Raw genomic sequence first — 90,122 nt, forward strand, 5'->3', positions numbered from 1 at the left:
ATCCTTCTCTTTCTTGATCCGCAGGTAGATTTCCTCGCGGTGAACAGCCACTTCTTTCGGGGCGCTGACGCCAATACGCACCTGGTTGCCTTTGACGCCAAGCACCGTCACGGTGATCTCGCCGTCTCCAATGATCAGGCTCTCGGCGCACCGACGAGTCAGAATCAACATAGCTTTCTCCTTACGCGAAACATTCAGGGGTAACAGTCTTGGGTTTCGAGGCAGGGTCGTGGACGACGACCTTAGCCCCGGTTACTCGCTGCACAGGCCAGGACAGGGCCTGTGCAACGAGCAGAAACGCGAAGGGCGCGGCAAGCCGCGCCCTTCCAGGCAGCGCCTTACTCGCCCTGTCGGGCAGGGGCGTCCAGCTCGAACGCGGTGTGCAGCGCGCGTACGGCCAGCTCCAGGTACTTCTCTTCGATCACTACCGAAACCTTGATTTCGGAGGTGGAGATCATCTGGATGTTGATACTTTCCTTGGCCAGCGCTTCGAACATGCGGCTGGCGACACCGGCGTGCGAACGCATGCCGACGCCAACGATCGAGACCTTGGCGATCTTGGTGTCGCCGATCACTTCACGGGCACCGATTTCGCGGGCAGTGTTTTCCAGCACGCTTTGCGCCTTCTCGTACTCGTTGCGGTGTACGGTGAAGGTGAAGTCGGTGGTGTTATCGTGGGCAACGTTCTGCACGATCATGTCGACTTCGATGTTCGAAGCACTGATCGGGCCGAGGATCTTGAAGGCCACGCCCGGGGTGTCCGGCACGCCGCGAATGGTCAGCTTGGCTTCATCACGGTTGAAGGCGATACCGGAAATGATCGGCTGTTCCATGGATTCCTCTTCATCAATGGTAATGAGGGTACCCGGACCCTCCTTGAAGCTGTGCAGCACGCGCAGCGGAACGTTGTATTTGCCGGCGAACTCCACCGAGCGGATCTGCAGCACCTTGGAACCGAGGCTGGCCATTTCCAGCATCTCTTCGAAGGTGATCTTCTCCAGGCGCTGGGCCTGCGGCACGACGCGCGGGTCGGTGGTGTAGACGCCATCGACATCGGTGTAGATCTGGCACTCATCAGCCTTCAGCGCCGCCGCCAGGGCCACGCCGGTGGTGTCGGAGCCGCCACGGCCCAGGGTGGTGATGCTGCCGTGCTCGTCGACGCCCTGGAAACCTGCAACCACGACCACGCGGCCTTCCTTGAGGTCGGCACGAATTTTCTGGTCGTCGATCTGCAGGATGCGCGCCTTGTTGTGCGAGCTGTCGGTGAGAATGCGCACCTGGTTGCCGGTGTAGGACACCGCTGGCACACCACGCTTGATCAAGGCCATGGTCAGCAGGGCAATGGTGACCTGCTCACCGGTCGACACGATCACATCCAGCTCACGAGGAACCGGCTGATCGGTAATCTGCTTGGCCAGGTCGATCAGGCGATTGGTTTCACCGCTCATGGCCGACAGCACAATCACCAGGTCGTCGCCTGCCTCACGGTGTTTCTTGACCTTTTCGGCTACCTGCTCGATTCGCTCGATGGAACCGACAGAGGTGCCGCCAAATTTCTGTACGATCAACGCCATTTCAATGGTGCCTCAGCCCATACAGGGCCCCAAAAAACAATCCAACATGAAGAGGCCGGTGACTAGACCACCGGCCCCTTCATCTCAAAGTCCCTGCTCTGCGAATGGCACGGCCAGCGCCAGGGCCTGGTCCAGCGCGGCGACGTCGACGCCACCACCCTGGGCCATGTCCGGACGGCCACCGCCCTTGCCACCCACCGCCGCAGCGGCTTGTTTCATCAGATCGCCAGCCTTGAGTTGGCTGGAGAGGTCCTTGGTCACGCCGGCCACCAGCACGACCTTGCCCTCATGCTCGCTGCCCAGCAGGATCACTGCGTGGCCGAGCTTGTTCTTCAGCTGATCGACCAGGGCCAGCAGGGCCTTGCCGTCCTGCCCATCCAGGCGGGCGGCGAGCACCTTGGCACCTTTGACCTCAACGGCCGCGTTGGAGAGATCGTCCCCGGCGGCGCTGGCGGCCTTGGCCTGCAGCTGTTCAAGCTGCTTCTCCAGCTGGCGGTTGCGCTCAAGCACAGCCGACAGCTTGTCGATCAGGTTGTCGCGGTTGCCTTTGACCAGTTGCGCGGCTTCCTTGACCTGCTCTTCGGCAGCGTTCAGGTAGGCCAGCGCAGCGGCGCCGGTCACCGCTTCGATACGGCGCACGCCAGAGGCCACGCCGCCTTCGCTGATGATCTTGAACAGGCTGATGTCACCGGTGCGCTTGGCGTGGATACCGCCGCACAGCTCCACCGAGAAATCGCCGCCCATGCTCAACACGCGCACAGTGTCGCCGTACTTCTCGCCGAACAGCGCCATGGCGCCTTTGGCCTTGGCGGTTTCGATGTCGGTCAGTTCGGTTTCAACGGCAGTGTTCTTGCGCACTTCGCGGTTGACGATGTCTTCCAGTTGCTTGATCTGCTCTGGCTTCAGCGCTTCGAAATGGCTGAAGTCGAAACGCAGGCGCTGGCTGTCGACCAGCGAGCCCTTCTGCTGCACGTGCTCGCCCAATACCTGACGCAGCGCTTCGTGCAACAGGTGAGTGGCGGAGTGGTTCAGCGAGGTGGCATGCTGCACGTCGGCATCGACCTTGGCCTCGACTGGCGAACCGATCACCAGCGCACCGCTGGCGACCACACCGTGGTGCAGGAAGGCACCGCCAGTTTTGGTGGTGTCGCGCACGTCGAAGCGTGCAGCGCCAGCCTGCAGGAAGCCGGTATCACCCACCTGGCCGCCGGACTCGGCGTAGAACGGCGTGCGGTCGAGCACGACCACGCCCTGCTCGCCTTCACCCAACTGGTCGACGGCCTGGCCGTCCTTGTACAGGGCAATGATCTTGCCTTGGGCTTCGGTGGCGTCGTAACCGAGGAATTCGGTGGCGCTGTCGACTTTAACCAGGCTGTTGTAATCCATGCCGAAGGCGCTGGCGGAACGGGCACGCTCACGCTGGGCATCCATCTCGCGCTCGAAGCCGGCTTCGTCGATGGTCAGCTCACGCTCACGGGCAATGTCGGCAGTCAGGTCCATCGGGAAGCCGTAGGTGTCGTACAGCTTGAACACCACGTCGCCCGGCACCACGTCACCTTTGAGCTGGGCCAGGTCTTGCTCGAGGATACGCAGGCCCTGCTCCAGGGTCTTGGCGAACTGCTCTTCTTCGGCCTTGAGCACGCGCTCGATGTGCGCTTGCTGGCTCTTCAGTTCCGGGAAGGCTTCGCCCATTTCAGCAGCCAGTGCCGCAACGATCTGGTAGAAGAAGCTGCCCTTGGCGCCCAGCTTGTTACCGTGACGGCAAGCGCGACGAATGATGCGGCGCAGCACGTAGCCACGGCCTTCGTTGGACGGCAGCACACCGTCGGCAATCAGGAAGCCGCAGGAACGAATGTGGTCGGCGACGACTTTCAGCGAGGCCTGGCCGTCATTGCTGCAACCGATGGCCTTGGCCGCGGCCGCCAGCAGGTTCTGGAACAGGTCGATCTCGTAGTTCGAGTGCACGTGCTGCAGCACGGCGCTGACGCGCTCCAGGCCCATGCCGGTGTCCACCGACGGCGCTGGCAGCGGGTGCAGCACGCCATCGGCGGTGCGGTTGAACTGCATGAAGACGTTGTTCCAGATCTCGATGTAGCGGTCGCCGTCTTCTTCTGGCGAGCCGGGTGGGCCGCCCCAGATGTCCGGGCCGTGGTCGTAGAAGATCTCGGTGCATGGGCCGCACGGGCCAGTGTCGCCCATGGTCCAGAAGTTGTCGGAGGCGTACGGGGCGCCTTTGTTGTCGCCGATGCGCACCATGCGCTCGGCCGGCACGCCGACTTCCTTGGTCCAGATGTCGTAGGCTTCGTCGTCAGTGGCGTAGACAGTGACCCAGAGCTTTTCCTTGGGCAGGTTCAGCCACTGCTCCGAGGTCAGGAAGGTCCAGGCGAAGGTGATGGCATCGCGCTTGAAATAGTCACCGAAGCTGAAGTTGCCCAGCATTTCGAAGAAGGTGTGGTGACGCGCGGTGTAACCGACGTTTTCCAGGTCGTTGTGCTTGCCACCGGCGCGCACGCACTTCTGGCTGCTGACGGCGCGGGTGTAGGCGCGCTTCTCTGCACCGAGGAAGCAGTCCTTGAACTGGTTCATGCCTGCGTTGGTGAACAGCAGGGTCGGGTCGTTGTTCGGGATCAGCGAACTGGAGGCGACTCGGGTATGGCCTTGCTCTTCGAAGAAGCGAAGGAAGGCTTCACGGATTTCTGCGCTTTTCATAGGTTCTTCCACGGAAACGGCGGCCCTGTTGGGCAAACACGTCGACGAAACGACGGCAAAGGGCCGCATTATATCGGTCCTGCAAGCTCGATGCAGTGTGTTTATACGATAGAAACTGTCGTTTGGACGGTTTTTCGGGCTATGCAAACGAAAATGACATGACCGGATGCTAAATCCTGTGTTTCGCCACTGGCAAGCCAATTACCGCTTATGGGAAGGGAAAATGGAACAGGCGGTGAATTAAAAGAGTTTCATGGGAATCATCACGCAAGGCCGCTCCCCAAAAAGCGACTCCCACAGCAGCAGCCATAGCGCATCAGCCTAGCCGCTGCCCCGAATCCGGCACAATCAGGATACCGGCGCGCAAACCGTTCCTGACCTTGGGGTTGGGGAAGATGATGCGCGCGCCCTCCTCCTCGACCACCCAGCGCATCTCGGCCAGGTCTTCGGCCAGCAGGTAACCCTTGCTCAGCTCGGAGAAGTTTTCGATATCCGCCGGCAGGTGCAGGTGGAAGCTGTCGCTGTGCTTGATGATTTCACGGGAAACACTGAACAGTTGCAGGCCATCCAGCGAGCTTTCGCCTTCTGGTTCGGTCGCCTCGATGATGCGGATCAGCCGCTCTTCCAGCTTGTCGAGGTTGACCTGCTCGTTCTGGCCGAACGGGCGGGCCTTGCCCAGTTCCAGCGTGAAGGCTTCGGCATCCAGCTGTTCATAGGTGAATGCGCTGAAGGTGATGGACGACTTGCTTTGCAGCAACACCGCTTCCATACCCGCCGCCGCCAGGCGCGCCAGTTCGCGACGGGAGTGCTTGCGCCCTTCTTTATAGGGATACAAGGCGAATTGTTCGATCTTCGAACCACGGATGGCCGTATGCAGGTCGTAATGCAGCCGGCTGCGCCCCGGCTTGCTGAAGAACACCCTGGCAAACTGTTCCAGCTCAGCGGCGCGCAACGCCTCAAAACCGCTGGAAAGCTCGTGACGGCCATTGAAAAGGCGGTTGATGTCCTGCTCGATGAAGCGCTCGCCCTTGCGGATTGCCACCGGGTTGCCGAACAGGAACAGCAGGCGCGCCCTGGGTTTGATCTTGCCGTTGGCCACGCCGTGCAGCAGCCGCTCCAGCAATTCGATCGGCGCCGTCTCGTTGCCATGAATGCCGGCGGACAGCAGCAAATCCAGCCCGCAATCCTCGCTTTCAGCCGGGCGCACTTCAAGCGCACCCTCCCCCAGCCAGCGCAAACGCGCGCCCTTGGGTGTCACTTGGGTCTTCTCGGCCGGTTCGTGATCGGTGAGGGTCAGCTCAAGCAATTTGCCAAGGGCGAGCATAGGTACTTCCTTAGTGGTGGTGGCCGCAGTCAGGGCCATGGACGTGATCGTCGCCTTCGCCAAGCTCCGCCGGCTCCATTTCCAGTTGCAGGCTGACCAGGTTGGTGGCCATCGGGCGCAGCAGCAGGTTGGCATATTCGGTGTCGTCTTCCTCGACATCCACACCGATCAGCAACTGGCCACGGCCGTCTTGCTGAATCCACACTTCCTTGCCTTGCCAGACCACGGCAAAGCGGGTGCAGGAAGTTTCCAGCTGGGTGCCGTCTTCATCTTCAAGGATCAGGCGCAGGGCGTCGGTCATTACAAAGTCTCTCTTCAAGGTTGGCGTTGGAACGGATACACCGAGCCCAACTTCAGGATCTGGGTCAATTCGTCCAGTGCCGTACGGCATTCCACCAGCAATTGCGGGTCGGCCAGGTCTGCTTCGCCAAGGCGATCGCGGTAATGCCTGTCGACCCACTGCAGCAGCGTGTCATACAGCGAGGCCGTCATGATAACGCCTTGATTGACCGCTGCCAGTTCCGTTTCCTTCAAAGCCACGCGCAAACGCAGGCAGGCCGGGCCACCGCCGTTCTGCATGCTCTGCTTGAGGTCGAATATCTTGACCTCATTCACCGGGCCGCCCTGGCTGGTCAACTGGCCCAGGTAGGCCCAGACCCGCTCGTTGTTGCGGCACTCTTCCGGCACCACCAGCAGCATGGAACCATCGTCGCGGCTTAGCAGCTGGCTGTTGAACAGGTAGGAACGCACCGCGTCCTCAACCGTCACCGCTGCCCGTGGCACGCAGATGGCCTGGAAGTTGCCACCCTTGCTGGCCAGTTTAGCTCGCAGCTGGCCAAGCACTGCGTCAGTCTCGAGGAACGCGTCCTCGTGGTAGAACAGCACTTCGCCGTTACCCACCGAAATCACATCATTGTGGAACACACCCTGGTCAATCACCGCCGGGTTCTGTTGAGCGTAGACCACGCCGTCATCGCTCAGGCCGTGCAGCCGAGCCACGGCCTGAGAGGCCTCCAGGGTTTGCCGCGCCGGGTACTTCTGCGGCGCCGGGTAACGGCTGTCGAAGGCACTGCGGCCGTATACGAAGAACTCCACACCCGCCTCGCCATAGGCACTGCAGAAGCGCGTGTGGTTGGCCGCGCCCTCGTCACCGAACTGTGCCACGGCAGGCAGCGCCGGGTGGTGGGCAAAGTGTTTCTCGTTGTTGAACATGGCGCCCAGCACCCGGCTGGTGGTCGGATGCTCGATGCTGCGGTGGTATTTGCAGTTGAGGTTGGCGGCAGTGAAGTGCACGCGGCCGTCCGCAGTGTCGGCACTGGGGCTTACGGTTGCGGCGTTGGCCACCCACATGCTCGAAGCCGAGCAACTGGCCACCAGCAGCGGCATGGCATCGGCGGCGGCGCGCTGGATGACTTCGGCATCACTGCCGCTGAACCCCAGGCGGCGCAGCGCGGCCACATCCGGGCGCTCCTGCGGCGCCAGCACACCTTGCTTGAAGCCCATGTCGGCCAGCGCTTTCATCTTCGCCAGGCCCTGGCGCGCCGCCTCACGCGGGTTGGACCCCTGCTGGCTGTTGCTCTGCGAAGCCACGTTGCCGTAGGACAGGCCGCCATAGTTGTGGGTTGGCCCCACCAGGCCATCAAAATTCACTTCATAGGATTTCATCGGCTAGGCTCCGTGACCTGTTGTTATAGGGTGACGCCCGGCGTCAGGGTCGCCGGCAAGGCAAGGCTGGCAGTCTCCAGCGAAGCCACGGGGTAAGCGCAGTAGTCAGCCGCGTAATAGGCACTGGCGCGATGGTTGCCACTGGCACCCACGCCACCGAACGGCGCACTGCTGGCGGCACCGGTCAGCTGTTTGTTCCAGTTGACGATGCCGGCGCGGCTGCGCAGCCAGAAGTACTGGTAGCGGGCGCGCGAATCGGACAACAAACCAGCGGCCAGGCCGTACTGGGTGTTGTTGGCTTCATCGATCGCAGCATCGAAGTCGACGTAGCGGATCACCTGCAGCAGCGGGCCGAAGAACTCCTCGTCCGGGCGCTCATCCACGGCAGTGACATCGATGATGCCAGGGGTCAGCAGTGCGGCATCGGCCTGTGGTTGGGTCATTTCCAGCAGCTTCACGCCACCTTTGGCGGCCAATTCGGCCTGAGCTGCAATCAGCGCCCGCGCTGCCTGCAGCGAAATCACCGACCCCATGAACGGCGCCGGCTGTTCATCGAACGCCCCCACCGTGATGGTTTTGCACACGTCGACCAGGCGCGCGATCAGCGCATCGCCCCAGCTCCCTTGCGGCACCAGCAGGCGACGCGCGCAGGTGCAACGCTGGCCGGCGGAAATGAACGCCGACTGGATAATGGTGTACACCGCCGCGTCCAGGTCCTTGACCTCATCCACCACCAGCGGGTTGTTGCCACCCATTTCCAGGGCCAGGATCTTGTCTGGGCGCCCGGCGAACTGTTGATGCAGAAGGTTGCCGGTGCGGCTGGAGCCGGTGAAGAACAGGCCATCGATACCCGGGTTGGCGGCCAGCGCCACACCGGTTTCGCGCGCGCCCTGTACCAGGTTCAGCACACCCGCCGGCAGGCCGGCGGCAATCCAGCAATTGACGGTCAGCTCAGCGACCTTGGGGGTCAGCTCGCTGGGCTTGAACACCACACAGTTACCTGCCAAAAGCGCCGGCACGATATGGCCATTGGGCAGGTGCCCGGGGAAGTTGTAGGGGCCGAACACCGCCACCACACCGTGGGGCTTGTGCCGCAGAACGGCCGTGGCATCGGCCAGCGGGCCGCTCTTTTCACCGGTGCGCTCGCGGTAGCTTTGTACCGAAATCGCGACCTTGTTGATCATGCTGGTGACTTCGGTCGCCGATTCCCACAGCGGCTTCCCGGTTTCCTCGCCAATGCACTGGGCCATGGCTTCGGCATGCACTTTCAACTGCGCGGCAAACTTCTCCAGCACATCGATACGCGCCTCCAGACTCAATTGCGCCCAGGCCGGGAAGGCTTGCCGCGCTGCCTGCACGGCAGCACCCACCTGGCTAGCCTCAGCACCCTGCCCTTGCCAGACCACGGCTTGCGTCACCGGGTTCAGCGACTGAAGGGTATCGCCCAGGCCGGCCTGCCAATTGCCTGCGATGTAATGCGTAGTCATTTACTGGGCCTCCCGGCTAGCCGACAGCGGCACGGCGCGCACATTGTCGCCAGCGCCCATGCGCAGGCGCTTGGCGGTCAGCGGGTCGACCACCAGGGTGCCGGCGGCCAGCCGCGCAGGTGCAGCCGTGATGCGGCAGTCGTCGCGCTTGCGGTTGTGGATGATGAAAGGGGTGGCGTCATCGCCTGGCGTCCCTACCGCCAGCACCAGGGTCTGGCTCTCGCGCACGGCGCGGATCTTGGCGGTGTCGCATTCGATGGCCGGGCCTGCATCGAAGATATCGACGTAGCCCTGGTAGTTGAAGCCCTCCTGCTTGAGCATCGCCAACGCCGGCTCGGTGTCTTTGTGCACGCGGCCGATCACGTTGCGCGCTGCCTCGGACAGGAAGCAGGTGTACAGCGGGAACTTGGGCATCAGTTCGGCAATGAACGACTTGTTGCCCACCCCCGTCAGGTAGTCGGCCTGGCTGAACTCCATCTTGAAGAAGTGCCGGCCCAGGCTTTCCCAGAAGGGTGAACGGCCCTGTTCGTCAGACATACCGCGCATTTCGGCAATGATCTTCTTGCCGAACAACTCTGGGAACTCGGCAATGAACAGCATACGTGCGCGCGATAGCAGGCGGCCATTGAGGCCGGAGCGGTAGTCGCTGCGCAGGAACAGCGAGCACAGCTCGGAATTGCCGGTCAGGTCGTTGGCCAGGAACAGCGTCGGGATTTCGCGGTAGATCTTCAGTTCCTGCGAGGCACTGACCGTCAGGCCGACCCGGTAGTTGTACCAGGGCTCGCGCAGGCCTACGGCACCGGCAATGGCACTGATGCCCACCACCAGGCCTTCGTCGTTTTCCAGCACGAACAGGTAGTCGGTGTCGCCACGCTCCGCTTCGCCGCGGAAGCTTTTTTCCGCCCAGCCAACGCGATGCCCCAGGCGTTCTTCGTTGGCCGGCAGCGTGGTCAGCCCGGTGGTGCCGGTGCTGCGTGCCAATTCGATCAACGCAGGCAAATCGCTGCTGCGTACAGGACGAACGATCATGCTATCTCCTTGTGCGGCGGCATCTGCCGGCGCGAAACTCTGCTAACGCATCAATCCCGAAACGTCTGTTGCCAGACCTCAGACCGCGACCAGGCGCACGCTGGCGCCCTCGCCCACGCCCAGCGCGTCGGCTGCAGCCACGCTCAGGCTGACCGGCTTGCCGGGCACCCAGTCGAGGTCCAGCAGCACCGCGCGGTAGTCCTGCAACTGGCCGTTGCACACCAAGTACGGGCGCCCGCCCTTGACCGGGGCGTCTTCGATTTTCACCGGCGCCACCCGGCTCTGGGCGATCGAGCGAATGCCCGAGGTGCGCGCGTGCAAGGTCGGGCCGCCGTCGAAAATGTCGATGTAGTGCTCGGTCTCGAAGCCTTCACGCATGAGGATGTCGAAGGTGATTTGCGCGCGCGGGTGCACCTGGCCCATGGCTTCCTGCGCCAGGTCAGGCAGCAGCGGCACGTAGATTGGGTAGTGCGGCATCAGCTCGGCGAGGAAGGTACGGCTCTTGAGCCCGCACAGGCGTTCGGCGTGGGCATAGTTGAGGTCGAAGAAATTGCGGCCGATGGCATCCCAGAACGGCGATTCGCCCTGTTCGTCGCTGTAACCGACGATTTCGGTTACCACCGAGTCGGCGAAGCGTTCCGGGTGCGCGGCCATGAACAGCAGGCGGCCGCGCGAGTTGAGCTCGGCCCAGCCACTGTTCACCAACTCTGGCAACACATAGAAGCTGGTCAACAAGCTGTTGCCGGTCAAATCGTGGCACAGCGACAGCACGTGGATTTTGTTGTGGATCTTCAGCTCGCGCGAGGCGTGCACGAAGGTCTCGTTACGAAAGCTGTAGAACGGCTCGGAGTAGCCGGCCGAAGCGACGATGGCCGAGCAGCCGACCAGCTTCCCGGTGTTACTGTCTTCGAGCACGAAAAAGTAACTTTCTTCACCGTTGAAGCTGACCTCGGCGGCGAAGGATGTCTCGGAGGCGGCAATCTTGTCGCCCAGGCGAGCAGTGTCGTCCGGCAGCGAGGTGACACCAATGGGGCTGTCTGCAGCCATGCGCTGCACTTCGTTCAGATCAGCCATTTGCGCGGGGCGCATCACCAGCATGGTGTCACTCCTTTGGAATACGGGCCGCTGACGGCGGCACGGATAAACGGCAGGCGCTTGGGCACCTGCACTGGAATCGGGTATCGCCGGCCCGGTTCAGCCATGGCTGGGACCGGCGAGAGGACCGCAGGCGGGTCAGCCTTGGGTCAGTGTGGCCACGGCGCGCTCGAAGCGGTCCAGGCCTGCATCGATGTCGGCGTCCTCAACCACCAGGCTTGGCGCGAAGCGGACCACGTCCGGGCCGGCCTGCAGCACCATTACGCCTTCTTTCTCGGCCGCGTTGAGCACGTCCTTGGCCTTGCCTTGCCAGGCTTCGGTCAGCACGCAACCCAGCAGCAGGCCGACACCACGCACCTGGGTGAACAGGTTGTACTTCTGGCCGATCTGCTCCAGGCGGGTTTTGAAGCGTTCGTGCTTGGCCTTGATGCCGGCCAGGGTTTGCGGGGTGTTGATAACGTCCAGCACCGCACAGGCAACGGCGCAGCCCAGTGGGTTGCCGCCATAGGTGGTGCCGTGGGTGCCAACGGCCAGGTGCTTGGCCAGCTCGGTGGTGGTCAGCATGGCACCGATCGGGAAGCCGCCGCCCAGGCTCTTGGCGCTGGTCAGGATGTCCGGGGTCACGCCGTAATGCTGGTAGGCATACAGCGAGCCGGTGCGGCCCACGCCAGTCTGCACTTCGTCGAAGATCAGCAGGGCGTTGTGCTCGTCACACAGCTTGCGCGCGCCTTCCAGGTAGGCCTTGTCGGCCGGCACCACGCCACTTTCGCCCTGGATCGGCTCGATCACCACGGCGCAGGTCTTATCGGAAATCTGCGCCTTCAGTGCTTCCAGGTCGTTGTAGGGCACGTGGCTGATACCGGTGATCTTCGGGCCGAAGCCGTCGGAGTACTTCGGCTGGCCACCGACGCTGACAGTGAACAGGGTGCGACCGTGGAAGCTGTTCACGGTGGCGATGATTTCGTGCTTTTCAGGGCCGAAGCGATCATGGGCAACGCGACGGGCCAGCTTGAAAGCAGCCTCGTTGGACTCGGCGCCAGAGTTGCAGAAGAACGCGCGGTCGGCAAAGGTAGCGTCCACCAGCTTGTGAGCCAGGCGAAGGGCCGGCTCGTTGGTGAACACGTTGGATACATGCCAGAGGGTGTTGGCCTGTTCGGTCAGGGCCTTGACCAGTGCCGGATGGCAGTGACCCAGGGCGTTTACCGCGATGCCACCGGCAAAGTCGATCAACTCGCGACCCGACTGGTCCCAGACGCGGGAACCCTCGCCTCGCACAGGAATGAAGGCCGCCGGAGAATAATTGGGAACCATGACCTGGTCGAAATCGGCACGTTGCACCGGGGCTTGCTCAACGGACATCTGAGTCTCCTGAAGAGGAACGCTGGCCTGGAAGTGGCGAGCGATGGGGGGATTGTAAGGACTGATCCGCGCCTGTCCTTGCGGCCAAGCGACAACTTGTTACAGCGCAAAACCCTGTTTGGACAAGGTTTTCGGCAATGCGACAAACACTGTCGCAATCGCGCAGTGTACGGGAGAGAGGGGGCTGGGTGAACGGGTGTTCACATAGGTTTGCGAAGGGCAGGATGTCCGACGATGTTCGCCTGGCGCCTTTGAGATCGAGCGCTGCCTTCACCCCCAAGCCATACGCCCGGAATCCCCCGAAAGATCAGCCTTTTTCGGCAGGCGCCGAACTCAGCTCGAACGGGCTGCTGCTGCGCCGCTGGTTACGGTCTTCCCGTGGCGTTGCACCAAAGAAGTTGCGATAGGCGCTGGAAAAATGCGGCCCCGAAGAGAAGCCACAAGACAACCCGATCTGAATGATCGACTTGCTGGTCTGCATCAGCATTTGCCGCGCCTTGTTCAGCCGCAGCTCCAAATAGTACTGGCTGGGCACGCGGTTCAGGTACTGCTTGAAAATGCGCTCCAACTGCCGACGCGACACGCAAACATGCTGGGCAATTTCGTCGGTGGTCAGCGGCTCTTCGATGTTGGCTTCCATCAGCAGCACTGCCTGAGTCAACTTGGGATGGCTGGACCCCAGGCGGTTCTGCAGCGGAATTCGCTGGCGCTCGCCACCCTCGCGAATGCGCTCGACCACCAGCTCTTCCGACACCGCCCCGGCCAGTTCCGCCCCGTGATCGCGCGCCAGCACCGCCAACAGCAGGTCAGTCACGGCCATGCCGCCACAGGCGCTAAGGCGGTCACGATCCCAATCGAACAAGTGGCTGGTGGCGATCACTTTAGGGAAGCGTTCGGCAAAATCATCTTGCCAGCGCCAGTGAACCGCAGCGCGGTAACCATCGAGCAGCCCCAGCATTGCCAAGGGATACACCCCGGCAGACAGGCTGCCGATCATGCAGCCACTGCGCGCCAGTTGCTTGAGCGCCGCCGACAAGGCAGCCCCCATCGCCGCAGGCGGCTCATCCGCCAGCAGAAACAACTTGTGGCAACCCTCCAGGCGGCCGTTCCACGGTTCGCCCGGCAGACGCCAGGCGCCATCCTGCGCAGGTTCAGCCTGCAGGAAGGACAACTCGTAGATCACATCCGGATGCACCCGCTGCGCCACCTGCAACACTTCCTCGGCCAGCGCCAGGGTCAAAGGCCTGGTGCTGGGCCAGATGAGAAAACCGATTCGCTGGGTGGTCATAGGGTGCGGTCCGAAACCTGAGGTCGTTCGAGTCTGTGCGCCGGGTCAGGCTGCGCTTGCCGCGCAGCATGCCCTATTCTGGTGCAAAAATGCAGCTTTTACTTCAGGCTGCCGGAGAGGAACTGCTTCAGGCGCTCCGACTGCGGGTTGGCCAACACTTCACGCGGGCAGCCGGTTTCTTCCACCAGGCCTTTGTGCAGGAACACCAGCTGGTTGGACACCTCTCGAGCAAAACCCATTTCGTGGGTCACCACCACCATGGTCCGGCCTTCCTGGGCCAGCGCCTGCATCACTTTGAGCACATCACCTACCAGCTCGGGGTCGAGCGCCGAGGTCGGCTCGTCGAACAGCATAACCTCCGGCTCCATCGCCAGCGCCCGGGCAATTGCCACACGTTGTTGCTCACCACCCGACATATGCCCAGGGAAAGCATCCTTGCGGTGAGCGACACCGACCTTGGCCAGGTAGTGCTCGGCCTTCTCCAGCGCCTCCTTGCGGCTCACGCCCAGCACGTGCACTGGGGCTTCGATGATGTTCTCCAGCGCGGTCATGTGCGACCACAGGTTGAAGTGCTGAAACACCATCGAAAGGCGCGAACGCATGCGCTGCAACTGACGCGGGTCGGCAGCCTTCAGCGCGCCGTCCTTGCCGGCGACCAGCTTGAGCTCTTCGTTGTTGAGCAGGATCTTGCCGGCGTGCGGCTGCTCCAGCAGGTTGATGCAGCGCAGGAAGGTCGACTTGCCTGATCCGCTGGAGCCGATGATGCTGATAACGTCGCCGGCCTTGGCCGCCAGAGAAACGCCCTTGAGCACTTCGTGGCTACCGTAGCGCTTGTGCAGGTCTTGGACTTCGAGTTTGTACATGCTGTCGATTCTCACAAAGCGGTCAGTGCTTGCGCGGCGCCAGGTAGCCGAGCCAGCGGCGTTCGGCCATCTTGAACAGGCGCACCAGGATGAAGGTCAGGCACAGGTAGAACACGCCCGCCGTGATATAGGCCTCGAAAGGCAGGTAGTATTGGGCATTGACCGTGCGTGCGGCACCGGTGATGTCGATCAGGGTAACGATCGACGCCAGGCTGGTGGTCTGCAGCATCATGATCACTTCGTTGCTGTACTGCGGCAGCGCCCGGCGCAGGGCGGACGGCAGCAGGATGCGGCGGTACATCTTCATGCGCGACATGCCCATGGCCTTGGCCGCCTCGATCTCGCCGTGCGGCGTGGCCTTGAGGCTACCGGCGATGATTTCGGCGGTGTAGGCACTGGTATTGATGCCGAACGCCAGGCAGGCGCAGAAGGTGGCACTGGACAGCAACGGCCAGAAAATACTTTCGCGCACGGCCTCGAACTGAGCCAGGCCGTAATAGATCAGGAACAACTGCACCAGCATCGGCGTGCCGCGGATCACGTAGGTGTACAGCCATGCAGCCAGGTTGACCACAGGCTGTTTGGATACCCGCATCAGGCCCAGTGGAATAGCCGCCAGCAGGCCGAAGAACAGCGAGATCGCCAGCAGCTTGAGGGTGGTCAGCAGCCCGCCGAAATACAGCGGCAATGCCTCCCAGACCACGTTGTAGTCAAAGATCATAGTTCAGCCACCTTGACGCCTACCGAGTAGCGGCGCTCCAGATACTTCAGGGCCAGCAGCGAGACACTGGTCAGCACCAGGTACAGGGCCGCCACCGCCAGGAAGAAGGTGAACGGCTCGCGGGTGGCATCCGCCGCCTGCTTGGCCTTGAACATCATGTCCTGCAAACCGACCACCGAGATCAGCGCGGTAGCCTTGGTCAGTACCAGCCAATTGTTGGTGAAGCCAGGGATCGCCAGGCGAATCATTTGCGGCACCTGGATGCGGAAAAATACCTGACGATTGCTCATGCCATAGGCCACGCCCGCTTCGGCCTGGCCCTTGGGAATACCCAGGAACGCGCCGCGGAATGTTTCCGACAGATAGGCGCCAAAGATAAAGCCCAGCGTACCGATACCTGCAATCAGCGGGTTCAGGTCGATGTAGTCTTCGTAGCCGAGCAGCGGCGCCACCCGGTTGATGATGTCTTGCCCGCCGTAGAAGATCAGCAGGATCAGGACCAGGTCCGGAATGCCACGGATCACCGTGGAATACAGATCGCCCAGCCAGGCCAGCCAGCGCACCGGCGACAAGCGCAGCGCTACGCCGATCAGGCCGAGCACGATGGCCAGGGCCATCGACGACAGGGCGAGCTGCAGCGTCAGCCACGCCCCGTCGAGGATGACTGCCCCGTAGCCTTTCAACATGATGAGGTCCTCGACCTAGAGAATGAAAAATGGTGCAAACCTCAGAGCCTCTGCTGTTTGCACCATTGCACAGGTGAAACCCGACGTCTTAGTTCGAGTCTGGACCGTAGATGTCGAAGTTGAAGTACTTCTTCTCGATTTCTTTGTACTTGCCGTTTGCACGGATGGCGTCGATGGCCGCGTTGATACGATCGACGTTGGCCTTGTCACCCTTGCGCACCGCGATGCCGATGCCGTCACCGAAGTACTTGGCGTCGGTGAAGGCCGGGCCTACGAAGGCGAAGCCCTTGCCGGCGTCGGTCTTGAGGAAACCGTCTTCCAGCAGGGTGGCATCGGCCACGGTACCGTCGAGACGACCAGCCGCCACATCGAGGTAGATTTCGTTCTGGGTGCCGTAAGGCACCACGGTGGCACCTTTGGCGCCCAGCACTTCCTTGGCGAAGCGATCGTGGATCGAGCCGCGTTGCACGCCAATCTTCTTGCCTTTGAGTTCATCCAGGCTGTCGCTGACAGTGGTGCCGTCCTTCATGACCAGGCGCGCCGGGGTCAGGTAGTAGCGCTTGGTGAAGTCAACCGATTTCTTGCGGTCATCGGTGATCGACATGGACGACAGGATGGCGTCGATCTTGCGCACTTTCAGCGCCGGGATCAGGCCGTCGAACTCCTGCTCGACCCAGGTGCACTTGGCTTTCATCTCTTCGCACAGGGCGTTGCCGATGTCGTAGTCAAAACCTGCGATGCTGCCGTCAGGTTGCTTGAAGGCGAAGGGTGGGTAGGCGGCTTCGATGCCGATTTTCAGCGGTTTTTCATCGGCCTGCGACACCAGGGAAAACACAGACAGCGCCAGGGCGCCAAGCAGTGCGAGCTTCTTCATCAGGTAACTCCATCGGTACGGGGCAATACAAGGCAGGTAACGGCTGCCCGATATGCGAATGAGTACAACGCGAGCCGCGCAGGGTTCGACCAAGGCCGCATACCACGAGCGAGTGAGTGGCATTTTAACGACAGCCCGGTAGTCGATATTTCTTCAAAGCGACAACTACTTACAGAAGCGCCTGAAACCGCTGCGGGCGATGTTGACAGCCATTGCAAATTATGCAAAAGCGCAAGAAATAGAACCTTTAGACCTAGCAATTCCTGGGCCTATTATTGGCAAAGCCTTGTACTACGGCAAGTGTAGCGTGCTGTGTTGCACAAAATGGCTACTGGAATGCACCGAAATGGCCCGGATTTGTTTCCTGGCGCCCCGAACTTGTGCGGAAACGGTGACAGAAGAGTTACCGATGAATGTCGGGTAACAGTAAAGCAAAAACCCCGCCGGTTGCCCGGGCGGGGTTCTCTGATGCCTGCACACCCCCTGTAGGAGCGGCCCGCGCTCTGCCTTGATATCAGGCCGAAGCCAGGTTCATCGCCTTGTGAGTATCGATCAGGTGCTGCACTACGCCAGGGTCGGCCAGGGTCGAAATATCGCCCAAGGCATCGTACTCACCGGTGGCGATCTTGCGCAGGATACGGCGCATGATCTTGCCCGAGCGAGTCTTCGGCAACCCAGGCGCCCACTGGATCACATCCGGCGAAGCGATCGGGCCGATTTCCTTGCGCACCCAGTTCTTCAGCTCCAGACGCAATTGCTCGCTGGCCTCGATACCGGCATTGAGGGTGACATAGACATAGATGCCCTGCCCCTTGATGTCGTGCGGCACGCCAACCACTGCGGCCTCGGCAACCTTCGCATGCGCGACCATGGCACTTTCGATCTCGGCAGTGCCCATGCGGTGGCCGGAGACGTTGAGCACGTCGTCCACACGGCCGGTGATCCAGTAGTAGCCATCCTCGTCACGGCGCGCACCGTCGCCGGTGAAGTACATGCCACGGAAGGTCTTGAAGTAGGTGTCGACGAAGCGGTCGTGGTCGCCGTACAGCGAACGCGACTGGCCCGGCCAGGAGTCCAGGATAACCAGGTTACCTTCGGTGGCACCTTCGATCAGGTTGCCCAGGTTATCAACCAATGCCGGCACCACGCCAAAGAACGGACGGGTTGCAGACCCGGGTTTCAAGCCCGTGGCGCCAGGCAGCGGGCTGATCAGGATGCCACCGGTTTCAGTCTGCCACCAGGTGTCGACGATCGGGCAACGCTCCTTGCCTACGGTCTTGTAGTACCAGTTCCAGGCTTCTGGGTTGATCGGCTCACCCACCGAACCCAGAAGGCGCAGGCTGGAGCCGTCTGCTCCCTCTACAGCCGCTTGCCCTTCGGCCATCATGGCGCGGATGGCAGTTGGCGCGGTGTAGAGGATGTTGACCTTGTGTTTGTCGACGATCTTCGACACGCGGGTGATGTCCGGGTAGTTAGGCACGCCCTCGAACAGCAAGGTAGTGGCGCCGTTGGCCAGCGGGCCGTAGACGATGTAGCTGTGGCCGGTGACCCAACCGACGTCGGCGGTGCACCAGTACACCTCGCCCGGGCGGTAGTCGAAAACGCGCTCATGGGTCAGTGCCGCGTACACGAGGTAACCGCCGGTGGTGTGCAGCACGCCCTTCGGCTTGCCGGTGGAGCCGGAGGTATAAAGGATGAACAGCGCTTCCTCGGCACCCATCTCTTTCGGCGCGCAGTGGCTGGAAGCCACTTTCATCAGGTCTTCGTACCAGATGTCGCGGTGTTGGTGCCAGGCAATGTCGCCACCGGTGCGCTTGCACACGATGATTTTCTGCACACTGCTGGTTTCAGGGTTGGTCAGTGCCAGGTCGACGTTGGCCTTGAGTGGGGTACGACGGCCGCCACGCACGCCTTCATCGGCGGTGATCACCACCTTGGACTTGCAGTCGATGATACGGCCGGCCAGCGCCTCGGGCGAGAAACCGCCAAACACCACCGAATGAATCGCACCGATACGGGCACAGGCCAGCATGGCAACCACAGCCTCGGGGATCATTGGCATATAGATGGTGACTACGTCACCCCGGTGCACGTCCTGGCCGCGCAGGGCGTTGGCGAACTTGCAGACCTGCTCGTGCAGTTCGCGGTAGGTGATGTTGCGGTGTTCGGAAGGGTCGTCGCCTTCCCAGATAATGGCCAACTGGTCGCCGCGCTCTTCAAGGTGGCGGTCCAGGCAGTTGGAGGAAACGTTCAGAGTGCCGTCGGCGAACCATTTGATATCGACATGGTGGTCGTCGAAGGAGGTCTGCTTGACCTTGGTGAACGGCTTGATCCAGTCGATGCGCTGGGCCTGCTCGCGCCAGAAGCCGTCCGGGTTGATCACCGACTGCTGGTACATGGCCTTGTAGGTGGCCTCGTCGGTCAGGGTAGTGGCCGCAACCTCGGGACGAACGGGATACAGTGGAGCCGCACTCATCTGTGTTACCTCGGTGTAATAGTTGTTTTTGTATGGAACCGTTTGTAACTGTACCAGAGCGACAAAAGCCATTCGACGTTGGTAGTAATTTGGTACGCCCGTTCCGGCAGAGCGCTCTGGCGCGGGCATTACAGCCCAGGCAGAGAGGAAAAGAGGGGCTTTGCCACAGGATTGTTACAGATTCTGTCAAAACACTTTATCAAAAGACCCACTGTTTCAGCTTTGGCCACAGCCATAAAATTCACCTCGCCAGCAACGGCAAGGCGATTAACAACTGGTAACAGCCCCCACGAAGGCAAGCGTTGATCTCCATCTCATCCCGATAGTTAAAACTAGCAGTACTCGCGGCGCCATAAGCGCCGCGTGCCCCCTCACGACCTTAGACAGGTAAATAGAAAATGAAAGCTTTACTGGTATTGGTACTTGGCAGTCTTTGCGGCGCGGCGATGGCCGGCGAAGCTAAAGATGCCGAGCAGATTCCGGTCGAACAGTACAGTTACTCGCAACACCTGGACATTGCCCGTGTCATCTCCATGAGCGAAGTGCCCAATGTGTGCGAAGTCGTGCCAGCCCGTATGACCTACGAGGACTCCAAGGGCCAGAAGCACATTCTCGAATACCGCGTGATGGGGAACGGCTGCTCTAACGGCTGATACCTTCCGAATCAGGGGCCCTGCGGGCCCCTTTCGCGGCACAAGGCCGCTCCCACAGGTATTGTGCTCTACCGAAGAGCAGCACATTACCTGTGGGAGCGGCCTTGTGTCGCGAAAGGACTGCGAAGCAGTCCCCGGCTCTTTGACCAATAACTAATCCGTCGACTTGTTAAGCGCGTAATCTCTCAACTTGTTGGCAATTGTCGTGTGCGAAACACCCAATCTTTTCCCTAACGCCCGACTACTCGAAAATTCCACCATCAAACTTTCCAGTACCGCTTTCTCAAAGCGCCCGACAATCTGCGAAAGATCCCCTTCCAATGAAAACTCGCCCAACGGCTGCCGCACGCCATAATCCGGCAGGCGTATATGCTCGCTTTTGACCACGCCGCCTTCGCATAAAGAAACCGCTTGGAACAATACGTTTTCCAATTGCCTTACATTGCCCGGCCAATGGTATTGCCCAAGTTTTTCCATTGCCGCGGGCGCCAGGCGCGGCATGGCGCAGCCGATCTGTCGGCTGGCCTGATCGAGAAAGTGCTGCACCAGCCCCTCCAGCCCATCCATGCATTCACGCAAAGGCGGAATGTGCAGCGACAATACGTTAAGGCGGTGATAAAGGTCCTGGCGAAACTCGCCACGGGCACACAGTTCGGACAAATCCACTTGGGTCGCGCAAATCACCCGTACATCCAGGTACACCTCTTCATCGCTGCCGACCCGGCGAAAACAGCCGTCCTGCAGAAAGCGCAGCAGCTTCACCTGCAAGCGCGGGCTCATCTCCCCTACCCCATCAAGGAACAGCGTGCCACCTGCGGTCAGCTCCAGCAGCCCAAGCTTGCCTTCGGCCCGCGCTCCTTCGAATGCCCCAGGGCCGTAACCGAACAGCTCGGTCTCGGCCATCGACTCGGGCAACCCAGCGCAGTTGAGCGCCATCAGCGGCGACTGCCCACGCGGGCTGGCCAGATGGCAGGCGCGCGCCAGCAGCTCCTTGCCAGTACCGGTTTCGCCCTCGATCAGCAACGGCGCATCCAGCGGCGCCATGCGCCGCGCTTCACGCACCACCGCAGCCATCACCCGTGAGCTCTGGAAGATGCTGTCGAAACCGCGTAGCTCCTGCTTGCGCACATTGTAGATACGCTCGCCGATGCGATCAGCCCGATGCAGGGTAAGTACCGCGCCAGCCAGCGCCTCGCTCTCGTCGTGCTCGGACTGCAGCGGTGCGATATCGGCCAGGAACACATCACCCTTGACCTTGATACGCAGGCCATTGATGCGTGACTTGTTGGCCCTTACCAGCTCCGGCAGGTCGAAGTCTTCTACATAGCGCGCCAGCGGCATGCCCGGCACTTCGTCTACCCGCACCCCTAGCAACTGTGCGGCGGAACGGTTGGCGGCAACGATGCTGCCTCCCATGTCGATCGATAGCACCGGGAAATCCAGCGCCCCGAGCAGCGCATTCAGCTCCATGTGCCGGCGCTCACTGGGCATCAGGCCCACGCGCTTCACGCCAAATACCCCGGCTATGGCCTCGAACTTCGGCCGCAAGGCTTGGAACTGCAGATTGATCAGGTTCGGGCAGTGCAGGTAGATGGCGTTGCCATGGTCACCGCCCACCTCGCCGCGCAGTACGTTGATGCCGTACTCGACCAGCAGGTTGAGGATGTCGCGCAGGATGCCAATGCGGTTCTGGCAATGCACTTTGATACGCATGAGGGCTCTCGAAGCGCCAATGTTTTTCAACACCGCGCGGAAAAGTCGTAAAGATAAGCTGACAAAAACTGCGCAAACATCAGCCAGATGCCTCGGATTTTCCGACACCCACGCAACTTTGTAAAATTATCGTTACGAAAACCTGTTTGCGACGCTTCGCGGCAGCGGTCAGCCCCCGTGCAAAATCGCCGGTGAAGGGATATTTCTTGGGTATGTCCTGCACATAACAAGAAAAGCCCTCACCAGGAGAGCCTCATGAAACAGACGCAATACGTGGCACGCGAGCCCGATGCGCATGGTTTTATCGATTACCCGCAGCAAGAGCATGCGGTGTGGAACACCTTGATCACCCGCCAGCTGAAAGTGATCGAAGGCCGCGCATGCCAGGAATACCTGGACGGCATCGACCAGCTCAAGCTGCCCCATGACCGCATTCCGCAGTTGGGCGAGGTCAACAAGGTGCTGGGCGCCACCACCGGTTGGCAGGTTGCCCGGGTGCCGGCGCTGATCCCCTTCCAAACCTTCTTCGAGCTGCTGGCCAGCAAGCGCTTCCCGGTCGCCACGTTCATCCGCACCCCGGAAGAGCTGGACTACCTGCAGGAGCCCGATATCTTCCACGAGATCTTCGGCCACTGCCCGCTGCTGACCAACCCCTGGTTCGCCGAATTCACTCACACCTACGGCAAGCTCGGCCTGGCTGCGACCAAGGAACAACGCGTGTACCTGGCGCGCCTGTACTGGATGACCATCGAGTTTGGCCTGATGGAAACCCCGCAGGGCCGCAAGATCTATGGCGGCGGCATCCTCTCGTCGCCTAAAGAGACCGTCTACAGTCTGTCTGGCGAGCCCGAGCACCAGGCCTTCGACCCGATCGAGGCCATGCGTACGCCGTACCGCATCGACATCCTGCAGCCGCTGTATTTCGTGCTGCCGAACATGAAGCGCCTGTTCGACCTGGCCCATGAAGACATCATGGGCATGGTCCACGAAGCCATGAAGCTGGGCCTGCACGCACCGAAATTTCCACCCAAGGTCGCTGCCTGAGCGACCTTGCCGATAACAACTCGAACCGGAAAACACCTCATGAATGCCTTGAACCAAGCCCATTGCGAAGCCTGCCGCGCCGATGCGCCGAAAGTCACCGACGAAGAGCTGGCAGAGCTGATTCGCGAAATCCCGGACTGGAATATCGAAGTACGCGACGGCCATATGGAGCTGGAGCGCGTGTTCCTGTTCAAGAACTTCAAGCACGCCCTGGCATTCACCAATGCCGTGGGCGAAATCGCCGAAGCCGAAGGCCACCACCCAGGGCTGCTGACCGAGTGGGGCAAAGTTACCGTGACCTGGTGGAGCCACTCGATCAAAGGCCTGCACCGCAACGACTTCATCATGTGCGCACGCACCGACAAGGTGGCGGAAACGGCTGAAGGCCGTAAGTAATCACTGACTGAAGGGGCCGAAAGGCCCCTTTTTTCATGAGAGAAATGTGCGCTGTTCGCCCGCAAAACCGACAAACGAACGGGAAAAAATCCAAACTGTCATCCAGACTTGTGTATCCTGCCCCAGCTTTGCGAAGCTCCAAACGCGCCTGGCGCAGACTTTTCACTCACACTTGCGAGGAACGACGAGATGCATGAGATCCCGAATCTTCCCTTCCCAAGCCTGAACCCAGAAGAGCCAACCGTGACCGTTCACGCCGAACCGGCAGCTGCCGTCGAGCAGGATGGTGACGATCAATCCAGCGCTGACCAGGACTAACCGCGCATCCCCGACTGTGTGAAAACGGCTGACCTGCGGGCCACCCCCGTCATCACGTTTTCACACCGTCCTGAACACATGTAGGCCCCCATGCCCGACTCACCGCGCCCCCTTGCGGTCACCCTGCAAGTCGTTTCCATCGTTCTCTTCACCTTCATCGGCTACCTGAACATCGGCATTCCACTGGCCGTGCTACCTGGCTATGTGCATAACGACCTGGGCTTCAGCGCCGTGGTCGCTGGCCTGGTGATCAGCGTGCAATACCTGGCCACCCTGCTCAGCCGCCCTACCGCCAGCCGCATCATCGACAACCACGGCAGCAAGAAAGCCGTGATGTACGGCCTTGCCGGCTGCGGCCTCAGCGGGGTGTTCATGCTGGCGTGCGCCTTCCTCACCCACCTGCCCTGGCTGAGCCTGGCTTGCCTGCTGGTCGGCCGCCTGGTACTGGGCAGCGCTGAAAGCTTGGTGGGGTCGGGTGCGATCGGCTGGGGTATCGGCCGGGTAGGCGCCGCCAACACAGCCAAGGTCATTTCCTGGAACGGCATCGCCAGCTATGGCGCACTGGCCATCGGCGCTCCACTGGGCGTGCTGATGGTCAAGGGGCTGGGGTTGTGGAGCATGGGTGTGAGCATCATCCTGCTGTGCATCATCGGCCTGCTGCTGGCCTGGCCCAAGCAGGCCGCCCCCATCGTCAGCGGCGTACGCCTGCCATTCCTGCGGGTGCTGGGCAAGGTGTTCCCGCATGGTTCGGGCCTGGCCCTGGGCTCGATCGGCTTCGGTACCATCGCCACCTTCATCACCCTGTACTACGCCAGCCGAGGCTGGTCCGATGCGGCGTTGACCCTGAGCCTGTTCGGCGCCAGCTTCATCAGCGCGCGGCTGCTGTTCGGCAACCTGATAAACCGTATCGGCGGCTTCAGGGTGGCAATCGCCTGCCTGTCGGTGGAAACACTCGGGCTGCTGATGCTGTGGCTGGCCCCCAGTGCCGAAATGGCCTTGGCGGGTGCAGCACTGAGCGGGTTTGGTTTCTCGCTGGTGTTCCCGGCGCTGGGCGTGGAGGCAGTGAACCAGGTGTCGGCGGCCAACCGTGGGGCCGCGGTTGGGGCGTATTCACTGTTCATCGATTTGTCGCTGGGGGTGACCGGACCACTGGTGGGCGCGGTGGCGGCGGGGTTCGGGTTTGCTTCGATGTTTCTGTTTGCGGCGACTGCCGCAGCTTGCGGGCTGGTGTTGAGCTTGTATCTGTACAGACAAGCGCGGCGGCATCGAGATCATTGAAAGCAGGGGGCGCTTTGCGCCCCCGAGGCCCTGAAGGTTAACGCTGGGCGTACTGCAGCACCACTTCCAGCGGGTGGCGCATCTTGCGTTCGGTCATGCGCTTGACCTGACTACGGCACGAATAACCGGTCGCCAGCGGCTCTCCTTCCTTGTCCAGCTTGGTCGCCCAGCTCTGCTCGAAGATGGTCCGCGAGGTTTCCTGATTGCGCGCTTCGTGCCCATAAGTGCCGGACATGCCGCAGCACCCCGTGGCCTCGGTCACCAGCTTCAGCCCCAAACGGGCAAACACCTGCTCCCACTGCTTGGTACTGGCCGGCACGTTGGTCTTCTCGGTGCAGTGTGCCATCAAGCGGAAGTTACCCGGTGCGGTCGACGCCTGCTCAGGCAGCACATTCATCAGCCACTCCTGCGGCAACAGCACCTGCGGGCAACCTTCCAGGCCCGGCACCTTCTGGTACTCCTGGCGATACACCAGGGTCATCGCCGGGTCCAGGCCTACCAGCGGCACCCCGCATTCGGCCAGGGCCTTGAGCTGGGTGGCGTTGCGGATCGCCGCCTTGGCAAACGCACCCAGGAAGCCCTGCACGTGCAGCGGTTTGCCGTTGGCGCTGTAAGGCGCCAGGAACACCCGGTGGCCCAGGCGATGGGCCAGGTCGATGAAGGCCGACAGCAGCGGCGTTTCAAAGTAGCGAGTGAAGGCATCCTGCACCAGCACGATGCTGCGCTCGCGCTGGGCCGGGGTCAGCTCGCGCAGTGTCGGCACCGTGGCCACGCCAACGCGGCAGCGGGTCAGGGTGGCCTGGAAGTTGAAGCGGCTGATCAGCGGGCTGTCGACCATCCCCACCTTGTCGGCCAGCAGCTTGCTCACCCACTTCGAGCCCATCACGGCGTTGTACAGCCCCGGCGCATGGGCCAGGTACGGGATGGTGAACTCCAGCGAGCCAATCAGGTAGTCACGCAGCGGGCGCTGGTAGCGACCGTGATACAGCTCGAGGAAGCGCGAGCGGAAGTCCGGCACGTTAACCTTGATCGGGCACTGCCCGGCGCACGACTTGCACGCCAGGCAGCCGGCCATGGCGTCGTATACCTCATGGGAAAAGTCTTCCTGGCCCTGGCTGCGTGCGCGGTTATTGCGCAGGCGCGCCGGCAGGCCCTTGAGCCACGACACCTTGCTACGCGCCGCCGCCAGCACGTCGATGTTCGCCTCGCCCTGCAGGCGCAGCCACTCGCGCATCAGCGAGGCGCGGCCCTTGGGCGAATGCTGGCGTTCGCGGGTAGCTTTCCAGGATGGGCACATGGCGTCGTTGGGGTCGTAGTTGTAGCAGGCGCCGTTGCCGTTGCAGTGCACTGCACTGGGGAAGTCCTGCCACACGCGCTCGTCGATGGTACGGTCGAGGTCGCCGCGCAGGGTCACGCCATCGACCGGAGTCAGGCCCTCTGAGCTGCCCAGTGGGGTGCAGATCTTGCCGGGATTGAGCTGGTTGTGCGGGTCGAACGCACCCTTCAGACGCTGCAGCGCCGGGTACAGCTCGCCGAAGTACTCCGGCACGTATTCCGAGCGCAGGCCCTTGCCGTGCTCGCCCCACAGCAGGCCGCCGTAGCTTTTGGTCAGAGCGGCAACGGCGTCGGAAATCGGCTTGACCAATGCGGCCTGCGCCGGGTCTTTCATGTCCAGTGCCGGGCGCACGTGCAGCACGCCGGCATCGACATGGCCGAACATGCCGTAGGCCAGGCCGTAGCCATCGAGCAGCGCGCGGAAATCGGCGATGTAGTCGGCCAACTGCTCCGGCGGTACGGCGGTGTCTTCAACGAACGGCTGCGGGCGTACCTCGCCTTCGACGTTGCCCAGCAGCCCTACCGAACGTTTACGCATGGTGTACACGCGAGTGACTGCCTCCGCCCCCTCGGCAAGGGTGTGGCCCAGGCGCTCGACGCTGGTATCGCTTTGCAGGTGCTGGATGAACGCCTGCACCTTGGCGTTGACCTCAGCCGGCTCGTCGCCACAGAACTCCACCAGGTTGATACCCAGGGTCGGGCGCTCGGGGTCGGCCGGGAAGTACTCGGCAACGCTGTGCCAGACGATGTCTTTCATCGCCAGCATCAGCACCTTGGAATCAACCGTCTCGATCGACAGCGGCTTGTGCGCCATCAGCGCATTAGCGTCGCGCAGCGCGTCCATGAAGCTGGTGTAGCGTACGTTGACCAGCACCGCGTACCTGGGGATCGGCAATACGTTGAGCTTGGCTTCGACCACGTAGCCCAGCGAGCCCTCGGCGCCACACAACACGCTGTTGAGGTTGAAGCGCCCCTGCTCGTCGCGCAGGTGCGCGAGGTCGTAGCCGGTCAGGCAACGGTTGAGCTTGGGGAAGGTGGTTTCGATCAATTCGCCCTGGGTTTGCTGAATGTCCCGGGCCATGCGGTACACCTCGCCGACCCGGCCGGGCGCGGCACAGGCTTGCTCCAGCGCGGCATCGTCGATCGGCAGGCTGTGCAGGCGCTCACCACCGAGCAGCACGCTGTGCAGCTCCAGTACGTGATCGCGGGTTTTGCCGTAGGTGCAACTGCCCTGGCCACTGGCGTCGGTGTTGATCATGCCGCCAACCGTGGCGCGGTTGGAGGTGGACAGCTCAGGGGCGAAGAACAGCCCGTGCGGCTTGAGCGCAGCATTGAGCTGGTCCTTGACCGTACCGGCCTGCACCCGTACCCAACGCTCCTCGACGTTGATTTCGAGGATCTTGTTCATGTGCCGCGACAAGTCGACGACGATACCGTCGGTCAGCGACTGCCCGTTGGTGCCAGTGCCACCGCCGCGCGGGGTCAGCTTGACCTGCTGGAAGCGCGGCTCGCCCATCAGCGTGGCGACCCGCGCCACATCGTCGGCATCCAGCGGAAACACCGCCGCTTGCGGCAAGCGCTGGTAGATCGAGTTGTCGGTGGCCAGCACGGTGCGGGTAGCGTAGTCAGCACTGATCTGGCCACGGAAGCCGCTGTTGCGCAGGGCTTCGAGGAATTCGGGGTAATTGGCGCTCGGTGCAACGGTCGACAGCTGGGCGATCATCGAAGGATGGCCTCTTGATATTGGCTTATTCACGGGATTCCTGTCGCTCCGGCATGGGTTGATGCATGCAGGGATGACGTATAGGCCAATATTCCTGTAGTTTCGCTTCAGGGGCAAATGGATAATCCTGCCGCTATCAATGACTTTTATGAATGAATTACCGCCACCTGACCCCATCCATGTCGTTGCTGCTGGCTTTCGAGGCCGCCGCCCGGCATGAAAGCTACACCCGCGCCGCTGCCGAACTGTCACTGACCCAGAGCGCGGTTAGCCGCCAGGTGCAGGCGCTGGAGCAGCAGCTGGGCCTGACCTTGTTCCGCCGTGAGGGGCGCCAAGTACAGCTGACCGATGTCGGCCGCCTGTACCAGCGTGAGCTCAGCGAGGCGCTGGGGCGCATCCGCAGCGCCACCCTGCAGGCGCTGGCCTACCAGTCGGGGGTGGGCACCTTGCGCCTGGCCACCCTGCCTACCTTCGGTTCGAAATGGCTATTGCCGAGGCTGCATGCGTTCTACAGTGCCCATCCGGGCATGCTGGTACACATTCATTCACGCATCGAAGCCATCAACTTCGACACCAGCGAAATCGACGCTGCCATCGGCGTGGCCAGCCACGACCTGCCGGGGCTGATCTGCCATCGCCTGCATGCCGAGGAACTGGTGGTGATCCTGCCGCCCGAGGCTGGCGCGGCCAGCCAGAACTGGAGCCCGACAAGGATCAGTGAAGAGGTGTTGTTGAATGTGGCCAACAACCCACACGCCTGGGGCGAGTGGTTTTCGCACCATGGCCTGCCGCACCGGTCGATGCGCCTGGGCCCGAGTTTCGAACTGACCTCGCACCTGATCCAGGCGGTGCGCGCCGGGATTGGTATCGGGCTGGTGCCGCGCATTCTGGTGGAGGAAGAGTTGGCCAAAGGTGAGCTGTACAGCCCGGGGGTGGCGTTTGCCAGCCAGCGCAGTTATTACCTGATCTACCCGCCCAGGAATGAGGCCTTGCCTTCGCTACGGGCATTCAGGAGCTGGTTGCTGGAGCAAATCTGAAGCACAGGCAACGAAAAACCCCAAGCCGGTCACCAGACTTGGGGTTTCTGCATGCTGCCGCAGCTACGTTACTTGGCCACGTGACCCGCAGCACCACCGGCATTGAGCTTGCGGCGCGGCTTGACCATGTAGATCACAAACATCCCGAACAGCCAGAACGGAATGGCATACACCGACACCTGAATACCCGGGATCATCAGCATGATGCCAAGGATCAGCACCACGAAGGCCAGCACCAGGTAGTTGCCGTAGGGGTACCACAGCGCCTTGAACAGCGGCTTCTGGCCGGTACGGTCGAGGTGCTGACGGAACTTCAGGTGCGAATAGCTGATCATCGCCCAGTTGATCACCAGGGTCGCCACTACCAGCGACATCAGCAGCTCCAAGGCGTTCTGAGGCATCAGGTAGTTGAGCAGCACGGCGACGAAGGTAAAGGCAGCCGACACCAGGATCGAACGCACTGGCACGCCACGCTTGTCGACTTTGGCCAGCGACGCCGGGGCATCGCCCTGCTCGGCCATGCCCAACAGCATGCGGGCATTGCAGTAGGTGCCGCTGTTGTACACCGACAGCGCAGCGGTCAGTACCACGAAGTTCAACAGGTGGGCGGCCACGTCACTGCCCAGCAGCGAGAACACCTGCACGAACGGGCTGCTGCCGTAGCTGCCACCCGAGGCATCGATGCTGGCGACCAGGTTGTCCCACGGGGTCAGCGACAGCAGCACCACCAAGGCACCCACATAGAAGATCAGGATGCGGTAGATGACCTGGTTGATCGCTTTGGGGATCACGGACTTCGGCTTGTCGGCCTCGGCGGCGGTAAAGCCGAGCATTTCCAGGCCACCAAAGGAGAACATGATGAACGCCAGGGCCATCACCAGCCCGCTGACACCGTTCGGGAAGAAGCCGCCATGGGACCACAGGTTGGCGACAGTGGCGTCCGGGCCGCCGCTGCCGCTGGTGAGCAGGTAGGCACCCAGGCCGATCATGCTGACGATGGCGACCACCTTGATGATGGCAAACCAGAATTCAGCTTCACCGAAGAACTTCACGTTCATCAGGTTGATGGCGTTGATCAGCACGAAGAACGCCGCCGCCGTGACCCAGGTAGGGATTTCCGGCCACCAGTAGTGAACATACTTGCCGACCGCCGAAAGCTCCGACATGCCCACCAGGATGTACAGCACCCAGCAGTTCCAGCCCGACAGGAAGCCGGCGAAACCACCCCAGTAGGTATGGGCGAAATGGCTGAACGAGCCGGCCACCGGCTCTTCGACGATCATTTCGCCAAGCTGGCGCATGATCATGAAGGCGATGAAACCGCAAATGGCGTAGCCAAGAATCATTGACGGGCCGGCGGATTTCATCACGCCTGCCGAGCCGAGGAACAGGCCAGTACCAATCGCACCACCCAGGGCGATCAATTGGATATGGCGGTTCTTCAGGCCCCGCTTTAGCTCGCCTGAATGCATGTTTTGTCCACTCATGAACGAAGTCACCTGCATTGTTTTTATCTGTGACGGAATCGGACCCACCGCGCTCGTGGCGCAGCGGAATGGGCAAGGTGGTTACCTTGGGTTTCTTGACCTCAGGTGCCGCCGGGGCGGGTCAACCAGGCGTGATCAAGAGTGCGCGGTACGCAAAAGGGTCACAGGTAAAACGCGGCGCACTGTATACCCCTGCAAGCGCGCAGGCGTCAACGCGTTGCGTCCTTCCATCCGGAAAAAACGCAGCGATCCTGTGGTGTGGGCCTTGAAAGGCGGAGTGATCGGCGTACATGGCGCCTCCATTTGTTGTTTTGTCAGCCCGGCTCTGTGGATGGGCTCTTGCACACGGCAATGGCGGCTATAACACCGTGGGGACGGGGGTTTGGGCAAGGGCGAGCAGTGCCGCTACGGCTGCTTTGGCCTGCGGGCGCCGGCAAGGTTTGTTTACAGGATCGGATGCGATCTGAAATGCAGACTGAAAACGGCTGCATTCGTAAAAATTTCTTTACAAGCCGGTTCAAGAACTTGCCAGTCGTCAGAAAAATTCTTTTTGTTCAATATCTTGGGGCTGCTGCGCAGCCTCAGGTTTCCACAGACATAAAAAAACCAGCCCGAAGGCTGGTTTCTTGGTTACCACACCGGCTTGTCAGCCACGCGGCTTGCCGCGGCCACGGCCTGCCGGCTTGTCACCCTCCGGCTTGCCCGGACGCTTGCGCATTTCGCTCGGACGCTCGGCCACCGTGCTGCCACGGGTGTTCTTACGCGGGGCCTCTTCACGCGGTTGGCGCGCCGGGCGCTCGCCGGTGGCTGCACCTTCGTGAGCCGGGCGCAGGTTGCGCACGCGCTCACCACGGCCCAGCGGGCGGGTCGACTTGCGCTGCAGGCGCTCCATCTTGTCCTTGGCCTTGAGCTTCATGGCAGGCAGCGCGACTGGCTGCAGGCCCACTTCGGCGGCGAGGATGTCGATTTCACCCTGGGTCATTTCACGCCAGCGGCCCATCGGCAGGTCGGAGTTGAGGAACACCGGACCGAAACGCACACGCTTCAGGCGGCTGACCACCATGCCCTGGGATTCCCACAGGCGACGCACTTCACGGTTACGGCCTTCCATCACCACGCAGTGGTACCAGTGGTTGAAGCCTTCGCCACCCGGTGCCTTCTGGATGTCGGTGAACTTCGCCGGGCCGTCTTCCAGCATCACCCCGGCTTTCAGGCGTTCGATCATCTCGTCGTCGACTTCACCACGCACACGCACCGCGTACTCACGGTCCATCTCGTAGGACGGGTGCATCAGGCGGTTGGCCAGCTCACCGTCGGTGGTGAACAGCAGCAACCCGGTGGTGTTGATGTCGAGGCGGCCGATGTTGATCCAGCGGCCTTCTTTTGGCCGTGGCAGGCGGTCGAACACGGTCGGGCGGCCTTCCGGGTCGTCACGGGTGCAGATTTCGCCATCGGGCTTGTTGTACATGATCACCCGGCGGGTGGCCTCGGCGGCTTCCTCGCGCTTGATCAGCTTGCCGTCAACGGCAATGGCATCGTGCAGGTCGACGCGCTGGCCGAGGGTGGCCTCGACGCCGTTGACCTTGATGCGGCCCTGGCTGATCCAGGCCTCGACGTCACGGCGCGAGCCCACGCCAATGCGCGCCAGCACTTTCTGCAGCTTTTCGCCGGATGGAGGGGTGATTTCGGTATCTTGCAGGTCTTGCTCACTCATCTGGGCACCTCCCGGTGTAGGAATGAAAACAGGTTCTTGGCGACGAACGCGCCAAAAGGTCGCGCATCATACGCGGTTCAGGGGGATAACGCACTGGAGGGTAGAGGGTTTTATGGGCTTTGGCAGGGGTTTCTGCCTAATGGTGGTGCATTGGCAGTGCCGGCCCTTTCGCGGGTAAACCCGCCCCCACAGGTACTGCATCACTTTCAAGGCCTGTGGTATCCCTGTGGGAGCGGGTTTACCCGCGAAGAGGCCGTCACAGGCAGCAGCAGGTCAGGGCTGCAACTTGCCCTCTTCTTCCGCGGAAGCCTCAGGCTCATCCTCGCGCAAGTCATCAAAATCGGTCTTCAGCCCCTCTTCCATGGCATCCAGCTCCACCAACAGGCTACGGAAGCTGGTCTCTTCCTTCGGCTCGCCAGCCTCTTCCTCCTCGCCCAGGCTGGCATCCGCCAACGCCTGCAAGTGCGCCGGCACTGGCGCATCGTCCGGGTCGAGCAGCGGCTCGGGCTCCATTTCGCGCAACTCGGCCAAAGCCGGCAGCTCCTCTAGGCTCTTGAGGTTGAAATGGTCGAGAAACGCCTTGGTGGTGGCGAACATCGCCGGCCGACCAGGTACTTCCCGATAGCCCACCACGCGGATCCACTCGCGCTCCATCATGGTCTTGATGATGTTGCTGTTCACTGCAACACCCCGCACGTCTTCAATCTCGCCACGGGTGATCGGTTGGCGGTAGGCGATCAAGGCCAAGGTTTCGAGCAACGCACGCGAATAGCGTTGCGGGCGTTCTTCCCACAGGCGCCCGACCCAGGGCGCATAGTCCTCGCGGATCTGCAGGCGGTAACCGCTGGCCACTTCCTTGAGCTCGAAGGCACGGCCGCTGCACGACTTGCCCAGTACCTCCAGGGCCTGCTTGAACACGTGCGGCTCGGGACGCTCGGCCTCATCGAGCAGCTCGTACAGGCGCTCCAGGGATTGCGGCTTGCCCGATGCCAGCAAAAAAGCTTCGATCAGCGACGCCAGGTCGCGGGGGTCATTCAAATTCATCAGGTTCTTCAACAAGCGCCGGGCGAAGCCGCACATGGATGGCGGCGAAGGGTTCATTCTGCACCAGTTCGATCAGCGATTCCTTCACCAGTTCGAGCACCGCCATGAAGGTGACCACCACCCCCAGCTTGCCCTCTTCGGCGGCGAACAGCTCGACGAATGGCACGAACGCACCGCCCTTGAGGCGCTCCAGTACCTGGCTCATGCGCTCGCGGGTGGACAGCGTCTCACGACTGATCTGATGGCTTTCAAACAGGTCGTTGCGTCGCATCACCTCGGCCATGGACATCAGCAACTCTTCCAGGCTGACCTGCGGCAACAGCTTGCGCACCTTGGCCTGCGGTGCTTCCAGGCGCGGCACCACGACATCGCGCCCCACCCGTGGCAGTTCATCGATGCCCTCGGCCGCGGCCTTGAAACGCTCGTACTCCTGCAGGCGGCGAATCAGTTCGGCACGCGGGTCGCCCTCTTCCTCCTCGACGTCGGCAGAGCGCGGCAGCAGCATGCGCGACTTGATCTCGGCGAGCATGGCGGCCATCACCAGGTACTCGGCGGCCAGTTCCAGGCGCACGCTTTTCATCAATTCCACGTAGCCCATGTACTGCCGGGTAATCTCGGCCACGGGGATGTCGAGGATGTCGATGTTCTGCTTGCGGATCAGGTACAGCAACAGGTCCAGCGGGCCTTCGAAGGCTTCGAGGATGACTTCCAGGGCGTCTGGTGGGATGTACAGGTCCAGCGGCAGTTCGGTCAGGGCTTCGCCGTAGACCAAAGCCAGTTGCAGTTGCCGAGGCAACTCGGCCTGTTCGGCCGGTGCCTCGGGCGCTTCCACCTGGCTCACGCGTTGACCAGGAACGGCGTGGGGTCGCCGCAACCTTCGCGGATCAGTTCCGGTTCGTCGCCGGACAGGTCGATGATGGTCGACGCCTTGAGATCGCCGAAGCCGCCGTCGATCACCAGGTCGACATGGTGCTCCAGCCGCTCACGGATCTCGTAGGGGTCGGTCATCGGCTCGCTGTCGCCCGGCAGGATCAGGCTCACGCTCATCAGTGGCTCGCCCAACTCGGCCAGCAAGGCCAGGGTAATGACGTGGTTCGGTACACGCAGCCCGATGGTGCGGCGCTTGTCGTGCAACAGCAGGCGCGGCACTTCACGCGTGCCGTTGAGAATGAACGTGTAAGGCCCCGGTACATGCGCCTTGAGCAGGCGAAAAGTGCCGGTATCGACCTTGGCGTACAAGCCCAGTTGCGACATGTCGCAGCACATCAGGGTGAAGTTGTGCGTCTTGTCCAGCCCGCGCAGGCGCCGCACCCGCTCGATGGCGTTCTTGTCGCCCATCTGGCAACCCAGGGCATAGGCCGAATCCGTCGGATACACCACCACCCCCCCCTTGCGGATGATCTCGACGGCCTGTTTTATCAAGCGCGCCTGTGGGTTCTCCGGATGAATCTGGAAAAATTGGCTCACGTAGTCGTCCTGTTCATAGCGCCAAAGGCTGTTCATGGCTGAATCGACGCCACAAAGGTGGCAGGTCCTCGGGCAAAGGCCGATAGGCACCAATCTCGCCCCAGGTGCCGGGGCCGTGGAAGTCACTGCCAGCGCTTGCCAGCAGGCCGAACTCACGGGTAAGGATGGACATGGTGCCCACTTGCTCGGCAGGCATCATCCCATTGACCACCTCAAGCGCCTGCCCTCCTGCCTGAATATAGTCGGCAATCAGCCGTCTGCGCTTGCTGCGGGTCAGATCGTAATGCATGGGATGCGCCAGGCTTACCCAAGCGTTGGACTGCCTTAGCGTGGCAACGGTTTCGTCAAGGGACGGCCAGTGCTGCTTGACGTCGCCCAGCTTACCGGCGCCCAGCCACTTGCGAAACGCTTCGCCCCGGTCCTTGACGTGCCCGGCACGCACCAGGTGCTCGGCAAAATGCGGGCGCGCCGGTGCGTTGCCGCTGTCACCCAGTTCTTGCTGAACGGCGCGCGCACCTTCAAGGGTGCCGGGCATGCCTTTGCCCGCCAGCCGTTTGTCTATTTCTTCGGCGCGCAACCAGCGGCCGCGGTGCAATGCCTCGATCGCAGCCAGCAACGGCGGTGCGTCGAGCGGGAAGTCATAGCCCAGCACATGGATGGTCGCACCACCCCAGGTGCAGGACAACTCTACCCCGCTGACCCAGCGCATACCCAGGTCAACGCAGGCCTGGCGCGCTTCGGGCAGGCCTTCGATGGTGTCATGGTCAGTCAGTGCCAGCGTTTGCACCCCGTGCTCATGGGCCCGGGCAACCAGTACCGTAGGCGACAGGGCGCCGTCGGAGGCCGTGCTGTGACAGTGCAGATCAACATTCATGGGGGAGCGCTTTCGCTGGATTCGATGTTTGTTATTATGCCGTCACATCCCGATTCTGGCTGCCATTGTGAAACAATTCATCGATTTCATCCCGCTGCTGCTGTTCTTCATCGTCTACAAGCTCGACCCGCGCCCCATGGAGGTCGCCGGCCACAGCTTCGAATTCGGCGGTATCTACAGCGCCACGGCCATGCTGATCATCAGCTCGCTGGTGGTGTACGGTGCGCTGTTCCTGCGCCAGCGCAAGCTGGAAAAGGGCCAGTGGCTGACCCTGATCGCCTGCCTGGTGTTTGGCGGCCTGACCCTGACCTTCCACAGCGAAACCTTCCTCAAGTGGAAAGCACCCGTGGTGAACTGGTTGTTCGCCCTGGGCTTTGCCGGCAGCCACTTCATCGGCGACCGGGTGCTGATCAAGCGCATCATGGGCCATGCCCTGACCCTGCCGGATGCCATCTGGTCGCGCTTGAACCTGGCGTGGATCGCTTTCTTCCTGTTCTGCGGCGCGGCCAACCTGTTCGTCGCCTTCACCTTCCAGGACTTCTGGGTGGACTTCAAGGTGTTCGGCAGCCTGGGCATGACCGTGATCTTCCTGGTGGCGCAAGGCGTGTACCTGTCGCGCCACCTGCACGACGACCCTTCTACCTCCAAACCCAAGGATTGACATGCTCTACGCCATTATCGCCAGCGACGTCGCAAACTCCCTGGAAAAGCGCCTGGCTGCCCGCCCGGCGCACATCGAACGCCTGCAGCAGCTCAAGGCCGAAGGCCGCGTAGTGCTGGCCGGCCCACACCCGGCCATCGACAGCAACGACCCGGGCGAAGCAGGGTTCAGCGGTAGCCTGATCGTTGCCGAATTCGAATCGCTGGCGGCGGCGCAGGCCTGGGCCGATGCCGATCCGTACATTGCCGCAGGCGTCTACGACAAGGTAGTGGTCAAGCCGTTCAAGCAAGTACTGCCCTGATCTGAAGCCGCACAGCTTTTTTGCGCTCAAGCCCGCGAAGAAGCTGATGCGGTATTGGCAGTTATACGGTTGCCATCAGTCTGCGGTATCTTTGCCACTGGCGGGCCGAATAGCCGCCGTCAATGGTTGAATTGAGTGAGTCATGAGCGAGCTGTTACTGATTGATGATGACCAGGAACTGTGCGAGCTGCTCGGCAGCTGGCTGACCCAGGAAGGGTTCACGGTGCGTGCCTGCCACGATGGCCAGAGCGCACGCCGGGCCCTGGCCGAGCATGCCCCTGCTGCCGTGGTGCTGGATGTGATGTTGCCCGACGGCAGCGGCCTGGAGCTGCTCAAACAGCTGCGAAGCGAGCATGCCGAGCTGCCGGTGCTGATGCTGTCAGCCCGTGGCGAGCCGCTGGACCGCATCCTCGGCCTGGAACTGGGCGCCGACGACTACCTGGCCAAACCTTGCGACCCGCGTGAGCTCACCGCTCGCCTGCGCGCGGTACTTCGCCGCAGCCACCCCACCGCCACCACCAGTCAAGTGGAGCTGGGTGACCTGGTGTACAGCCCTGCACGTGGCGTGGCCAGTATCGATGGCCGCGAAATGACCCTGACCCTGTCCGAAAGCCGCATCCTCGAAGCCCTGCTGCGCCAGCCCGGCGAGCCACTGGACAAACAGGAACTCGCGCAGATCGGCCTGGGCCGCAAATTGACCCTGTATGATCGCAGCCTGGACATGCATGTCAGCAACTTGCGCAAGAAGATCGGCCCGCATGCCGATGGCCGGCCACGCATCGTGGCATTGCGTAGCCGTGGTTATTACTACTGCCTCTGAGCATCTTTACCGAGCCTTTACCATCCCCTGACTGCGCTTGACGGTGATCTCCCTAGACTGTGCTCATCCGGTAACCACCGGCCTATGAAAGGAGAGACACCATGCGCAAGACCCTTATCGCCCTGATGTTCGCCGCCGCTCTGCCGACCGTGGCCATGGCCATGCCTGACGGCGGCCCGCGCCACGACGGCCCGCATCATCGCGGTGATGCGCCTTTCCACCAACTGGACCTGAGCCGCGACCAGCGCCAGCAGATCGGCAAGCTGATGGGCGAGCAGATGCAACAGCGCCGCGACATCACGGAGCGCTACCTGGCCAAACTGCCGGCCGCCGACCAGAAAGCCATGAAGGACGAACTGCAGGCCAACCGCGACAAGACCGACAGCGCGGTACGCAACCAGCTCAAGCCTGACCAGCAGAAGAAGTTCGACGAACTGCAAAAGGAACGCGCCGCCAAGAAAGCCGAGTGGCAGGAGTTCCAGGCCTGGAAAGCTGAAAAAGGCACCAAGGCCCAGTAAGCTGTCCACCCCATGCCCGGCCCGCGTCACTGCGGGCCGGGCTTTTCCCGTTTAGGAGGTGCACTTGCGTTCACTGTTCTGGCGCATCCTGGCCAGCTTCTGGCTCGCCATCACCCTGGTCGCCGGGCTGTCGATCCTGCTGGGCCACATGCTCAACCAGGACGCCTGGATCCTTAGCCGCCATCCGGGCCTGAATACCCTGGCCAGCAAGTGGGCCAAGCATTACGAGCAGGAAGGCCTGGATTCGGCTCAGCACTTCCTGGAAAGGCGCAAAGATCGCTACAAGATCGACGTGCAGGTGCTCGACGACAGTGGCGAGGCCGTGGTGCCCGGGACCTTCCCGCGCCGTGCGGCCGCCTTCGAGGCGCGTCAGCACAATGACCAGCGACGCCTGCCATGGCGTCGGCTGACCGAGGAATACACCAGCCCCGAGACCGGCGATACCTACTTGCTGATCTACCGCATCCCTCACCCGGCGCTGGATGCCTGGCACCGCGAGAGCCTGATGTGGCCGCTCAGTGCACTGGGCATTGCCCTGGTCGTGCTGACCCTGTTCAGCCTGCTCGTAACCCTGTCCATCACCCGCCCGTTAAGCCGCCTGCGCAGCGCTGTACACGACCTGGGCCAGACCACCTACCAGCAGAACAGCCTGGCGCGTCTGGCTGCGCGGCGTGACGAGTTCGGCGTGCTGGCCAAGGACTTCAACAAGATGGGGGCGCGCCTGCAAAGCACCATCGGCAGCCAGCGCCAGCTGCTGCGCGACGTGTCTCACGAGCTACGCTCGCCCCTGGCCAGGCTGCGCATCGCCCTGGCCTTGGCCGAGCGCGCAGGGCCCGAGCAGCGGGAGACCCTGTGGCCGCGCCTGACCCGCGAATGCGACCGCCTGGAAGACCTGATCAGCGAAATTCTCGCCCTGGCCCGAGTGGATGCCGAACAGGCTCATGCCGAACCGGTCGACCTCAACGCCCTGCTCGGCAGCGTGCGCAAGGACGCCCTGCTCAGTGCGCCGGACCAGGATGTGCGCCTGGAGGCGCAACCGGGGTTGACCTTGCAGGGTTGGCCAACGCTGATCGAGCGGGCCGTGGACAACCTGCTGCGCAATGCCCTGCGCTTCAACCCGGTAGGGCAGCCGGTCGAAGTCAGCGCCGTGCGTGAACAGGACCGTATTGTGATCAGCGTGCGTGACCATGGCCCCGGGGCGGCAGCGGAGCACCTGGCACAACTGGGCGAACCGTTCTTCCGCGCACCGGGGCAGGACGCGCCGGGGCATGGGCTGGGGCTGGCGATTGCGCGCAAGGCGGCGGAGCGCCATGGCGGGAGCCTGGTGCTGGACAATCACCCACAGGAAGGATTTGTAGCTCGGCTGGAGTTGCCCCTGGCTGATGCGGCTGGCAGTTGATGTGATGTAAAGGCCACTGACCTCTTCGCGGGTAAACCCGCGAAGAGGCCGGAAGCCTCAATAAATCAATCTGCCTGAAGGCGGTTTATTCGCCCCAGGCACTGACAAAATCAGCAGTTTCCAGCACCGACGCAGTGCGTGGCTCGGTCAACGGCGTACCGACATACAGGTAACCGATCAACTCTTCATTCTCGGCCAACCCCAGCCCCTTGTGCACATGAGCATCAAAAGCCATGTCCCCGGTGCGCCACACCGCCCCGACGCCTTGCGCATGCGCGGCGATCAGAATGCCGTGCGCCGCACAGCCCGCAGCCAGGCGCTGCTCGGACTTGGGCACCTTGAAGTGGTCCTGCAACTTGGCGATGACCACGATCAGCAACGGTGCCCGCAGGGGCATGGCACGAGCCTTGTCCAGTGCCGCCTGGCTGGCATCACCTTTGTGCTGCACGGCTTCGGCGAACAGCTCGCCGAGTTTCTCGCGGCCCTGGCCTTCGATGGTAAGGAAACGCCATGGCCGCAGCTGGCCATGGTCCGGGGCACGCAGGGCGGCCTGGAACAGCGCCTCGCGTTGAGCGGCATTGGGCGCCGGGTCGGTCAGGCGTGGCACGGAAACACGGTTGAGCAATGCGTCGAGAGCCTCCATCGGCTACCCTCCTGGCAGTTGAATGTGCGGCCATTCTAGCGTTTACATCACCAGACCCATAGGTAGAATGGCGCCCTTCCGTTTCGAGTCAGAGCAGATCACATGGCGTTGCCGACCTTAAGGATCATTGGTTTCATCATCGGCATCTTCCTGATTACCCTGGCCGTGGGCATGGCCGTGCCCATGGCTACCCTGGTGATCTTCGAGCGTACCGGTGACATGCCGTCGTTCCTCTGGTCGAGCCTGATCACCTTCATCGCAGGCCTTGCCCTGGTAATACCGGGGCGCCCGGAGCATGTACACCTGCGCCCGCGCGACATGTACCTGCTGACGGTCAGCAGTTGGCTGGTGGTGTGCGTGTTCGCCGCGCTGCCGTTCCTGCTGACTCAGCACATCAGTTACACCGACGCCTTCTTCGAAAGCATGTCAGGCATTACCGCCACAGGCGCCACCGTGCTCAGCGGGCTCGATAGCATGTCACCGGGTATCCTGATGTGGCGCTCGATGCTGCACTGGCTCGGCGGTATCGGCTTCATCGCCATGGCGGTGGCAATCCTGCCACTGCTGCGTATCGGTGGCATGCGCCTGTTCCAGACCGAATCGTCCGACCGCTCGGAAAAGGTCATGCCGCGCTCGCACATGGTCGCCAAATCGATCGTGGGGGTTTACGTCGGTTTCTCCATCCTGGGTTCGCTGGCTTTCTGGTGGGCGGGCATGAGCCCGTTCGATGCGATCAACCATGCCATGTCGGCGATCTCCACCGGCGGTTTCTCCACCTCCGACCAATCCTTGGCGAAATGGGATATCCCCGCCGTGCACTGGGTTGCGGTGGTGGTGATGATCATGGGCAGCCTGCCGTTCACCCTTTACGTGGCCACCCTGCGCGGCAACCGCAAGGCGCTGATCCGCGACCAGCAGGTGCAAGGGTTGCTGGGCATGTTGGTGGTCACCTGGCTGGTGTTGGGCACCTGGTACTGGTACAGCACCAACCTGCACTGGCTCGACGCCCTGCGCCACGTGGCACTGAACGTGACCTCGGTGGTCACCACCACCGGTTTCGCCCTGGGTGACTACAGCCTGTGGGGCAATTTTTCGCTGATGCTGTTCTTCTACCTGGGCTTCGTTGGCGGCTGCTCCGGCTCGACCGCGGGCGGCATCAAGATTTTCCGCTTCCAGGTGGCCTATATCCTGCTCAAGGCCAGCCTCAACCAGCTGATTCACCCGCGTGCGGTGATCAAGCAGAAATACAACGGCCATCGCCTCGACGAAGACATCGTGCGTTCGATCCTGACGTTCTCGTTCTTCTTCGCCATCACCATCTGCGTCATGGCCTTGCTGCTGTCGTTGCTGGGCGTGGACTGGATGACTGCACTGACCGGCGCCGCTGGCACGGTTTCGGGTGTGGGGCCGGGCCTGGGTGAAGTGATCGGCCCTTCAGGTAACTACGCCACGCTGCCTGACGCGGCCAAGTGGATCTTGGCGGCCGGCATGCTGCTTGGCCGCCTGGAAATCATCACGGTGCTAGTGTTGTGCATGCCGGCGTTCTGGCGTCATTGACCACTTCGGCTTCGGTGCCCAGGCGGGCGCGGTACTCGCTGGGTGTGGCGTCGAACCAGCGGCGGAACGCCCGATAGAAGTTGCTGGGGTCGGCGAAGCCGAGCAGGTAGGCGGCCTCAAGCAAAGTCATGCCCGGCTGCGCCAGGTACTGTTCGGCCAGCTCGCGGCGGGTATCGTCAAGCAGGGTCTGGAAGCTGGTGCCCTCCTCCTGCAGCCGCCGCTGCAAGGTCCGCTGCGACAGGTGCAGGGCCTGGGCCAGGGTTTCACGCTTCGGTTCACCCTGCGGCAGAATGCGGCACAACACCTGGCGCACCCGGTGGGTTACCCGGCTTTCGGAGAAACGTGCCAGGTACTCCCCGGCAAACCGGTCGTGCAGCACCGCCATGGCCTCGTTGGCGGTAGGCAGCGGGGCTTCCATGTCGGCCCGCTCGAACACCAGGGCATCGTGTGGCGCGCCGAAAACCAGCGGCGAATGGAACGCCACCTTGTACGGCTCGACGTTCTTTGGCTGCGGCCCTTGCACCAATACCCGCCGCGGCTGCACCGGCCGGCCACTGAGCCATTTGCACAGCGCCAATGCGCAGGCCAGCGACGCTTCGGCACTGTGCCGGGTCGGCGGCAGGTGGTCACCGTGGACGGTCAGGATCAGCGAGTAGCCCTCGGCGCCAAGGACAAAACTGAGGTCGGAGCTTTCGGCGATGATGCGCTGGTAGCGCACCAGGCGTTCGAAGCCCTCGGCCAAGGTGCGGCTGGACATCAACGCATAGCCCACCACATGGAACGACGCCGGGCGCACCACCCGCGCCATGTTCAGACCGATGGCCTCGTTGCCTGACAGTTCCACTGCCAGCTGCCATAGCCGGGTCATGGAGTCTTGCGGAAAACGTGCATCCGGGTCGTCGAGTGCGGCAAAGTCCAGCCCTAGCTGCTTGAACATGGCCCGGCAATCCAGCCCCTCCAGTTCAAGTGCCTTCACAATCCCTGATGCCCAACTGGCTGACGTGGTTCTTTCGCTCATGACAGGCTTCTTTTACCGACCGCTCCTGCGGTGAACCCCAAGGATACTCATTTGGCGCCTATTGTCACTGGTAGGCCCCGTCAGTCACTCTAGACTCGAATCAGGCTCCACGCCGTGCATCTTGTCCAGAAGTATTAATCCCGGAGCACCGCCATGAACAGCAAAGCGCAGTTTCGCAGTTTTGCCGAGTTCTATCCTTACTACCTGGGGGAGCACAGCAACCCCACCTGCCGCCGCCTGCACTTCGTCGGCACCAGCCTGGTGATCGCGCTGCTGGCCTACACCATTGGCAGTGGCAAATGGTTGCTGCTGCTGGCCGTGCCGGTGTTCGGCTATGGCTTTGCCTGGGTCGGGCACTTTTTTTTCGAAAAGAACCGGCCAGCGACCTTTACCTATCCGCTGTACAGCCTGGCCGGTGATTTCGTGATGTTCCGGGATATCCTGCTGGGCAAGATCCGGCTGTAGGCGCGGCCTTGTGCCGCGAAAGGGCTGCAAAGCAGCCCCATGGCCCTCACGCCCTACACCGGCTCGCGCACCACCGCAGCCGCCTGCGCCTCGCGCGCCTGAGCCTCAGCCAGCCGGTACAGTTCGATACTGCCATCCCAATGTTCGATCAGCGCCGTGCATGACTCCACCCAATCCCCGCAATTGAGGTAGTCCACCTCCCCCACCTTGCGGATCTCGGCATGGTGGATGTGCCCACACACCACCCCATGAAAACCGCGCCGTGTGCACTCGTGGGCAATGGCATCCTCGAAGTCGCTGATGAAATTCACCGCACCTTTCACCTTGTGCTTGAGGTACGCCGACAGCGACCAGTACCCATAGCCGTACCGCGCCCGCCAGTGGTTGAGCCAACGGTTGAGCACCAGGGTGAACTCGTAGGCACGGTCGCCCAGAAACGCCAACCAGCGGTGGTAACGGGTAATCACGTCGAACTGGTCGCCATGGATCACCAGCAGTCGACGGCCATCGGCGGTCAAGTGTTCGGCCTCGTCCACCAGCTGAATGTTGCCCAGAATCAGCTTTGAATAGCGGCGCAGGAACTCGTCATGGTTGCCCGTGACGTAGATCACCTCGGTGCCGCGCTTGCTCATGGTCAGCAGCCGGCGGATCACGTTGGTGTGGGCCTGCGGCCAGTAGATCCCACCACGCAGCTTCCAGCCATCGATGATATCGCCCACCAGATAGACGCGGTCGGCCTGGTAGCCCTTGAGGAACCGCGACAGGTGTCCGGCCTGGCAGTCGCGGGTGCCCAGGTGCACGTCGGAGATCCACAGGGTACGCACGCGTTGCTTGCGCGAGGGACGAGACAGTTCGGCATGGGTCATGGGCAGGCTCCGGCGCAGTTTGCTGGAGACTGGCAGGCAGGCATGACAGCGCCATGGCAAAACGGTGACGAGTGATGGCGTGCGGGGTTTGAGGCACAATGAGCGCCTGCCCTGCGAGGAAGCCCCCATGACCGCCGGCCCGATCCTCTCGCTGCGCCATTACCGCGACAGCCTGATCGCCCACAGCCACGAACACCCGCAACTGGTGTTCGGCCTGCGCGGCCGCCTGGAGTTCGAGGTCCAGGGGCAAGGCGCCGGGATCGACCGGCAGGGGCTGATCGTGGTACCGGCGGGCGCGCATCACACCTGCGCCAGCGATGGCGGCAGCCACTGCCTGGTGTTGGATGTGCCTGGGGAGCGCTGGCTGCACGAGCAACTGGGCGAGCATGCCGATGCCAGCCGCCGCCTGCTCGACCGCCCTGCCGCGCTGGGCCTGGACGACCGTCAGCAGCAGTTGGTGGACTGGCTGGCGGCCAGCCCCATGGACGACCCGTTGATCGCCCGGCAAGGCGCAGCGCTGTTACTGGCCAGCCTGAATCCAACGGCGGCTGCCAACGTTCGGGCCAGCCAGCGCTTACCTTATGCCGCGTTCGATACCCATATCGAGCAACAGGCTGCCTACCCGTTGCAGGTCGCCGACCTGGCGCGCATTGCCGGGCTGTCCAGTGCCCGGCTGCATGCGCGCTTTACCGCCGAGTGCGGGATGACACCGATGGACTACATTCGCCAGCGACGCTTGCTCAAGGCACGGCGGCTGGTGGTGCAGACTTCGTTACCCATGGGTGAGATTGCAGCGCAGGTGGGGTATAGCTCACAGAGTGCGTTTTCGGCAGCGATGGTGCGGGCGTTCGGTTGTACGCCTTTGGCGTTGCGGCGAGAGCCCGGCGACAATTGACAGCAGTCTTGCGACAGAAATCGTTGGCCTGTGGTTTTACACTTTGCCTGTGCTGCGAAGAGGCCGGCACAGCCAATAGAGATCTTGAGCAAGGACTACCATGAACCACCGCACAGCCCTAGGCGCCCTGCACATTGGCGCGCTGTTTTTCGGCCTTACCGGCGTCTTCGGCAAGCTGGCCGCCAGCGCCAGCCCGGCAATCATCGTCTTTGGCCGCGCCGCCTTCGCCGTGCTCGCCCTGGCTCTGTTCGCCAGCCTGGCCGGCCCGGGCTGGCAACGCCTCAGCGGCCAGGACGCACGCCGCCTGCTGCTCGGCGGTGTGCTGCTGGCCGGCCACTGGGTCAGTTTCTTCATCGCCGTCAAAGTCGGCGGCGTGGCCATCGCCACCCTCGGTTTCGCCAGTTTCCCGGCCTTCACCGTGATCCTCGAAGGCCTGCTGTTCCGCGAGCGTATCCGCCGCAACGAAACCGTATTGGTCGTGCTGGTCAGCCTCGGCCTGGTACTGGTCACGCCGGCATTCGACCTGGCCAGCGAAGCCACTGGCGGCCTGCTCTGGGCACTGCTCTCGGGCCTGCTGTTCTCGCTGCTGTCACTCACCAACCGGGCCGGCTCCGGCCGTTTGCCTGCGGTACAGGCAGCGCTGTGGCAGAACCTGGTAGTGGGCCTGTGCCTGCTGCCGTTCGCGGCCCCTGGCCTGGGCGGCGTAGCCCCCGTGGACTGGCTGTGGATCGCCCTGCTCGGCGTCTTCTGCACCGGCGTTGCGCACAGCCTGTTCGTCGCCAGCCTGGCAGTGATCAAGGCGCGCACGGCCGCCGTGGTGTTCGGCATGGAGCCGGTCTACGGGATTGCCGTGGCGTGGGCGGTGTTCGCCGAAACCCCCACCGTGCGCATGCTGCTGGGCGGCGCACTGATCATCTTCGCCATCGTGCTGTCCAGCCGCCTGGCTGCCGAGCAACCGCCCAGGCAGCGGCCACTGCCCGAGGGGGCTTGATCAGCGGTCGTTGTGGCCAAGGTCACGCTGTGGGTCGATCTGGTCGCGCACCCGCTGCTTCAATACCTTGGCCTCGGGGAAACCACCGTCGGCCTTGCGCTCCCAGATCTGCACGCCATTGCAGGTGATGCGGAAGATGCCGCCGGTGCCCGGCTCCAGCGCTACCCGGCCCAGGTCGTCGGCAAAGGTGCTGAGCAGTTCCTGGGCCAGCCAGGCAGCACGCAGCAGCCACTGGCACTGGGTGCAATAGGTGATAACGATTTCCGGCTTGCTGTCGGCCATGGTGAAACATCTCCAGGTAAGGGGCCGCTTATACTAGCGGTCTTTAGCCCACGGTTTGAGACTCACGATGCGCCGTTTGCTGTTCTGTTTTCTGCTTGCCCTCACCACGCTTGCGGCAACCGCCGCCGAACCTGCCCGGCCCAAGGTCGGCCTGGTACTGTCGGGTGGTGCGGCCCGTGGCCTGGCTCACATCGGCGTGCTCAAGGCGCTGGAAGAACAGGGTGTGCGCATCGACGCCATCGCCGGCACCAGCATGGGCGCAGTGGTCGGCGGGTTGTACGCCTCGGGCTACAGTGTCGAAGAGCTGGAAAAGCTCGCCACCACCCTGGACTGGCAACAGGCGCTGTCCGATGCCCCGCCACGCAAGGACGTGCCGTTTAGGCGCAAGCAGGATGACCGCGACTTCCTGGTCAAACAGAAGCTCAGCTTTCGTGACGACGGCAGCCTGGGCCTGCCACTGGGGGTAATCCAAGGCCAGAACTTGTCACTGCTGCTGGAAAGCAAACTGGCGCACACCGCCGACACCCGCGACTTCGACAAGCTGCCTATCCCCTTCCGCGCCGTGGCCACCGACATCGCCAGTGGCGAAAAAGTAGTGTTTCGCCGCGGCCACCTGCCACAGGTCATTCGCGCCAGCATGTCGATCCCTGCCGTGTTCGCCCCGGTCGAGCTGGACGGCCGACTGCTGGTGGACGGTGGCATGGTCGACAACATTCCGGTCGACGTGGCCCGCGAAATGGGCGTGGACCTGGCCATCGTGGTCGACATCGGCACCCCACTGAAGGATCGCAAGCAATTACTGACCGTGGTCGACGTGCTCAACCAGTCGATCACCCTGATGACCCGGCGCAACTCGGAAGAACAACTGGCCAGCCTGCACCGCGACGACATCCTCATCCAACCATCGCTGACTGCCTTCGGCGTGACCGATTTTGGCCGCGCCAGGGACATGATCGACGCCGGTTACCGCGCCACCCGCCTGCTCGACCCTCGCCTGGCTGCCCTGCGCCAGCCCGAAGGCGACAGCAGCCTGGCCGTGGCCCGCTCGCCGCGCCAGCGCACACCGGTGATCACCGCGATCCGAATCGAGAACGACTCCAAGGTCAGCGACGACGTGATTCGCTCGTACATCCGCCAACCGATCGACGCGCCGTTGGAGCTGGACCGCCTGCAGACCGACATGGGTACGCTGTACGGCCTGGATTACTTCGACCGGGTGCAGTACCGCGTGGTGCACAAGGGCGACGACAACACCCTGGTGATCAACGCCCGTGGCCGGCGCGGCGGCACCGACTACCTGCGCCTGGGCCTTAACCTGTCCGATGACCTGCGTGGCGACAGCGCCTTCAACCTGGGTGCCAGCTACCGGGTCAACGGCATCAACAGCCTCGGCGCAGAATGGCTGACCCGTGGCCAGATCGGCGACCAGCAAGAGCTGTACAGCGAGTTCTACCAACCGCTGGACGTGGGCTCGCGCTACTTTGTCGCGCCTTACCTGGATTTCAGCTCGCAGAACATCGAAGCCACCCTGGACAACGACCCGGTCGCCGAATACCGCCTGGAGCGCTACGGCTTTGGCCTGAACGTGGGCCGGCAGATCGGCACCAGCGGTGAAGTGCGCCTGGGCGTGGGCAAGGCCTGGGGCGAGGCCGAGGTGCGCATCGGCGACCAGGACCTGCCCAAAGTCAGTTTCAACGAAGGCTTCTACGAGCTGAAGTACTCGTTCGACACCCTCGACAACGTGTACTTCCCGCACCGAGGCGAGGACATCGGCCTGACCTTGCGCAAATACGACAAGTCGCTGGACTCCGACCAGGATTACCGGCAGTGGCTGTTCAACCTGGACAAGGCGATCAGCAGTGGGCCGAACACCTTCGTGCTGGGCGGTCGCTATGGGCGCACGCTGGATGACACCGAAGTGGTGACGTCGAGCTTCGTGATGGGCGGAGCGCGAGAGCTGTCAGGCTTTCGCCAGGACTCGGTGTCGGGGCAGAACGTGAGCCTGCTGCGCATGGTCTACTACCGCCGCTTGACGCCAAGGGCCTATGTGCCGCTGGACTTCCCGTTGTACATCGGCGGGTCGCTGGAGCGTGGGCGGGCATGGAACAACGACAACGAGTTCGACAGTGGGTACATCAATGCGGCGAGCATCTTCCTGGGGCTGGAGACGCCGTTGGGGCCGTTGAACTTCACCTACGGCACCAACAGTGCGCATGAGCATGCGGTGTATCTGAACCTGGGGCATACCTTCTGATTTTTTGGGGCTGCGTTGCAGCCCCAAGGGCCTTCAGGACTTCTCGAGGTTGGCCAGAATCTTCGCATGCACCCGCATGCAAACTTGCAATTCTGCCTCATCCACGCCGGTAAACAGTTCCACCCGCAGTTGATTGGCGATGGTCTCGATCTGGTCGATCAGTGGCTTGGCCGGGGGGCACAGCAAGATCTTCTTGGCCCGCCGGTCTTCTACCACTGCTTGCCGGCGCACCAACCCTTGCGCCTCCAGGCTGTCGAGCAGACGCGCCAGGGTCGGGCCTTCAACGCCCACGCTCTGGGCCAACTCACGCTGGGTCGGGGCTTCTTCGAAACGGGCCAGGTGCAGCAACACCAGCCAGCGCGCCTGGGACAGGTTGAGCCCGGCCAGGCGGCGGTCCAGTTCGGCGCGCCAACCCCGGGACATCTGGGCCAGCTGCATGCCGAAGCGGTGTTGGTTGTCGGTCAGGGGCATAAGTAACTCATTGAGTAGATCTAATTATTAGGCAGCTAACCATGCCCTGCCCCACGAGGCAAGGCTCGGTCCTGCTTACTTGTTCGATAATCGTCAAAAAGCATGACAAAGGTCAGCAGATGGCGCTTCTGCCTTCGATCCTGCCTGCGTTTACAGTTCGAATTCCGCCGCCAGCGCCGCGCGCACGCAATACAGCACGCCCTCCGGCACCCGGGCCCCGAACTGCGGCGCAATGGCCGACACCGGCGGCAACTCGCCCTCGCCATCCAGGAACGCGTCCTGCACTTCCATCATCAGGTCTTCCGGCAGGTCGATGGCTTGCTCCAGGCTCAGCTCCTGGCGGCCCAGTGCCTCGGCCAGCAGGCTATAGACGTTCTTCTCGCTGCAGTTGAGCTGCCCGGCGATCTGCGCCGGGGTCATGCCGGCTCGGGCCAGGCTGACCAGTTCGTGGCGCAGGTCGAGCACCACTTTCGGTGCCTCTTCGGTGCCGCCACTGTTGTTCAGTACTTCGAGGAACGCCTGGCCATAGCGCTCCAGCTTGCGCGCGCCCACACCGCTTACCTGGGCCATGTCGCTGAGGCTGACCGGCTGGCTGCGCAGCATTTCCAGCAGCGTCGAATCGGGGAAGATGACATACGGCGGCACGCTGTGCTCCTCGGCCAACTTGCGCCGCAACGTGCGCAACGCTTCCCACAGTTCGCGCTCTTCGGCACGCACCAGCTGGCTGGCCGGGCTGCCGCCGCTGGACGACGAGGCCTTGGCCGTGGTCTGCGGCTTGAGGTCACGGCGCAGTTGCAAGGTCACCTCGCCGCGCAGCAGTGGCCGGCAGCTGTCGGACAGGTGCAGGCCGCCGTAACCTTCCAGGTCGATGTCGACCAGGCCGCGCGCCACCAACTGACGGAACAGCGAACGCCATTCGACCTCGGCCAGGCCCTTGCCAACGCCGAATACCGATAGCTTCTCGTGGCCGAAATTGCGCACCTTCTCGTTGTCCTTGCCCAGCAGCACATCGACCAGGTGGCCGACACCATAGCGCTGGCCGGTGCGGAACACCGCCGACAGCGCCTGGCGCGCCGGCTCGGTAGCGTCCCAAGTCTGGATGTTGTCGACACAGTTGTCGCAGTGGCCGCACGGTTGTTCGAGGGTTTCATCGAAGTAGGCCAGCAGCGACTGGCGGCGGCAGCGGGTTTCTTCGCACAGCGCCAGCATGGCGTCGAGCTTGTGCTGTTCGATGCGCTTGTGGCGCTCATCGCCTTCGGAGTTCTGCAGCATCTGCTTGAGCATCACCATGTCCTGCAGGCCATAGGCCATCCAGGCATCGGACGGCAGGCCGTCACGGCCGGCGCGGCCGGTTTCCTGGTAATAGGCCTCAAGCGATTTAGGCAGGTCGAGGTGGGCAACGAAGCGCACGTTGGGCTTGTCGATACCCATGCCGAAGGCAATGGTCGCGACCATGATCAGCCCCTCCTCGTTGAGAAAGCGGTGCTGGTTGGCCGCGCGTGTCTCGGCAGCCAGGCCGGCGTGATACGGCAGCGCCGGGAAGCCCTGCTGGCAGAGGAATGCGGCGGTTTCGTCGACCTTCTTGCGCGACAGGCAGTAAACGATACCGGCGTTGCCGCGGCGCTCGCCGAGAAAAGCCATCAACTGCTTGCGCGGCGCTTCCTTGGGCACGATGCGGTAGAAGATGTTGGGTCGGTCGAAGCTCGAGAGGAAGCGTTCGGCGCCTTGCAGGTGCAGGCGCTGGACGATTTCTTCGCGGGTGCGCATATCGGCAGTGGCAGTAAGCGCAATGCGCGGCACATGCGGGAACAGTTCGGCCAGTTGGCCCAGTTGCAGGTACTCGGGGCGGAAATCGTGGCCCCATTGCGAAACGCAGTGGGCCTCGTCGATGGCGAACAGCGAAATGTCCAGGTCACGCAGAAAATCCAGCATGCGCGGCTGCACCAGGCGCTCCGGCGCCAGGTAGAGCATTTTTACCTCGCCACGGCGCAGGCGCCCGGCCAGTTCACGCTGCTGTTCCGCGCTCAGGGTGGAATTCAGCGCGGCCGCCGAAACGCCCAGTTCGTCAAGCGTGGCGACCTGGTCGTCCATCAACGCGATCAGTGGCGAGACCACCACCGTCAGGCCCGGACGCAGCAGCCCCGGCACCTGAAAGCACAACGACTTGCCGCCGCCGGTGGGCATCAGCACCAGGGCATCGCCGCCATTGGCCACGCATTCGATGATCGCTGCCTGGCGCCCACGGAAACTGTCGTAGCCGAAGATGTCCTTGAGAACGCGCTGAGCCTGTTCGAGCATGTGCAACTCCAAATCGCCGTACCACCCTGAATACAACAGGCTGGACGAAAAACCCGCCCCGCACACGCCAAATGCGTAAGCGGTTTTTGCCAGGCGACCGGTAAAACCTGCCCCTGGATGAAAAATCGCGGAGTATACCGCAGCGCCGTCCTGCACAGGCACCACGGCGATAGACGTTCCCTTTGCCCCGCTGCCGCTGCAAGGTGCTAGAATTCGTTATCGTTTATTCCCCAAGGTAGCCCTGTAATGTCCTTCGCCGAGCAACTGACCCGCCTGCAAGCCTTCCTCGACGCCGACGAGCTGCACGAAGAAGCGCTGGACTATGTCGCCGCACACGGCTACCTCACCGCCCTGTCGATCAACGCCGAGGACGTGCCCGAGCGCGAATGGATCGACGCCCTGTTCGCCGAAGAGCCGCACTACGCCAGCGACGCCCAGCGCACCGAAATCGAAGCCACCCTGGTGGCATTGAAAGCGCACATTGCCCGCCAGCTGGCCAGCGACGAAGAATTCGACCTGCCATGCGAACTCGACCTGACCGACGAGCCGGACGATTCCGACCTGCGCGGCTGGTGCATCGGCTTCATGGAAGGCGTGTTCCTGCGTGAAGAGGCCTGGTTCGAGAACGCCGAGGAAGAAGTCAGCGAGATGCTGCTGCCGATCATGGTTGGCTCAGGCCTGTTCGATGAACAACCAGAGTTCGCCGACATTGCCAGCAACGCCAACCTGCAGGACGACATGATCGTACAGATCCCCGAGGCGCTGAGTGCATTGTTCCTGCTGCTGCACGCCCCTGACGAAAAACCGGCGCTGCTCAAGCCACGCCACCACTAAGCTGCCTATGCGCTACCTGCTGCTGGCCACCGGCTGGCTCAGCGTTGCGCTGGGGGTGTTGGGGATTTTTCTCCCGGTACTGCCCACCACCCCGTTCCTGCTATTGGCGGCGGCCTGCTTTGCCCGCAGCTCACCGCGCTTTCACCACTGGTTGGTCCATCACCCCAAGCTCGGGCCATGGATCCGTGACTACCTCAGTGGTGAAGGCATCCCCCTCAAGGGCAAGGTTTACGCCATCGGCCTGATGTGGGCCAGCATTGGCCTGTCGTGCTACCTGGTGCCGCTGTTCTGGGCGCGTACCTTCATGTTGACCAGCGCTGTACTCGTCAGCCTGTATATCCTCAAGCAAAAAACACTTCAGAAGCCAAGGTGACAATATTTTGTCGCCAAATATCACTTTCGCCTAACTGCCACCTTCTTTATCGGAAATAGTTCTGGAACCGTGTGCAAGCCTTGTAAACATTGGTTTTCAGGGCGACTAACAGCATCGTTCCGAGGGCTGTAAGTGAAATTGATTAGACAATAAAAGTCTTATATGGCAATTTGATATGAATAAATCTTCTTATCTATCGCGTTGAATGTACTTAGCTGTCTTGTTAAAAACCTGCAACACTATACGCGATAACTTTATCGTCATTTTTTTGGCGAACAGCAGGATAAATTCCAGGATCAGGGAGATGTACCATGCGCGTTTTGAACCCCATCACCAGTGCATTACTGTTGGCCCTGGCGAGTGCCAACGTACAGGCGATGTCGATCACCGAGGCCGTCCAAAGCGCCGTGGACTACCACCCACAAGTCAGCTCCAACCGTAACAGCAAGCTGTCGGCCGATGAAGACGTGAAGTTTGCGCGTGGTGGCTACTACCCTTCCGTGGACCTGGTCGCCGGCTACGGCCGCCAGCGTTCGGACAATACCACCACCCGTGCCGAGGGTAACCACAACAAGGAAACCCTCAGCTACACCCAGTCCGAGCTGCGCCTGCGGCAGATGATCTTCGACGGCTTCAACACCTCGAATGAAGTGGGCCGCACCGAGGCTGTCTCTACCTCCCGCGCCTACTACACCCAGGCTGTTGCCCAGGATGTCGCCCTGCGTGCGGTCGAGGTGTACCTGGAAGTGCTCAAGCGCCGCGAGCTGGTGACCCTGGCCAAGAACAACCTGCAAGCCCACCTGCGCGTCAACGACCAGATCGGCCTGCGTAACGAGCGCGGCGTTGGCAGCACCGCCGACCTTGACCAGTCCCGCGCCCGTCGCGCCCTGGCGGAAAACAACCTGGACACCGCCGAAGTCGACCTGGCCGATGCCGAGGCCAACTTCTTCAGCGTGATCGGCCGCGCGCCGGACGAGCTGGAAAGCCCGCAAACCATCAAGGGCGAGGTGCCTGAGAGCCTCGAGGGGGCACGCGACAGCATGCGCCAGAACAACCCTTACATCAAATCTGCACAGGCTGACGTCAATGCGGCCGAGCAGCAGTACGAAGTGGGCAAGTCGACCTTCTACCCGCGCTTCGACGCCATTCTGGCAACCGGTGCCAACAACAACACCGGCGGCGAAAAAGGCCACAACAACAACGACTGGCAAGCTGGCGTGGAGATGAACTACAACCTGTTCCGCGGCGGTAGTGACAAGGCGCGCCTGCAGTCCGACGCGCACAAGATCAACCAGGCCCTGGACATCCGCAACAACGCCCTGCGTGAGTTGACCGAGAACCTGAGCCTGGCGTGGAACGCCATGAACAATGCCAGCAAACAGCTGCCGACCGCGCGTGAATACGCCGAGACCACCAAGCGCGTACGTGCGGCCTACCAGGACCAGTTCGGCCTGGGCCAGCGTACCTTGCTGGACGTGCTGGACAGTGAGAACGAGCTGTACAACGCAGACCGCCGCTATACCGAGGTGCGTTATACCGAGGAGTTCTCGCGCTACCGCGTGCTGGCGACCATGGGTGAGTTGCTGACCAAGCAGCGTATTTCGCTGCCACCAGAGGCGCTGGCGACTACCGAAGTGCGCACTGAGGCGCGTCTGCCTGAGATGCGCTGATCGGGCTTGAATCAGCCGGGGCTGCTTTGCAGCCCCCAGCCCTCACTCGGTGCCATGGTTACGCTGGAACGTCTCCTCGCCCATGGCCCTGATCTGCCCCTCGATCAACGCTTCGAACGGCGCCAGCAGTGCATCAAAGCAAACGGGTTGCTCCAACGCGTTCAATGCTCCCACCACCGCTTCGATAGTCGACAGTGCCCCCGCCTCAGGTGCCTTGCGCAGCCGGTAACGTGAAGGCGCGACAGCCCCCAGCGTGACCCGCGGCAACCCTTCCAGTAGCGGGTTCATGTACAACAACTTGCGCGCCTTGCGCCAGGTGCCGTCGGGCACGATAAGCAGCAACGGTTTGTCTTCGGCCTCACCATAAGCCGTCAGCACCCGAGCATCGTCGCCCGGAAACAGCAGGGCCGGCCGGTAACCAGGCGTCGCGAGCAAATCGCCCAAGTCGTTGAAAACCTCACCCACCCGCAACTCGGCATTGCTCAAGCCAAGGGCCGCGAGGCGCGCGGTATTCAGGGCATGGGCAGTTTCACTGGGGTGCTGCAGCAGAATCACGCGGGTACTGCTGTCGAGTGCGGGGATCAGTGGGCATAGGCAGTGATCGAGCGGGCGCTGACAGCGCTCGCAGCGGGGTCTGGGCATGGGGTTCTCCTTGGCGGAGACAGTTTGCCACAGAACCGGGGCCCGCTTGGCGAGCCCGGCCTTCTCAGCGGTTGAACCGCTCCGCCAGGCTATGCAGGTACTCCGCCATGCGCTCCAGGTCCTGGCTGATCTGCGCGCCCTGCCTGGCCTGCCCGGCACTCTGGTCACACAGTTGGGCAATTCTCACGATCTGCTGGTTGATGTCCTCGGCCACATGGCTTTGCTGCTCCGATGCCGTCGCCATCTGCTGGCTCATGCCGGTGATGCGACTGACCGCCTGGGCAATCCCGCTCAGCGCCGCCTGCACCGCCTCGACACTGTGCACGCTGTCCCGAGAGATCTGCTCGCCCCGACTGGCCGTGCTCACTGCCCGCTCTGCCCCGGCCCGCAAGGAGGCGATAATGTGGTGAATCTCGTCGGTCGAAGCGCGGGTGCGCTGGGCCAGCGAACGCACTTCATCAGCCACCACGGCAAACCCGCGCCCCTGTTCGCCGGCACGCGCCGCTTCAATGGCGGCATTAAGCGCCAGCAGGTTGGTCTGCTCGGCAATCGAGGTGATCACGTCGACCACGCTGCCTATCGACTGGGTTTGCTCTGCCAGGGCATTCACTGCCTGGCCAATGTCATTGACCGCATCGCTCATGCTACCCATGGCCTTCAGGCTCTGCAGCGCCAGCTCGCTACCCTGCTGCGCCAATTGGTCGGCATCACCCGCCGCATGCGCCGTGCTCTGCACGTTGTGGGTAACCTGCTGGATGGTGGCCGCCATTTGCGCAATGGCCGTGGCCGACTGATCGGTTTCGCTGCGCTGGCGGTCGAGCATCTGCGCCTGGGCATCGGACAGATCGGAAGATTGCGCCGCCCGCGACTTCACCCCGACCCCGGCATCCACAAGCCGGGTGAGGGCCGTTTGCAGGCGTGCTTCCTCGCTGATGATGGCCAGGTCAAGCTGGCCTTGCAGGCCTGGATTGTCGCTGTAGGTCAACGCCACCAACGGGCTGGTAAAGGCCTTGGGGTGCTCAGCCAGCGTGCGGCGGATGACCTGGTTCTGCCGGTGCTCGATCAGGTACCAGGCCAGCAGCAAGCTGGCCATCAGTACACCAAGCGCCGCATAGGGCGGTAGCCATAGGTAACCCGCCGCCGACACCAGGCCTGCGCCGATCAGTGGCCAGCCATGGCCCAGACCGTACCCCAGGCGAGCCGCCCACGGCACCGGCCCGCGCCCATCGCGCAAGCGCGCGTACAGCGCTTCGGCACGGCGAATCTGGTCCCTTGTGGGCACCGAGCGTACTGACTCGTAGCCACTGATGCGGCCTTGTTCGTAAATCGCCGTGACGTAGGCGCTGACCCAGTAGTAATCGCCATTCTTCGCCCGGTTCTTGACCACCCCCATCCACGGCTTGCCCTGCTTGATCGTCTCCCACATATGGTCGAACACCGCCGGCGGCATATCTGGGTGGCGTACCAGGTTGTGCGGTTGGCCGACCAGCTCGTCGTAGGTAAAACCGCTGATCGCCACAAAGGCGTCATTGCAGTAGGTGATGCGGCTGTTGAGGTCCGTGGTGGAAATCAGGCGTTGATCGCTGGAGAAGGTTCTTTCGTGCTCAGTGACGGGCAAATTCATGCGCATCTTGGGCGATCCTTGCAGGATGAAATGAAGGGAAAATCATCAGCGCAAGTTGATGTGTAGCAGAGCGCTATCAGGATAGCGGTCAGCTTTTGCCAGAATTTAACGCCTCCCGACGGAATGCATGAATACGTCGCATCTCAGCCCACGTTGAGTTGGCTTTTCAGCAGGTCACGGAAGGTCTGGATCAACGGTTCACGGCTACGCCCACGGCGAATGATCAGCGAGAACGGGGCCTGGTAACCGAAAGTCGACGGCGACAGCACGCGCAAGTCGCCCTTGTCGACCCAGGCCTGGGCGTAGTGCTCGGGCAAGTAGCCGATGTAGGCGCCGGAAAGGATCAGGATCAACTGCGCCTCCATACTTTCCACTGTTGCCGCGCTGTGCTTGAAGCCATGCCGGGCCAGTTCGGCCTGGCTCCAGTAGCCGCGCCCGACCATGCGCTGCTGGGTCACCACCTGCTCGGGAATGCGCCGCTCGGTGTACAGCGGATGGCGGCTGCTGCAGTACAACCAATGCTGTTCACGGTACAGCGGCTGGTAAAGCAGCCCGCTCATGCGCGAAGAAAACGCGCCGATGGCCAGGTCCAGGCGGTTGTCCTGCACACCCAATTGCAGCTCGTAAGGGCTGGACACCGACAGATGCAGGTGCACCGCCGGGTGCTCCTGGCTATAGGCCCCGATGGCCTCAGCCAGCGGCAAGGCACGGTCGCCGACCGTGGAGTCGATCACCCCAAGATTGAGGGTGCCGCGCAACTCGCCCTTGAGGGCGGCGGCATACTGCTCGAAGCCGTCCAGCTCGGCCAGCAGGCGCAGGGTTTCCTGATGGAACAGCTCGCCCTTGCTGGTCAGGCTGAAGCCCCCACGCCCACGGTGGCACAGCACGATACCCAAAGCGCCCTCCAGCTGGCTCATGTAGGTGCTGATGGCCGAGGTGGACAGGTTCAGTTCGCGCTGGGCGTTGGCGAAGCCCTGGTGGCGCACCACGCTGATGAAGATGCGCAGCAGTTTCAGGTCGGGCAGGGTCGAGGCCATGGTGCAACGGTTCCACGAGGGTATTTGCGCGCAGTCTAACCGCTCCGCCAGCCTTTAGTTCAGAAAATCCTGAACTAAGTATTTGTCGGTAGCGATTCTTCCCGGGCACTACCTTGAGCAGACTTGGCCGAAATGTCCCTGCCCGCCGGCAAAACCACACTTGAAAGGCGCGCGGCGGCACAGGTTCGAACAAACAGAACAATCGACCGACTGATGAGGCCCACCGTGGACAAGACTCTCCACCAACCACTGGGCGGCAACGAAATGCCGCGTTTCGGCGGCATCGCCACCATGCTCCGTCTCCCCCACCTGCAAAGCGCCAAAGGCCTGGATGCCGCCTTCATCGGCGTACCGTTGGACATCGGAACCTCGCTGCGCTCCGGCACCCGCTTCGGCCCACGGCAGATCCGCGCCGAGTCGGTAATGATCCGCCCGTACAACATGGCCACCGGTGCCGCCCCGTTCGACTCGCTGTCGGTGGCCGACATCGGTGACGTGGCGATCAACACCTTCAACCTGCTGGACGCCGTGCGCATCATCGAAGAAGCGTATGACGAGATCGTCGAGCACAACGTCATCCCGATGACCCTGGGCGGCGACCACACCATCACCCTGCCAATCCTGCGTGCGCTGCACAAGAAGCACGGCAAGATCGGCCTGGTACACATCGACGCCCACGCCGACGTCAACGACCACATGTTCGGCGAGAAGATCGCCCACGGCACCACCTTCCGCCGCGCCGTGGAAGAAGGCCTGCTCGATTGCGACCGCGTGGTACAGATCGGCCTGCGCGCCCAGGGCTATACCGCCGACGACTTCAACTGGAGCCGCCGCCAGGGTTTCCGTGTGGTCCAGGCCGAAGAATGCTGGCACAAGTCGCTGGAACCTTTGATGGCCGAAGTGCGGGAAAAAGTCGGCGGCGGCCCAGTGTACCTGTCGTTCGACATCGACGGCATCGACCCGGCCTGGGCACCCGGCACCGGTACCCCGGAAATCGGCGGCTTGACCACCATCCAGGCGATGGAGATCATTCGCGGCTGCCACGGCCTGGACCTGATCGGCTGTGACCTCGTCGAAGTCTCCCCGCCTTACGACACCACCGGCAACACCTCGCTGCTCGGTGCCAACCTGCTGTTCGAAATGCTCTGCGTGCTACCAGGCGTCGTGCGCCGCTGACCGACGGCCCTTTGTAGGAGCGGCCTTGTGTCGCGATCGGGCCGCAAAGCGGCCCCCGGTTTGTGGCCGTGATGCATAGATTGCCGGGGCCGCTCTGCGGCCCAATCGCGACACAAGGCCGCTCCTACAAAAGAGCTGGCAGTACTTGCAATACCCCGGCAGGAGCCATGAGGGAGGGCCACAGAGGCCCGCCAACAACACGACAAGACCGCCGGGCGCCGTAAGCCGCCCGCGTGGTCGATCTCGCCATAATAAAGATAATCGGGAGACCCCCAATGGCCTTGGACATCATTGTTGTAATGATCTACACCGCCGGCATGCTCGGGCTGGGCTGGTACGGCATGCGACGCGCGAAAACCCATGAAGACTACCTGGTAGCCGGGCGCAACCTCGGCCCGGTGCTGTACATGGGTACCATGGCCACCACCGTGCTCGGTGGCGCTTCTACCGTTGGCACTGTGCGCCTGGGCTACGTTCACGGCATTTCCGGTTTCTGGCTGTGCGCAGCCCTGGGCCTGGGCATCATCGCCATCAACCTGTTCCTGGCCAAACCGTTGCTGCGCCTGCGCATCTTCACCGTGACCCAGGTGCTTGAGCAACGCTACAACCCTACCGCACGTCAGGCCAGCGCCGTGATCATGCTGGCTTACGCGCTGATGATCGGCGTCACCTCGACCCTGGCCATGGCCACCGTATTGCAAGTGCTGCTGGACTTGCCGTTCTGGGCTTCGCTGCTGCTCGGCGGCGGTGTGGTGGTGCTGTATTCGACCATTGGCGGCATGTGGTCGCTGACCCTGACCGACATCGTCCAGTTCGTGATCAAGACCGTCGGCCTGATGTTCATCCTGCTGCCGGTGTGCCTGTACAAGGCCGGTGGCTGGGACACCCTGGTGGCCAAATTGCCAGCGGCCAGCTTCCAGCTGACCACCATTGGCTGGGACACCATCGTTACCTACTTCCTGATCTACTTCTTCGGCATTCTCATCGGCCAGGACATCTGGCAGCGTGTATTCACTGCTCGCGATGAAAAGGTCTGCCAGCGTGCCGGCACCGTCGCCGGTGTGTACTGTGTGGTGTACGGCCTGGCTTGCGCTGCCATCGGCATGGCGGCACATGTGCTGATGCCCGACCTGGCCAACCCGAACAACGCCTTTGCCGAGATGATCAAGAGCACCCTGCCCGATGGCATCCGTGGCCTGCTGATGGCCGCAGCACTGGCAGCCATGATGTCCACCGCCAGTGCCGGCCTGCTGGCCGCTTCGACCACTGTGACCGAAGACCTGCTGCCCAAGCTGCGTGGCGGCAAGCAATCGAGCCTGGGGATCAGCCGCCTGTTCACCCTGCTCACCGGCCTGGTGGTGCTGGGCATCGCGCTGATGGTGAACGATGTGATCAACGCCCTGACCCTCGCCTACAACCTGCTGGTCGGCGGCATGCTGATCCCGCTGATCGGGGCAATCTTCTGGAAACGTGCGACCACTGCCGGTGCGATTGCCAGCATGTCGCTGGGCTTTGCCACTGCGCTGCTGTTCATGTTCAAGGACGGGCTGGAGGCCAATACACCGATCTACTACAGCCTGGCGATTGGCTTGGTGAGTTTTGTAGTGGTTAGCCTGATGTCGCGCAAACCAGTCGGTGCAGTGAATCTGGCCTGATAGCTATCGCCCGGACCGGCAATAGACAATCAGCAGACACTAAAAGGCCGCTGCACCCACCCAGGTGCAGCGGCCTTTGTCTTTAATCAGCGACGACGCGGTTGGCGCTTGCGCTGCTCTTCATCAGTCGGGATCGGCACCGGCTGCAAGGGTGGTGGAATCAGCCCCAAGGCGACCGCCAGGTCGTGGAGCCAGTTTGACAGTGGTTTATTCATAATGCCCCCTTGACGGGTCAACCTCACGGCGAATCAATCCTGCGATGCTTCATACAGATCATAGCCCGATGTCCTGTATTACGCATGCCTCTGCTCCTACAGATAAGGGCCATTTTGACGCGGATCAAGCCGTGGCGGCGCATTCCGACGACTGGCTAATCGTTTCGCTTTGTTGCAGGTCGATCCATGCCTGCAGATTAGCCCCGCGCATCCCTTGACGCCACATAAGCCAGGTAACCGCCTGGTCGAACGGCGCCTGCAGCGGGTGTACCCTCACCCGGTCGCGCCCGGGCAGGCTGTCGAGCATCGACTGGGCCATCATCGCCACACCCGCACCGGCGATTACACAGGCCAGCATGCTCTGGTACGACTCGATCTCCATCACCCGGCCCATCGGCGTATGGGCATGGGCATACCACGCCTCCAGACGCATGCGGTACGAGCAGCCCTGACGGAAGGTGAACACCGCCTTGCCTGCCACGTCCTTGGCAGTATGCACCGCCGGGTGCTCGGGGCTGGTGATCAGCACCAGTTGCTCATCGCACAGCGGCACGCCATCCAGCCCGGCCAGGTTCAGCGGCCCATCCACCAGAGCGGCATCCAGGCGGTGGCTGAGCAGGCCTTCGAGCAGCTCGCCGCTGGGTGCGGCGCGCACTTGCAGGTTCACTGCCGGGTATGCCTGGTGATAACGCGCCAGCAATGCCGGCAGATGGGTCGCCGCCGTGCTGTACATGGTCCCAAGCACGAAGTCCCCGGCCGGCTCACCGCCTCGCACGGCAGCCAGCGCCTCGTCGCGCAGGGCCGACATGCGGTGGGCATAGTCCAGAAGCACCTTGCCCGCAGGCGACAGCTGCAAACGCTGGCGTTCGCGCAGGAACAGCTCGACACCCAGTTGCTCCTCAAGCTGGCGCAAACGTGTCGAGAGGTTCGATGGCACCCGGTGCAAGCGTTCGGCGGCACGGGTGACCGAGCCTTCCTCGGCTACGGCTTGAAAGATACGCAGTTGGCTGAACTCCACAGCATTCTCCAAAACAGAACAACTTGATCATCATTATTCAATTTTATTGAAAATAAAATCGCCCTAACCTGCCAACCATCGCTTACATCCGTGCAGGAGACCTGTCATGTCGCCACTCATTCAACTGCTGGCCAGCGCCGTGGCGCTGATGATGGCCATGGGCATCGGCCGTTTCGCCCTCACCCCGCAATTGCCACAACTGATTGCCGAAGGCCAGTTCGACCTGACAGTCGCAGGGCTGGTGGCGGCGGCCAACTACCTGGGCTATTTCATAGGCGCGGTGGACGCCATGTTCGCTCGCTCGCCAGGCCAGGTGCGTCTGCGCCTGCATGGCGGGCTGTGGTTGTGCGTGCTGTTGACACTGGCCTCCTGGGCTGCCGAAGGCTTCTGGGGCCACCTGCTGCTGCGCTTTGGCACCGGCGTGGCCAGTGCCTGGGTGCTGGTGATGATCACCAGCCTCAGCCAACAGGTGGCCAATGCCCACAACCGCCAACGGCTAGGTGCCCTGGTGTTTGCAGGGCCCGGCCTGGGCATCGCCGTGACGGGGCTGTTGGCACTGGTGGCGCATCTGTTGGGGCTGGGCTCGGCAGCACTGTGGCTGATCTATGCCGTGGCTGCACTGGTGATGCTGCTGGCCGTGCGGCCTTGGCTGCCACGGTCGCTGCAAGCCGCGCCAGCTCCGTTGCCAGAGCAGCAAGGCCCGACCCGCAGCGGCGGCATTGGCCGCCTGGGGCTGGTGTATGCACTGTATGGCGTGGGTTACATCCTGCCGGCCACCTTCCTGTCACAGATGGCCAATCAGCAATTTCGCGGGCAGTGGCTGGCCGACCTGTTCTGGCCGGCGTTCGGCCTGGCGGCGGCGCTGGGTGTGCTGTTGGTGAGCCTGCGCCGTGGCAGTAGCACCGCGCGCTGGCTCGCGGCCACCCTGTGGTTGCAAGGGCTGGGCGTGCTGGCCTGCCTGATGGGCGGAGGCATCGGGTTGGCGCTGGGTGTAGTGCTGTGCGGCGGGCCATTCCTGGCCTGCATGCAATTGGTGATGCAGCGCTCGCGGGAGCTGGCACCACATGCCACCCAGCGCAATGCCGGGCTGCTGACCGCGTGCTTTGCCCTGGGGCAGTTGAGCGGGCCGTTGCTGGCGGCGCTCAGCAGCCATTACAGCGGCGGGCTACAGCCGGCGCTGATGCTGGCTGCAGCCGGGTTGGTAGTGGCCGGGGGGCTAGTGCGAATGGCCCGTACTAGCCTACAAACCGCCGCAACTGCTGCTTAACCCAAGGCTCGGCACTCACCAGAATTACCCCCAGCAGCACCATCAACGCCCCAACCACAAAATTCACGCTCAGTGGCTCATCGAGCAGCAATACACCAAACGTCACCCCGAACAGCGGGGTAATGAACGAAAACACCGCCAAGTTCGACGCCAGGTATTTGCGCAGCAACCAGAACCAGGTGAGATAGCTGATGAACGACACCACAATCCCTTGGAACAGCACGCTGCCCATCGCCAGCGGCGTCAGCGACACCGCGCCGATCTGCCCGCTGAGCAGGGCAATCAACAGCAGCCCGGCAAAACCGACCGCCAACTGATAGAACAGGGTCAAGGTGGCTGGCGCCTCCGAAAGCCGTGAACAGCGCACCACCACCGTGGTCGCGCCCCAGGCCAGCCCGGCGATCACGCCAAAGGCGTCGCCCAGCAGCATTCGGCCATCCATCTGCTCGAACGACATGCCGCCTGCAAACGCCATGGCAATTCCACCGAAGGCCAGCAGAATCCCCAACCACTGCAACAGCCGCAAGCGTTCGCTGGGCAGCCGGAAATGCAGGCCCAACGCGGTAAATACGGGCGCGGTATAGAGGAACACCGACATATGCGCCGCCGAAGTCAGTTTCAGGCCCTCGGCAATGAACAGGAACTCCACGCCGAACAGCCCGCCTGCCACCAGCCCGGCGCGCCAGGTGCTGCCGACCTGCTCCCAACCGCCACGCCAGCACAGCATCAGGCCCACCAGCACGGCAGCGATACCGTTGCGCAGCGCAGCCTGCATCACCGGGGCGATGTCGACAGCAGCGGTCTTGATCAGCACCTGCTGGCAACCCCAGATCAGGCACAGCCCCAGCATCACCTGGAATGCAAAGGCGTCTGGGTTCTTGCGGACCGCGCTCATAAGCGGGCCTCTGGGATCGTCGTGGGCATGGGCAAGGCTCGGCAGCGTTCAGAAGCTACCGATTATCGGGTTTCCAGCGCCGCACTTGCCAGCCTTAAAACGACATCAAGCAATCTGTGCCTTCGCAGATACCCGTTCGAACGTCGCTTCGTCCAAGGCATCTTCCTGCTCATCCAGCACTTGGCGCGGGTGCTCGAAGCCGGGGATGCTGCTGTCGATCAGGCTCATCAAGCGCGAACCGCGTTCGGTCAGCACGAAGTTTTCTCCATTGCCGCCGTCGTCTTCGTGCCGGCTCTCGATAAAGCCACGCTCGAACAGCAGCTTTTCATACTCGCAGGCGCGGGTTTTCAGGTGGTCCAAGTCGCCCAGTGGCTCACCCTTGGCGGCCAGCGCTGCGGCATGCTGCTCGGCATAAGGGCGGGGCGTGAAGCTGTGACCGGCGCCATTCTGCACTTCGTGCAGCAAGCGTTCGATCAGGTCCCAGTCGTAGGTGATGCTCATGGTGATGGGCTCCTGCTGTAGACGGAAGGGGTACACAGGTTGGGACCTGCCGGTGAGGACGGTGTTCCGAAAAATGAACGCTGGAAGAAATGCCATTGCTAGAAGCCGCTTAGGCGGCAACAGGCAGAAACCATTTGCTGACTTGCCGCCTGTAGTTTATAAACTACATTCACTCGATGAAGAAAATCGAATCCAGCAGTTTCAGACATTGGGTGACCGGCCTGCGGGACAGCAGCGCCAGAGCCCGCATCATTTCTCGGATCAACCGGTTAATGGAGGGTTTACCTGGCGACGTATCTCCGGTTGGCCATGGCGTCAGTGAACTCAGGATTAACTACGGGCCTGGCTACCGGGTGTACTTCCATCAGACGGGCAACACTTTCGTCATTCTGTTATGTAGTGGCGACAAAAGCAGCCAACAGCGTGACATCAAGGCAGCCCACCAGATTCTGCGTTCGTGGAGGATGCAAAATGACTGAAACCTTTTCCGAATTCGACCCCGCCGAGTACCTCACAACGCCCGAAGCAATCGCGCAGTTCATGACCGACGCACTTGAGACTGGCGATGCCGGCTATGTTGCCAAAGCGGTTGGCGTGGTGGCCCGTGCAAAGGGCATGAGCGAACTGGCCAAAGAAACTGGCCTGTCTCGCGAACAGCTCTACCGCTCTTTCAGCGAGCACGGCAACCCGACCCTGAAGTCGTTCCTGACCGTAATGAAGGCATTAGGCATAGACATGACGGCGCGCCCCCACCTTGCTGGCTGAGTGACTGTTTCCGCCATCGGTCGTTAACGCTGAACTACCACGCCCCTTTAGCCCTCCACCGCGCATAGCCACCGCTGGAGGTAGAAAGGATGAAACCGCTACTGCCCATTGCCTGCGCCACAGCCCTGCTCTGCGCCCTGCCCGCCTGGGCCTGCACACCGGAAGAAGCAACGCAAAAACGTGAAGAGCTTGCCGGGTTGGTCACGCAATTGACCGAACAAAACCCGCAGAAGGCCAAGGAGATCAATGACGAGCTTCAGGGGATGGATTTGGAGACGGCGAGCAAGGACTTGCCCGACAAGTGTCAGCTGATAGACCAGCGGATCAAAGAATTGAAAACGGCGGAAAAGAAGGCTGACTAGTTGTCACCTGTGCCAAGGTTTTCGCGGGCAAGCCCGTCCCCACAGTTACAACACAGCCTTTAAGATCTGTGATGACCCTGTGGGAGCGGGTGTGCCCGCGAAGAAGACAACACTGTTTGAGAATGTTACTCGGCAGCAGGCTTGCGCTTCTTCAGCGGCGCCAGGCCGTCAGCGCTGGCCAGCGGTGCGTTGGCCCTCGGCTTGGCGGTTGGCTTGCGCTTGGCGGCAGCCTTCTTGTCACCGGTATTCTTGTCAACTTTCTTCTTCTTGGTCCCAACAGCCTTGCCCGAAGCCTTGACCTTCTTCGGCCCGCTGTAAGTGCCCTTCACTTCCTTGATCACCCGGCGCTCGAACTGCTGCTTGAGGTAGCGCTCGATGCTCGACATCAGGTTCCAGTCGTTGTGGGTGATCAGCGAGATCGCCAGGCCTTCACCACCGGCACGGCCAGTGCGGCCCACACGGTGTACGTACTCGTCACCGCTGCGTGGCATGTCGAAGTTGATCACCAGGTCCAGGCCGTCGATGTCCAGGCCACGGGCTGCCACGTCGGTGGCTACCAGTACCTTGGAGCTGCCCTGTTTGAAGCGCTCGATGGCCAGCTTGCGGTCCTTCTGGTCTTTCTCGCCATGCAGCACGAAGGCTTTCACGTCCTTGGCCACCAGGTGACCGTAGATGCGGTCGGCCATGGCGCGGGTGTTGGTGAAGATAATCGCCTTGTCGAAGGTTTCGTTGGCCAGCAGCCACTGGGCGATCTGCTCTTTGTGCTGGTCGTGGTCGGCGGTGATGATCTGCTGGCGGGTGCCTTCGGCCAGTTGCGAAACACTGTTGAGCATCAGGTGCTCAGGGTCTTTCAGCACTTTGCCGATGATGTCGCGCAGGGCCGCGCCACCGGTAGTAGCGGAGAACAGCAGGGTCTGCTCGCGGTTCTCGCACTCCTTGCACAGGCGCTCCATGTCTTCGGCAAAGCCCATGTCGAGCATGCGGTCGGCTTCGTCGAGGATCAGCACCTTCACATGGGACAGGTCGAGGTTGCCGGCATTCAGTTGCTCAAGCAGGCGGCCCGGGGTGCCGATCAGCACGTCCGGCACTTTGCGCAGCATGGCGGCCTGTTCCTTGAAGTCTTCGCCGCCGGTGACCAGGCCCGACTTGATGTAGGTGAACTGCGAGAACAGCTGTACCTGCTTGAGGGTTTGCTGGGCCAGTTCTCGGGTCGGCAGCAGGATCAGCGCGCGGATTTCGACACGCGGGCCGCTCAGGTCGACCAGACGGTTGAGCAGCGGCAGCACGAAAGCCGCGGTCTTGCCGCTGCCGGTCTGCGCGGTCACGCGCAGGTCACGCCCTTGCAGGGCCAGGGGGATGGCCGCGGCCTGCACCGGGGTTGGCTCGACAAATTTAAGCTCGGCCACGGCTTTAAGCAGGCGTTCATGCAGGGCGAATTGGGAGAACACGGAGGTAACCTCAGGCAAGTGCGGGAAATTCAGTTGCATAGGGTAACGTTTTCTGCCGCCTTAGCCGAATTTCTTTTGGCAACTTTGTCGCCATCCGCGCTCTAATGATGCTTCGTTTCGCAACAAGACTGTACGCAAGCCCATGGATATACAAAGAATCTGGCGTGACTCCCTCGACCTGTGGGGCACCCTCGACCAACATCCCATGTTGCACGCTGCCATCGGCTTGGCGGTGTTGCTGCTGATTTCTCTGGTGGTCGGCCGCCTGGCGCGCTTCCTCATGCTGCACGGCGCGCGCCTGCTGGCCCGCCAGCCAGCGCTGAAGTGGCTGGACGACCTGCGCCACAACAAGGTGTTCCACCGCCTGGCGCAAACCACCCCGTCGCTGGTACTGCAGTTCGGCCTGAAGCTGGTGCCGGAGCTGTCCGACACCGCCCAGCACTTCCTCGGCAATGTCGCCCTGGCGTTTACCCTGCTGTTCATGACCATGGCGCTGTCGTGCCTGCTGGATGCCCTGCTCGACATCTATGCTCGCACCGAACACGCCCGCACCCGCTCGATCAAGGGCTACGTGCAACTGGCCAAGATGATGTTGTGGATCTTCGCCTCGATCGTCATCGTCGCCACCCTGATCGACCGTTCGCCGTTGCTGCTGCTGTCGGGTCTGGGTGCCATGTCGGCGGTGCTGCTGTTGGTGTACAAGGACACCCTGCTGTCGTTTGTCGCCAGCGTGCAGTTGACCAGCAACGACATGCTGCATGTGGGTGACTGGATCGAAATGCCGCAGGTGGGTGCCGATGGTGACGTGGTGGATATCACCCTGCACACGGTGAAGGTGCAGAACTTCGACAAGACCATCGTTTCCATCCCCACCTGGCGCCTGATGAGCGAGTCGTTCCGCAACTATCGCGGCATGCAGCAATCCGGGGGCCGGCGAATCAAACGCAGCCTGTTCATCGATGCCGCCGGCGTGCGCTTCCTTACCCGCGAAGAGGAACAGCGCCTGAGCCAGGTTCAGTTGCTTGGCGATTACCTGGCAGGCAAGCGCCAGGAGCTGCAGAACTGGAACGAAGCCCTGGGGCCTGTCGCCGAGCTGTCGGCCAATCGCCGCAAGCTGACCAACATCGGCACCTTCCGCGCGTTTGCCCTGGCTTACCTGAAGAACCACCCCAACGTTCACCCGAACATGACCTGCATGGTGCGGCAGATGCAGACCACCGCCGAAGGCGTGCCGCTGGAAATCTACTGCTTCACCACCACCACGGCATGGGCGGAGTATGAGCGGATCCAGGGGGATATCTTCGACTACCTGCTGGCGGTGTTGCCAGAGTTTGGCTTGAGCCTGTATCAGCAGCCGAGCGGCAATGACATGCGGGTGGGGTTGAGCGGGCGTTTGGCGCAAGAGCCTGTCCAGCATCGCCTGGAACAGCTGAGCGAAGCTTGAGATTACCGGGGCTGCACTAGAAGTCCACCTTGCCCCTGCCCGCCTTGACAGTGCTCCGCCTGGCTTTCCCTTCAAGGCGGCGGGTCTTCGAGCCGAGGGTGGGCTTGGTGGGGCGGCGTTTCTTCTCGGTCTTGGCGGCCGCGATGATCAACTCGGCAAGACGCGCCAGGGCGTCAGCGCGGTTTTGGTCCTGGCTGCGGTACTGTTGGGCCTTGATGATCAACACGCCGTCGCCGGTGATGCGATTGTCACGCAGCGCCAACAGCCGTTCCTTGTAGAACTCGGGCAGTGACGAGGCCGGAATGTCGAAGCGCAGGTGCACGGCGCTGGACACCTTGTTGACATTCTGCCCACCCGCGCCTTGCGCACGGATGTAGGTCAGTTCGATGTCGGCATCCGGCAGATGCACATTGTTGGAGATGGTCAGCATGATAAGGCCCCTGTGATTGCCCCCATTATCACAGCCTGCGCCGCGCGGCCATAGTACAGCAGCCGCTACCCCGCATACCCCAGCAGGTACAGCAACCCGGTCAAGGTCACCAGCGACGCCACCGTCGACAGCAGGATCGTGCGCGAAATCAGCCCCGCCTCACGGTTGTAATACTCCGCCAGCATGAACGGGCCGGTCCCGGTCGGCAGCGCTGCCAGCAGCACCGCCGAAGCCGCCCACATACTCGGCAGGCTGAACACCTTGTACGCCAGCACCCAGGTCAGCGCCGGCTGCCCCACCAGTTTCATGACCACCAGCGGCCATGGGCTGGCCTGCGCACCTGGGCGCTTTTCGGCCAGGAAGGCGCCCAACGACACCAGCGCGCACGGCGTGGTCGCCAACGCCAGCATGTCGAGAAAATGCATCACCGGCTCTGCCAATCCCCAGCCAGACACCGCCCAGGCCGCCCCCGCCAATGGCGAGATCACCAACGGATTCTTCGCCAACGCCTTGCCAACCACCACGATGGCGCGGCCGATTTGCCGTTCTTCCTGCAGCCCGACCTCGATCAGCGTCAGGGAAATGGCAAACACCAGGCACACCACGATCAAAGAGGAGATCAGCGCCGGCTGCAAGCCCGCCTGGCCGAACAGCAGCAGGCACAACGGAATGCCTATATAGCCGGTGTTGGCATACCCGGCACTGAGCCCGTCGATGCTCGACGCCACCAGGCCATGGCCACTGGTCAAGCGCCACAGCAGGGTGATCACGAACATGGCCAGGGCCCCCGCGCCGAAGGCTGCGATGAACCCCGGGTGCCAGATCTCGCTCCAGGTGGCAGTGGCCGTCACCTTGAACAGCAACGCCGGCAGGCACAGCCAGACCACCATCTTGTTGATTTCGGCGGCGGCCTTGTCGCCCAGCTTGTTGGTTTTGCGGCACAAGTAGCCGACCAGAATCAAGGCGAAAATCGGTGCGACGATGACGAAGATGGTGTGCATGTCAGGCCTTGCCGGCCATCGGCGCCTGCGCACGGCCACCCAGGCGGCTCAGCCACACCGACGCCAGGATGATCCCGCCGCCGATGAACAGCCGCCCCAGCGGCTCGTGCTGGTTCCAGATCAGCAGGTTCAGCAGCAGCCCGACCGGCACATGCAGGTTGTTCATCACCGCCAGTGTGCCGCCAGAAACCAGGCATGCGCCCTTGTTCCACCAGTACAGCCCCAGCGCGGTCGGGCACAGGCCCAGGAACAGCAGCACCAGCCATTGCACATCGGTACTCGGCAGGTGTTGCGTGTTGCCGAACAACAAAAAGGCCGGTAGCACCACCAGCAAGGCGCCGAGGTAGAAATAGCCAAAGCGGGCGTAATGCGGTAGGTCGCTGGGGTAGCGCGCAACCAGGTGGCGGTACAGCACCTGGCCGGCGGCATAGGTGAAGTTGGCCAGCTGCAGCAACAGGAAGCCGATGAAGAACTCGCCGCTGATGCTGTCGAAGCGGATCACCCCGGCGCCCGCCACCGCAACCAGCGCGGCCAGCAGCGCCCAAGGGTTGAAGCGCCGGTTCATGGCGTCTTCGATCAGGGTCACATGCAACGGCGTGAGAATGGTGAACAGCAGCACCTCTGGCACCGTGAGCACGCGGAAACTCAGGTACAGGCAGACGTAGGTGATGCCGTACTGCAGCGCGCCGATCAGCAGCATCGAGCGCATGAAGCGCGGCTCGACCTGGCGCCAGCGGGTCAGCGGCAGGAACACGAGGCCCGCCAACAGTACCCGTGCGAGCACAGCGAAGTAGCTGTCGACGTGCCCGGCCAGGTACTCGCCGATCAGGCTGAAGGAAAACGCCTGGATCAGCGCGACGATTATCAGGTAGCCCATGGTTGCCTCTCGTGAATCAAGGCCGCGACCTTAGCGGGTTGCGGCAAATGAGTTCAACCATGAGGAATGTAGGGGCTGCACTGGCCTGCACAAAATGCCGGGCAAAAAAAACCCGGCCATGCAGGCCGGGCAGATACACCCAAAGGAGCAACAACAGGTGTCAGGGTTGGGAATTCAGTGAATCTCAGGCTACCGCCGCCAGCTTGGCCTTGGCCTGGTTGAGGCCCTTCTCGTGGAATTCGCCGCTCATGTTCAGGCCTTCGGCATGGATGAAGTCGACATCATGAATACCGATGAAGGCCATCACCTGGCGCAGGTACGGTTCCTGGTGGTCGCTGCTGGCACCGGCATGGATACCGCCGCGGGCAGTCAGGACGATGGCGCGCTTGCCGGTCAGCAGGCCTTGTGGGCCAGTAGGCGTGTACTTGAAGGTGATGCCGGCGCGCAGCACATGGTCCAACCAGGCCTTGAGGGTGCTGGGGATGGTGAAGTTGTACATCGGTGCGGCCATCACCAGCACGTCGGCTGCCAGCAACTCATCAGTCAATTCGTTGGATCGGGCCAGGGCATCCAATTCGGCGGCGCTGCGCTGTTCTTCGGGTTTCATCCAGCCACCCAGCAAGTTGGCATCCAGATGCGGCACCGGGTTGACCGCCAGGTCGCGCACCGTGATCTGATCGGCCGGGTGAGCAGCCTGCCATTGCTGGATGAAATCAGCGGTCAGCTGACGGGAAACGGAATCCTGCTGGCGGGCGCTGCTTTCGATGATCAGTACGCGGGACATGGGGTGCCTCCATCGGCAAATAGGGTTGCGATTCGATGGAGGTGAGATTAAGGCTTGACCTATCGATAAAAAAGCGTAAAAAGTGGGTTCAATCAATCGATTAATCAGTTTGTTCCGCGCTGCAGCTCAGGGCGATCCGTAGCTTGATGATCTGCCGATTGAATTTGGCGGTGACATCGACGCTTTTACCGGCCGGTACGTTCACCCGTCGCACGCGCGGTGCCTCCGGGCCATTGCGAAAGGTCACCTTGCACGCCGCCGGGACCTGCCCATAGTTGTTGAGGGTGATGGCGCCGATGTCGTAGGCCGTGTCATAGGCGGTGTAGTCGAGCTTGACCCCGGTCAGCTCTTTCTCCACATCGATGGGGTACGCCATGGCCGCGAGGGGCAGGCACATCAGTATTGCCGCACAACATTTCTTCATCGGCCGCTCTCCTTGAAAGAGCGCAGCTTAGGACAACAGGAGCGAAAGATGAAAGCGCCGCGCGTAACACTAGACCAGTGGCGAACCCTGCAAGCAGTGGTCGATCACGGCGGGTTTGCCCAGGCCGCCGAGGCGTTGCACCGCTCGCAGTCCTCGGTCAGCTACACCGTGGCCCGCATGCAAGAGCAACTGGGTGTGCCGCTGTTGCGCATCGATGGCCGCAAGGCGGTGCTGACCGAGGCCGGCAATGTGCTGCTGCGCCGCTCGCGCCACCTGGTCAAGCAGGCCAGCCAGCTCGAAGACCTTGCCCACCACATGGAACAAGGCTGGGAAGCCGAAGTGCGCCTGGTGGTCGATGCCGCCTACCCCAGTGCCCGCCTGGTGCGCGCGCTGGCCGCATTCATGCCACAGAGCCGCGGCTGCCGGGTGCGCCTGCGTGAAGAAGTGCTGTCTGGCGTAGAAGAAGTGATGCACGAAGGCATCGCCGACCTGGCCATCAGCAGTTACAGCATCGGCGGCTACCTGGGCGCCGAACTGAGCGCGGTCGAGTTTGTCGCCGTCGCTCACCCCGAACACAGCCTGCACCGCCTGGGCCGCGAACTGACCTTCCAGGACCTGGAAAGCCAACTGCAGGTGGTGATCCGCGACTCCGGCCGCGCCCAGCCACGCGACGTCGGCTGGCTGGGTGCCGAACAACGCTGGACCGTCGGCAGCCTTGGCACCGCTGCCACCTTCGTCAGCAGCGGTCTGGGCTTTGCCTGGCTGCCCCGGCACATGATCGAGCGTGAACTGCGCGAAGGCGTGCTCAAGCCTTTACCGCTAGATCAGGGTGGCAGCCGTCACCCGCTGTTCTACCTTTATTCGAGCAAAGAGAAGACCCTGGGCCCGGCTACGCAGATTCTCATCGACCTGCTGCGCAATTTCGACACCGCGCCACTGGACGTGCCCTTCGCAGCCCCCCCACAAGCTTGAGAGGACCGCGCCCATGGCCTATTTCGAACACGAAGGATGCGCACTGCATTACGAGGAATATGGCCAGGGCGAACCCCTGGTGTTGCTGCACGGTCTGGGCTCAAGCTGCCAGGACTGGGAGTTGCAGGTGCCGGCGCTCAGCCGCCACTACCGGGTAATCCTCATGGACATCCGTGGCCACGGCCGTTCCGATAAACCCCGCGACGGTTACCAGATCGCCACCTTCAGTGCCGACCTGCTGGCCTTGCTCGAACACCTGCACACAGGCCCCGTACACTTCGTCGGCCTGTCCATGGGTGGCATGATCGGCTTCCAGTTTGCCGTCGACCACCCGCAATGGCTGCGCAGCTTGTGCATCGTCAACAGTGCCCCCGAGGTCAAGCGCCGCACCCGCAGTGACTGGGTATGGTGGTTCAAGCGCTGGGGCCTGGCGCGTGTCCTGAGTGTCGAAACCGTGGGCAAGGGCCTGGCCGAGCGGCTGTTCCCCAAGCCCCGACAAGCAAACCTGCGGCAGACGATGGCCCAGCGCTGGGCACGCAATGACAAACGCGCCTACCTCAAGAGTTTCGACGCCATTGTCGACTGGGGCGTGCAGGAACGCATCGGGCAGATCCACTGTCCTACCCTGGTCATCGCCGCCGACCACGATTACACCCCGATACAACTGAAAGAACGCTACGTCGCCCTTATGCCCAATGCCAGGCTGGTCGTCGTCGACGATTCCCGGCACGCTACCCCCCTCGATCAACCCGAGGTCTTCAACCAGACCCTGCTGCAGTTCCTCGCAGCCGCCTCCACCTCTCAAGGATCTTTGAGCCCATGCTGAAAAAACTCCTGCTCACCGCCTGTTCGGTCGCCTTCGCCACCAGCGTCATGGCCTCTGACAAGACCCCGCACGTTCTGCTGGACACCAGCTTCGGCCAGGTCGAAATCGAGCTGAACGCCGAGAAGGCACCGGTCAGCACGAAGAATTTCCTGCAATACGTCGACAGCGGTTTCTACAACAACACGATTTTCCACCGGGTGATCCCGGGCTTCATGGTGCAGGGCGGCGGCTTCACTGACCAGATGGTGCAGAAGAACACCAACGACCCGATCAAGAACGAAGCCAGCAATGGCCTGCTGAACACCCGTGGCACCCTGTCGATGGCGCGCACCTCGGACCCGAACTCCGCCACCAGCCAGTTCTTCATCAACGTGGCCGACAACGATTTCCTCAACCCAGGGCGTGACCGTGGCTACGCCGTATTCGGCAAGGTGACCAAGGGCATGGAAGTGGTCGACCAGATCGTCAATTCGCCGACCACCATCAAGAAAGGCATGCGCGATGTACCGGCGGACCCGGTGTACATCAAGTCGGCCAAACGCATCGACTGACCGCAGGCTTCACAGGGACGTGAAACCGCCTGAGGGCAGGATGGAACAGGAGTGCCGTTACCCATGCTGTACCGCCGTTTCGAGCAACTGATCGACATTTTTCGCGAAGCCCCCAGCGAGTCACCGCCGACTACCGTGTGGCCGTTCTACCTGTATTACCTGCGCCAGGTGTGGCCTAGCTTCCTGGCCCTGCTGGTGGTCGGCCTGTTCGCCTCCCTGATCGAGGTGGCGATGTTCAGCTACCTCAGCCGCATCATCGACCTGGCCCAGGGCACGCCCAATGCCAACTTCTTCAGCGAGCACAGTGGCGAGCTGATCTGGATGCTGGTGGTGATCCTGCTGCTGCGGCCGGTGTTTTTCGGCCTGCACGACCTGCTGGTGCACCAGACCATCAACCCCGGCATGACCAGCCTGATCCGCTGGCAAAACCACACCTACGTGCTCAAGCAGAGCCTGAACTTCTTCCAAAGCGACTTTGCCGGGCGCATCGCCCAGCGCATCATGCAGACCGGCAACTCCCTGCGCGACTCCGCTGTGCAGGCCGTGGACGCGCTGTGGCACGTGCTGATCTACGCCATCACCTCGCTGGTGCTGTTCGCCGAGGCCGACTGGCGCCTGATGCTGCCGCTGCTGCTGTGGATCGTCGGCTACATCGCCGCGCTCTTCTACTTCGTGCCAAGGGTCAAGGAACGCTCGGTGATCTCCTCCGACGCCCGTTCCAAGCTGATGGGGCGCATCGTCGATGGCTACACCAACATCGCCACCCTGAAGCTGTTTGCCCACACCGATTACGAACAGCAATACGCACGCGAAGCGATCCGCGAACAGACCGAAAAAACCCAGCTTGCATCGCGCGTGGTCACCAGCATGGACGTGGTCATCACCACCCTCAATGGCCTGCTGGTGGTCACCACCACGGGGCTTGCGCTGTGGCTGTGGAGCCAATCAATGATCACGGTCGGCGCCATCGCCCTGGCCACCGGCCTGGTGATCCGTATCGTCAACATGTCGGGCTGGATCATGTGGGTGGTCAACGGCATCTTCGAGAACATCGGCATGGTCCAGGACGGCCTGCAGACCATCGCCCAGCCAGTCACGGTCACCGACCTGCCCAATGCGCCGGCACTCAAGGTCGGCCGAGGCGCGGTGCGATTCGAGGACGTCGATTTCCACTACGGCAAAGCCGCCTACGTTATCGAAGGGCTTGACCTGAATATTCGCCCAGGCGAGAAAATCGGCTTGATCGGCCCGTCCGGGGCGGGCAAGTCGACCCTGGTCAACCTGCTGCTGCGCCTGTACGACGTGCAGGGTGGGCGCATCCTCATCGATGGCCAGGACATTGCCCAAGTGAGCCAGGCCAGCCTGCGCGCACAAATTGGCATGATCACCCAGGACACCTCGTTGCTGCACCGCTCGATCCGCGACAACCTGCTATATGGCCGCCCCGGCGCCAGCGAGGCCGAGTTGCTCGAAGCCGTGCGTCGTGCCCGCGCCGACGAGTTCATCCCACAGCTGTCGGACGCCCAGGGGCGCACCGGCTTCGATGCCCATGTAGGTGAACGCGGGGTCAAGTTGTCGGGTGGCCAGCGCCAGCGCATCGCCATCGCCCGGGTGCTGTTGAAGAATGCGCCGATCCTGATCATGGACGAAGCCACGTCGGCGCTGGACTCGGAAGTGGAGGCAGCGATTCAGGAAAGCCTGGAGACGCTGATGCAGGGCAAGACAGTGATTGCCATCGCCCACCGGCTGTCGACCATTGCCCGCATGGATAGGCTGGTGGTGCTGGACAAGGGGCGGATTGTCGAAAGTGGCAGCCACAGTGAGCTACTGGAGCAACAAGGCTTGTATGCCCGCTTGTGGCACCACCAGACCGGGGGCTTTGTCGGGGTCGATTAGGCTCCCACAGGATGGGTGACAGCCTGAAACAACTCAGTCCCGACGATAGGGCAACATCTCCCTGGCCTCCTCGGCATACCCCTTCACCCCTTCCCGCTCCTGCTGCAGAAATTCCTCCACCGCCCGCCGTAGTCCTGGGTGCAGCAGGTAATGCCAGGAGCGCGTCAACACCGGCTCGAACCCGCGAATCAGCTTGTGCTCACCCTGTGCCCCGGCATCGAAACGCTGATAGCCCTCGGCAATGGCAAAGTCCATGCCCTGGTAGAAACACGTCTCGAAATGCAGCCGGTCGAACTCATCCAGGCAGCCCCAGTAACGGCCGAACAGGCTGTCGCCACCTACCAGGCTCAAGGCCATCGCCACATCACGCCCGCCCTGGCGCGCCATTACCACACGCACGGCCTCGGGCATGCGCTCGGCCAGCAGGCTGAAAAAATCGCGGGTCAGGTAAGGTGCACGGCGGCGCACCGCATAGGTGTTGGCATAACACAGGAAGACGAAATCCCACTGCGCCTCGTCCAGCTCATCGCCGCGGTACCAGCGAAAGTCGATGCCCTGCCCCGCCACCTGCTCGCGCTCCTTGCGCATCTGTTTGCGCTTGCGTGAGCTGAGGCTGTCGAGAAAGTCCTGGAAGTCGCGATACCCTCTGTTTTGCCAGTGAAACTGGCAACCCAGGCGTTCCATCCAGCCAGGCAAGCCAGCCAGCTGCGCATCCAGTGCCGGGTCGGTGAAATTGATGTGCGCACCGGATAGCCCGCCCTTGCCCAGATACTCCGGCAGGGCCTGCAGCATCAGCAAGCCGTCAGCCGGGTCAGCCGCCAGCAGGCGTGGCCCGCTGACCGGGCTGAACGGCACCGCGCCGAGCAACTTGGGGTAGTAGGCGATGCCGGCCCGCTCACAGGCATCGGCCCAGCCATGATCGAACACGTACTCGCCAAACGAGTGCCACTTGCGGTACGCCGGCAACAGCGCCCTTACCTGCCCGTCACGCTCCAGCACCAGGTGCTCGGCGGCCCAGCCGGTGTTGCGCGCCACGCTGCCGCTGTCCTCCATGGCACTGAGAAACGCATGGCGCAGGAACGGTTGACCGGCTGGCACCAGGGCATCCCAGGTGGTCGCCGGAAGATCACGTAAATGGGCAAGGCTGTACAGGCTGGTCACGGTTTCGGCTCGCTGTCTGAAGGCCTTCAGTATCCCCAAGGAATGCCCGCCACTCAAATGACGATCGCCAGGCTGATCCTTTTATTCTCAATTACTTAACAACAGTGCCACTAATTAGACATTAATCTGTCATTGCCCCCCGCAATACTTGCGCCTGTTTTCCGGAACCCCAGAACCTGTCTATTCAGGCCCTTTCCGAAGACATGCCAACGCAGGGGCAGGCGCTTGAGCCTCCCCCATTTTTTTCAGTAGGGAGAACCTTATGCGTCTTGTTTCTACACTTACCGGAGTGAGCCTCACCGGCATGATGCTGGCTCTGAGCGCCCCGGCCAGTGCTGCTGTCGACGCCAAGCTGCTCGAAATGCTCCGCGCCAATGGCTCGATCAACCAGGCGCAGTACAACGAACTGCAGGGCGACCTGGCAAAAGAAACCAAGGAAAAGGCCGACCAGAAAGCTCAGTCCGAACGTATGAGCTCCTTTGAACAAAAAGTGGCATGGGCCGCCAAGACCCAGATCAAGGGTGACGTGCGCCTGCGCTACGAAGACGTCAACGTCGACAACCCGATCTCCCGCAGTGGTAACCAGGACCGTGAGCGCGTACGTGCCCGTGTCGGCTTCTACAGCGAGATCAACCCGCAGGTCGACGCCGGTGTGCGTGTGGCCACCGGCAGCAGCGCCGACGCCCGCTCGACCAACCAGAGTCTGGACAACTACTTCGAGAAGAAATCGCTGTGGGTCGACCTGGCCTACCTCGACTGGCACCCGACCGCCGTGCCGAACCTGCACCTGATCGGCGGCAAGATGATGCAGCCATGGGTGAGCATGGGCGACATCATCTGGGACAGCGACATCAACCCGGAAGGTGTGGCCGCCACCTACAAGACCAACCTCGGCCCGGCCGAAGTGTTCGGCAGCATCGGCCACTACAACCTGAAGGACAACGTCGACGGCGACGGCGTGCAGTTCAAGCACGACGCACAGCTGTATGCGGCCCAGCTGGGTACCAAGTTCAACGCGGCGGATACCGTCAAGGTTACCGTTGGTGGCAGCATCTACGGCTACGACAACGACAAGGCCTCGGCAGCCTTGCGCTCGCTGGGCAACACTACCGACGAATTCAACCTGGTGGAAGGCTTCGGTCAGGTCGACTTTACCGGCTTCGCCATCCCTCTGTCGGCTTACGGCCAGTTCGTCAAGAACACCGAAAGCACCGATGGCAAGGACAAGGCATGGCTGGCCGGCCTGAAGAGCAAGATCGGTGCCTGGAGCCTGGACTACAACTACCGCGACGTGCAGCGCAACGGTGTCGTCAGCCTGTTCACCGACTCTGACTTCGGCAACGGTTTCACCGGTTCCCGTGGCCACAAGTTCAAAGTGGGTTACGAAATCGACAAGAACTTCGCCCTGGGCGCGGCCTACATGATGGCCAAGACCGACTACTCCAACCTGCCGAACAGCGATGCTGACGTAGACACCCTGCAGGTAGACCTGGAAGCCAAGTTCTAAGCTGCAAACGCCTCTGCTTCACCTGAAGCGGGAAACGCCGACCCCATCCGGCGTTTCCCGCTTTTTTTTGCCTGTGAAACTGTGCTGCGAATGGGCCGCAAAGCGGCCCCAAGCAATCAGCGCTTGCGCAGAATCACGCTACCAATCGAATACCCCGCACCAAACGAGCTCAACACACCCAGCGAGCCCTTGGGCAGGTCATCCTGGTACAGGTGGAAGGCAATCACCGACCCGGCCGAACTGGTATTGGCGTAACGGTCCAGAATCACCGGTGCATCTTGCTCGGCCACTTCACGTCCCAGCAGTTTCTTGACGATCAGGTGGTTCATGCTGAGGTTGGCCTGGTGCAGCCAGAAACGCTTCACATCGCTCGGTTGCAGGCCGTTTTCCTGCAGGTGCTCACCGATCAGCTCGGCCACTTTCGGGCACACCTCGCGGAACACCTTGCGGCCTTCCTGGATGAACAGCTTGTCCGCTGCGCCTTCGCCCTCTTCCGCCGCACGGTTGAGGAAACCGAAGTTGTTGCGGATGTTGTTGGAGAACTCGGTCCACAGCTTGCTGCTGACGATGTCGAACTGGTGCGCCGAGGTGGCCTGGTCGGCACGCTCGATCAGTACCGCGGTGGCGGCATCACCGAAAATGAAATGGCTGTCACGGTCACGGAAGTTCAGGTGGCCGGTGCACACCTCCGGGTTGACCATCAGCACTGCCCGGGCCTGGCCCAGGGCCACGCTGTTGGCGGCGGTCTGGATGCCGAAGGTGGCCGACGAACACGCCACGTTCATGTCGAAGGCAAAGCCCTGGATACCCAGCGTCTGCTGCACCTCGATGGCAATGGCCGGGTACGGGCGCTGCAGGTTGGAGCAGGCGACGATCACCCCGTCGACATCGGCAGCGGTGCGCCCAGCGCGCTCCAGGGCCTGGCGGGCAGCAGCCACGGCCATTTCGCAGAGCACCGACGGCTCATCGTTGCTGCGCTCTGGCAGGCGCGGCTTCATACGCTGCGGGTCGAGGATACCGGCCTTGTCCATGACAAAGCGGCTTTTGATGCCGGAGGCCTTTTCGATGAATGCCGCATCGGACAGCGGCGCCGCTTCGACTTCACCACGCTCGATGGCGGCGGCGTTGTCCTGGTTGAATTGCTGCGACCAGGCGTTGAAGGAGGCCACCAGTTCTTCGTTGGAAATGCTCTGGGCCGGGGTGTACAGGCCGGTGCCGCTGATCACGACGTTATGCACGGTCGTTCCTCTGGTCAAAGGCCATCGCCACAGGGCGCTGGCTGGAAACATGACAGGATAATGGCACTTTAGTACCAATTTAAAGGCGAGGGCTGCGCCCTCGTTCGCGGGCAAGCCCGCTCCTACAAGGATCGCGTCGCCCCCGAGAACACTGCTGTACCTGTGGGAGCGGGCGTGCCCGCGAAGGGCCGCAAAGCGGCCCCAAATTGCATCAATATTGCCACAACTGTGGAAGTTTAGCCTTCCACCTGACTCCATTGTTTGCTCAATCTTTTGTCGGAAATCGGCACCTTGGTCCCCAGCTGCTGGGCAAACAGCGACACCCGATATTCCTCCAGCCACCAGCGGTACAAGGCCAGTTGCTCATCGCGCTTGCCTTCCTGGGCATGCTTGTCGGCACGGGCCTTGTACTGCGCCCACAGGTTGGCCAGCTCACCGCTCCACACCCGGTCCTTCTGCACTTGCGACCCCAGCTTCTCCAGGCGCAGTTCCACCGCCTTGAGGTAACGCGGCAGTTCCTTGAACCAGGCCCCTGGCGTTTCGCGCACGAAGCCCGGGTAAACCAGGTTGCCCAACTGCTGCTTGATGTCGTTCAGTGCCACCGCCTGGCTCAGGTCGATCTTGCCCTTGAAGCGCTTCTGCAGGCCATGCCACAGTTTCAACACCTCCAGCGTCTGGCGTGCTAGGCGCTCGGCATGCTCGGCCCAGCTACCGCGCTTACGCTCGGCCAGCCCGGCCAAGGCCGCACCATCACGTGGCAACGGTTGCTCGCCTTCGAGGATGCAACTGTCCAGGCTGGCCAGCAGAATGTCTTCGACCAGCGCCTCGACCCGGCCCAATTCACGGTACAGCAGGCCCAGTTCAGTCAGCCCCGGCAGCTTGCCACGCAGAAACTTGGCCGGCTCGGCCAATTGCTGCAACAACAGCCGTTGCAATGCTCGGCGGTGTTGGAACTCGGCTTCGGCCTGGGTCGAGAAGCGCCCTTCACGTACAGTGCCGTTGTCTTCCACCAGCGCCGGGTACACGGTCATCGACAGGCCGGCGATCTTCTGCTGAGCGGTCTGCTTCACTTCGCTGAAGGCCTTGGCCTGCACCGGCTGTTCGCTTTTCGCATCACGCGGCACGGCCAGGGCAGCCTGACTGGCGGCAGCAAAGCGCGCGGTCAGTTCGGCCAGGTCACGGCCTTCGCCCAGGAACTTGCCCTGGCCATCGACCACCTCGATGTTCATGCGCAGATGGCCTTCGACCAAGTTGACCGATTCGTCCCAGGCCTCGTCCGGCACGCGCGCACCGGTCATGCGCAACAGCTCCTGGCCCAGGGCCTGCGGCAGTGCCCCTTGGCCGAAGGTCATGCGCGCCAGCGACGCCTTGACGAAGTCCGGCACCGGTACGAAGTTCTTGCGCAGGGCCTTGGGCAGGTTGCGCACCAGCGCCACGCACTTGGCCTCCAGCAGGCCTGGCACCAACCATTCCAGGCGCTCGCCCGGCAAGCTTGGCAGCAGCGGCGCCGGCACCCGCACGGTAACGCCATCGCGGGGGTGGCCGGGCTCGAAGTGGTAACTCAGCGGCAGGCGCAGCTCGCCCACTTGCAGGCTGTCAGGGTACTGCGCGGCGGTCACTTCGCTAGCCTCACGGGCCAGCACGTCTTCCTCGCGCATGATCAACAGGTTGGCGTCCTTCTGGCTGCCCATGCGGTACCAGCTGTCGAAGGTCGCGGTCTGATGGATTTCCGCCGGCAGACGCGCTTCGTAGAAGGCATAAAGCGTTTCTTCGTCAGCCAGGATGTCGCGCCGACGAGCCTTGGCCTCCAGCTCGTCGAGCTCTTCAAGCAGGCGTTTGTTGGCCGCCAGGCACTTGGCCCGTGACTGAATCTCGCCGCCCACCAGGCCTTCACGGATGAACAGCTCGCGTGCGGTGACCGGGTCGATCGGGCCGTAATGCACAGGCCGACGGCCGACCAGAATCAGCCCGTAGAGGGTGATCTGCTCATAGGCCACCACCTGCCCGCGCTTCTTCTCCCAGTGCGGCTCGAAGTGGTTCTTCTTGATCAGGTGACCGGCCAGCGGCTCGATCCAGTCCGGTTCGATCTTGGCCACCATGCGTGCATACAGCTTGGTGGTTTCGACCAGCTCGGCAGCCATTACCCACTGCGGGCGCTTGCGCCCCAGGCCCGACGACGGGTGCACCCAGAAGCGCCGCTGGCGGGCGCCTTGGTAGTCGCCTTCTTCGGTCTTCTGGCCGATCTGGCTGAGCAGCCCGCTAAGGATCGCCTTGTGCAGCTTCTGGTAGTCGGTCGGTTCCTTGTTCACCGTCAACTGCAGGTCGCGGCAGATCAGCGCCAGCTGACGATGGGCATCGCGCCACTCACGCAGGCGCAAGTAGTTCAGGAAGTGCTTGCGGCACCAGTTGCGCAGCGGGTTGGCGGTCAATGCCTGGCGCTGTTCCTCAAAACCACGCCACAGGTTGACCAGCGCGGCGAAGTCGGAGTCCACGTCTTTCCACTGTGCGTGCGCCTGGTCGGCGGCCTGCTGGCGCTCTGGCGGGCGTTCGCGCGGGTCCTGCACCGACAACGCACTGGTGACGATCAGCACTTCCTGCAAGCTGCCCTGGCGTGCGCCTTCGAGCAGCATGCGGCCTAACCTTGGGTCGATTGGCAAACGCGCCAGCTGGCGGCCGATAGGCGTCAGCTGGTTCTCGCGGTTGACCGCCGAAAGCTCCTGCAGCAGGTTGAAGCCGTCGCTGATGGCCTTGCCATCCGGCGGCTCGATGAACGGGAAGGCATCGATAGCGCCCAGGCGCAGGTGCAGCATCTGCAGGATCACCGCCGCCAGGTTGGTGCGCAGGATCTCTGGGTCGGTGAACGCTGGCCGGCTGTTGAAATCCTCTTCGCTGTACAGCCGCACGCATATGCCCGGTTCGACCCGGCCGCAACGGCCCTTGCGCTGGTTGGCGCTGGCCTGCGACACCGCTTCGATGGGCAGGCGCTGGACCTTGGCGCGGTAGCTGTAGCGGCTGATCCGCGCGGTACCGGTGTCGATCACATAGCGGATGCCAGGTACGGTCAGCGAGGTTTCGGCGACGTTGGTGGCCAGCACCACGCGGCGCCCGGTGTGCGGCTGGAAAATGCGCTGCTGTTCGGCAGGCGACAGCCGCGCGTACAGCGGCAGAATCTCGGTGTGGCGCAATTGCGCCTTGCGCAGGATCTCCGCGGCATCGCGGATTTCCCGCTCGCCCGGCAGGAAGATCAGCACATCGCCGGGGCTTTTGCCCTCGCTGCGCTCATGCTGCGCCACTTCATCCAGGGTGGCGAGGATGGCCTGGTCGACGGTGAGGTCGTCCTCGATCTGGTTACCTTCCTCGTCCTGCTCGCTGGTCAGCGGGCGGTACCAGGTTTCCACCGGGAAGGTGCGCCCGGACACCTCGATGATCGGCGCGCCGTCAAAGTGTTTGGAGAAGCGCTCCAGGTCGATGGTGGCCGAAGTGATGATCAGTTTCAGGTCCGGCCGGCGATGCAGCAGCGTCTTCAGGTAGCCGAGCAGGAAGTCGATGTTCAGGCTGCGCTCGTGGGCCTCGTCGACGATGATCGTGTCGTAGCGCTCGAGGAAGCGGTCATGCTGGGTTTCAGCCAGCAGGATGCCATCAGTCATCAGCTTGACCAGGGTGTTGGCATCGCTCTGGTCTTCGAAGCGCACCTGGTAGCCAACCAGCCCGCCCAAGGGTGTGCCCAGCTCTTCGGCGACCCGCGCCGCCACGCTGCGCGCGGCGATCCGGCGTGGCTGGGTGTGGGCGATCAACCCATGGCTGCCACGGCCCAGTTCCAGGCAGATCTTCGGCAACTGGGTGGTCTTGCCCGAGCCGGTTTCACCGGCAATCACCAGCACCTGGTGTTCGGCCAGGGCCTTCTTGATCTCCTCACGCTTGGCGGCGATCGGCAGGTTGTCGTCGTAGCGCACGGTTGGCACGCTTTGCTGGCGCGCGGTGACCTGGGCGCAGGAGGCCTGGACCTTTTCCACCCACTGCGCCAGCTTTGCCTCATCGGGACGCTTGCGCAGTTCGTGCAGTTGCCGGCGCAGACGATGACGGTCGGCAATCATGGCGTGGTCGAGGTTTTGCAGCAGTTTGTCGATGGCGTGGTCAGTCATGGGGCTTTTTAGTGATGCAGGTGAGCCTGCTTTTTCATGATCGGCATTCGGTAAGTCGGGCGATTGTCGCAGATTTGCCGATTTTCTGCTGCCTGCACGATCCCTGTGGGAGCGGCCTTGAGTCGCGAAAGGGCCGCTCCCACATTGAACGAGCGGCCTTCCAGGCAATGTTTAGCCAGGTACGATGTAAAGGTTGCCATTCACTGCTTTAATCAACCTTACGCCGCATGTGAGTATCAAAGGCATGACTCCCGCCCAGCCCATCGCCCCACCGTCGTGCCGCCCTTCGCTAGCGAAGGCCCGGAGACGTGCCGGGGAAAATCCGCTGGTGCATGTCATCCTCGCCTTCTGGGCCCTGTGGCACTGCCGCCACGCACGCCCACCGGACACTTCGCTGACGCCATTGTGACCAAACCCGGCCTCCCCCTGGCCGTTTGACTCAACTGGGCCGCCTGCTTGCGCGGAGGCCCTGTGCGCTCGTGAGCGAATCCATCATGCACTTTGCACCCGTAGAGCAGGCTACCCGTTTCCTGGCCGACAACCCCGATATCGAGCTGTTCGAGCTGTTCATCCTCGACGCCAACGGCGCACCACGCGGCAAGCTGCTGCACCGCGACGAACTGCTGGCCGTGTACCAGACCGGCCGGCCACTGCCCAGCACCATCCTCGGCCTGACCCTGAACGGCGACGACGTGGAAAACTCAGGCCTTGTGTGGGACGTCGGCGATATCGACTGCCGCGCCTACCCGCTTGACGGCAGCCTGGTGCGCCTGCCCTGGCGCCGGGTGCCTACCGCCGCCGTGCAGGTGAGCATGCACCCGAGCGAGGGCCTGCCGGCGAGCATCGCCGACCCACGCCATGTGCTGCTGCGCACCATCGAAGCATTGAAGGCCGACGGCTATCACCCGGTGATGGCCTGCGAACTGGAGTTCTACCTGCTCGACCAGCAGCGTGATGCCCAGGGCCGCCCGCAACCGGCGCTGGACAACGATGGCGGTCGCCCTCGCAGCACTCAGGTCTATGGCTTGCGCGAACTGGAGCAGATCGAGCCGTTTCTCGCCGACCTGTACGCCGCCTGCAAGGCCCAGGGCATCCCTGCGCGCACGGCCATCTCCGAGTACGCCCCCGGCCAGGTGGAAATCACCCTCGAGCACGGCGATGCACTGCAGGCGATGGACCAGGCGGTGCGCTACAAGCGCCTGGTGAAAGGTGTGGCCCATGCCCACGGCATGCAGGCTTGTTTCATGGCCAAGCCATTCGCGCAACTGGCCGGCACCGGCATGCACATGCACCTGAGCCTGGCCGACAGCGCGGGCAACAACCTGTTCGCCAGCGAAGACAAAGCCGGCACCCCGTTGCTGCGCCAGGCGGTGGCTGGCATGCTGCGCCACCTGCGCGACTCGCTGCTGCTGTTCTGCCCCAACGCCAACTCGTTCCGCCGCTTCCAGGCCAACAGCTATGCGCCCCTGGCGCCGACCTGGGGCGTGGACAACCGCACCGTGAGCCTGCGCGTGCCAGGCGGCCCGGCCAACAGCCGACATGTGGAACACCGCATCTGCGGCGCCGATGCCAACCCTTACCTGGCTGCAGCCGCGATCCTTGCAGCCAGCCACCGAGGCATCCGCGAACAGCTGGACCCTGGCGCACCGGTCGAAGGCAACGGCTATGCCCAGGCCACCGAACACCTGCCCACCGACTGGCTGACCGCCCTCGACGCCCTGCAAAACTCCCATTGGGCCCGTGAAGCATTGGGCGCAGACTTCCTTGGCGTGTACCTGAAGGTCAAGCGCGCCGAGTACCGCCAGTTCATGGCCGAAGTCAGCGAACAGGACTGGCGCTGGTACCTGCACCAGGCCTGAGCCCCTACATAACAAGGAACACCCATGAACGCAGCATTGAACAACGGCCCGGCGCAGCGCGCGCCGTCCTACTACACCGCCACCCTCAACGACCACACCGAGTACCCCCAACTCAAGGGTACCGTACAGGTGGATGTAGCCATCATCGGCGGTGGCTTCACTGGCGTAGCCACCGCGGTAGAGCTGGCCGAGCGAGGCCTGAAGGTCGCCATCGTCGAAACCAACCGCATCGGCTGGGGCGCCAGCGGGCGCAATGGCGGCCAGGTCACCGGCAGCCTGTCGGGCGACGAGGCCATGCGCTCGCAGATGCGCAGCCACCTGGGCAGCGAAGTCGATGACTTCATCTGGCGCTTGCGCTGGCGCGGGCACCAGGTGATCGAGCAACGCGTGGCGCGCTATGGCATCGATTGCGACCTCAAGCACGGCCATCTGCATGCGGCGATGAAGCCCTCGCACATGAACGAGCTGCGCGCATTCGAGGCCGAGGCCCGTCGGCGTGGCATGGGCGAGCAGGTGCAACTGCTCGACCGCGCTGCCGTGGCCGAGCACCTGCAAAGCCCGTTGTACCTGGGCGCGTTGAAAAACCTGCGCAATTTGCACCTGCACCCGCTCAACCTGTGCCTGGGTGAAGCCCGAGCTGCGCACAGCCTGGGCGCACTGATTTTCGAAAACTCCGAAGTGCTGGACATCGTCCATGGCCCGCGCCCGGCGGTAGTCACTGCCCACGGCAGGGTCGAGGCACGCCAGGTGATGCTGGCCGGCGACGTGTATCACAAACTGGAAAAGCGCCAGCTCAAGGGCAAGATCTTCCCGGCCATGGGCGGCATCGTCACCACTGCGCCGCTGGGTGAGCTGGCCGAACAGATCAACCCGCAGGACTTGGCGGTGTACGACTGCCGCTTCGTGCTCGACTACTACCGCCTGACCGCCGACAAGCGCTTGTTGTTCGGCGGTGGCGCCAACTATTCCGGCCGTGACTCACGGAACATCGAAGGCGAACTGCGCCCGTGCATCGAGCGCACCTTCCCGGCATTGAAAGGCGTGCCGATCGAGTTCCAGTGGAGCTGCGCCATGGGTATCGTGGTCAACCGCATCCCGCAGTTGGGCAAGCTGTCGGACAACGTGTGGTATTGCCAGGGTTATTCGGGGCATGGCATTGCCACCAGCCACATCATGGGCGAGATCATGGCCGAGGCGTTGACCGGGACGCTGGAGAAGTTCGACACCTTTGCCCAGTGCAAGCATGTGCGGGTGCCGATGGGGGACTTGTTGGGGAACCCGCTGCTGGCGGCGGGGATGTGGTACTACCAGATGCTTGAAAAACTGCGCTGATTTCACCTTCTCTAGAAGTATCTCGGCCAGTGTGAGAGCGGCCTTGCGCCGCTCCCACACTGGCCGTGCAGGCTTCTGATCAGGCGATCTTCTTCAAGCCTTGCTTCTTCAGTTCTTCATCGCGCAATTCGCGGCGCAGGATCTTGCCCACGTTGGTGGTCGGCAGTGCGTCGCGGAACTCGATCTGGCGCGGCACCTTGTAGCCGGTAACGTTGGCACGCATGTGCTCCATCACCTGCTCCTTGGTCACGGTCATGCCCGGCTTGACCACGATGAATACCTTGATCACTTCACCCGACTTCTCGTCCGGCACACCAATGGCTGCACACTGCAGCACGCCCGGCAGGGCCGCCAGCACGTCTTCCAGCTCGTTGGGGTACACGTTGAAGCCAGAAACCAGGATCATGTCCTTCTTGCGGTCGACGATGCGCATGTAACCGTCCGCCTGGATCAGGGCGATGTCACCGGTCTTCAGCCAGCCTTCGCTGTCGAGAATCTCGGCAGTGGCGTCTTCGCGCTGCCAGTAGCCCTTCATCACCTGCGGGCCCTTCACACACAGCTCGCCCACTTCGCCCAGCGGTAGCTCGTTGCCGGCGTCGTCGATGATCTTGCACAGGGTCGATGGCACCGGAATACCGATGGTGCCCACCTGGTTGGCCTCCGCCGGGTTCACTGCCGCCACCGGGCTGGTTTCGGTCATGCCGTAACCTTCGCAGATGGCGCAACCAGTAACGGCCTTCCAGCGCTCGGCCACGCTCAGTTGCAGGGCCATACCACCCGACAGGGTGATTTTCAGCGCCGAGAAGTCCAGGGCACGGAACGCCTCGTTGTTGCACAGGGCAACGAACAGTGTGTTGAGGCCGACAAAACCGCTGAACTTCCACTTGCCCAGTTCCTTGACCATGGCCGGCAGGTCACGCGGGTTGCTGATCAGCACGTTGTGGTTGCCGATCAGCATCATCGCCATGCAATGGAAGGTAAAGGCATAGATGTGGTACAGCGGCAGCGGGGTGATGAGGATCTCGCAGCCTTCGTGCAGGTTCGAGCCCATCAGCGCCCGGCACTGCAGCATGTTGGCCACCAGGTTGCGATGGGTCAGCATGGCGCCTTTGGCCACGCCGGTCGTACCGCCGGTGTATTGCAGCACGGCCACATCGTTGGCCTGCGGGTTGGCCTCGGTAACCGGCTGGCCCTTGCCCAACGCCAGGGCGTCGTTGAAGCGCACGGCTTGTGGCAGGCTGTAGGCCGGCACCATCTTCTTCACGTACTTGATCACGCTGTTGATCAACAGGCGCTTAAGCGGCGGCAGCAGGTCGGCCACTTCAGTGACGATGACGTGTTTGACCTGGGTCTTGGGTACCACCTTTTCGGCCAGGTGGGCCATGTTGGCCAGGCACACCAGGGCCTTGGCGCCGGAGTCGTTGAACTGATGTTCCATCTCCCGCGCGGTATACAGCGGGTTGGTATTGACCACGATCAGCCCGGCACGCATGGCGCCGAAGACCGCGACCGGGTATTGCAGGACATTGGGCAGTTGCACGGCAATGCGGTCACCCGGCTTGAGGTCGGTATGCTGCTGCAGCCAGGCGGCAAACGCCCCCGACAGCGCATACAACTCGCCATAAGTGATAGTCTTGCCCAGGTTGCTAAAGGCCGGTTTGTCGGCAAAGCGTTGGCAGGATTGCTTGAGTACTGCCTGGATATTGGGGAATTCGTCAGGATTGATTTCCGCCGTAATCCCGGCTGGGTACTTATCCTTCCAAAAATTTTCGATCATGGAAGCCCACTCCTTCAGCAACAGCGAAGTTCGATTCACGCGTCGATGCGCTTATTATTGATATGAGATGACGGTTCGTTGCAAACCGGATCATCTGAAAGCGGGCCGAGAGTAACAGCTTTGCCTGGGGTCGCCTAGAGGCCAAAACAGGCCTTGCGGTCACAAAAATGACTCAATGAACAATACAGGTCATTTTTAGAGTTTTTAACCAAAATGTCGCAGATCAGGCTGTAATTGGCCTGTTAGAGCTGTTCGAGGCAATCGCGGGCAAGCCCGCTCCTACAAAGACCGACGTAGGAGCGGGCTTGCTCGCAAAGTAGCCAACACTTACCTCAAGCGATGTCGCGCAACTCCCGTCGCAGAATCTTGCCTACCGGCGTCATCGGCAACGACTCGCGCAGCACGATGTGCTTGGGTACTTTGTAGCCGGTGAAGTTGGCCTTGCAGTAGGCCTTGAGCTCATCCACGCTCAGCCCGCCCTCGCGCGGCACCACGAACAGCTTCACCGCCTCGCCGGAGCGGTCGTCCGGCACGCCGATGGCTGCACAGTTGGCGACCTTGGGGTGGCCCATCACCACGTCCTCGATCTCGTTGGGGTACACGTTGAAACCCGAGACGATGATCATGTCCTTCTTGCGATCGACGATGCGGGTGAAGCCGTCCGGGTCGATCACCGCGATGTCACCGGTCTTGAACCAGCCTTCGGCATCCAGGGCCTGGGCCGTGGCCTCGGGCTGCTGCCAGTAACCCTTCATCACCTGTGGCCCCTTGATGCACAACTCGCCGCGCTCGCCCAGCGGCATTTCGTTGCCGTCATCATCAATGACCTTGAATGCCGTACCCGCCACCGGAATACCCACTGTGCCCAGGCGCGCCAATTGACCATAGGGGTTGGTGCTGGCCACAGGCGAGGTTTCGGTCAGGCCGTAGCCTTCGACGATGCGGCACCCGGTAAGGGCTTCCCAGCGCTCGGCGGTTGCCTTGACCAGCGCCGTACCGCCGGAGTTGGTGACTTTCAGCGCCGAGAAATCCAGCTGGCGGAAACCAGGATGGTCCATCAGCGCAACAAACAGGGTGTTGAGGCCCAGCAACGCAGAGAATCGCCACTTGCCCAGCTCCTTGATGAAGCCGGGAATATCCCGAGGGTTGGTAATCAGCACGTTGTGGTTGCCGGTGACCATCATGCACATGCAGTTCGCGGTAAAGGCATAGATGTGGTAAAGCGGCAGGGGCGCGATCATCACCTCCTGGCCGTCCTTGAGCAGCTTCTGCCCATCGGGGCCGTGCTGCGAGAAGCACGCCAGCACCTGCAGCATGTTGGCCACCAGGTTGCCGTGGGTGAGCATGGCGCCCTTGGCCAGGCCGGTGGTGCCGCCGGTGTACTGCAGCACGGCGATGTCGTCGAGGTTCAGCGGCACGGGCTTGGGCGACAGCCCACGGCCCTCGCGCAGCACCTGCTTGAACGGCACCGCCTGGGGCAAATTGTAGGCCGGCACCATCTTCTTCAGCTTGTCGACCACGGTGTTGACCAGCCAGCCCTTGGCGGTGGGCAGCAGGTCGCCCATCTTCGCCTCGATCAGGTATTCGATACCGGTATCGGGCAGCACTTCCTGCACGCGCTTGCCGAACATGTTCAGGTACACCAGCGCACGGGCGCCGCTGTCCTTGAACTGGTGGCGCATCTCGCGCTCGGTGTACAGCGGGTTGGTGTTGACCACGATCAGCCCGGCGCGCATGGCACCGAACA

81 protein-coding genes are annotated in these 90,122 nt (G+C 62.4%); 33 read left to right on the forward strand and 48 right to left on the reverse strand.

Going from position 1 to position 90,122, the window contains the following annotated elements; translation table 11 throughout:
* The 16 genes from csrA to acs all read right to left on the reverse strand — a co-directional run.
* Positions 1-171, reverse strand: a 171-nt coding sequence (csrA, locus tag APH42_RS05910) for a carbon storage regulator CsrA (protein ID WP_060492955.1), incomplete at its 3' end; no start/stop codon positions are given.
* A 167-nt stretch (positions 172-338) separates the two neighbouring features.
* Positions 339-1,574: an aspartate kinase gene (locus APH42_RS05915; protein ID WP_012273556.1), complete on the reverse strand. Its 1,236-nt coding sequence runs from the start codon at positions 1,572-1,574 to the stop codon at positions 339-341.
* 84 nt (positions 1,575-1,658) lie between these two features.
* Positions 1,659-4,283, reverse strand: a complete 2,625-nt coding sequence (alaS, locus tag APH42_RS05920; RefSeq protein WP_041166554.1) for an alanine--tRNA ligase — start codon at positions 4,281-4,283, stop codon at positions 1,659-1,661.
* Positions 4,284-4,599: 316 nt separating this feature from the next.
* Positions 4,600-5,607, reverse strand: a complete 1,008-nt coding sequence (gene astE / locus APH42_RS05925; protein ID WP_012273558.1) for a succinylglutamate desuccinylase — start codon at positions 5,605-5,607, stop codon at positions 4,600-4,602.
* 10 nt (positions 5,608-5,617) lie between these two features.
* A complete protein-coding gene (locus tag APH42_RS05930; RefSeq protein WP_012273559.1) occupies positions 5,618-5,908 on the reverse strand; it encodes a hypothetical protein in 291 nt (96 codons plus the stop codon).
* A gap of 14 nt (positions 5,909-5,922) precedes the next feature.
* Positions 5,923-7,272, reverse strand: a complete 1,350-nt coding sequence (astB, locus tag APH42_RS05935; protein WP_012273560.1) for an N-succinylarginine dihydrolase — start codon at positions 7,270-7,272, stop codon at positions 5,923-5,925.
* A 23-nt stretch (positions 7,273-7,295) separates the two neighbouring features.
* Positions 7,296-8,759: a succinylglutamate-semialdehyde dehydrogenase gene (astD, locus tag APH42_RS05940; RefSeq protein ID WP_060492929.1), complete on the reverse strand. Its 1,464-nt coding sequence runs from the start codon at positions 8,757-8,759 to the stop codon at positions 7,296-7,298.
* Entirely contained in the window at positions 8,760-9,788 is a 1,029-nt protein-coding gene (gene astA, locus APH42_RS05945) for an arginine N-succinyltransferase (protein WP_012273562.1), read from the reverse strand.
* Between the two features lie 78 nt (positions 9,789-9,866).
* Positions 9,867-10,886, reverse strand: coding sequence for an arginine/ornithine succinyltransferase subunit alpha (aruF, locus tag APH42_RS05950; protein WP_012273563.1), 1,020 nt, complete (start codon positions 10,884-10,886; stop codon positions 9,867-9,869).
* A gap of 135 nt (positions 10,887-11,021) precedes the next feature.
* Positions 11,022-12,242, reverse strand: a complete 1,221-nt coding sequence (locus tag APH42_RS05955) for an aspartate aminotransferase family protein (RefSeq protein ID WP_012273564.1) — start codon at positions 12,240-12,242, stop codon at positions 11,022-11,024.
* Between the two features lie 307 nt (positions 12,243-12,549).
* Positions 12,550-13,530, reverse strand: a complete 981-nt coding sequence (gene argR / locus APH42_RS05960) for a transcriptional regulator ArgR (RefSeq protein ID WP_012273565.1) — start codon at positions 13,528-13,530, stop codon at positions 12,550-12,552.
* Positions 13,531-13,628: 98 nt separating this feature from the next.
* Positions 13,629-14,393 (reverse strand): ABC transporter ATP-binding protein, encoded by a 765-nt coding sequence (locus tag APH42_RS05965; protein WP_012273566.1) that lies wholly within the window; start codon positions 14,391-14,393, stop codon positions 13,629-13,631.
* Positions 14,394-14,415: 22 nt separating this feature from the next.
* A complete protein-coding gene (locus tag APH42_RS05970; protein WP_012273567.1) occupies positions 14,416-15,114 on the reverse strand; it encodes an ABC transporter permease in 699 nt (232 codons plus the stop codon).
* Complete coding sequence (locus APH42_RS05975) at positions 15,111-15,800, reverse strand: ABC transporter permease (protein WP_012273568.1); 690 nt, start codon at positions 15,798-15,800, stop codon at positions 15,111-15,113. Before APH42_RS05975 ends, APH42_RS05970 begins: the two co-directional genes overlap by 4 nt.
* A gap of 88 nt (positions 15,801-15,888) precedes the next feature.
* A complete protein-coding gene (locus APH42_RS05980) occupies positions 15,889-16,674 on the reverse strand; it encodes an ABC transporter substrate-binding protein (protein ID WP_012273569.1) in 786 nt (261 codons plus the stop codon).
* 514 nt (positions 16,675-17,188) lie between these two features.
* Entirely contained in the window at positions 17,189-19,150 is a 1,962-nt protein-coding gene (gene acs, locus APH42_RS05985) for an acetate--CoA ligase (protein WP_060492930.1), read from the reverse strand.
* Positions 19,151-19,548: 398 nt separating this feature from the next.
* Here acs and APH42_RS05990 point away from each other — a divergent pair, with 398 nt between their 5' ends.
* Positions 19,549-19,803 carry a DUF2790 domain-containing protein gene (locus tag APH42_RS05990; protein WP_003260110.1) on the forward strand — a complete coding sequence of 85 codons (255 nt, stop codon included), beginning with the start codon at positions 19,549-19,551 and terminating at the stop codon, positions 19,801-19,803.
* 153 nt (positions 19,804-19,956) lie between these two features.
* Here APH42_RS05990 and APH42_RS05995 read toward each other — a convergent pair whose 3' ends face one another.
* On the reverse strand, positions 19,957-21,516 hold the full coding sequence (locus tag APH42_RS05995; protein ID WP_060492931.1) for a sigma-54-dependent transcriptional regulator: 1,560 nt from the start codon (positions 21,514-21,516) through the stop codon (positions 19,957-19,959).
* Positions 21,517-21,771: 255 nt separating this feature from the next.
* Between APH42_RS05995 and phhA the strand changes: the two genes are divergently transcribed.
* The 4 genes from phhA (at position 21,772) to APH42_RS06010 (ending at position 24,552) form a co-directional block, all read left to right on the forward strand.
* Complete coding sequence (gene phhA / locus APH42_RS06000; RefSeq protein WP_012273572.1) at positions 21,772-22,560, forward strand: phenylalanine 4-monooxygenase; 789 nt, start codon at positions 21,772-21,774, stop codon at positions 22,558-22,560.
* 39 nt (positions 22,561-22,599) lie between these two features.
* Positions 22,600-22,956 (forward strand): 4a-hydroxytetrahydrobiopterin dehydratase, encoded by a 357-nt coding sequence (locus APH42_RS06005; RefSeq protein ID WP_003254532.1) that lies wholly within the window; start codon positions 22,600-22,602, stop codon positions 22,954-22,956.
* A gap of 189 nt (positions 22,957-23,145) precedes the next feature.
* Entirely contained in the window at positions 23,146-23,274 is a 129-nt protein-coding gene (locus APH42_RS30420; RefSeq protein ID WP_256098753.1) for a hypothetical protein, read from the forward strand.
* Positions 23,275-23,364: 90 nt separating this feature from the next.
* Positions 23,365-24,552 carry an MFS transporter gene (locus APH42_RS06010; RefSeq protein ID WP_012273575.1) on the forward strand — a complete coding sequence of 396 codons (1,188 nt, stop codon included), beginning with the start codon at positions 23,365-23,367 and terminating at the stop codon, positions 24,550-24,552.
* 37 nt (positions 24,553-24,589) lie between these two features.
* Here APH42_RS06010 and APH42_RS06015 read toward each other — a convergent pair whose 3' ends face one another.
* Positions 24,590-27,610, reverse strand: coding sequence for an FAD-binding and (Fe-S)-binding domain-containing protein (locus tag APH42_RS06015; protein WP_060492932.1), 3,021 nt, complete (start codon positions 27,608-27,610; stop codon positions 24,590-24,592).
* A 152-nt stretch (positions 27,611-27,762) separates the two neighbouring features.
* Here APH42_RS06015 and APH42_RS06020 point away from each other — a divergent pair, with 152 nt between their 5' ends.
* Positions 27,763-28,647, forward strand: coding sequence for a LysR substrate-binding domain-containing protein (locus tag APH42_RS06020; RefSeq protein WP_012273577.1), 885 nt, complete (start codon positions 27,763-27,765; stop codon positions 28,645-28,647).
* A gap of 68 nt (positions 28,648-28,715) precedes the next feature.
* On the opposite strand, the gene APH42_RS06025 is transcribed toward APH42_RS06020, so the two are convergent.
* The 6 genes from APH42_RS06025 to APH42_RS06050 form a co-directional block, all read right to left on the reverse strand.
* Positions 28,716-30,134 (reverse strand): amino acid permease, encoded by a 1,419-nt coding sequence (locus APH42_RS06025; RefSeq protein WP_176729487.1) that lies wholly within the window; start codon positions 30,132-30,134, stop codon positions 28,716-28,718.
* A gap of 646 nt (positions 30,135-30,780) precedes the next feature.
* Entirely contained in the window at positions 30,781-31,848 is a 1,068-nt protein-coding gene (gene rluB / locus APH42_RS06030) for a 23S rRNA pseudouridine(2605) synthase RluB (protein WP_060492934.1), read from the reverse strand.
* Between the two features lie 273 nt (positions 31,849-32,121).
* Entirely contained in the window at positions 32,122-32,892 is a 771-nt protein-coding gene (gene scpB / locus APH42_RS06035; RefSeq protein ID WP_012273580.1) for an SMC-Scp complex subunit ScpB, read from the reverse strand.
* Positions 32,879-33,604 carry a ScpA family protein gene (locus APH42_RS06040; protein WP_171577266.1) on the reverse strand — a complete coding sequence of 242 codons (726 nt, stop codon included), beginning with the start codon at positions 33,602-33,604 and terminating at the stop codon, positions 32,879-32,881. The genes scpB and APH42_RS06040 overlap by 14 nt, the downstream gene beginning before the upstream one ends.
* A gap of 125 nt (positions 33,605-33,729) precedes the next feature.
* A complete protein-coding gene (locus tag APH42_RS06045) occupies positions 33,730-34,359 on the reverse strand; it encodes an L-threonylcarbamoyladenylate synthase (RefSeq protein ID WP_041166767.1) in 630 nt (209 codons plus the stop codon).
* 13 nt (positions 34,360-34,372) lie between these two features.
* Positions 34,373-35,233 (reverse strand): PHP domain-containing protein, encoded by an 861-nt coding sequence (locus APH42_RS06050; protein ID WP_012273583.1) that lies wholly within the window; start codon positions 35,231-35,233, stop codon positions 34,373-34,375.
* Positions 35,234-35,300: 67 nt separating this feature from the next.
* Between APH42_RS06050 and APH42_RS06055 the strand changes: the two genes are divergently transcribed.
* From APH42_RS06055 to APH42_RS06075, 5 genes are all read left to right on the forward strand, one after another.
* Entirely contained in the window at positions 35,301-35,894 is a 594-nt protein-coding gene (locus APH42_RS06055; protein ID WP_060492935.1) for a septation protein A, read from the forward strand.
* Position 35,895: 1 nt separating this feature from the next.
* The gene (locus APH42_RS06060) at positions 35,896-36,195 is read left to right on the forward strand and encodes a YciI family protein (protein WP_012273585.1); all 300 of its coding nucleotides are present in this window, start codon (positions 35,896-35,898) and stop codon (positions 36,193-36,195) included.
* Positions 36,196-36,337: 142 nt separating this feature from the next.
* A complete protein-coding gene (locus APH42_RS06065) occupies positions 36,338-37,015 on the forward strand; it encodes a response regulator transcription factor (RefSeq protein ID WP_012273586.1) in 678 nt (225 codons plus the stop codon).
* A 101-nt stretch (positions 37,016-37,116) separates the two neighbouring features.
* Positions 37,117-37,533, forward strand: a complete 417-nt coding sequence (locus APH42_RS06070; protein ID WP_060492936.1) for a Spy/CpxP family protein refolding chaperone — start codon at positions 37,117-37,119, stop codon at positions 37,531-37,533.
* 58 nt (positions 37,534-37,591) lie between these two features.
* Positions 37,592-38,932 (forward strand): HAMP domain-containing sensor histidine kinase, encoded by a 1,341-nt coding sequence (locus APH42_RS06075; RefSeq protein WP_012273588.1) that lies wholly within the window; start codon positions 37,592-37,594, stop codon positions 38,930-38,932.
* Between the two features lie 85 nt (positions 38,933-39,017).
* On the opposite strand, the gene APH42_RS06080 is transcribed toward APH42_RS06075, so the two are convergent.
* Complete coding sequence (locus APH42_RS06080; RefSeq protein WP_060492937.1) at positions 39,018-39,575, reverse strand: NAD(P)H nitroreductase; 558 nt, start codon at positions 39,573-39,575, stop codon at positions 39,018-39,020.
* A 102-nt stretch (positions 39,576-39,677) separates the two neighbouring features.
* Between APH42_RS06080 and APH42_RS06085 the strand changes: the two genes are divergently transcribed.
* Positions 39,678-41,132 (forward strand): TrkH family potassium uptake protein, encoded by a 1,455-nt coding sequence (locus APH42_RS06085; protein ID WP_012273590.1) that lies wholly within the window; start codon positions 39,678-39,680, stop codon positions 41,130-41,132.
* On the opposite strand, the gene APH42_RS06090 is transcribed toward APH42_RS06085, so the two are convergent.
* Positions 41,089-42,150 (reverse strand): AraC family transcriptional regulator, encoded by a 1,062-nt coding sequence (locus tag APH42_RS06090; protein ID WP_060492938.1) that lies wholly within the window; start codon positions 42,148-42,150, stop codon positions 41,089-41,091. The genes APH42_RS06085 and APH42_RS06090 overlap by 44 nt on opposite strands.
* Before the next feature lie 153 nt (positions 42,151-42,303).
* On the opposite strand from APH42_RS06090, the gene APH42_RS06095 reads away from it, so the two are divergent.
* Complete coding sequence (locus tag APH42_RS06095) at positions 42,304-42,615, forward strand: DUF962 domain-containing protein (protein ID WP_012273592.1); 312 nt, start codon at positions 42,304-42,306, stop codon at positions 42,613-42,615.
* Between the two features lie 53 nt (positions 42,616-42,668).
* Here APH42_RS06095 and APH42_RS06100 read toward each other — a convergent pair whose 3' ends face one another.
* Complete coding sequence (locus tag APH42_RS06100) at positions 42,669-43,481, reverse strand: UDP-2,3-diacylglucosamine diphosphatase (protein WP_012273593.1); 813 nt, start codon at positions 43,479-43,481, stop codon at positions 42,669-42,671.
* A 127-nt stretch (positions 43,482-43,608) separates the two neighbouring features.
* On the opposite strand from APH42_RS06100, the gene APH42_RS06105 reads away from it, so the two are divergent.
* Positions 43,609-44,376, forward strand: a complete 768-nt coding sequence (locus APH42_RS06105; RefSeq protein ID WP_060492939.1) for an AraC family transcriptional regulator — start codon at positions 43,609-43,611, stop codon at positions 44,374-44,376.
* A gap of 100 nt (positions 44,377-44,476) precedes the next feature.
* Positions 44,477-45,367: a DMT family transporter gene (locus APH42_RS06110; RefSeq protein ID WP_012273595.1), complete on the forward strand. Its 891-nt coding sequence runs from the start codon at positions 44,477-44,479 to the stop codon at positions 45,365-45,367.
* Here APH42_RS06110 and APH42_RS06115 read toward each other — a convergent pair whose 3' ends face one another.
* A complete protein-coding gene (locus APH42_RS06115; RefSeq protein ID WP_003259082.1) occupies positions 45,368-45,649 on the reverse strand; it encodes a SelT/SelW/SelH family protein in 282 nt (93 codons plus the stop codon). It lies immediately after the preceding gene.
* Positions 45,650-45,716: 67 nt separating this feature from the next.
* Here APH42_RS06115 and APH42_RS06120 point away from each other — a divergent pair, with 67 nt between their 5' ends.
* Positions 45,717-47,903, forward strand: coding sequence for a patatin-like phospholipase family protein (locus APH42_RS06120; protein WP_012273596.1), 2,187 nt, complete (start codon positions 45,717-45,719; stop codon positions 47,901-47,903).
* 33 nt (positions 47,904-47,936) lie between these two features.
* Here APH42_RS06120 and APH42_RS06125 read toward each other — a convergent pair whose 3' ends face one another.
* Both APH42_RS06125 and recQ read right to left on the reverse strand, forming a co-directional pair.
* Entirely contained in the window at positions 47,937-48,374 is a 438-nt protein-coding gene (locus APH42_RS06125) for a MarR family transcriptional regulator (protein ID WP_012273597.1), read from the reverse strand.
* A 150-nt stretch (positions 48,375-48,524) separates the two neighbouring features.
* Positions 48,525-50,672: a DNA helicase RecQ gene (gene recQ / locus APH42_RS06130; protein ID WP_060492940.1), complete on the reverse strand. Its 2,148-nt coding sequence runs from the start codon at positions 50,670-50,672 to the stop codon at positions 48,525-48,527.
* Between the two features lie 246 nt (positions 50,673-50,918).
* Here recQ and APH42_RS06135 point away from each other — a divergent pair, with 246 nt between their 5' ends.
* The 3 genes from APH42_RS06135 (at position 50,919) to APH42_RS06145 (ending at position 53,549) form a co-directional block, all read left to right on the forward strand.
* Entirely contained in the window at positions 50,919-51,506 is a 588-nt protein-coding gene (locus tag APH42_RS06135; protein ID WP_012273599.1) for a YecA family protein, read from the forward strand.
* A 7-nt stretch (positions 51,507-51,513) separates the two neighbouring features.
* On the forward strand, positions 51,514-51,879 hold the full coding sequence (locus tag APH42_RS06140; RefSeq protein ID WP_012273600.1) for a YbaN family protein: 366 nt from the start codon (positions 51,514-51,516) through the stop codon (positions 51,877-51,879).
* 311 nt (positions 51,880-52,190) lie between these two features.
* Positions 52,191-53,549, forward strand: a complete 1,359-nt coding sequence (locus APH42_RS06145; RefSeq protein WP_012273601.1) for a TolC family outer membrane protein — start codon at positions 52,191-52,193, stop codon at positions 53,547-53,549.
* Between the two features lie 42 nt (positions 53,550-53,591).
* Here APH42_RS06145 and APH42_RS06150 read toward each other — a convergent pair whose 3' ends face one another.
* The 3 genes from APH42_RS06150 to APH42_RS06160 all read right to left on the reverse strand — a co-directional run bounded on the left by APH42_RS06150 (position 53,592) and on the right by APH42_RS06160 (position 56,852).
* Positions 53,592-54,191: a tRNA-uridine aminocarboxypropyltransferase gene (locus tag APH42_RS06150; RefSeq protein ID WP_060492941.1), complete on the reverse strand. Its 600-nt coding sequence runs from the start codon at positions 54,189-54,191 to the stop codon at positions 53,592-53,594.
* Positions 54,192-54,255: 64 nt separating this feature from the next.
* Positions 54,256-55,821, reverse strand: coding sequence for a PAS domain-containing methyl-accepting chemotaxis protein (locus APH42_RS06155; RefSeq protein WP_060492942.1), 1,566 nt, complete (start codon positions 55,819-55,821; stop codon positions 54,256-54,258).
* Between the two features lie 137 nt (positions 55,822-55,958).
* Positions 55,959-56,852, reverse strand: a complete 894-nt coding sequence (locus APH42_RS06160) for a LysR family transcriptional regulator (protein ID WP_012273604.1) — start codon at positions 56,850-56,852, stop codon at positions 55,959-55,961.
* Between the two features lie 225 nt (positions 56,853-57,077).
* Between APH42_RS06160 and speB the strand changes: the two genes are divergently transcribed.
* Positions 57,078-58,028, forward strand: a complete 951-nt coding sequence (gene speB, locus APH42_RS06165) for an agmatinase (RefSeq protein WP_041166556.1) — start codon at positions 57,078-57,080, stop codon at positions 58,026-58,028.
* A 275-nt stretch (positions 58,029-58,303) separates the two neighbouring features.
* A complete protein-coding gene (locus tag APH42_RS06170; RefSeq protein WP_060492943.1) occupies positions 58,304-59,683 on the forward strand; it encodes a sodium:solute symporter in 1,380 nt (459 codons plus the stop codon).
* Positions 59,684-59,769: 86 nt separating this feature from the next.
* Here APH42_RS06170 and APH42_RS30425 read toward each other — a convergent pair whose 3' ends face one another.
* Positions 59,770-59,898 (reverse strand): PA1414 family protein, encoded by a 129-nt coding sequence (locus tag APH42_RS30425; protein WP_009683677.1) that lies wholly within the window; start codon positions 59,896-59,898, stop codon positions 59,770-59,772.
* Between the two features lie 124 nt (positions 59,899-60,022).
* Positions 60,023-60,916 carry a LysR family transcriptional regulator gene (locus tag APH42_RS06175; protein ID WP_012273606.1) on the reverse strand — a complete coding sequence of 298 codons (894 nt, stop codon included), beginning with the start codon at positions 60,914-60,916 and terminating at the stop codon, positions 60,023-60,025.
* Between the two features lie 106 nt (positions 60,917-61,022).
* On the opposite strand from APH42_RS06175, the gene APH42_RS06180 reads away from it, so the two are divergent.
* Positions 61,023-62,183: an MFS transporter gene (locus APH42_RS06180; protein WP_060492944.1), complete on the forward strand. Its 1,161-nt coding sequence runs from the start codon at positions 61,023-61,025 to the stop codon at positions 62,181-62,183.
* Here APH42_RS06180 and APH42_RS06185 read toward each other — a convergent pair.
* Entirely contained in the window at positions 62,152-63,078 is a 927-nt protein-coding gene (locus APH42_RS06185; protein WP_060492945.1) for a DMT family transporter, read from the reverse strand. The genes APH42_RS06180 and APH42_RS06185 overlap by 32 nt on opposite strands.
* A 105-nt stretch (positions 63,079-63,183) precedes the next feature.
* On the reverse strand, positions 63,184-63,579 hold the full coding sequence (locus APH42_RS06190) for a hypothetical protein (RefSeq protein WP_060492946.1): 396 nt from the start codon (positions 63,577-63,579) through the stop codon (positions 63,184-63,186).
* A 176-nt stretch (positions 63,580-63,755) separates the two neighbouring features.
* On the opposite strand from APH42_RS06190, the gene APH42_RS29070 reads away from it, so the two are divergent.
* From APH42_RS29070 to APH42_RS06200, 3 genes are all read left to right on the forward strand, one after another.
* On the forward strand, positions 63,756-64,058 hold the full coding sequence (locus tag APH42_RS29070; RefSeq protein WP_082421380.1) for a type II toxin-antitoxin system RelE/ParE family toxin: 303 nt from the start codon (positions 63,756-63,758) through the stop codon (positions 64,056-64,058).
* The gene (locus APH42_RS06195) at positions 64,051-64,344 is read left to right on the forward strand and encodes an addiction module antidote protein (protein WP_012273611.1); all 294 of its coding nucleotides are present in this window, start codon (positions 64,051-64,053) and stop codon (positions 64,342-64,344) included. The genes APH42_RS29070 and APH42_RS06195 overlap by 8 nt, the downstream gene beginning before the upstream one ends.
* Positions 64,345-64,433: 89 nt before the next feature.
* The gene (locus APH42_RS06200) at positions 64,434-64,706 is read left to right on the forward strand and encodes a hypothetical protein (RefSeq protein WP_012273612.1); all 273 of its coding nucleotides are present in this window, start codon (positions 64,434-64,436) and stop codon (positions 64,704-64,706) included.
* A gap of 125 nt (positions 64,707-64,831) precedes the next feature.
* Here the strand turns inward: APH42_RS06200 and APH42_RS06205 are convergent, their stop codons facing one another.
* Positions 64,832-66,193 carry a DEAD/DEAH box helicase gene (locus tag APH42_RS06205; protein WP_060492947.1) on the reverse strand — a complete coding sequence of 454 codons (1,362 nt, stop codon included), beginning with the start codon at positions 66,191-66,193 and terminating at the stop codon, positions 64,832-64,834.
* A 103-nt stretch (positions 66,194-66,296) separates the two neighbouring features.
* Between APH42_RS06205 and APH42_RS06210 the strand changes: the two genes are divergently transcribed.
* Positions 66,297-67,598: a mechanosensitive ion channel family protein gene (locus APH42_RS06210; protein ID WP_012273614.1), complete on the forward strand. Its 1,302-nt coding sequence runs from the start codon at positions 66,297-66,299 to the stop codon at positions 67,596-67,598.
* A gap of 16 nt (positions 67,599-67,614) precedes the next feature.
* Here APH42_RS06210 and arfB read toward each other — a convergent pair whose 3' ends face one another.
* The 5 genes from arfB to APH42_RS06235 form a co-directional block, all read right to left on the reverse strand.
* Positions 67,615-68,028 carry an alternative ribosome rescue aminoacyl-tRNA hydrolase ArfB gene (gene arfB, locus APH42_RS06215; RefSeq protein ID WP_060492948.1) on the reverse strand — a complete coding sequence of 138 codons (414 nt, stop codon included), beginning with the start codon at positions 68,026-68,028 and terminating at the stop codon, positions 67,615-67,617.
* 65 nt (positions 68,029-68,093) lie between these two features.
* Positions 68,094-69,029 (reverse strand): AEC family transporter, encoded by a 936-nt coding sequence (locus APH42_RS06220; RefSeq protein WP_012273616.1) that lies wholly within the window; start codon positions 69,027-69,029, stop codon positions 68,094-68,096.
* Between the two features lies 1 nt (position 69,030).
* Positions 69,031-69,906 (reverse strand): carboxylate/amino acid/amine transporter, encoded by an 876-nt coding sequence (locus tag APH42_RS06225; protein ID WP_012273617.1) that lies wholly within the window; start codon positions 69,904-69,906, stop codon positions 69,031-69,033.
* A 184-nt stretch (positions 69,907-70,090) separates the two neighbouring features.
* Positions 70,091-70,690 carry an FMN-dependent NADH-azoreductase gene (locus tag APH42_RS06230; protein ID WP_060492949.1) on the reverse strand — a complete coding sequence of 200 codons (600 nt, stop codon included), beginning with the start codon at positions 70,688-70,690 and terminating at the stop codon, positions 70,091-70,093.
* 100 nt (positions 70,691-70,790) lie between these two features.
* Positions 70,791-71,114, reverse strand: coding sequence for a hypothetical protein (locus APH42_RS06235; RefSeq protein ID WP_012273619.1), 324 nt, complete (start codon positions 71,112-71,114; stop codon positions 70,791-70,793).
* Positions 71,115-71,162: 48 nt separating this feature from the next.
* Here APH42_RS06235 and APH42_RS06240 point away from each other — a divergent pair, with 48 nt between their 5' ends.
* From APH42_RS06240 to APH42_RS06255, 4 genes are all read left to right on the forward strand, one after another.
* Positions 71,163-72,086: a LysR family transcriptional regulator gene (locus APH42_RS06240; protein ID WP_012273620.1), complete on the forward strand. Its 924-nt coding sequence runs from the start codon at positions 71,163-71,165 to the stop codon at positions 72,084-72,086.
* Between the two features lie 13 nt (positions 72,087-72,099).
* Positions 72,100-72,912, forward strand: a complete 813-nt coding sequence (locus APH42_RS06245) for an alpha/beta fold hydrolase (RefSeq protein ID WP_060492950.1) — start codon at positions 72,100-72,102, stop codon at positions 72,910-72,912.
* Positions 72,906-73,463, forward strand: coding sequence for a peptidylprolyl isomerase A (locus APH42_RS06250; protein WP_012273622.1), 558 nt, complete (start codon positions 72,906-72,908; stop codon positions 73,461-73,463). The genes APH42_RS06245 and APH42_RS06250 overlap by 7 nt, the downstream gene beginning before the upstream one ends.
* A gap of 63 nt (positions 73,464-73,526) precedes the next feature.
* On the forward strand, positions 73,527-75,359 hold the full coding sequence (locus APH42_RS06255) for an ABC transporter ATP-binding protein (RefSeq protein WP_060492951.1): 1,833 nt from the start codon (positions 73,527-73,529) through the stop codon (positions 75,357-75,359).
* A gap of 33 nt (positions 75,360-75,392) precedes the next feature.
* On the opposite strand, the gene APH42_RS06260 is transcribed toward APH42_RS06255, so the two are convergent.
* Entirely contained in the window at positions 75,393-76,520 is a 1,128-nt protein-coding gene (locus APH42_RS06260; protein WP_060492956.1) for a GNAT family N-acetyltransferase, read from the reverse strand.
* Positions 76,521-76,782: 262 nt separating this feature from the next.
* Here APH42_RS06260 and APH42_RS06265 point away from each other — a divergent pair, with 262 nt between their 5' ends.
* Complete coding sequence (locus APH42_RS06265; protein WP_012273625.1) at positions 76,783-78,027, forward strand: putative porin; 1,245 nt, start codon at positions 76,783-76,785, stop codon at positions 78,025-78,027.
* A gap of 116 nt (positions 78,028-78,143) precedes the next feature.
* Here APH42_RS06265 and APH42_RS06270 read toward each other — a convergent pair whose 3' ends face one another.
* Positions 78,144-79,265, reverse strand: a complete 1,122-nt coding sequence (locus APH42_RS06270; protein WP_060492952.1) for a beta-ketoacyl-ACP synthase III — start codon at positions 79,263-79,265, stop codon at positions 78,144-78,146.
* A gap of 236 nt (positions 79,266-79,501) precedes the next feature.
* The gene (gene hrpA, locus APH42_RS06275; RefSeq protein ID WP_060492953.1) at positions 79,502-83,407 is read right to left on the reverse strand and encodes an ATP-dependent RNA helicase HrpA; all 3,906 of its coding nucleotides are present in this window, start codon (positions 83,405-83,407) and stop codon (positions 79,502-79,504) included.
* Positions 83,408-83,901: 494 nt separating this feature from the next.
* Here hrpA and APH42_RS06280 point away from each other — a divergent pair, with 494 nt between their 5' ends.
* On the forward strand, positions 83,902-85,266 hold the full coding sequence (locus tag APH42_RS06280; RefSeq protein ID WP_060492957.1) for a glutamine synthetase family protein: 1,365 nt from the start codon (positions 83,902-83,904) through the stop codon (positions 85,264-85,266).
* A 24-nt stretch (positions 85,267-85,290) separates the two neighbouring features.
* Complete coding sequence (locus tag APH42_RS06285) at positions 85,291-86,598, forward strand: FAD-binding oxidoreductase (RefSeq protein ID WP_060492954.1); 1,308 nt, start codon at positions 85,291-85,293, stop codon at positions 86,596-86,598.
* Between the two features lie 79 nt (positions 86,599-86,677).
* On the opposite strand, the gene fadD1 is transcribed toward APH42_RS06285, so the two are convergent.
* Both fadD1 and APH42_RS06295 read right to left on the reverse strand, forming a co-directional pair.
* Positions 86,678-88,375, reverse strand: coding sequence for a long-chain-fatty-acid--CoA ligase FadD1 (gene fadD1 / locus APH42_RS06290; RefSeq protein ID WP_012273630.1), 1,698 nt, complete (start codon positions 88,373-88,375; stop codon positions 86,678-86,680).
* A 332-nt stretch (positions 88,376-88,707) separates the two neighbouring features.
* A partial coding sequence (locus APH42_RS06295) for an AMP-binding protein (RefSeq protein WP_060492958.1) occupies positions 88,708-90,122 on the reverse strand: 1,415 nt, incomplete at its 5' end.

Origin of the sequence: Pseudomonas sp. NBRC 111140 (genome assembly GCF_001320885.1) — a bacterium.
Classification (GTDB): domain Bacteria; phylum Pseudomonadota; class Gammaproteobacteria; order Pseudomonadales; family Pseudomonadaceae; genus Aquipseudomonas; species Aquipseudomonas putida_P.

Bases quoted from the DNA above. Each gene is read 5' to 3' on its own strand.
- APH42_RS05915 (WP_012273556.1), bottom strand. From the start codon at position 1,574: ATGGCGTTGATCGTACAGAAATTTGGCGGCACCTCTGTCGGTTCCATC.
- alaS (WP_041166554.1), bottom strand. From the start codon at position 4,283: ATGAAAAGCGCAGAAATCCGTGAAGCCTTCCTTCGCTTCTTCGAAGAG.
- astE (WP_012273558.1), bottom strand. From the start codon at position 5,607: ATGCTCGCCCTTGGCAAATTGCTTGAGCTGACCCTCACCGATCACGAA.
- APH42_RS05930 (WP_012273559.1), bottom strand. From the start codon at position 5,908: ATGACCGACGCCCTGCGCCTGATCCTTGAAGATGAAGACGGCACCCAG.
- astB (WP_012273560.1), bottom strand. From the start codon at position 7,272: ATGAAATCCTATGAAGTGAATTTTGATGGCCTGGTGGGGCCAACCCAC.
- astD (WP_060492929.1), bottom strand. From the start codon at position 8,759: ATGACTACGCATTACATCGCAGGCAATTGGCAGGCCGGCCTGGGCGAT.
- astA (WP_012273562.1), bottom strand. From the start codon at position 9,788: ATGATCGTTCGTCCTGTACGCAGCAGCGATTTGCCTGCGTTGATCGAA.
- aruF (WP_012273563.1), bottom strand. From the start codon at position 10,886: ATGCTGGTGATGCGCCCCGCGCAAATGGCTGATCTGAACGAAGTGCAG.
- APH42_RS05955 (WP_012273564.1), bottom strand. From the start codon at position 12,242: ATGTCCGTTGAGCAAGCCCCGGTGCAACGTGCCGATTTCGACCAGGTC.
- argR (WP_012273565.1), bottom strand. From the start codon at position 13,530: ATGACCACCCAGCGAATCGGTTTTCTCATCTGGCCCAGCACCAGGCCT.
- APH42_RS05965 (WP_012273566.1), bottom strand. From the start codon at position 14,393: ATGTACAAACTCGAAGTCCAAGACCTGCACAAGCGCTACGGTAGCCAC.
- APH42_RS05970 (WP_012273567.1), bottom strand. From the start codon at position 15,114: ATGATCTTTGACTACAACGTGGTCTGGGAGGCATTGCCGCTGTATTTC.
- APH42_RS05975 (WP_012273568.1), bottom strand. From the start codon at position 15,800: ATGTTGAAAGGCTACGGGGCAGTCATCCTCGACGGGGCGTGGCTGACG.
- APH42_RS05980 (WP_012273569.1), bottom strand. From the start codon at position 16,674: ATGAAGAAGCTCGCACTGCTTGGCGCCCTGGCGCTGTCTGTGTTTTCC.
- acs (WP_060492930.1), bottom strand. From the start codon at position 19,150: ATGAGTGCGGCTCCACTGTATCCCGTTCGTCCCGAGGTTGCGGCCACT.
- APH42_RS05990 (WP_003260110.1), top strand. From the start codon at position 19,549: ATGAAAGCTTTACTGGTATTGGTACTTGGCAGTCTTTGCGGCGCGGCG.
- APH42_RS05995 (WP_060492931.1), bottom strand. From the start codon at position 21,516: ATGCGTATCAAAGTGCATTGCCAGAACCGCATTGGCATCCTGCGCGAC.
- phhA (WP_012273572.1), top strand. From the start codon at position 21,772: ATGAAACAGACGCAATACGTGGCACGCGAGCCCGATGCGCATGGTTTT.
- APH42_RS06005 (WP_003254532.1), top strand. From the start codon at position 22,600: ATGAATGCCTTGAACCAAGCCCATTGCGAAGCCTGCCGCGCCGATGCG.
- APH42_RS30420 (WP_256098753.1), top strand. From the start codon at position 23,146: ATGCATGAGATCCCGAATCTTCCCTTCCCAAGCCTGAACCCAGAAGAG.
- APH42_RS06010 (WP_012273575.1), top strand. From the start codon at position 23,365: ATGCCCGACTCACCGCGCCCCCTTGCGGTCACCCTGCAAGTCGTTTCC.
- APH42_RS06015 (WP_060492932.1), bottom strand. From the start codon at position 27,610: ATGATCGCCCAGCTGTCGACCGTTGCACCGAGCGCCAATTACCCCGAA.
- APH42_RS06020 (WP_012273577.1), top strand. From the start codon at position 27,763: ATGAATTACCGCCACCTGACCCCATCCATGTCGTTGCTGCTGGCTTTC.
- APH42_RS06025 (WP_176729487.1), bottom strand. From the start codon at position 30,134: ATGAGTGGACAAAACATGCATTCAGGCGAGCTAAAGCGGGGCCTGAAG.
- rluB (WP_060492934.1), bottom strand. From the start codon at position 31,848: ATGAGTGAGCAAGACCTGCAAGATACCGAAATCACCCCTCCATCCGGC.
- scpB (WP_012273580.1), bottom strand. From the start codon at position 32,892: ATGAATTTGAATGACCCCCGCGACCTGGCGTCGCTGATCGAAGCTTTT.
- APH42_RS06050 (WP_012273583.1), bottom strand. From the start codon at position 35,233: ATGAATGTTGATCTGCACTGTCACAGCACGGCCTCCGACGGCGCCCTG.
- APH42_RS06060 (WP_012273585.1), top strand. From the start codon at position 35,896: ATGCTCTACGCCATTATCGCCAGCGACGTCGCAAACTCCCTGGAAAAG.
- APH42_RS06065 (WP_012273586.1), top strand. From the start codon at position 36,338: ATGAGCGAGCTGTTACTGATTGATGATGACCAGGAACTGTGCGAGCTG.
- APH42_RS06070 (WP_060492936.1), top strand. From the start codon at position 37,117: ATGCGCAAGACCCTTATCGCCCTGATGTTCGCCGCCGCTCTGCCGACC.
- APH42_RS06080 (WP_060492937.1), bottom strand. From the start codon at position 39,575: ATGGAGGCTCTCGACGCATTGCTCAACCGTGTTTCCGTGCCACGCCTG.
- APH42_RS06085 (WP_012273590.1), top strand. From the start codon at position 39,678: ATGGCGTTGCCGACCTTAAGGATCATTGGTTTCATCATCGGCATCTTC.
- APH42_RS06090 (WP_060492938.1), bottom strand. From the start codon at position 42,150: ATGAGCGAAAGAACCACGTCAGCCAGTTGGGCATCAGGGATTGTGAAG.
- APH42_RS06095 (WP_012273592.1), top strand. From the start codon at position 42,304: ATGAACAGCAAAGCGCAGTTTCGCAGTTTTGCCGAGTTCTATCCTTAC.
- APH42_RS06100 (WP_012273593.1), bottom strand. From the start codon at position 43,481: ATGACCCATGCCGAACTGTCTCGTCCCTCGCGCAAGCAACGCGTGCGT.
- APH42_RS06105 (WP_060492939.1), top strand. From the start codon at position 43,609: ATGACCGCCGGCCCGATCCTCTCGCTGCGCCATTACCGCGACAGCCTG.
- APH42_RS06110 (WP_012273595.1), top strand. From the start codon at position 44,477: ATGAACCACCGCACAGCCCTAGGCGCCCTGCACATTGGCGCGCTGTTT.
- APH42_RS06115 (WP_003259082.1), bottom strand. From the start codon at position 45,649: ATGGCCGACAGCAAGCCGGAAATCGTTATCACCTATTGCACCCAGTGC.
- APH42_RS06120 (WP_012273596.1), top strand. From the start codon at position 45,717: ATGCGCCGTTTGCTGTTCTGTTTTCTGCTTGCCCTCACCACGCTTGCG.
- APH42_RS06125 (WP_012273597.1), bottom strand. From the start codon at position 48,374: ATGCCCCTGACCGACAACCAACACCGCTTCGGCATGCAGCTGGCCCAG.
- recQ (WP_060492940.1), bottom strand. From the start codon at position 50,672: ATGCTCGAACAGGCTCAGCGCGTTCTCAAGGACATCTTCGGCTACGAC.
- APH42_RS06135 (WP_012273599.1), top strand. From the start codon at position 50,919: ATGTCCTTCGCCGAGCAACTGACCCGCCTGCAAGCCTTCCTCGACGCC.
- APH42_RS06140 (WP_012273600.1), top strand. From the start codon at position 51,514: ATGCGCTACCTGCTGCTGGCCACCGGCTGGCTCAGCGTTGCGCTGGGG.
- APH42_RS06145 (WP_012273601.1), top strand. From the start codon at position 52,191: ATGCGCGTTTTGAACCCCATCACCAGTGCATTACTGTTGGCCCTGGCG.
- APH42_RS06150 (WP_060492941.1), bottom strand. From the start codon at position 54,191: ATGCCCAGACCCCGCTGCGAGCGCTGTCAGCGCCCGCTCGATCACTGC.
- APH42_RS06155 (WP_060492942.1), bottom strand. From the start codon at position 55,821: ATGCGCATGAATTTGCCCGTCACTGAGCACGAAAGAACCTTCTCCAGC.
- APH42_RS06160 (WP_012273604.1), bottom strand. From the start codon at position 56,852: ATGGCCTCGACCCTGCCCGACCTGAAACTGCTGCGCATCTTCATCAGC.
- APH42_RS06170 (WP_060492943.1), top strand. From the start codon at position 58,304: ATGGCCTTGGACATCATTGTTGTAATGATCTACACCGCCGGCATGCTC.
- APH42_RS30425 (WP_009683677.1), bottom strand. From the start codon at position 59,898: ATGAATAAACCACTGTCAAACTGGCTCCACGACCTGGCGGTCGCCTTG.
- APH42_RS06180 (WP_060492944.1), top strand. From the start codon at position 61,023: ATGTCGCCACTCATTCAACTGCTGGCCAGCGCCGTGGCGCTGATGATG.
- APH42_RS06185 (WP_060492945.1), bottom strand. From the start codon at position 63,078: ATGAGCGCGGTCCGCAAGAACCCAGACGCCTTTGCATTCCAGGTGATG.
- APH42_RS06190 (WP_060492946.1), bottom strand. From the start codon at position 63,579: ATGAGCATCACCTACGACTGGGACCTGATCGAACGCTTGCTGCACGAA.
- APH42_RS29070 (WP_082421380.1), top strand. From the start codon at position 63,756: ATGAAGAAAATCGAATCCAGCAGTTTCAGACATTGGGTGACCGGCCTG.
- APH42_RS06195 (WP_012273611.1), top strand. From the start codon at position 64,051: ATGACTGAAACCTTTTCCGAATTCGACCCCGCCGAGTACCTCACAACG.
- APH42_RS06200 (WP_012273612.1), top strand. From the start codon at position 64,434: ATGAAACCGCTACTGCCCATTGCCTGCGCCACAGCCCTGCTCTGCGCC.
- APH42_RS06205 (WP_060492947.1), bottom strand. From the start codon at position 66,193: ATGCAACTGAATTTCCCGCACTTGCCTGAGGTTACCTCCGTGTTCTCC.
- APH42_RS06210 (WP_012273614.1), top strand. From the start codon at position 66,297: ATGGATATACAAAGAATCTGGCGTGACTCCCTCGACCTGTGGGGCACC.
- arfB (WP_060492948.1), bottom strand. From the start codon at position 68,028: ATGCTGACCATCTCCAACAATGTGCATCTGCCGGATGCCGACATCGAA.
- APH42_RS06220 (WP_012273616.1), bottom strand. From the start codon at position 69,029: ATGCACACCATCTTCGTCATCGTCGCACCGATTTTCGCCTTGATTCTG.
- APH42_RS06225 (WP_012273617.1), bottom strand. From the start codon at position 69,906: ATGGGCTACCTGATAATCGTCGCGCTGATCCAGGCGTTTTCCTTCAGC.
- APH42_RS06230 (WP_060492949.1), bottom strand. From the start codon at position 70,690: ATGTCCCGCGTACTGATCATCGAAAGCAGCGCCCGCCAGCAGGATTCC.
- APH42_RS06235 (WP_012273619.1), bottom strand. From the start codon at position 71,114: ATGAAGAAATGTTGTGCGGCAATACTGATGTGCCTGCCCCTCGCGGCC.
- APH42_RS06240 (WP_012273620.1), top strand. From the start codon at position 71,163: ATGAAAGCGCCGCGCGTAACACTAGACCAGTGGCGAACCCTGCAAGCA.
- APH42_RS06245 (WP_060492950.1), top strand. From the start codon at position 72,100: ATGGCCTATTTCGAACACGAAGGATGCGCACTGCATTACGAGGAATAT.
- APH42_RS06250 (WP_012273622.1), top strand. From the start codon at position 72,906: ATGCTGAAAAAACTCCTGCTCACCGCCTGTTCGGTCGCCTTCGCCACC.
- APH42_RS06255 (WP_060492951.1), top strand. From the start codon at position 73,527: ATGCTGTACCGCCGTTTCGAGCAACTGATCGACATTTTTCGCGAAGCC.
- APH42_RS06265 (WP_012273625.1), top strand. From the start codon at position 76,783: ATGCGTCTTGTTTCTACACTTACCGGAGTGAGCCTCACCGGCATGATG.
- hrpA (WP_060492953.1), bottom strand. From the start codon at position 83,407: ATGACTGACCACGCCATCGACAAACTGCTGCAAAACCTCGACCACGCC.
- APH42_RS06280 (WP_060492957.1), top strand. From the start codon at position 83,902: ATGCACTTTGCACCCGTAGAGCAGGCTACCCGTTTCCTGGCCGACAAC.
- APH42_RS06285 (WP_060492954.1), top strand. From the start codon at position 85,291: ATGAACGCAGCATTGAACAACGGCCCGGCGCAGCGCGCGCCGTCCTAC.
- fadD1 (WP_012273630.1), bottom strand. From the start codon at position 88,375: ATGATCGAAAATTTTTGGAAGGATAAGTACCCAGCCGGGATTACGGCG.